Below are 114,022 nucleotides of genomic sequence, written 5' to 3' on the forward strand. Positions count from 1 at the left end.
CTCTGGCATCGCTTCCCCTTATAGCTGATCCCTCTACGGATCCGGGGGAACCTCATGCCGATGCCGGCGTCGCCGTGACAGATGCCGATGGTGCGTTCCTTGCGTACCGCGGTGGCGAATTCGGTGAACCGGCGATGTTCCTTGGTGATGATGAAGTCCTTGGCCATCCTTAGTCCTCTTCGTAGGTGCGCAGCTTGGTTGGCCGCGCTCCGGGGGCGGCGGTGCGCGGTTCGGCCCGATCGGCGATACGCGGGATGCGGTCGTTGATGTCTTTGCGCAGTTGGCGCCGGCGGGCTCGGCGTGCGGTCTCGACTTCTTGCAGGCTTACCCGTTGGTTCGGGTGCGCCTCATCGATGGCCACGCAGAGGAAGGTGTCGCGGTCGTATACGCGAACCTCGGAGATGTCACGCGGGTCGTAGCGGATCGTCACCGGGCGGCCAACGAACGGTGCCAGAGTTGGCGCGAGGTAGCGCCGGCCTTGGAAGTGGATGCCGTCACGCTGCACGGTGCGGTGCTTGGGCACCGTCAGCAGCAGTCCGTCGAGTTCATCGAGGGATTCGGGCATGCGTGGCAACCACCCGTCACCGATCCACGCCTTCTTCGGGCTCGTCCCGATCTCCCGGTGGGTCCGCTCGTTGTAGGTGGCGATGAAACCGGCGATCGCCTGATCGAGCGCAGGTAGATCCAGAGATGGAGGTGTCTTGGCCCCTGGTGCCAGATGTCCGGGCAGGGTGGCCAGGAGCTCGGTGTTGACTGTGCCGAAGAACCGCTCGATCTTGCCTCGGCCTTGCGGGCGACCGACGGTGGAGAAGATGAGGCGGATTTTCAGTGAGACCGCGGTGTACTCGAGGTGGCGGCTGGTGAAGTCGCTGCCGTGATCGATATAGAGGACGTCGGGTAGTCCGCACATCGCCCAGGCCGGTTCGGTCTTGCGCCAGATCGCCTGTCGTAGCACCAGCGCGGTGTTCATCGCCGATGGCGCCCCGGTGAAGACCATGTACCCGCAGACCGCGCGGGAGTAGTCGTCCATCACCACCGTCAGCCAGGGCCGGTCGGGGGTGCCGCTGGCGCCGGTGATGAGGATGTCGAGTTCGGTGTGATCGGCTTGCCACGTCACATTCGGCCGTTCGGCGCGATGGCGGAACACCAGTTCATAGCGGTCCCGATATGCTGCCGGCCCCTCCAGAGCAAGCGTCACCAGGGCCGGGTCCAAAGCGTGGACGATGGCGCGGACCGTGGCATAGCTCGGGGCCGTCAGCCCCAAGCGACCCGCTTCGGCCGTGGTGAGCCGGTGCAATGCAGCGGTGATCGGGCGTGGGCGGGTCAGCGCGAGGTGCTCGAGAAACGTGACCAGTTCCGCCGGAGTGCGTCGAGATCCCGTGTCGCGTCGTGGCCGCGGCTCCAACGCCGCGATGCCGCCGGTCTTGTAAAGCTGGTGCCAGCGTTGCAGTGTCCGCAGCCCGGTGCCGGTGTCACGGGCCAGGGTCGTCAGCGAGATGCCGTCCTCGACGTGAAGCCGGAGGATTCGCCACCGCTGCGGCCCGTCCATGTCACACCTGCTGGGAGACCATGTCGCGGTCGCGGGCAGCCTGTTGGTGCCGGTACAGCGTGGCGCGAGACCATCCGACCAATCGGGCGGCTTCCTCGGCGGTGCGACCCTTGGCGCGGGCGTCCCGAGCGATGTCGAGTTTCTCCGCAATCACCGCCGGGTCAACAGGCGGCCGACCGAACCGGGTACCGCTCTGCTTCGCCGCAGCGATGCCGGCATTGACTCGCTCGGTGATCAGCTCGCGCTCGTACTCGGCCAGCGTGGCCAGCATGCCCAGCATTAACCGGCCGGAAGTGGTCTCCGGGTCGATGCCGTCCGAAAGCGACTTGATCTTTACGCCCTTGTCGCGCATCAGGTTCACGGTGTTGAGGACATCGATCAAGGATCGGCCGAGCCGGTCGATGCGCCACACCACGACCGTGTCGCCGGACTCGGCATAGTCCAACAGGCGCTTCATCCCCGGGCGTTCGATCGCGGTCCGGCTACCCGAGGTCACATCCGCGAACACATCCCGCTTCTGCACCCCGGAATCCACGAGTGCATCCAACTGCAACTGCGCGTCCTGACTCGCAGTGCTCACGCGGGTGTACCCCAAGAGCCTCATGACATGATTATGACTCACAAACCCCTACCGAGCACCACCCTGCGACAGTTCACGGTGAGACGACTTCGCGAGAGGCAGAAGGTGCCCCTCGGCCCATGAAGCGGTCTCGGCGTCCGGTCCCCGCCTGGTGTCTCATAAGACTGTAGGTTTTTAAGGCACATTCACGGCGCCAGGCGGGCCGCCGCGGGAGCCCTCGTCCACCCCGCTGGGGCCGCGAGTTTCAGGCGCAGCATGACGTCGGCATCTGGTTTCGGAAGAGGCCGGCCACGATGCGCAGGCTTTCGCTCATGGTCAGGTACGGCGCCCAGGTGTCGGCCAGATCGTCGACGGTCATGCCGCTTTTGATGGCGTAGGTGGCCGCCAGCATGATCTCCCCGGCCCCGTCCGCCAGAGCGTGCACGCCCAGAACCTTGCCGCTCACGGCGTCGGCGACGAGCTTCACCGCCCCGCGGGTGTCGTGCTGGACGAGCGCCCGGGGGACATCGGACAGGTCCAGGACGCGGCAGTCGCACGCGTGCCCTCGGGTGAGGGCCTCGTCCTCGGTCAACCCCGCCGAGGCCAGCTGGGGCCGGGTGAACACGACCGCAGGAAAGCCGGCGTAGTCGACCCGAGCTGCCGGCGGGTACCTGTCCTCGGTCAGGGCGTTGAGCGCGGCGGCCCGACCGCCGGCGGCGGCGGCGTAGACGTACTGGGGAGCCCCCGAGACGTCACCGGCGGCCCAGACGCGCGGGTTGGAGGTGCGCTGGGTCTGGTCGACCACGACGAAGCCGCGCTCGTCCACGTCCACACCGGCAGCGGCCAGGTTCAGGCCGTCGGTGCGGGGCAGGCGTCCGGTGGCCACCAGGACCTGCGCGCCGCGCACCTGTTCGCCCGAGTCCGTGGTCACCACCACCTCTCCTGCGGGGCCTGGTTCGCGGGCCACAGTGGTCGCGCGCTCTTCGACCACGGTGATGCCGTCGTCGGTGAAGACTTCCCGAAGTCTCTGGGCCAGCTCCGGCTCGGCGTGCGGCGCCAGACGCCCGACCACAGAGACCCGGGTGCCGAGGTGAGCGAACAGCTGGGCCTGCTCCATCCCGACGTACCCGCCACCGATAACGACCAGGGACTCAGGCAGCTCGGTCAGCTGCATCGCGGTGGTGGACGTCAGCCGGTCCACAGAGTCGAGACCGACCACCTCCGGGATGGCGGGGGTGGCACCGGTGGCGACCAGATAGGCCCGGGCCCGCAGCGCCTGGCCGTCGACGGCCAGGGTGTCCCCGTCCAGGAAGCTGGCCTGGCCTGGGCGGACCTGGAAGCCGTAGGCAGCGGCCACATCGGCGTACTTCGCATCACGCAGGCGCTCGATGAGTGCGTCCTTCTGGGCCACCAGATCGCCGAGGTTCACCGGTGCGGCTGACGTTGGGGCACCTTTGAAGGGATTGGTGAGCGCGGCGTGCCGGGCCCCGGCGGCCGCCAGGAGCGTCTTGGACGGCACGCAGCCGATGTTCACGCACGTCCCGCCCAGAACACCGCGCTCAACCAGCACGACGCTCTTACCGGCCTGGCTGGCCGCGATGGCGGCGGACATCGCCGCGCCTCCTGAGCCGATCACGGCCAGATCGACGTCGTAGTCCACACCCATTTGCCCACCTTCCTTCGCGTGACCCCTCTTCAGCGTCCATAGTGGACGTTCCAGCGCAGGGGAAGGTCAAGGCGAACATGGACGAGAGCCGAGAAAGGGGCCACTGTGCGCATCGGTGAGTTGGCCGTGGCCAGCGGCACCACAACCAAGACGCTGCGCTTCTACGAAGAAGCCGGCCTACTACCTGCGCCTGAGCGCACCGCCAACGGATACCGCGACTACACCCCTGCGGCCCTGGCGCGCCTGGACTTCGTTCGCCGCGGCCGCACCGCTGGGCTCACCCTGGCCCAGATTCGCGAGATCCTCGACATCCGCGACGCCGGAGTCGCACCCTGCCAGCACGTGCACGCCCTGCTCGAAGCCCACCTGGGCGACCTGGACCGCCAAATCGCCGACCTGCAAGCACTGCGACACACCGTCGCGCACCTTCACCACAGTGCCACCACCAGCGACCCCACCAAATGCGACACCACGACCGTCTGCCGCTATCTGTGACCAGACCGGTGCTCGCGTGTATCGCCATGAGCAGATGCCGCCACAGAGCGTCGACAGAACCCCGCCATATAACGGCGAAAGCCACAAGCGAGAACAGTGCAAGGCTCGCCGTCCCGCACGGGTGTACCCCAACAGATCGACTTTCGTTCGATGGTGTCGGAGGGTCCGATCTGCTTCACCAGGCCCTCTCGAGCTTCCGGTGCCCGCGACCAAGCGCCCCGCGCAGCGAAAGCTCCTCGGAGGGCAGGTCGTCGGCGACCGAAAGTGTGGTCGACTCAGAGAATCGGGGAGCGCTACTTGGAACTCGGAGCTGAGGCAGGGAGCCTGATGTACCCCACCAGCAACGAATTGCCGTGCCCCAACCGTGGATTTTGCTCCTTCAACCGATTCGAAACCGGAAACATATATTGGTCGCCGACCACCAACGCCCAAGCAGTGTGGGGAGCGATCTTTCAGGAATACGGAAGACAGGGCTACGAGAACGGCAGGTTCGGGCTGCCCACGACCAGCGAATTCGACACCCCGGACGGAAAACAGGTGAACTTTGAAGGAGGCTGGATTCGCTGGATCCGCAATACAGGGGCGTTGATCACTTCCTAAGGCGGACTCGGTAGCCGCGAGCGCTGCCCCTAGAAGGGTATGCAACTAGGGGCAGCGCTCGTTGTAGGGCGAAAGTTGCCATGAAGCGTGTACTGTTTGGTTAATTCTAGGCGGGGTTGAAACGCATGGTCAATAATTCGAAACGCAGAAACAGTGCAATAGTTCTCGCACGATTCGTGGCTATAACTGGGGCGCTAGTGATTATTGCTGTGTACGGTTTTGCACTCACAGTAAGAGGCCCAGACGTTGGCGACAATAACGGATGCCGTAGCACTTATTCCGACGCGCCGGCCCTCCAGTCTCAGCGCGACGAATACCAGGCAATAATTGATAAGGCCGATTCAGTGGTTGAATGGAGGGCAGCGTGGTCCTATTTCCCTCCGGGATGGATATGTTCGGCAAGGGGCTATGCGGACGGCGAGAGGGGGGCGCTTGGAGTGATCCACCCTTCGAAGTGGGGAGGTGTCGCCGCGGCGGTAGGGATGGCTCTGGCGGTAGGAGGAGCCGTCTCGATGGCGGGAATCTGGATTCGCGAATACCGCAGGAGTTCTCGCAGATGACGCCTCCGTGCGTGAGCGCCGATTAGCCCCGCTGATTCACGGGCCGGTGTGACTGCTGCTGTCGGGTGACGGCGGGCTTGTTTTCGCGTGTGGGCGTGCGGGGGTGCCGGCTGGCGCTGCCGGTGGGCGGGTATCCGGGTGGTGCTGTCGTGGGCGGGCAGGTGAGGTCAGGCGGGTTTGGGGATCGCGGCGATCTTGTTGAACACGGCGACGATGGCGGTGGCCCACGGCCACGTCTCTGGGATCTTCACCCGTCGTCTCCGGCCGCTACGAGTCAGCCGGGCTGCCACGTGAAGGAAGCGGTATCGCAGCGCCTTGGGCTCGCACAAGGCGAGAACGGCGGCCTCGCCGGTGCAGGCCAGCATCCGAGTCCAAGCCACCAGATCTGCGGCGATCATCACTGCCACCAGCCAAGCCTGATTGAGCGCGAACTCGCGTGAGGGCAGACGTCCGAGTCCGGTGTCTTTTGCGTGGCGGATCCGGTCCTCGACCCGGGCGTGAGCCCGATGCCTGGCTTCAAGAAACTGCAGTTGACCGGTGGCGGTGTTGGTGACAAACGCCTGGTAGCGCCATCCATCGATCTCCTCGAACATCGACAGTTGGGCGCCGGGGTGGGGCCGCTCGCGGCGGACGATCACCCGCATCCCGTCTGGCCACTTTGCGAGCATCCGTTGGAGGAGGAACCCGGTCAGCTCCGCGATGTCGGCCCCGTCGCGGATGTCCCCGTTGGGGTTGAGCGCTGGTCCCCACGCGGCTTCGGGGCAGGTCGCGATGGCTCGACGAATCGGGGCAGTGATGGAGAAGCCGACCGAGTACTCCACCTGTCGACCACGGACGCGGTTCTGTTCGGTGATCCAATCCAGCAAGTCGTGGGAGGCGCCGGCGCCGTCGGAGCGGATCAGCAGATCACGTCGATGGTTGGCGGGGATCTGCGCGATTGCCTGGCCCAGGACGTCGATGTGGTCGGCGGCGGTGTTGGACCCGGCGTTGCCCGGGCGCAAGCTCGCGGCGAGAAACTCTTCTGTGTTGTCGCACCACACGCCGATCGGGTGGTACCCGAACGTGCGCTTATATGTCGGAGCTGCATGTTCCTTCTCGCTGTGGGTGACCACGATGGTGGCATCCACATCGAGCACGACCGTCGATCCCAGATCCCGCCCCGCACACGCCGATGCGGGTACTCCGCCGGGCAGTTGGGACCACACGTGCCGCCGGGTGCGGGCACGCGCGACCTGGATCTTCTTGCGCTTGCCGGCAGTGACCTCATCGAGCGTGCGCCACACCGTCGGCGCCGAGGCCACTGGGCCCAGGGCCCCGGATTGGTGGCGCAGGACGCCGATGTCGGAGATGGACTCGCCGCCATCGGCGAGCATCACCGCGGTATCGATCAGCACACGGCCGCGGTCGTGGATCGGGATGAATTGTCGGCGAGACATGGCCCCTGACAGCTCGGCGGTCAGACCGACCTGATCAGCCAGAAGACGAGGCACGATGGCCCCGGCATGCGAGATCACCCCGACACCATCTGCAGTAACGGACAGACCGGCCGACCACGAAGTACGCTTCACCTACCGAGTGCTTTCTGCTGGAGAACATGGAACCTTAGACAAGTCCCAGTTTCCCCTGTTCAGGAAGCACTTCGGTCTATTTTCGCCCAGCGATCCGCAGATCCCCATGAATCACCCGGGTTAGCTTGAGACTATCGAGCTACTGCAGGGGCGACGGTGACCTCGACATCAGGGACTTCAGGGCTCGATTCCCGTTGATGTGTACCTCATCGGAGCATATGCGCCCCCGGCCGGCCCACGCTCACCAGCTGATGCGCTCCGGGCGGGCGTCGGCGAGGATCTCCGCGCGGTCATCGGCCAGCAGGAAACCCTCGGCGATGAGCCGGTCGGTGGCCTCCTCGTAGGCCCGCAGGTACTCGTCGCGGCCCGACCACCGCTGCCGCAACCGCTCCTCGGCCACCTCCTCCGTGCGACCGAGGAGCATGCAGAACGGCGCGGACTGCGGGTACGGCGCACCGACCAATCTCTCCACCGGCGCCTCCACGGCCGGGGTCCGCACGCCACCCCGGCCGATGCCCAGATCGCCCGGGACCACCTCGTCGTCGTCGAGTTCGACCGGTGGCGCGGCAGGCGGTCGCGCCCCGCCGGCCACCCACGACACCAGGTGACGCAGCGCGGCCCGCACCACGAACACCTGCTGGCCACTGTTGATGGCGCCCCCGCAGTCGACCAGGCCCGCCAGCTCACCCAACTGGTAGGCGTCCGCGTGCGCCTGGCCCGCGATCTCCCAGGTGACGATGGCTTTCGAGTCGGGCTGACGCGAGCGGGCCGAGTCGAGCAACCCGCCCAGATCACCCTCGGCCTGGACGACGAACACGGGGGTGTCGAGGTCGTCGCGCAGGAGCATGGTGGACGAGCGGACGGCGGTGGCGATGCCGGCCGCGCAGCCACGGTCGTCGAACGGCAGCGCGCCCCCGCCGCGGCTGTGCAACAGGAACCCGTCGAACACGCCGACCAGCGGGTGCACACCGTCGATGTAAGAGGTCAGGGCGATCGCCGACTGCGACTCCCCGATCGCGAGCACCGTCTCCGGCACCAGCCCGGCCAGCGGGCCGTCGTCGCGCGCCTCGCGGCAGAACCGGCCCACCTGGGTCACGATGTCGTACGAGTACGCGTCCCCCGGGTGGCGGAGCTCGCCGTAGCGCTCGGCCCGCTGCGCCCGCAGGCCGACGGTCTGCCCGCCCATCCCTACGGCGGCGTCGCCACCCTCCACGCCGATGAACTGCGCCGACACCCCGACCCACGCGTGGCCGGCGCGGACGATCTCATCGGCGAGGTAGGTGTACTCCGGCGCGGCGTCCTGGCCGCCGCTGACGTTGAGCCACTCGACCAGCACCACGCCGCTGAACCGGGCGGCGTCGGGGCGGCGGACCAGCACGCGGGTGGCGAACGGCGCCGAATCGGCCTGAGCCAGCTGGATGCGCCCGTCAGTGGGCAGTTCGCCGACCGAGTAGGACACCGCCTCACCGGACGCCGCCCACTCCGACTCCGTGAACCCCGCCACCGCGAGGTCCGGGCCCGGGCGGGCGGCCATGGGCGGGGCGATCCGCCCCTCGGTGAGTTCGGTGAACGTCGGCGTCTGGACTGGCTGCATGATCCAGATTCTCTCCCGACCGACGCCCGATCCGGATCCCTTTCGCGTCTCTACCCGCCGTCCGCGGCCGCGTCGTTGCCCGGCGAGGTGGACGTGGGCACCTGGGTGGGCGTGGAGGACGCCGGCGTGGTGGCGCTGGTCCGCGTGGTGCTCGTCGACGATGATGTGGACTCTTCCGACGGCGACGCGGTCCGCGTACTCGTGCGTGTCGGGGAAGTCGCGGCCGGGGTCGGGGTCGTCGCGCGAGGCGTGGGCGTGGACGCGACCGCCGCCGCCCCCAGCGCCGGCGGGGCGCTCCGGCCCCGTGACGAGCAGTCCCCCAGGTGCTTCTGCGCCATCCACGCCGGGGCGCCCCGGGCGATCGCCTCGTCCGGACACGTCCCCAGGTAGATCGACACGTCCCCGACCCTGCGCCACCTGCCGTCGGAATACGCGACCCAGTAGGGGTCGCCCGACACCGCGCTGGCCATGACCGCCCACCCGGATCCGCAGTCGATGATCCGCGCGCCGCTGTTCGGGTACAACAGGTCGGCGTTGATCACCCCGGCGTCGCACTCCGGTCCCGACACCTCGAGCATCCCGGTGATCTCCGGCGCGGAGGAGCGTGGCATGAGCCGCGACATGCGGGGCGATGAGGGCGAGGTCGCAGGGGAGGACGTCGTGGCGTCGGTGGCCACCGGTTCCGAGCGGTCGCCTCCGGGGCGGACCAGCGCCACCACGCCGAATGCCACCACGAGCACGGCGGCGAGCGCCGCGACGGCAGCGATCAGCGTTCTCGAGGCGGCGAACTTGGGCAGTCCGGTCATCGCGCGTCTCCTGCACGTTCGGAGCCACACATTGTGAGGTCGTCTTTACTATATAAAGGGCCGCCGAGGGGGGCAACCGCTGTCACCCGCCCCACCTGCGCGGCCGCTGCCTCGCAACCCCGAGAAAAGCCGGACGATCCCCGGTGGCGGGCGTTCTTCGTCGTCGTCGCCCCTCTCCTCGGTACGGTGAGCCCGCGCCCATCCCCTCGCCCACCCCCCGCCCATCCCCTCGCCCCACAGGAGGTCCCGTGACCGGTCAGGACGCCCCCACCCACGTGTTCGACGAGGCGGTCGCGCTGGAGCCGATCGGCGAGAACCGCTTCCGCGGCCGCACCCACGCCGCGTGGGCCAACATGGTCGGGCCGTTCGGCGGCATCACCGCGGCCACCATGCTGGGCGCTATCCTGCAGCACCCCGAGAAGCACGGCGACCCGCTCGCGCTGACCCTCAACTACGCCGGGCCGGTCGCCGAGGGCGAGTTCCAGATCGAGGCCCGACCCGCCCGCACCAACCGCTCCAACCAGCACTGGTGGGTGGAAATGCGCCAGGGCGACGAGGTCGTCACCACCGCCACCGCGATCACCGGCCTGCGCCGCGAGACGTGGTCGGAGACCGAGACCTCCCCGCCGGCCGTCCCCGCGCCGGAGGAGCTCACCGCCGCCACGTCGGACCGCGGCGTGCGGTGGGTCGACAACTACGACATGCGGTTCGTCACCGGAGGGTGGGACGACGTGGCCTCCGGTGAGGAGCAACCGGAGTCGACGACGACGATGTGGATCCGCGACGACCAGCCCCGCGGACTCGACCATCTCGCGCTGACGTCCCTGTGTGATTCGTTCTTCCCGAGGTCGTTCCTCCGGCTCGGTCGGCCGGTCCCGGCGGGCACGGTGACGTTGACGATCCACTTCCTGGCCACCGCCGACGAGATCGCCGCCCAGGGCACGGACTTCCTGCTCGGCAGCGTGCACTCGCACCGGTTCCACGGCAACTACCACGACGAGGCCGCGCGCCTGTGGAGCCGCGACGGCACGCTGCTGGCCACGGGCACGCAGCTTATGTATTTCAAGAACTGAGTATCTCAAGAACTGAGCATCTCAAGAACTAGAGGGGGAGCACCCATGTCCTCGACCCGACACCGCAGTACCCACGAGGTCCTCAACCAGGCGCCGCCCCGCGTGGACGTGGACGAGTACGCCCTCAACCCGGCACTGCAGGAGGCCGTCGCGGTGTTCTCCCCGCACGCCCGCGTCGAGAGGTTCCACGAGATCGGCCGCCACGTGGGCACCGAGCAGTACCAACACGACGCGGAGCTGGCCAACACCCTCACGCCGGTGCACCGCGCCCACGACCGGTGGGGCAACCGGGTCGACGAGATCGAGTTCCACCCCGCCTACCACCGGATCATGGAGTACTCGGTGTCCCGCGGGCTGCACACCTCGGCGTGGGCCGACCCGGGGCCGGGGGCGAACGTCGAGCGGGCCGTTGGGTTCATGCTGGTCTCGCAGGTCGAGGCCGGCCACGGGTGCCCGCTGTCGATGACACACGCGGTGGTCCCGTCGCTGCGGTTGAGCCCCGAGCTGGCCGCCGAGTGGGAACCGGCGCTGCTGTCGACGGTGTACGACCCCGAGCTGCGCGATCCCGCCACCAAGTCGGGCGTGCTGTTCGGGATGGCCATGACCGAGAAGCAGGGCGGCTCGGACGTCCGCGCCAACACCACCACCGCCGAGCCTGTCGGTGACGGTGACTGCTACGTCCTGCGTGGACACAAGTGGTTCTGCTCGGCCCCGCAGTCGGACGCGTTCCTCGTGCTGGCGCAGGCGCCGGCTGGCCTGAGCTGCTTTCTCGTCCCGCGCGTCCTGCCCGGCGGCGAGCAGAACCCGTTCCTCGTGCAGCGCCTCAAGGACAAGCTGGGCAACAAGTCCAACGCGTCGTCGGAGGTGGAGTTCGACGGCACGCTCGGCTGGATGGTCGGCGAACCCGGCCGCGGTGTGCGCACGATCATCGAGATGGTCGGCCGGACCCGCCTGGACTGCGTGCTCGGCGCGGCGGCGGGCATGCGTCAGGGCGTGGCCGAGGCGGCGTGGCACGCCCGGCACCGGGCCGCGTTCGGCGCGACGCTGATCGACCAGCCCGCGATGGCCGCGGTACTGGCGGACCTGCAGCTCGAGGCGGAGGCCGCGACGTGGACCGCGCTGCGCCTGGCCTCGGCGTACGACGACGACGAGTCCGCCCCCTACCGCCGGCTCGCCACCGCGGTCGCCAAGTACTGGATCTGTAAGCGCGGGCCGAACCACGCCTACGAATCGCTGGAGTGCCTCGGCGGCAACGGGTACACCGAGTCGTTCCCGCTCGCCCGCCGCTACCGGGAGCAGCCGGTCCTCGCGGTGTGGGAGGGCTCGGGCAACGTCATCGCGCTCGACGTGCTGCGGGCGATGGCCCGCGAGCCGGAGTCCGTGGCCGCGTTCGACGCCGAACTGGCCGCGCAGCTGGGCGGTCACGAGCTGTACGACCGGCACGTCGAGCGGGTGCGCGCGCTGATCGGCCGCGCGGCTGCCGACCCGGGCGCCGCCCCCGGGATCGCCCGCCGCCTGGTGGAGGCGATGGCGCTGGCCCAGCAGGGCGCGGTCCTGCTCGCCCACGCTCCGGCCCGGGTCGCGGAGGCGTTCTGCCTGGCCCGGCTCGGCGACGACCGCTCGGCCGAGTACGGCGCCTTGCCCGACGGCGTGGACATCGACGCACTGGTCGCCCGAGCCTGAGTCGGGCGGGGGCTGCCGGCCGGTGGTGTCACGGCCGGCGGGACTGCCGGCAGGCCGAGCCGCCGCCAGCGGGGCCGGGTGAAAGAAACGACACCGCCGGTTTCGGTAATCGCGTGACAACTAGTGACGGCTGTCACACACTGGGGTCACCCGACAACGAGGTGCCTGATGTCCATCCCTGGTGATCCGCGGGAGAGGGTCTACCGACCCGGCCCGGCCCCACTGCGCTCCAAGCTGCCGGTCCTCGGCGGCACGCTCGAATATGTCCACAGCCCGCTGGCGACCATGGCCCGCCGCTATCGCGATCACGGTCCCGTCTCCGACCTGAACTTCCTCGGCGCCACGTGGACTGCCCTTATCGGCCCCGACGCCTGCCAGGCCGCCCTGCAGAACGCGAACAAGGCGTTCGCCAGCGGCCCCGGCTGGGGATACCTGGTGGGGCCGTTCTTCAACCGCGGGCTGATGCTGCTCGACTTCGAGGAGCACCACCACTACCGCCACATCATGCAGGAGGCGTTCACCCGTCCCCGGCTCGAGGGCTACACCCGCAGACTCGCCCCGCTGGTCGACGAGGGCATCGGCGCCTGGGCCCCGGACCGGGCGTTCCAGATCTATCCCGCGCTCAAGACGCACACCCTCGACCTGGCGACCGAGGTGTTCATGGGTGGCGCGGAGTACGCCGCACCCGGGGAGCTCGACAAGGTCAACACCGCGTTCGTCGACTGCGTCCAGGCCGCGAACGGCTATGTCCGTTCCACCGCGGTGCCGTTCACCAAGTGGGGCCGTGCCGCTCGGGGGCGCCGGCTGCTCGAGGAGTTCCTGCGCCGCCACCTGCCGGCCCGGCGCGCAAACCCGGGAGAGGACCTGTTCTCCGCCCTGTGCCAGGTGGCGGACGCCTCCGGCGGGATCGACGACGACGACATCGTCAACCAGATGATCTTCCTGCTCATGGCCGCGCACGACACCACCACCAGCACGGTGACGTCGATGGTCTACGAGCTCGGCCGCGACGTCCAGTGGCAGGAGCGGCTCCGCCGACAGTGCCAGGACCTGGGTCCGAACCCCACCATGGCCGAGCTGGAGGAGCTGCCCGATCTGGGGTTGGTGATGAAGGAGTCGCTGCGCCTGCACCCGCCGGTGCCGGTGATGGCACGCAAGACGGTCAAGGACACCGAGATCCTGGGCGTGGAGATCCCGGCCGGCCGACTCACCTCGATCATGCCGCTGTACTCGCACCACATGCCCGAGTACTGGACGGACCCGGAGATCTTCGACCCCGAACGCTTCTCCGACGAGCGGCGGGAGGACAAGTCGCACCGCTTCGCGTGGGAGCCGTTCGGCGGCGGGGTGCACAAGTGCCTCGGCATGATCTTCGCCAACCTCGAGTCGAAGCTGGTGCTCAGTGCACTGCTACGCCACTTCGAGTGGTCGGTCCCGCTGGACTACGTGCCGCCCATGAAGAACGACTCGCTGCCCTACCCCGCGGACGGACTGCCCGTCTCGCTGCGGCCGCTGGCCCGCGTCGCCGCGAACTGACCCCGCCGCCCGCCCGGCCTCCGCCGTCCAGAGGATTTCGCCTGTATCGCCCGAGTGGGTCTGAGCGAAATCCTCTGCTCGGCGATGATGCCGCGGCGGCGGGGGGGGCGGGACGGCCAGCGTGTCGGCCGGCGGGACGGCCAGCGTGGCGGCGGCCAGCGTGGCGGCGGCCAGCGTGGCGGCGGCCAGCGTGGCGGCCGGCGTGGCGGCCGGCGGGACGGTTGGCACCGAGCAGCCAGTAGCGCAGAAGCAGGGCCCGGGGGCGGTCATACCGCAATCCCGGGCCCTCCGCTGGCCGACGACGCGTTCCCGCGTTCGACCTTCCGCCTGCCTAGTTCTCCAGGGCGTTCACCACGGTGAGTTCGCCGTCGGAATGCGAGACGCGGATGCGCTTCTTGTCGAGCTTGCCGACGGAGGTCTTGGGGATCTCGTGGACGAACGCGAACTTCTCGGGCACCTGCCACTTGGCCATCCGTTCGGCCAGGTGATCGCGCAGCTCCTCGACGCTCGGGTCGGGCACACCGTCCTTGACGACGATGGTGGCCAGCGGCCGCTCGTCCCACTTGGGGTCGGGGACACCGATCACGGCGGCCTCCGCCACGGACGGGTGCTCGAGGAGGTAGTTCTCCACCTCGACGGACGAGATCCACTCGCCACCGGACTTGATGATGTCCTTCGCGCGGTCGGTGAGCTGCAGGAACGCCTCGGGCTTGATATACCCCACGTCGCCGGTGCGCAGCCAGCCGTCGTCGAAGGAGTCCGAGGCGTCCACCTTGTAGTAACTGCCGGTGATCCACGGGCCGCGGACCTCCAGCTCGCCGACGGACTCGCCGTCCCATGGCAGGGCCTGGCCGGAATCGTCGACGATACGGGCCTTCACGCCGGCGATGAGTCGGCCCTGCGTCATGCGGAGCTCGAACTGCTTCTCCTCCGGCAGGGATGCCTTCGGGCGGGACAGGGTGCCGATGGGCGAGGTCTCGGTCATGCCCCACGCGTGGACGATGTTGATCCCGTATTTGTCCCGGAACTTGCGGATCAGCTCCGGCGGGCACGAGCTGCCGCCCACGACGACCGCACGGAAGCTCGACATGTCGATGGGGTGGTCCACGCTGTACGCGTCCACTGCCTGCCAGATCGTGGGGACGGCGGCGGCCAGCGTCGGACGCTCGGAGGCGATCATCGCGGCCAGCGGCTCGGGCTGTAGGAAACGCTCCGGCATGAGCAGCGAGGCGCCCACCATGAACGCGGCGTACGGCAGGCCCCACGACATGGCGTGGAACATCGGCACGATCGCCAGCACGTTGTCGTCGAGCGAGATGTCCATGCCGTCGGACATGCACACCTGCATCGAGTGGAGGTAGATCGACCGGTGCGAGTAGACGACGCCCTTCGGGTCGCCGGTGGTGCCCGAGGTGTAGGCCATCGCGGCGCCGGAGTTCTCGTCGACCTCCGGCCAATCGAACTCGGTGGGCTGGGCGGCGAGGAGCGCGTCGTAGTCGTGCACCTGGATGCCCTCGGGAGCCTCGAGGTTCGCGGCGCCCCCACCGGTGACGATGACGTGCTCGACCGTCGAGAACCGGGGCAGGAGCGGCTGCAGGAGCGGGACGAGGCTCGGGTCGACGATCACGACCTTGTCCTCTGCGTGGTTGGCCACGAACTCGAGCTGGTCCGGGAACAGCCGGATGTTCAGCGGATGCAGCACGGCGCCCATGGACGGGATCGCGAGGTAGGCCTCCAAGTGCTCGGAGTTGTTCCACTGGAATGTGGCGACCCGCTGGTCACCGTCGACCCCCAGGGAACGCAGCGCGTTGGCCAGCTGCGCGGCGTGCTTGCCCAGATCGCCGTAGGTGATCTTCCGTGGTCCCTGATCGGTCCAGGTGGTGACGACCGCATCGGAGTGGACGGTCGCACCGAACTGCAGGATCGTGCTGATGTTCAACTGCTCCGGCATCATCGTGCTCTTCATGAGGGGCTCCTTGATCGAGGGGTGGCGTCTGTCACTCTCGTGTCGAGACTACCTGCCGTCGACGACGTTCCTGGTTCGTATGGTCGACTACCCGTCGAGGTCGTCGAAGACGGTCTGGACCGTCCTCATCGCCGAGAGCGCCGCCGGCGCGCCGCAGTACCCCGAGGCGTGGATGACCGCCTCGGTTATCTCCTCGCGGGTCAACCCGTTGGTCAACCCGCCGCGCACGTGCCCCGCCAGCTCGGCGTCCGCGCGCAGTGCCACGAGCATCCCGATGTTGAGCAGGCTGCGGTCCCGGCGGCCCAGCCCGGGCCGGTTCCAGATGTTGCCCCACACGTTCTCGGTGACCACGTGCTGGATCGCCTCCGACTCCGTCCCGACAGCCCGGTCCATCGCCCGGTCGACGAAGTCGTCGCTCATCACCTCGCGCCTGGTCGCGAAACCCTGCTCGCGCAGATCCGCGGCCGAAGGCCCCTCGCCTGCAGAACTCGTCGTCGTCGTCATCTCCACGGTCCTCTCCCACTGCCGACAGGTATCGCGATCCATCCTCCCCGACCGTCGTCACCAGCTCCGCGTGACCTCGCCCCGCCCCGGCCAGGCGCGGGGACGGCTCGGACAGGGGCGGCGGCGGAGGCACGCAGATGGGCGGACGCGGCGGCGGGTGGGATACCCTCGACGGGTCCGGCCACCAGCGTCGGACCCCGCGGCAACTCGGCGGAAGTCGGTGCGAATCCGACGCTGTCCCGCAACTGTGATCCCGTCTCAGGACGGGCGAGCCAGGTCGGCCGGTTCCGCGGCAGCCGTACGTACTGACCTCGGACGAAGGACGGTCGCGTGCAGCGGCCCCGGCCGCGGCCCGAGCTGTTTTCGTCCTCCGAATCACGGAGGATGCCATGCACCATCCACGAGCCCGCCGGGCAGGAGCCCGCTCGCTGCTGCTCGCCCCCCTGGCCGCCCTGGCTCTGGTCGCCACCGCGTGCAGCGGCACCGGCGGCGACGACCCGGCCCCGGCCGACCAGACCTCCGCCGCGGCCGACGAGCCGCAGGCGATCGTCTCGCTGGCCCCCACCACCACCGAGATGCTCTACGCCGTCGGCGCCGGGGACAGCGTCGTGGCGGTCGACGAGCGGTCCGACTTCCCCTCCGACGCCCCGGTCACCGACCTGTCCGGGTACACGCCCAACCTCGAGGCGATCCTGGGGTACGCGCCGGACCTCGTCGTGCTCACCGACGACACCGGGGACATCGTGGCGGGCCTCGAACGCTCCGGCGTCGAGGTGCTGCAGCTGCCCGCCGCGCAGACCCTCGACGACACCTACGCCCAGCTCGAGCAGGTCGGGGCGGCCACCGGGCACATCGGCGAGGCCGCCGAACTCGTGTCGCGGATGCGTGGCGAGATCGACGAGATCGTCGCCTCGGTGCCGGAGCGCGAGACGCCGCTGACGTACTTCCACGAGCTCGACGACACCTATTACACCGTCACCGACGACACCTACGTCGGCGAGATCTACTCCCTGCTGGGCCTGACCTCGATCGCCACCGGCGACGATCCCTACCCGCAGCTGTCCGAGGAACTCATCCTCGAGGCCGACCCGGACCTGGTGTTCCTCGCCGACGGCCAGTGCTGCGGCGTCACCCCCGAGGTCGTGGCCGAGCGGCCGGGCTGGGACGGACTCACCGCCGTGCGCGAGGGGCGCGTCCACGTGGTCGACGAGGACCTGTCCAGCCGGTGGGGCCCGCGGGTGGTCGACTTCATGCGCGAGGTCGCCGAGATCGTCACCGCGGTGCCCGATGCCGCGCCGGAGACCGCGGGGAGCCCCGCGAACCAGCCCGCCTCGTGACCCGCCCGTCGCCCCGCCACGCCCTCGTGCTGGGCGGGGCGACGCTGTTGCTGGCCGCGGCGGTCCTGCTCGGCACCCTCATCGGCCCGGCCGGCCTCACCCCGGGCGGCGTGGTGCTCGAGCTGGTGGGCCGGCTGCCGCTGGTCGACATCGACTCCGGGTTCACCGAGCGTCAGCAGGTAATCCTGTGGGAGATCCGCATCCCGCGCGTGGTGCTGGGCGCGATCGTCGGCGCGATGCTGGCGATCGCCGGGGCCACCTACCAGGGCGTGTTCCGCAACCCGCTCGCCGACCCGTACCTGCTGGGGGTGTCCAGCGGGGCGGGGCTGGGTGCCACCCTGGCGATCGTCGTGGGCGGCGCGATGGGCTCGGCGATGGTGCCGCCCGCCGCGTTCGCCGGCGGCATGATCGCGGTGCTGGCCACCTACACGCTGGGCCGCAGTGTCGGCGGCGGACGCAGCGAGGTCGTCATCATCCTCGCCGGCGTCGCGGTGGCGGCGTTCGCCAGCGCCATCCAGACGTTCTTCATGCAGCGCCACGACGAGACCCTGCGGCAGGTGTACTCGTGGATGCTCGGCCGGCTCACGACAAGCGGCTGGACCGACGTGCAGACCGTGCTGCCGTACGTGCTCGTGGCGGTGGCCGTGATCGCCCTGTTCCGGCGCACCCTCGACGTGATGGCGGTCGGGGACGCCGAGGCCGCCACGCTGGGTATCGCCCCGGCGCGGGTGCGCCTGGTCCTCATCAGCGTGGCCACCCTCGGGACGGCGGCGGTGGTGTCCGTGTCGGGTCTGATCGGGTTCGTGGGCATCGTCATCCCGCACGCCGTGCGGATGCTCATCGGGCCCGGGCACCGGCTGCTGCTGCCGGTGTCGCTGCTGGTCGGCGCGGCCTTCCTCATCCTCGCCGACGTCGTCGCCCGCACCGCGATGAGCCCGGCCGAGCTGCCCATCGGCGTGGTCACCGCCGCGATCGGCGCCCCGTTCTTCCTCATCGTCCTGCGCCGCAGCCGGGGGCACATATGACCACCACGCCACCCACGCCACCCGCGTCAGCCGCGGCGGCCGCGGCGGCCGCGCCAGTCGCACTGGCCTGCCGCGACCTGCACGTCACCCGGGACCGCACGGCCATCCTCCACGGCATCGACCTCGCCGTGGACGCCGGATCGTGGGTATCCCTGGTGGGCCCCAACGGCTCCGGCAAGACGACCCTGCTGTTCGCGCTCGCCGGGCTCATCCCCGCCGCCGGTCACATCGAGGTCGACGGACTGACCCCGCGCCGCGCGGGTCGCCGCACGGTGGCACGGACCGTAGCGATGATGCCGCAGCGCCCGGTCGTCCCCGAGGGGGTCACCGCGCGCGAGCTCATCGGACTCGGCCGCACCCCGCACATCGGCCGGTTCGGCACCGAGACCGCCGACGACCACGAGGTCGTCGACCGCGTCATCGACCGCCTGGACCTGCACGACCTGGCCTCGCGCAACGCCACGACGCTGTCCGGCGGCGAACTGCAGCGGGTGGTGTTGGGCCGCTCGCTGGCGCAGGAACCGCGGGTCCTGCTGCTCGACGAGCCCACGAGCGCACTGGACATCGGCCACCAGCAGCAGGTGCTCGACCTGGTGGACTCCATGCGCCGCGAGACCGGCCTGACCGTCGTGGCGGCGATGCACGACCTCACCTCGGCCGCCCACTACGGGCAGCGGCTGGTGTTGCTCGACCGGGGCCGTGTGGTGGCCGACGGCCGGCCCGAGGAGGTCCTCACCGTCGAGCGGGTGGCGCAGGTCTACGACGCGCGGGTGGAGGTCCTCGACCGCCGCGACGGCCGCGCCGTGTTGCCGCTGCGTGAGGCGGGGCCGGACCGCGCGCCCGGGTCGGCGCCGGGGCCGGGGTGGGCGCCCGGCGCGGCGCCGGAGGCGGGCGTCTGATGGAGGTCGTCCTGCTGGGGACCGGCGCCGCGGACGGCTGGCCCAACCCGTTCTGCCGGTGTCCGTCGTGCGACGAGGCACGCCGGCTCGGCGTGGTGCGAGGCCAGACCTCCGCGCTTGTCGACGACGAGCTGCTGGTCGACTGCGGACCGGAGGCACCTGGCTCGGCCGTGCGGCTCGGACGGTCTCTGGCGGGGGTGCGGCATCTGCTCGTCACGCACGCCCACGCCGACCATCTCGGACCCCAGGTCCTGCTGTTCCGCTCGTGGGTCCCCGACGCCGGTGAGCTGGAGGTGGTCGGCCCCGCGGACGCGCTCGACGCGTGTCGGCCCTGGGTGGGCCCCGACGACCCGGTGCGCTTCGTCCCCGTCTCCGCCGGGGACCGGCTCAGGGTCGGCGCGTACGACGTGCGGGTGCTGCCCGCCCGGCACCGCGTGTTCCGCGAGGGCGACGCGGTGCTCTACGACGTGACCGGGCCCGGCGGCGCCCGCCTGCTGTGGGCGAGCGACACCGGGCCGTGGGACGACGAGTGGTTCACCGCGGTGCGCGGCGCCCGCTACGACGCGGTCTTCCTCGAGGAGACACTGGGCGACCGCGAGGAGATCTCCCCCGCCCACCTGGGCCTGGACCGGTTCGGGGCGATGCTCCGGCGACTGCGCGACATCGGGGCGGTCGACGAGCGGACCGACGTGGTGGCCGTGCACCTGGGCCACCACAATCCGCCGCCCGACGAGCTGGACGCGCGCCTGCGGGAGCACGGTGCGCGGGCCGGCGTCGACGGCGAGGTCGTCCGCTGCGGGGAGGCTCCCCGGCTGTACTGACCCGGTCTCGTCAGCCCGGGCGCGCTGGTCAGTGGCGCTGGTCAGTCGCGCTGGTCAGCCGCGCTCGAGGAACCGCGCCGCGCCGTGCTGGAGGAGATCGAATGCCTCGTCCAGGTAGGACTCGGCGGAGTCGGCGGGCCCGGCCCCACCCGGTCGGTGCCTGAGCACCGACGCCCCGGCGGCGAGGCTCAGGTCGACCATGACGCGGACCCGGAACCGGTTGAGTTGCGGTGCTCGGCGGCCGACCGCCTCGTAGAGCGGATCCAGGATGTTCTCGGCGATGCTGGTCCGGGCGTCCGGACCGAGCATGAGGCCGATCTGTTCCCCGGCCACCAGCAGGTTCTCGGCGGCGTCGATGTCGTCCGCCGAGCGCCCGTAGAGCTCGTGGAAGGTCGAGCGCAGGACATCCAGTGGCGACAGGTCCGCCGGCGCCTGCTCGACCTGCTCGACCCACTCGTCCACCTGCTCACGCAGGAAGTGCACGAGCGCGTCCTCGCGGTGCGGAAAATAGTTGTGGAACGTCCGCGTGGACACCCCGGCCCGGCCCGCGATGGCCGACACCGTGGCCCCCTCGGCGCCCTCGGACACCAGGAGTTCCACGGCGGCCACCGCGAGCCGGCTGCGGGTGTCGGCCTTCTTGCGCTCACGCAGGCTAGGCATCGACGCGGGCCTTCTCACCACCGTCGGCGGATGCCACAGCGGAGCTCTCCTGCTGCCCGGTCTCCAGGGCGGAGCCCTCCACGTCGACGGTGGGGAGGATCTTGTCCAACCACCGCGGCAGGCCCCAGGCGCGCTCGCCGAGGAGGAACATCACCGCGGGGATGATCGTCATGCGGACGATGAAGGCGTCGAACAGCACGGCGACCGCCAGGGCGAAGCCCATCACCTTGATGAACTGCTCGTCGATCAACATGAACGCGGCGAAGACGCTGATCATGATCAGGGCCGCCGCGGTGACCACGCGGGCGCCGTGCTTGAAGCCGTTGGCGACCGCGTTGTGGGCGGTCTTGCCGTGGACCCAGCCCTCGCGCATGCGCGAGACCAGGAAGACCTGGTAGTCCATGGCGAGCCCGAACACGATGCCGATGAGCATGATGGGCAGGAAGCTGATGACCGGCTGCGGATCGGAGATGATGCCCAGCCAACCCTCCTGCCAGATCGCGACGGTGATGCCGAAGGTCGCCGCCACCGAGAGACCGAAGCCCAGGGCGGCGATCAGCGGCACCCAGATCGACCGGAACACCAACATGAGCAGCATGAACGCGAGCGTGAGGACGATGCCGACATACGGCAGCAGCACCTCGGTCAGACGCTCGGAGATGTCCTCGTAGATCGGGGTGACGCCGGTGACGGAGTAGGTCCCCCCGGTCTCCTGCTCGAAGCCCTCGGCTCCGGACCGGATCTCCTCGAGGACGCTCGCGGCGCGCTCGTCGGTGGCACCGTACTCGGGGGTGATGAGCACCTGGGCGGCGTCACCGGCCTCGTTGGTTTCGATGATCTGCGCGTTCTCCACCCCGTCGAACGCCTGGATCTGATCCACCGCGGCGGCCCACGCCGCCGGACGCTCCTCCTCCGGCACCTGCAGGGTGTCGACGAGCGCGATCATCGGGGCGTTGCGGCCCGGGCCGAACGCTTCCTCCGTCATGTCGTACGCCATACGGTTCGGGGTGTCCGGGGCCATCGTGCCGTCGGACGGCATGGCCAGCCGCAGCTGCGCGGCCGGGATGGCCAGCAGGAGGAGCAGCAGGACACCGGCGCCCGCGAAGAGCACGGGACGGGCACGGATCCGGCGGACCCACGCCAGGCCCATCGTCGGCTTCTCGTCCTCCGGGTCGGGCGCCTTGACGCCCTTGATGCGGGCGGCGAAGAGCTTGGTGCCGACCGCGCCGAGGATGGCCGGCAGCAGCGTGATCGCGACCAGCACGGCGATCGCCACCGTCGCGGCGGCGGACAGCGCCATCGCGGTGAGGAACGGGATGTTGATGATCGACAGCGCCGCGAGGGCGATGAGCACGGTCAGTCCTGCGAAGACGACCGCGGATCCGGCCTTGCCGACCGCGAGCCCGGCGAGGTGTGCACGCTTGTGGGCGTCGATCGCCTTGAGTTTCTCCGCGAGTTCGGCGGGCTCGAGATCGTTGCCGCCGATGTGTTTGACCAGCTCGGTGCGGAAGCGCGACACGATGAACAGCGCGTAGTCGATACCCACGGCCAGGCCGATCATGGACGCCAGGGTCGGCGTCATGGTGTTGATCGTGTCGGTGAAGGCGGTGGCGGTGAAGATGCCGCCGATGCCGATCCCGACGCCGATGACGCCCGTGAGCAGCGGCATGCCGGCGGCGATGAGCGAACCGAAGGTGACCAGGAGGATCACGGCGGCGACCGCGATGCCGATGATCTCGCCGACGGCGCTGATCTCGGACATCTGGAAGGCGTTGCCGGAGTACGCGATCGTCAGGTCGCCCTCGTGCTCGGCGACGACCTCGGCGAAGGCCTCGCGGTCCTCGGCCTGCACGTCCATCGTGCTCTCGGCGTCGAACCGCACCTCGACCGTGCCGGTGCTCTCGTCCGGGCTGAGCGGGCTCAACGCGGCGATATCGGCCGCGATCTGCTCCTCGGTGATGCCCTGCTCGGCCTTGGCCGCGGTCAACTGCTCCGACAGCCCCTCGGCCGCGACCACCGGGCTGACCAGCGCGTCGGTCCCGGCGAGGAAGTCCAACTCGCGGAGATCGGCGAGGAAGGCGTCGACGTCCTCGGACACCGCCGGGTCGGTAAGAGTGCTGCCCTCGGGCGCCCCGATGACGACGGTCCCCGTCGGGGCGTCGAGCTGGCTGCCCGCGCCGGCGAACCTCTCCTGCATCTCCTCCTGGGTCTCGATCGACTCCAGTCCCGGGATCGAGAAGGTGGTGCTGGTCTGCTGGGTCAACGTGGCGGCGGCCGTGCCGACACCGACGATCAACAGCATCCAGGCTGCGATAAACCGCCATCTGAACAGATAGGCGGACCGCCCGATGCGGTAGAGGAATGACGCCATGCGCTGGCTCCTGGTGCGTAGGTGCGATTCGCGAACCCTCGAAGTCTTGCACGGTATCTGCACGATTGCACAACCCGTGCAATCTTTTGTGACACAGGACACCCCCGGGCGCCACGCGCGGCGGCAGAGCAGCTGCAACGGCATACCCCCCAGGGTGTCTTGCGCATACCCCTCGGGGTATGTATTGTCGTGGCACACCCCAAACAGGGAACCCGATCGACAAGGAGAGCAGCATGCTTCTCGAGCGCATCTACGACGAGGACCTCGCCCAGGCCGGCTACTTCATCGGCTGCCAGGCCAAGAACGAGGCGATGGTGGTGGACGCCCGCCGCGACGTCCGCGAGTACCTGGACCTGGCCGCGCGCCACGGCATGACGATCACAGGCGTCACCGAGACCCACATCCACGCCGACTACTTGTCCGGCACCCGCGAACTCGCGGAGGCCACCGGGGCGACCGTCTACGTCTCCGGTGAGGGCGGCGAGGACTGGCAGTACGGCTTCGAGGCCGAGCGGCTGCACCACGGTGACCAGATCAAGCTGGGCAACATCACCGTCGAGGCCGTGCACACGCCGGGCCACACCCCCGAGCACCTGTCGTTCCTCATCACCGACGGCGCATTCGCGGACGCCCCCGGGTACATGCTCACCGGCGACTTCGTCTTCTCCGGAGACCTCGGCCGACCGGATCTGCTCGACGAGGCCGCGGGCGGGGTCGACACCCGCTTCGAGGGCGCCAAGCAGATCTTCCGCAGCCTGAAGAACCAGTTCGTCACCCTGCCGGACCACGTCCAGGTCTTCCCCGGCCACGGTTCGGGCAGCGCCTGCGGCAAGGCCCTCGGCGCGCTGCCGTCGACCAGCGTCGGCTACGAGCGCCGCTTCGCATGGTGGGCCGGGTACGTCGAGCGTGACGACGAGCAGGGCTTCATCGACGAGATGCTCGACGGACAGCCGGACGCGCACGCCTACTTCGGCCGCATGAAGCGGCAGAACAAGGAGGGCCCGGCGGTGTTGGGTGCACTGGCCCCCTTGCGCGAGTTCGGCACCACCGAGCTGGCCGACGCCCTCGAGGCGAACGAGGTCGTCGTCGTCGACACCCGTGGCCAGGACGAGGTCCACGCCGGCACCGTCCCCGGGGCGCTCAACATCCCCGGCGTCGACAAGGCGGCGTCCTTCGGCGCCTGGGTCTACGACCCCGAGAAGGAGGACACGCCCCTGGTGGTCCTGGCCGAGGACGTCGAGATGGCCGAGGCGCTGCGCGATCACCTGCTGCGCGTCGGAATCGACACGGTCACCGGCTACACGACCAGCTTCGAGGGTCTGCCGATGATGACCCCCGAGATGATCGGGCCGGACGAGCTCGCCTCGTTCGACTCCGCGATGGTGCTGGACGTGCGCAACAAGACCGAGCACTCCGACGGCCACATCCCGGGCTCCGAGCAGCTCAGCGGCGGCCGGGCGCTGTGGAACCTCGACCGGCTCCCGACCGACGGACCGATCGTGACCTACTGCCAGAGCGGCGTCCGCAACTCGGTCGCGGCCAGCGCCCTGCGTCGCGCCGGTTACCGCGTGGTCGAGCTCGAGGGCAGCTACGCCGCCTGGTCCGAGCGCAACCTCGCGACCGTCTGACCCGTCGCGCCCACACCCGGGGGCCGGACACCCGTCCGGCCCCCGGGTCCGGTGGCGCCCGGCGCCACCACCCCGACACCCCCACACACCCCGAACAGTCGAAGGACATCGCTTCACCCATGCTTTCCACGCTGACGAACGCCCCGACCATCGCTCCCGCCGATCTGCGAGAGGCGATGGACTCGGACACCCCGCCCACCGTCATCGACGTGCGCTCCGGGGCCGAGTTCTCCTCGGTGCACATCCGCGGCTCATACAACGTGCCGCTGCCCCTGCTCGCCGAGCACGGTGAGGAGTTCGCCACCCGCCTGCCCGGCCAGGTCGTCCTCATCTGCCAGTCCGGAAACCGGGCCCGCCAGGCGAACGAGCGGCTCGAGTCCGTGGGCGTCGACCCCGACTCGGTGACCGTGCTCGACGGCGGCATCGCCGGCTACGAGGCCGCCGGCGGCGAGGTCATCCGCGGCAAGGGCGCCTGGGCGATGGACCGGCAGGTCCGCATGGTCGCCGGCTCGCTCGTCCTGGCCGGCGTCACCGCCTCCAAGGTCGTCTCCCCCAAGTTCGCCTACCTCGCCGGCGCCATCGGAGCCGGGCTGACCTACTCCGCGGCGAGCAACTCCTGCGCCATGGCCGCGGGCCTGTCGAAGATGCCGTGGAACCGTTCGGCCGACGAGCCGGGCCTCGGCGCCGTCCTGGACTCGCTGCCCACCCGCTCCTGACCGATCTCACCCCGGCGCCCCCGCCGGAGAAAGGCACCTGACATGGAGATCACCACGATCATCGTCGTGGCCCTGGCCGTCCTGGTCGGACTGTCCCTGGGCCTGCTCGGCGGGGGCGGTTCCATCCTCGTCGTCCCACTGCTCACGTACATCGGTGGGCTCGACCCCAAGGAGGCGATCGCGACCTCCCTGTTCGTCGTGGGCGCCACCTCACTGGTCAGCCTCTTCGGCCACGCCCGCAAGGGCAACGTCCAGTGGCGTACGGGACTGATCTTCGGCGCCGCCGGCATGGTGGGCGCGTTCCTCGGCGGACTGGCCGGCGGCTACATCCCCGGCACCGTCCTCATGGTCGCCTTCGCGATCATGATGATCGCCACCGCCGGCGCCATGATCAAGGGACGCAAGGACCGCGACGGGCAGAGCAACGATCACCACCACCCGCTGTGGCGGATCCTGCTCGACGGCCTCGTCGTGGGCGCCGCGACCGGTCTGGTCGGAGCGGGTGGCGGCTTCCTCGTCGTCCCGGCCCTCGTCCTCCTGGCGGGCCTGCCGATGACCGCCGCCGTGGGCACCTCGCTGCTGGTGATCGCCATGAAGTCCTTCGCCGGGCTCGGTGGCTACCTCACCTCGGTGTCCCTGGACTGGCCGCTCGTCGCCGCGGTCACCGCCGCCGCCATCGCCGGCTCCTTCGTCGGTATCCGCCTCACCTCCGTGGTCCCCGAGAAGGCGCTGCGCAAGGGCTTCGGGTTCTTCGTCCTGATCATGGGCGCCTTCGTCCTGTCCCAGGAGCTACCCTTCCCCGCCGCGCCGATCATCGGTGGCATCGTCGTGGTCCTGGCAGCCGCCGCCGCGGTCTGCGCGTTCGGGTTCAGGGAACGCTGCCCTCTCCGGTCCCCGCAACCGGCCGCCGCCAGCGTGGCCTGACACCGGCCCGGCCCCGCGCCGGAAGACGATCCTCCCCGACCGCACGGCCCCCGGCCGTGCGGTCGCGGTCGTTGCCCGTGCCGGCGCGGCGGTCGGCCGTGCGGTCGCGGTCGTTGGCTGTGCCGGCGCGGCGGTCGGCCGAGGCGCCGGTTGCCCTCCCACCGCGCCTCGCGCACGATGCGCGGCATGGATTCCACACTGCTCTGGGACGGTTGGGAACCGATCGTCCACTCCGTCGTCATGGTCGTCTGCGGCTTCGTCGCCCTCGTCCTGATGCTCCGCGTGTCCGGCCCCCGCACGATGGCCAAGATGACCCCCCTCGACTTCATCGTCGCCGTCACCATCGGGTCGGCGTTCGGCCGCACCCTCACCGCCACCTCGGTCCCCCTGGCCCAGACGGTCCTCGTCCTGGGGCTCCTCGTGGGGCTCCAGTGGCTCTTCGCCGCCGCCCGCGCCAGGTCGTCACGGGTGCGTACCCTTCTCGACCACCCGCCTGTCCTCCTCTACTACCAGGGCCAGATGCAGCACCGGGCGCTCCGACGTCACAAGCTGCTCGAGGAGGACGTCCACACCGCCGCGCGCCAGTCCGGGAAGGGTTCACTCGCGAATGTCGCGGCCGTGATCCTCCAGCAGGACGGCAGCCTGGGCGCGATCGGCGACGCGGATCTCGGTGACGCCTCCAGCTTGCTCCCCTACACCGGTCGGCCTGACAAGCGACATACAGACACATAAGAGAAATCTGTCAAACCGGTAGCGTGATGTCCATCACATGGCTAACGTTTGGCCCCCGGATACCCGAGGGGGCACAGATGGATCAGTTCAACCGGCGGAGATTCCTCGCCAGGGCATCGATGTTCGGGGCGTTCGTCAGCGCCGGAATCGCCCTACCCGGGGTGGTACCCCCGTCATCGGGCCTGGTCGGCACGGCGAACGCGCAGACCGGGAGCAACGCCTTCGACGCGGTCGAGGCGTTCTCCCTCGACACCATGCGCGGACTGTGCGTCATGGTCATGCCCGGCCCGGACGAGTGGTCACGGCAGCAGGGCACGCCGCGGACGGATCCCGGCCCCATCGAGGTCGGCGGCGGCGAGTTCATGAAGGACCTGTTCGACAACTACCTCGGTATGGGCGACCAGCTCGCCCGGCCACTGGCGCTGGGGATCGCCCAGGCACTGTCCGACCTGGGGATCCAGACCGGCCCCTTCCTCGGGCTGAGCGAACCCGACGGGCGGCGCATCGACCAGGTCCTCGGCTACGCCTACAGCGATCGGGTGCTCCCCCTCTCCCTCCCCGTGGCGCTCCTGCTCAACACCGGCGCGCTACTCGCCGCCCCGCCGGCGATCGCCGGTCCGCTGGGGTCGCCGTTCTCGCGGCTGTCGATCGGCGACAAGCTGCGGGTCCTGGAGGGGATCGAGGGGGCCGTTCCGCAGCTGGTCTCGATCATCGACGGCGCGCTCCCGGTCCCGCTGCGCGGCACCGCGTCCGGGTTCCTGAAGTTCGCCGGCGGCATCCTCCTCGAGGGCACGGCCTTCGGCGTGTACTCCGAACAGCACAACTACAACCCCGTGACCAGAACCGTCGAGCCACGGCCGGTCCCGTGGGACCTCACCGGATACCGGCCGAACGGCCTGGTCGACGGTCACGACGAGTTCATCGGTTACTACCAGAATCGGACGGAGGTGCCGGCGGATGCGTGATGTCATCGTCATCGGCGCGGGAGGAGGCGGCCCGGTGGTCGCCGCGGAACTGGCGGGGCGCGGCCTGGACGTGCTCGTCCTGGAGGGCGGTCCACGCCACGCCGACCCGTCCACCGAGTGGTCGCACGCGGAGAACGACGCCAACAACCCCAACAACGGGTTCCTGCGTTTCGGCCCGGAGGACCGGTCCAAGCCGGCGTGGTTCCGGGAGTGGACCACCAACATGTTCGTCTGGCAGCTGTCCGGCGTCGGCGGGACCACCCAGCACTACTACGGCAACAGCCCGCGCCCCATGCCCGGCGTCTTCCGCGGCTACACGGGAGCGGACGCCGCGGAGTACGACACCGGTCACCTCTTCCCGTTCACCTACGACGAGCTCGTCCCGTACCTCGAATGGGTCGAGGCGACGCTGCCCATCGAGACCGCCGCGATGGGGACCAAGGAGGCGCTGACCTTCCGGGGCTGCGAGAACTACGGCCTCCCCCTCCAGACCTCCAGGAACATCACCCGCAACGCCTACCGGCCGCAGCAGAACGCGATCCTCCAGCCCGGAGGCACCGCGGGCCGGACGGACGACTCCAACCTGCTGACCTTCCCGCAGGCCACCGGCTGCACCTTCTGCGGCCACTGCTTCCAGGGGTGCTACATGCCCCGGCAGGCCCCGCGGAACCAGTTCGCCAAACGCTCGACCGACAACAGTTACGTCCCGCTCGGCCTGTCCGCCGACGCCGTCCGCCCCGGTGGTCGGGCCTTCGAGCTGCTCGCCAACAGCTTCGTCCAGTCGATCCGCCACGAGCAGGAGGGTGCACACACGGTCGCCCGGGGCGTGACGTGGCGCGACAACGCCACCGGGGAGATCTTCTCCGAGGACGCCCGGGTGGTGGTGCTCGCCGGTGGCGCCACCGAGAGTCCCCGACTGTGGTTCAACAGCGGACTCCCCAATCCCAACGACTGGGTGGGACGGGGGCACACCGACCACTTCTTCGACTGGGTGGTGGGCAGCTTCGACGAGTACACGGGGAACTCCAAGGGCGCCAATTCCTCGGCGCGGATGGACTTCCCCGGACGCGGCGGGATCGAGAACGTCGGACTGGGTCCGGCGATCCAGGCCTTCTCCCTCTCGCTGTCCGATTCGGGCGCCCGCGGGTACTACGACAACGGCCGCGGGTTCACCGGCCCCTGGGACGGACCGGCGGGTCGCCTGGTGGGCAACGAGCTCAAGGACCTGATGATGGGCGGGATCGACAACCTGCTCAACTTCCTCGTGATCACCGACGACCACGTGGAGGCGGGCAACCGCGTCACCCCGTCCCTGTTCCCCGCCGACGAGAACGGCGCGCCCGCCAAGATCGACGTCTCGCTGCGCCGACGCACGCCACGGACCCTCGAGAACCGGGAGTTCATGGTCCGACGCGCTGCCGAGATCATGCGCGCGGCCGGGGCGAAGAAGGTCTACCGGATGGACTGGGCGCCCCTGCTGCTGCACGTGCACTCGTCGATGCGGATGGGTGAGTCCGACCAGAACTCGGTGCTCGACTCCAACGCGGAGGCCCGGTGGGTCAAGCGGCTGTTCATCGCCGACAACTCGGCGCTGGCCAACTCGCTCGGCGGACCCAACCCCACGCTGACGACCCAGGCGCTCGCGACCCGCACCGCGGAGAAGATCTTCCAGATGTACTTCGACGGGGACCCGTGGGTTGCCGGGGAGGCGCCGGTCGTGAGCACCGACCCCCGCATCTCGGCCCGGATGCAGGAGCTCGGGCTGTAGGGCGGGCCTCGATCGCCGTACCGGCCGGTGGAAGCCGTGATAATTTCTGCTTATCTACCGTCGAGGTGAGCGAAAGGCTTCCATGTGCACTCGAGCCCTCTGGTCTCCGTCCCCTGACACCGTCCTGACCGGGCGGACCATGGACTACGAGGTCGATCTGGCGACGAACCTGTGGGCGTTCCCGCGAGGGATGCAGCGGGACGGCTGCGTGGACGACTCCCTGACGTGGACCTCGAGGTACGGCAGTGTCGTGGCCGCCGCGTACGACCAGGCCAGTGCGGACGGACTCAACGAGGCCGGACTGGCCGGTCACCTCCTCTGGCTGGCGGAGTCCGACTACGGCGAGCGCGACCCCGAGCGTCCCGCGCTCAGTGCGGCGGTGTGGGTGCAGTACATGCTGGACAACTTCGCCACCGTGGCGGAGGCCGTGGACTGGATGCGCAGCTCCCGGGTCCAGGTCAGGACGTCGGGCGATCCGGGCACGGGGCGGGCCGTCACAGTCCATCTCGCGTTGGATGACAGCACCGGGGACTCGGCGATCGTGGAGTACATCGACGGCGAGCCCCACATCTGGCACGACCGCGCGTACACCGTGATGACCAACTCCCCGCCCTTCGCCGAGCAACTCGAGCGACTCCGCGAGATCAGGGGCTTCGGGGGCGAGCGGCCGCTGCCCGGCGGTTCGGACGCCGACGAGCGTTTCGCGCGCACCGCCTACTACCTCGACCGCCTCCCCGGCCCGGACGACCGGACCCTGGCCGTGGCCGAGATGCTCAGCGTGATCCGCAACGCCTCGCAGCCGTTCCGTGTGGCGGATCCGGATCAGCCGAACGCCTCCACCACCCTGTGGCGTACCGTCGCCGACCATTCCGAGGGGGTGTACGTCTACGAGAGCACCCGCCGACCCAACATCGTGTGGGTACGGCTGGACCATCTCGATCTGAGCGAGGGCGCGCCGGCCCGCCGTCTCGACCTGGTGGCGGACACCGGGCTGGAGGGCGGGTTGACCGGGGAGGTCAGCGGGCGGTTCGAGGCCCATGAGCCGATGGAATTCCTGCACGCGACCTGATCGCCTGCATCGGGCCGGTCGGGGCCGAGGGCCGGCCAGCTCTGTCGGTATCTAAAAGACGCTGATCCCCAGCCGGCGCCGGACCCTCAGGTCCGCGATGTTCAGGGCGTAGTACGCCCGGAGTGGTCGCGGGAAGACCTTCTCCAGCACCGAGGTGAGCGCGAGCACCATCCGTCGGCGGCGCAGGTCGCCGGGGGTGATCTCCCAGTGCATCTCGTCGCGGATGCGCCGGGGCACCGCGAACTTGGTCATGGACAGGTTCCACGGTCCGACCGTCTTGTGGGCCAGGGTGCCGAGCTGCTTCATCCGGACCTCGAGCACCCGGAAGTCGGCGAGCTTCTGCAGGTACTCGCGGACGGTGTCGTCGATCTCCACCGCCTCGATTCCGTCGGCGAAGCGCTTCTCGTACTCGGCCCAGGTGGCCGGCCATCGCGCCTCGGGGACGTTGAGCGTCGTCCCCAGGGGTCGCGCCATCTCGATGATGCGGTCCAGCTCGGCCCCGGTGAGCGGGCCGTGCATCATCTGCCACTGGTCGGTGTAGTACCGCACCAGACACAGCGCCACCCAGAGTTGGGACCCGGCGTCATTGGCGTTGTAGCGCACGGGGCTCGACGCAGTGGAGGTCACCTGGGCGTGGATCCGGTGGACGGCCTCGTGGAAGAACCGGCGGTCGGAGTCGGAGCCGAGGGTGGCCACGGCGAGGTACTGGGCCGTGGTGCGTGCCCGCTTGATCGGGCGGAGGTCGCCGCGACCGCGATCCACCCTGCTCTCGACGACCCCGTGTCCCACGGCCGGGTTGGCCAACTGCATGACCACGTTGGCGACCGGGAGCCAGAAGGCCAGGTGGGTCGAGATGTCGGGCAGGTGCCGGATCGGACGGCCCCGGCCTGTCGCGATGTCGGTCCGCGTGCCTGCGGTCATTCGCGCCCGCTCGCTTGATCACATATATCTTACATGGCTCCCCTTCGCTCGTCAGCCCCCACTCGCCGCGCCCGGAAACATGCAAGGATAGGGTCACCTAACTAACCCAGGTCGAAGGAGAATGACGTGACTCGCCCCCAGACCCGCCCTCCGCTCACCCTCACGGTGCTGCGTACGGAGCCGGTGACCGCGCACCTCGTGCGGGTCGTCCTCGGCGGGGACGGCTTCGACTCGTTCGCCACCCGCGCCGAGACGGACAGCTACGTCAAGCTCGAACTGCCCCACGCCGGGGAGACGGTCGTGCGCACGTACACCGTCCGACGGGTCGACGCGGACGCTCGCGAGATCTGGATCGACTTCGTCGTCCACGGCGACGAGGGTGTCGCCGGTCCGTGGGCCCGGTCCGTCGCACCCGGCGCCCGGGTCGCGGTGCGCGGCCCCGGCGGCGGGTACCGGCCGGACCCGGAGGCGGATTTCCACCTGCTGGTCGGTGACGAGACCGCGGTGCCGGCGATCGCGGCGGCGCTGGAGTCGCTACCGGAGGACGCCACGGGCGCGGTGTTCCTCGAGGTGTCCGACGACGACGACGAGATCCCGATCACCACGCCGGCGGGCGTGGAGATCACCTGGGTGCACCGCGGAACCTCCTCGGCGGACGCCGGCCCCGGAGTGATCGACGGCGAGGCACCGCTGATCGACGCGGTCCGGGGCATGCCGTGGCCGGACGGGGACGTGCAGGCGTTCGTCCACGGCGAGGCCGAGACGGTGATGAAGCACCTGCGCCCCTATCTGCGCACCGAGCGCGGCATCCCCGCCGCGCGGGCGTCGATCTCGGGATACTGGCGGCGTGGGCGCTCGGAGGAGGGCTTCCGCACCTGGAAGCGGCAGCTGGCGGAATCGGAGGAGGCGCCGCAGCAGCCCGTGAGGTGAGTCCGGGCTCACCATGCCCGGGCGACCCGGTAACCTCATGTGCCAGCACCGTTCGCATCCGGCCCCTCGCGTGAACACCGTGAGGCCCAGAAGGCACAGACAAGGGCATGGCATATGGCATTCTCACGCGCGAAGCTCATCACCGGACTGGTCGCCACCTCGGCACTCGTCCTCGCAGGTTGCTCGAGCGGTGGTGAGGACGACGCCGCCGGTGGTGGCGGCGAGTCCTACCGCATCGGCATCAACCAGCTCGTCCAGCACCCGGCCCTCGACTCCGCCACGGCCGGCTTCAAGGAGGCCTTCTCCGAGGCCGGCGTCGAGGTCGAGTTCGACGAGCAGAACGCCAACGGCGAGCAGGGCACCGCACTGACCATCGCCCAGCAGTTCGCGGCCGACGACCTGGACCTGGCCCTGGCCGTGGCCACCCCGGCCGCCCAGGCGATGGCGCAGAACATCACCGACGTGCCGCTGCTGTTCACCGCGGTGACCGACCCGGTCTCGGCGGAACTGGTGGACTCGATGGAGGAGCCGGGCGCCAACGTCACGGGCACCTCGGACGCCGCCCCGATCGACAAGCAGCTCGAGCTGCTCAAGGAGATCGTCCCGGACGCCGAGCGCATCGGCATCGTCTACGCCTCCGGCGAGGTCAACTCGCAGGTCCAGGTGGATCAGGCCCGTGAGGCCGCGGGCCCGCTGGGCCTGGAGATCGAGACCCAGACCGTCACCACGGTCAACGAGATCCAGCAGGCCGTCGAGGCCCTCGGTGACGTCGACGCGATCTACGTCCCCACGGACAACATGGTCGTCTCGGGCATCGCCTCGCTGGTCCAGGTCGCCGAGAGCAAGCAGATCCCGGTGATCGCCGCAGAGTCGGGCACGGTCGAGGGCGGCGCCGTCGCCACCCTCGGCATCGACTACACCGAGCTGGGCCGCCAGACCGGCGAGATGGCCCTGCGCATCCTTCGCGACGGCGAGGACCCGGCCACCATGCCCGTGGAGACCGCCACCGAGTTCACCTACGTGGTCAACGAGGACGCCGCCGAGCGTCAGGGCGTGACGATCCCCGAGGACATCCTCGCCGAGGCTGAGAAGAAGTGATCGGGACCGTCGAGGTAGGCCTCATCTACGGGGTCATGGCGCTGGGGGTCTACCTGACCTTCCGCGTGCTCAACTTCCCCGACCTCACCGTCGACGGCAGTTTCACCACGGGCGCCGCGACGGCGGCCATGGGCATTCTCGCCGGCTGGAATCCGGTGCTCGCGACCCTCGCGGGTTTCGGCACCGGGTTCCTCGCCGGCACGGTCACGGGATTGCTGCACACCAAGGGCAAGATCGACGGCCTCCTCGCCGGTATCCTCACCATGATCGCGCTGTGGTCCGTCAACCTGCGGATCATGGACGGCGCGAACATCCCGCTGCTGCGCAGCGACACCGTGTTCACGCCCCTGAAGGACGCCGACCTGCTGGGCGAGTGGCCCGGGGTGGCCATCCTCGCGGTCGTGGTCCTGCTGCTCGGGTTGGTCGTCCTGTGGTTCCTCACCACCGACCTCGGTCTGTCCATCCGTGCCACGGGTGACAACGGCCCCATGATCTCCTCGTTCGGCGTCTCGACCGACTTCACCAAGACCCTCACACTGGCCCTGTCGAACGGGTTCGTGGGCATGTGCGGCGCGCTCATCGCCCAGTACCGCGGTTTCGCCGACATCTCGATGGGCATCGGCCTCATCCTCGTCGGCCTGGCCTCGGTGATCATCGGGCAGGCCATCCTCGGCCAGCGCAAGCTGCTGCTCGCGGTGCTCGCCGTGATCCTGGGCGCCCTGCTCTACCAGCTCATCATCTTCGCCGCCCTCCGCGTCGGCCTGGATCCCAACGACATGAAGGCCGTCACGGCCATCCTCGTCGTGGTCGCGCTGCTGCTGCCCCGCTGGAAGGGCGCGGGCGGACGCCTCGGACGCAAACCCACCACCCCGGTCGCCGCCAATGAACGTGCGGCGGCGGGAACCGGGACCGCCGTCGGCGCGGGGCCCGAGTCCGCCGGCGCCGCCGCGACCGGCACCAAGGAGGCATGACGATGCTGACCGTCACCGGAGTGTCCAAGACGTTCTTCCCCGGCACCGTCAACGAACGCCGGGCGCTGCACGACCTCAGTCTCACGCTCGCCGAGGGCGACTTCGTCACGGTGATCGGTTCCAACGGCGCCGGCAAGTCGACACTGCTCAACGCCGTCTCCGGGCGGTTGCTCGCCGACAGCGGGAACATCGAGATCGACGGCACCAACGTCAACCGCCTGCCGCAGCACCGGCGCGCCAAGTACGTCGGCCGCGTCTTCCAGGACCCGCTCGCCGGGACCGCGCCCAATCTCACGATCGAGGAGAACCTGTCGCTCGCGTTGTTGCGCGGTCGCCGGCGGGGCCTCGGCCCGGGCCTGAGCAAGAAGCGCCGCGGCCGGTTCGCCGAGCAGCTCTCCATGCTGGAGCTCGGCCTCGAGGACCGGCTCACCGCCAAGGTCGGCCTGCTCTCGGGCGGACAGCGGCAGGCGCTGTCCCTGCTCATGGCCGGGTTCACCCAGCCGCGCATCATGCTGCTCGACGAGCACACGGCGGCGCTCGACCCGCAGCGTGCGGAGTTGGTCACCACGATCACCGAGCGCATCGTCCGCGAGGGCGGTCTGACCACTCTCATGGTCACGCACAACATGGAGCAAGCCATCCGCCTGGGCAACCGGCTCATCATGATGCACGAGGGCCGGATCGTCTACGAGGCCGACGCCGCGACCAAGTCCGCGCTCACCGTGCAGGACCTGCTGCGCGAGTTCACCAACATCAAGGGCGCGACCCTGTCGGACCAGGCCTTCCTCGGCTGACCCGCCCCGCGCCGCCGGGCGGGCCCCGCGCCGGCGGCGGCCCGACCAGGCCCCGCTGGCCGCCACCCCGACCGGGCCCCGCCGCCGACCGCCCGACCGCCCGTCGAGCAGAGGAATTCGCACACCCGCTTCTCGGGCGATACGCGCGAGATCCTCTTCTCGGCGCGCGTGGTGCTGTGGGCAGGGGTGCGACTCAGCGATCGACGGCGCCAGCGGCCTCCCAGCCGTCGCCCCGGCGACGCACCAACCCCATCTGCTCGAACTTCTCGAACCAGCCGGGGGCCGGCCAGTCACCCCAACGCTCGGCGTAGTGGGCGCCGTTGCGCAACAGGTCGGCGAGGTGGTCGACCGGCGGATCGGTGACCGGGTGCCACCGGTGGTAGGCATGGGCGCCGGCCACGAGCAGCACCGGCACGCGCCGGTACAGCACCCTGCGACCGAAGTCGGTGTCCTCGGCGCCGTAACCGGTGAAGGCCTCGTCGAACCCGCCGAAGTCCGCGCGTAGGCGCGCCCACAGCGCCGGGCGCAGAGCGAACGACAGGGACCAGAACATCCCGAACTCGTCCGGCTCCAGCGCGCGGGTGCCCCGGGCCGGGAACGGGCGTGCCGGGTGCGGGTCGGTGAAGGCCGGCAACTCGGCGGGGTCGGGGGCACCGGCGGACTCGGGCAGGTAGGTGACCGGGCCCAGGCCCACGGCGCCGTCGGGCAGTTCGGAGTAGTACCACGCCAGGTCGGGGCCCGGCATGCAGTCGACATCGAGGAAGACGATCAGCTTCGCGCCCAGCTCGGCCGCTCTGTCTCCGCCGAGATTGCGGCTCCGGGCGACGGGCAGGGCGGGGCCGGCCTCCAGCTCCACGACCTCGACACCGTCAGCGGCGAGTTCCTCGGCAAGGTCGGCACTGCCCGGCCGCTCGGGCAGGACCACGACGTGTCGGGCGCCGGGCAGGTGCTGGGCCATCGCCCGACGTTGTGAGCGGAGGTGCTCGGCGCGACCGGGCGTGCAGACCGTCACCACCGCGATCGACGCTGCGGCGGTCACAGCGCGGCCTCCGCCGCGTGACGGGCCCCCCGGCCCGCCGCGTGACGGGCCCCGTGACGGGCCCCCTGGCCCTCCGGCTCGTGACCCGCGGCGACCGCGGTGAGCACGCCGGCCAGGCGTGCGGCCGCACCGTCGACCTGCCACGCCTCCCGCAGGCCCGACCCGGCACCCGGGGTCGAGCGGGCGCGCTCGAGCGTGCGACGGATCGAGTCGACCAGCTGCTCGACCGGGTCGTCGCGGCCCACGACCTCCGCCAGCCCCAGCGTCCGGAGGGTGTCGGCGGTGGCGTCCTGCTCGGCGAAGGGGCGTTCCTCGGGAGTCACGACGAGGTGGGCGTCGGCGGCGGCGAGGTCGGCTATCGAGCTCTGCCCGGCGGCGGTGATCACCACGTCGGCCCGGCACAACTCCTCCCACGGGTCGGCCACCCAGCGTCCGCCCGGCCCACCGAGCGAGATCCACTCGACGTCGCCGAGTAGCCCGGGAACGGCGTCCCAGCGGGCGTCGTGGCCGGCGCCACCGGAGCCCCGCAGATGCAGGATCCTCGGTCGACCACCGCCCCGGGCGCCCGGGTCGGGAGCGCGGTCGGCGAAGCGCGAGACCCCGCCGACGGGCACCAGCGGGCGGTCCGCCCCGGCGGGGACCGGCGCACCGGCGGCGCGCGGCCACCCGGCGACCAGGGCCGAACACACCCCGTGCGCGAGGACGTGCGGGGCGTCGTCGCGGCGCCCCGGCAGCACGGTGGTGACCACGGGAGTCCCGGTCAGCCGAGCGGCCAGGGTCACCTCGACGGAGATGTCACTCCAGAACACGTCCGGCGCGTTCCGGTCGATCCACCCGGCGATCATCGCCATGCGCTGACGGAGCCCGGTCTGCCCCAGCGGCACCCAGTGCAGCCTGCCCCCGGCGGTCGGGTCGGTCACTGGCCCGGCCTCGTCGTAGTCCAGTGGAAGCGGGAGGACCCGGATCCGCCCGGGGTCGGGATTGGCGTCGTCGCGGATGCGGGCGGAGGTGAGGACGGTGACCTCGTCGTCCAGGTCGGCGGCGACCGAGAGCGCCCGCTGCACGTGACCGTTGCCCTGGTGGTGGGCGTAGATCCCGATCACGACGCGGCGCCCACCAGCAGCCCGCGCAGGCGGGCTTCGAGCAGGTCGATGCGGGCGTCGTGGGAGAACGCGGCGGCGGCCGCGCGGGCGGTCGCGGCGCGGTCCAGCGTCAACGCGGCGGGGATGCCGGCCGCGAGGGCGGACGCGGGGTCACGGCCCGGTTCGACCAGCACCACGCCGGGTTGGCCGCTGAGGATCTCCCGGATGCCGCCACGCGCCAGGGCCACGACCGGGGTACCGCAGGCCAGCGCCTCGACGGCGGTGAGCCCGAACGGCTCCTCCCAGCACGGGGTCACCAGTGCGACCGCGGCCGAGGCGACGAGCGGGACGAGCGCGTCCCGACCGAGCGGACCGTGGTAGCGCACGCTGTCGCCGGCGTCGCGCAACCGGGGCGCGAGCACCCTCTCCATGTACCGGTCGTCGCCGACCCGGCCGGCCAGGTCGAGCCGGAGCCCGGTGCGCCGGGCCGCCTCGACCGCCAGGTGCGGGCCCTTCTCCGGAACGATCCGGCCGGTCCACACGGCGCGGGGACGGTCGGTGGGCCGGAGGCCGACCCGGGAGGTGCGCCCGGCGACCGGTCGGGCCGCAGCGGCGGTAGCGGCGGTACCGGCGGTACCGGCGGTACCGGCGGCGGCGGGCCGGAAGGCGGAACGGGCGGCAGTCCGCCCGCCGGCGCCTGCCCGGGGGCGCCAGATCTGCAGGTCGACCCCGTTGGGCAGCACCTCGGCACCGTGGGGCACCCGCCAGGACCCCAGGACGGAGTGACTCACGGCGAGCACCCTGCCGGTCGCCGACCCCAGCCGGTCGAACGCCTCCTGCATGGGCGCCAGCTGCGGGCAGTGCAGGGTCGTGATCATGGGCGTGGCCATCTCGGCCGCGCGGACGAGCGGGACGTGCGACAGGCTGTGGTTGAGCACCACGTCGAACCCGGACACCGCCACGTGGTCCATGAGTCGCTCGAACTCCGCGGCGTCGGCCTCGTACCCGCCGGGCGGGTAGTAGCTGTCGCCGCGTCCGGTGGCGGCGGCCAGGGTGGTGAACTCGTGGCGCCGGTCGTGCCCCTCGCTGCCGGCGGCGGCGTAGAGCGTGACGCGGTGTCCTCGTGCGCGCAGGGCCCGCACCTCCTTGGCCACCACGACCTCGAGCCCACCGGCGTACGGCTCCCGGATGGGGAACCGCGACGGGCCGATCACTGCGATGTCGAGTAGATCTTCGTTGCGGGCGTCCACGGGCCCCCTCTCGTCTCGTCGCCCCCGGCGGGTGCGGAGGATGTCGGAACCTCTGATAGTGGCCCCCCGGGGGGCCCTCCGCCACCGCTGGCCACCCCCGGCACTCACCAGCCGCCGAGCACCCTCTCGAGCCGCACCCCCGCGCCGTCGTCGTCGATGCCCCGGACGCCGGCGTGCGACGCCGTGACCGCGGTCGGCTCGGGTGGCTGCTCGCCCCAGTGGAGTTCGCGTGCGAGCGCCCGCGAGCTGCGGACCTCCGCGAGGCTGTAGCCCTCGTCGTCGTCCAGGGTCACGCTCCCCACGGGTGGGCACAGCGCGCGCAGGCGCCGCGGGTCGAGCGCCCCCAGCGCGCAGGGACGGAGGATGTCGACGAGGACGGGGGGACGACGACGAGGGCCCGCGCCCGGCGTCCCGGGCCGCCACCACCGACCGCGCGTCCCGAGGGTCACCCGGGGGTCGTCGGCGAAGAGTCGGGCGATCACGGCGGCGTCGGGTGTGGCGGGGTCGACGGTCACGGCCACGTCGGCCCAGGCGAGCAGGGAGAGGCAGGTCGCGGCGGTGGAGCCGGTCCCGGCGAACTCGGGGCTGCCGGCGTGGACGTGGACCGCGACCGACGGCAGGGCGAAGATCCCGGCGGCCGGCCGGGTGAGCGGTGAGGCGATGAGGCCGGCCAGGAGGGCGGACTCGGCGTTCTTCTGGGCGAGTTTCCGGGCGAGCCGGTCCGACTCGTCGCGGTGACCGTCCGCCTGACCGCCGTCGGTGTGGTCGGCGTCGGCGCGGCCGGCCCAGTCGGGGCCGTCGTGCCAGGCCACCGCGTCGGGCAGGTAGCGCAGGCGGCCGCCGGCCTGTTCGCACCGCCACGCCAGGTCCCAGTCCTCGCCGCCGTAGCCGACGATGTCCGGGTCGAACCCGCCGGCGAGGTCGTAGAGGCGGCGGTGCAGGCCGCACGCCGCGGACAACACCCCCCGCCACAGGTCCTCGCCGCGGGTGAGGTCCGCCGTGTCCGCGTAGAACGCCGCAGGCCAGGCGGGGTCGGGGAGGATCTCGTCCGGTTCGAAAGTCGGCTCGGCCCCGGTCCGGGTGACGGCGAACCGGCCGTACCGCCGGCGGCCCACTGCGAGCAGGTCCGGGTGGCCGTCCAGCGCAGCGCACATCGTCGCCACGAAGTCGGGCCCCGGGACGGTGTCGCCGTCGAGGAACAGCAGGAGGTCGCCCTCGCCCGCGCAGGCGCCGAGGTGGCGCGCTGCCGAGGCACGGAAGCCGCGATCGTCCTGGCGCACGACAGTGACCTCGGGCGGGACCACCGGCGCGGTGCGAGAGCCGTCGTCGGCGACGATGACGCGCACGGTCCGTCGGGGGTCGCTCTGGTGGCGCAGCGCCGTGAGGATCCGGTCGAGCATCGGCTGGTCCTCGTAGAACGGGATCACCACGTCGACACTGTTTGAGGTGTCACTGTTCGGGACGTCACTGTTCGGGGTGCCTGTCATGCGAGCCATCCCTCCCACGCCCGGCGGTACGCCCGGCCGAGGTCGGCCATCCCCGACGGCGCCGCCTCGCGACGGGTGGGGGACGGGTCGTCGAGGAGTCGTCGCAGGTCGCCGACGAGATCCGCCCCGTCGGTGATCAGCAGGGACCCGGGATGGCGGCGCTCCATCTCGCGGGTGTAGTCCGAGTCGTAGACCAGGGGGCGTCGCCCGGCCGCGGCCCACGTGTTGAGTGACCCCGACGCCGACACGTTCCGGAACAGGGCGACGGGCACGGTGACCTCGCCGAGGACGCGGGAGAGGTCGTCGTCGTCGACCCGACCCGTCACCTCCGCGCCGCCACCAGCGGCCCGGACGGTCTCCAGCGCGGCGTGGACATAGTCGTCGTGCCCCTCGGCGGACGTCCCCAACAGCCGTAGTGACACGGCCTCGTCACCGGCGTCGGCGAGCGCGGCGACGGCGTCGGCCACCACATCGACGGCCTTGCCCGGGTGCAGGAATCCGAACACGCCCACCGACCGGGCGTCGGGGGTCAGGTCGGCGGGCGGCGCCAGGTCGGGGACGGGCAGCGGGATGACGGCGTCGACGGCGATGTCGGCCGCCGCGCAGAGGTGGCGCTCGTGCTCGGAGCTCACCACGACGAGCCCCGCCGCGCCCGCGATGCGCTGGTAGGCCCGCGTGCGCCGCCGACACCGCTCGGCGCCCTCCGCAGGCTGGGGGACGTCGTGCAGGGTGACCCCGATGCGGCGGCGGCGCGCCAGATCCTCCACGGTCATCGCGGCGTCGTCAGCGGTGGCACCGAAGAGGGAATCGGTGACGTGCAGGTGGACCGACACACCGGGTCGGGCGTCGAGTACCTCGCGTACCCCGGCGACGTCGGCGACCTCGAGCACTCCCGTCCCGGCCGCGCGGGCGCACTCCACCGCGAACCGGGTCACCCCGTGTTCGGGCGGCCCCAGGGCGAGTGTGAGCGGGGCGATCGTCAGCGGCGCGTGCTGCTCGCCGGCCCCCGCACCGCTCACCTCAGCCCCAGCATCTCGATGCGGGCGGCGTGCCGACGCAGGCCTTCCTCCACCACTCCGGGCGTGGCCGCGTACCAGTCGAGGTGGGCGTCGATGATCTCGCGGCTGGGCACCGGGACTCCGTCGACCAGCCACTCGCCCGAGCGGGCGCCCCCGGCGACATCACCGGCCTCCACGCCGAGCGCCCGTGCGACGGTCGACTCCACCGGCGCGCGCGTGCCGCCGAGGGGCTCGCGGTCGCCGATGCGGGGCGGGTCGGTGAGCAGGCCCGCGGGCAGGCGCTCGATGATGCGGTCGAACACCGTGGCCAGCGTGTGCCGGTCGGGGTGGTTGATGGTGTGCCAGCACGGGACCCCCTCGAGGAGGTCCGAGGCGACCAGCGTGCCGTGGGCCTGCTCGCGCACGCGCAGCGCCTCCACCGACTCGGCGGCCGCGGCCCGCGCCTGCTCCGGGGTCGGAGCGGCGTCGAGAACGCTCCGGTCACCGGTCGCGGCGGCGACGATCGCCCGCAGGTCGTGGTACGGCGCGATCGGCGGGACCAGGGAGCGGTCGTGGGGTGGGCGGACCAGCACCTGGTATGGATGCAGTCCGGCGTACCGCAGGACGGGGGTCAGCACGACCGTGGCCGAGGCCGGCAAGCGCGCGGCGAGCTGGCGGTGTCCGAGCGGGAGGTCGCGGTAGTCGTCGCGAACGGGTTGGACGATCAGCACGTCCGTGCGGGCGAGGTCCGCCTCCAGGCCGGGCAGGTCGTCGGCCGTCATCTCGTACACCGGCCGCACGTCCACCACCCGGACCTCCGCGGAGGTCCGGAGCAGGTCGCGGTAGACGTCCGCCTGGCAGTTGCCGATCACCATGACGGTCGGGAGGTCGGGGGTGCTCACCGGGCCGAGCGTATGCAGGGGCCCAGGTGGCGGCAACCGGCGGGCGTGGCACGGTGGCGGGGTGAACACTGGCTCCTCCCCGGTCCCGCCGCCGCTGTCGTCGGCGTCTTCGCGCCCGTCAACGCCGCCGCCCACGCCGCGGGTCCGGGTGCGCTCCGTGCCGGCCGGGCACGACTACGTCCGCCACGCCATCTCGCCCGCGGCCGACGTCTCGGTGCTCGCGGACCCCGTGTTGGATCCGGCCGAGCCCGCCCGCTGGTGGCCGCACCCGGCGCTCGAGGCCGCCGACCGTCCCGAGGTCCTCGACGGGGCCGACCTCGTGCATGTGCACTTCGGCTACGAGCACCGCTCCCCCGGGCAGATCGGGGAGTTCGTGGCGGCGTTGCGGTCGCGGGGCCTGCCGCTGGTGGTCACCGTGCACGACCTGACCAACCCGCACGAGCCCGACCCTGCCGCCCATCTCGAGCGCACCGGCCACCTCGTGCGGGGCGCCGCCGCGGTGATCACGCTGACCCGCGGCGCTGCCGAGGAGATCCGCGAACGGTGGGGCGCTCGCGCGCAGGTCCTCCCGCATCCCCGGCTCATGGCCGCGGAGGTCACCGAGCCGTACCGGCTCGCGCGGCTCGATCGCTCCGGAGGCAAGCGCATGGTCGGTGTGGTGCTGGGCTCGCTGCGCGCGGGAGTCGCCGGCGAGGAACTCCTGGCCCCGCTGGTCACCGCGCTGCCCGAGGGTGCCCACCTGACGGTGATGGTCCGCGCGGACGCCCTGGCCGCCGCGCGCGATCCGGAGTATCCCCGCCACGCGGCCGCGACCGAGCTCGACCGGCTCGCCGCCCATCCGGACGTCGAGGTCCGTGCCCACGACCACCTCGCCGACGACGACCTGTGCGCGGCCCTGGCCGGAATCGACGCGCTCGTCCTGCCCCACCGCCACGGCACCCACTCCGGCTGGCTGGAGCTGTGCCGCGACCTGGGGCTGCCGCCGGTCATCCCGCGGATCGGGTACCTGGCCGAGCAATGGGACCCCGGCGCGCTCGGGTCCGGCGCGGCTGGATCGGGCACGGTCGGATCGGGCGCGGCAGGTTCAGGCCCGGTCGGATCCGGCCCGGCCGTCTACGACCCGGCCCACCCCACCGCCGACGACCTGCGCCGCGCGCTGGTGGCTGCCCTCGACGGCCCGCCGGTCCCGGCCCGCGCGCCCGCGTCCGAGGACGCCGCGGTCGCCGATGCCCACGCCCGGATCTACCGAAGAGCGCTCTCCGCTGCGGCCGAGAGGTAGAGCAGCGGGGCGGACCCGGTCGGATCGTCAGGCCTCCCGGCGGCGGACCATCTCGCCGATCCACTCCGGCGCGTACGGCGAGGTGCAGTTCGGCGGCGTCGGGTAGTCACGCAGCACACCCAGGCGCTCGCCGATCTCCAGTGCGCGCGCCCGCAGATCCGGATGCTGGATCCCGATCTGGGCCAGGCACGTGTTCATCTCCCACTGCAGCCGTTCGTGGGCGCCGGCCATCTCGGCCTCGATCACGTCCAGCAGCGCGGGCAGGTCCAGCCCCTCGGGCTTCTTGACCACCCGGTCGGCGGTGAGCGCCCAGCCGGCGGAGGCGACCACCGGGTCGGCGTCGCCCAACCACGCCACGCGCAGGTCCTCGGCGTGCGGGCCCTTCATCACGACGTAGCCGACCAGCCAGTCGTGGACCTTCCGGGTGCGGGCCTCGCGCAGCATCGTGTCCAGCTCTGTGGCCGAGAACTCCTTGGGCCGGCAGATGAGCAACGCGAGCAGCCTCGCGGCCGAGTCGCCCGTGTCCCACAGCTCCAGGGCCAGCGGATGGTTCTTCTTCACCCGCTTGGCCACCGCGCGGAGCGTGGTGAGGTTGACCGCGTGATCGTCGCCGTGCCGCTCGTTGACCTCCCGGATCCGCGCGTCCTCGAGCTCCGCGAGCTCGGCCATCACCTCGTCGCGGGTCGGCGTTGTCGTCGTCGTCATATCCGTCTCCTCGTCCGTCCTCGCGGCTTCGCCGTCCGCACCTCTGCGGCGCACCGTCCCCAGCTCGACGGCGCCCCGCCCGCACCTATACTCGCCGGGTGCGCCTGTGGAGCATCGATCCCGTCCTGCTCGACCGCGCCGCGCTGGTCGCCGGGTGGCGCGAGGGGCTCCTGGCCCAGAAGGTACTCCGCGGGCTGACCACGGGCTATCGCAGTCATCCGCAGCTCGAACGCTTCCGCACGCTCCCCGACCCGGTCGCGGGGATCGACACCTGGCTGCACGGGCTCGCCGACGCCGCCGACGCGCGCGGCTACCGCTTCGACCGCACGCGCGTCGTCCTGCCGCCCGGGGTCGAACGCCTGCCGCTCACCGACGGGCAGCTCGCGCTGGAGTGGGCACACCTGCGGGCCAAGGTCGCCGAGCGCGACCCCGCGTGGCTGGACCGACTCGTCTCACCGCGCCCGCACCCGATGTTCGACCTCGTCCCGGGGCCGGTGGCCGCCTGGGAACGCGCACCCCTACCGGAGGCCTGACATGCCGAGACCGTCCGCCCGCGTGCCCTTGCCCGTGCTCGTCGCCCCCGCCGCGGTCTCCACGGCGCTGGCGTTGTGGCCGATCCGCCGACCGTTCGCCGCCGCGACCGCCGGGTGGGTGTGGAGCCTGCCCGCGCAGGAACTCCCGCTGCACGTCGGGGCGCTGGTCGGGGCCGCGACCGCGCCCGCGCTGGCCAGTCGCGCCGGCCGGGGCGCGCGTCCCTCCGATCGCGTGGGGGTCGGCATCGCCGCGCTGACCTGGGCGGGTCTGGGTGTCGTGGTGTCGCGGCACGTCGCCGCGGCCGCCGTCCTCGACCGCGCGCTGGGCGAGGGGCTGGGCGACGGGGAGACGACGACGAGCCCGGCGGCCCTCCACCGCACGTCGTGGCCGAGGGTGCTGTTCCGCCCGTGGGCGCTGCGGCCGCGCGGGGTGCGGGCCCGCCGGGGCATGGTCTACGGACCGGATCCGAAGGCCAACCGCTTCGATCTCTACACCCGTACCGGCTCGTCGCGGGCCGGCGGTGGCAACGCCAGCGGCGGCAACAGCGGCAGCAGCGACATCAGCGGCAGTGGCGCCGGCGACGTCCGCGGTGTGCTCGTCCACATCCACGGTGGGCACTTCCGGGCGGGCGGCCCGAGCCGGGAGTCGCGGGCGATGCTGTTCGACCACGCCGCGCGCGGGTGGGCGGCGATCAGCACCACCTACCACCTCTCGCCGACCCCGGAATCGGGGTTCCCGCAGCACCTGGTCGACGTCAAGCGGCTCCTGCGGTGGATCCGCACCGAGGGCCCGACGCACGGGATCAGGGCCGACGCGCCGATCGTGGTGGCGGGCAGTTCGGCCGGGGCACACCTCGCGATGATGACCGCCCTGACCGGGGGAGATCCCCGCTTCCAGCCGGGATTCGAGGACGCCGACACCACGGTCGCCGGCGCGATCGGGTTGTACGGCTACTACGGTCGCCTGGGCCTCGAGACCCGGGACGTCTCCGACCCCGTGCGCCACGCGGCCTCCGGCGCCCCGCCGGTGGCGATCATCCACGGCACGCACGACACCTACACGCCGGTGAAGGGGTCACGCCGACTCGTACGGCACCTGCGCGCCGGGTCGCCGAACCCCGTCGTCTACGCCGAGCTCCCCGGTGCCCAACACGGGTTCGACGCGGTGCGCTCGCCGCGCTACCTGGCGGTCGTCGAGGCGGTCTCGCGATTCACCGACCGACTCGCCTGATGTCGGCAGCAAGCACGCCTTGGCGGGCGTAGTGTCGCCCTCAGCCGACGGAACCCCATCACCGAGGAGCCCCGATGCCACTGTCCGGCGAGTACGAACCCAGCCCGAGCGAGTGGGTGCGGACGCAGGTCGAGACGTACGAGCAGACCGACGGCGAGGAGGGCGGTGACCTCGCGGGCATCCCCGTGGTGATCGTGACCACCGTCGGCCGGAAGTCCGGCAAGCTGCGCAAGACCCCGCTGATGCGCGTCGAGCACGAGGGGTCGTACGCGGCCGTCGCCTCGCAGGGCGGCGCTCCCACCCACCCGGTCTGGTACTGGAACATGAAGGCCGATCCCCACGTGGAGGTCCGCGACAGGGACCGGGTCGGCGACTACACGGCCCGCGAGCTCAGCGGCGCCGAGCGCGACCGGTGGTGGGACCGGTCCGTCGCCGTCTACCCTGATTATCGCGACTACCAGCAGAACACCGACCGGATCATCCCTGTGTTCGTATTGGAGCCGCGCGATTAGGATCAGCGCGGGGCTCTCCGGGGCGGCGCCCCCCGCGGGACACGGGGAGGGCGCCGGATGAGCCGAATCGCTCTCGTCCTCGGATGCGGGGGCACGATCGGCGGGGCCTGGATGATCGCCGCCCTCCACGCGCTCACCGAGCAGACGGGATTCGACCCCCGGGAGGCGGACGTCCTCCTGGGGACCTCGGCGGGCGCCGAGCTGGTGACCATGCTCGCCGGCGGCATCGGGGTCGACGAACTGGTCGATATGCAGCGCGGGCAGGCCCGCGACATGCGGCTCCGCGAACACATCGCCTCGACCCCGCCCGGGCGGCCGCCGCTACCCCGGCTCCCGCTGCTCAACCCCGGTCTGCTCCGCACACGGTCCGGGCTGGGCGCCCTCACCGGTATCGCCCCCACCGGTCGCGGCGACGCCGGCTGGTTGCAGCGGCTGGCCGAGGGCTTCGAGGTCGGCGCATGGCTCCCCCACACCGGTGCCCGGATCGTCGCCTACGACGTCCTCGCCGGGGAGCGCGTCCTGTTCGGCGCCCCGGGTTCGCCGATGGCCACCGTCGGCGAGGCGTTGCGGGCCTCCTGGGCGACCCCCGGGTGGATGCCACCGGTGCCCGTCGGTGACCGGATCTTCGTCGACGGCGGCATGGGCTCCACCGCGTCCGTGGACCTGGTCGGGCCGGAGGAGGCCGACCTCGTGTTCGTCCTCGCCCCGATGGCCTCGGCGCCCGGCGTCCGCGTCCCCGGCCGGGGCGGCGGGATCGAGTACCGGCTGATCCGCCGCGCGATGTCCACCCAGCTGCACGACGAGGTCGCGAGCGTCCGCGCCCGGGGTACGACCGTCGTCCCGATCCTGCCCACCGCCGTCGACCTCGCCGGCCTGGGCGCCCACTTCATGAGTGCCTCCCGACGGGAGGCGGCGTTCGAGTCGTCCATGGTGACCGCGCCTGAGACGGTCCGCGACGCGCTGGCGGACAACGCGGTCGACGTGTGAGTCCGGGTCGAATGCGCGAGCGGCGCGAACCGCGCGTGGTGATCGTCGGGGCCGGGGTCGCCGGCATCACCGCCCTGCACGTCTTCCGCGAGCGCGGCTTCGCCGACGTCACCGTGCTGGAGAAGGGCTCCGACGTCGGCGGGGTCTGGTACTGGAACCGCTACCCGGGCCTGACATGCGACGTGCCGTCCCAGCTCTACCAGTTCCGGTTCGCGCCGAAGCTCGACTGGTCGCGCGTGTGGGCCGACGGCGCCGAGATCCAGCGCTACCACCGCCGGGTCGTCGACGACCTCGGCCTGGCCGGGCACATCCGGACCGACACCGAGGTGGCCGCCGCCCGCTGGGACGAGGGCACCGCGACGTGGGAGTTGACCCTCGCCGCCCGGGACGGGGGCGACGGTGGCAGTGGTGGCGCGGACGACGACGACGGACACGGCCACGACGACGACGACGACGAGACCATCACCGCGGACGTCGTCGTGTTCGCGACCGGGGTCCTGCACCACCCGGCGATCCCCGACATCCCCGGACTGGCGGAGTTCCGTGGCGGGGTCGTCCACACCGCACGCTGGCCCGACGGGCTCGACACGACCGGTCGCCGCGTCGCTGTCCTCGGCACCGGCTCGACCGGCGTCCAGGTGGTGTCCGCCCTCGTCGGTGAAGCGGGATCGGTCACGCACTACGCCCGCACGCCCCAGTGGATCCTGTGGGCCCCGATGCGGATGCGACAGCTCGTCGTCGTCGGCTCGGTACTGCGACGGTTCCCCACCGCCCACCGCGCGCTGTACGCCGCGCTGCAGTGGGGATCCGGCGTCCTCGCCGACATCACCACCAGACCGTCGTGGCGGCGGCGCGCGGTCCAGGCCTACGCGCGGCTCTCCCTCCGGGCGCAGGTCCGGGACCCCGACCTCCGCGCCCGGCTCACGCCGGAGGACGAGCCGCTGTGCAAGCGGCAGGTGGTCTCGGGGACGTACTACCGCGCCATCCAGCGCAGCGACGCCGAGCTCGTCACCGACGCCATCGCGCAGGTCACCCCGGACGGGATCCGCACCGCGGACGGCACCGAGCGGCCCGCCGACGTGATCGTGCTGGCGACCGGCTTCCGCGCGCACGACTACATGCGTCCCATGGAGGTCGTCGGACGCGACGGCCGCACCCTTGAGCGCGAGTGGGCCGACGGCCCACGCGCCTATCGGATGACCGCCGTCCCGGGCTTCCCCAACGCGTTCACCGTGCTGGGCCCCAACTCCCCCACCGGCTCGATCTCACTGCAGCACACCGCCGAGCTCACCGCCCGGTACATCGCCCACTGGCTCGAACTCCTCCGCGACGGCGCGATCCGGTCGGTGGAGGTGACCGAGGAGGCGACCGCCGAGTTCAACGACGACGTCGCCGGGGCGATGGGGCCGACGGTCTGGAACACCGGCTGCCACTCCTGGTACTTCCACGACGGCGGCACGATCGACCTGTTCCCCTTCGACCGGGCGCGACTGGCCGAGCTCATGGGGGAACCGGACCACTCGCACTTCCGGGTGGGCTGAGTGCCCGGTGCCGCTGGGTGCGCCGGTCTGGCGCGCCCGGGCTAGCTAGCGGGCCGCCCGCCGGTTGACCGGCCGGGTCCCGTCGCCCAGGTCCGGTCGGGGGAGGCGCCGGCCCGGGTCGGCCAGACCGACGACGTGGCCGTCCGCCGACAACCGCGTCATCGCCTCGAGCAGCATCCGGCGCGCGCTCGTGTTGACCGAAGACACGCGGCTGAGGTCCAGGGTCACCTCGCTCGGCCCCTCGGGGATCTCGGCGAGACGCCGCAGGACCTGCTCGGCGCTGGCGAACGTCATGGGGCCCTGCAGCCGGAAGGTGCGGCGCCCGGAGATCTCGTCGAACCGCACCGAACGGACGGCCTCCACGTCCGTAACGGTGGTGTTCATCAGGTGCAACTCGAGATCGTGGGACAGCCGCTCGAAGGTGCGCACACCCTCCACGCTGTGGCCGTGCTCGTCGAGTCGCGGGGAGAACACCCCGAGCCCGACCTGCCCGGGCAGGGCACCGAAGATCCCGCCCGACACCCCGCTCTTGGCGGGGATCCCCACGGTGGACATCCAGTCCCCGGCGGCGTCGTACATCCCGCAGGTGGCCATCACGGCGAGCACCTGCCGGGCGACCGGCGCCGAGACCACCCGCTCCTTGGTGACCGGGTTGATGCCGCCCGTCGCCAGCGTCACCGCCATCACCGCGAGGTCGCGCACGGTCACCCGATAGGCGCACTGCCGGGTGTAGCCGCGCACCACCTCATCTGGGTCGTTCGCGATGATCCCGCCTGCGCGCACAAGGTTGGCCATGGCCCGGTTGCGGAACGCCGTTCGCAGCTCGGAGTCGAGCACGGCGTCGTCCACTCCGAGCTCGCGGCCCGCGAAGGCGGACAACCCCTGCCTCACCGCCTCGTCACGGTCGTCCTGGGTCGCGTCGGGCTCGCTCACCAGCGTGTGCGTGGTGATGGCCCCGATGTTGATCATCGGATTGCGCGGCCGGCCCGTCTCTCGGTCCAGGGAGATCTGGTTGAACGCGTCCCCGGACGGCTCCACCTCGACCTTCTCCAGGACCGCCTCGATTCCCCGGTCCCGCAGCGCGAGCGCGTAGACGAACGGCTTGCTCATCGACTGGATGGTGAACTCGGCGTCCGCGTCCCCGGCGGTGTAGACGATGCCGTCCATCGTGCAGGCGGCCACCGCGAACCGGTCGGGGTCCACGGCCGCGAGTTCGGGGATGTAGTCGGCGAGCCGGCCGGCGTCACCGTTCGAGCAGGCGTCGCGGATCTCGAGCAGATAGTCAGGTACCGGCGTCTTCACGCCACCAGCGTGTCATGCCGGAGGGCCCGGGGCGGCGTGTGCACCGCCCCGGGCCCTCCGGCACCGCGAACCGGTCGCGGCCATGATCGTCGTCAGCGCTCGTGGTAAATGGTCGTCAGTGGTCGTGCTCAGTGATCGTGGTGGTCGTCCGCCTTGGTCGGGTGGACGGTCCCGTGCTCGTGCTCCGGCGGACCGTACAGTGAGTACACCTTGAGGTCCTCCTCGCCGGTGTTGGTGACGTTGTGCCAGCTCCCGGCGGGCACGAGGATGACCCAGTCGTCGGAGACCTCGCGCACGAAGTCGAGCTGATCCTTCGCGGGGCCCATCTCGACCCGGCCCTTCCCTGCCTCGACGCGCAGGAACTGGTCGTGGTCGTCGTGGACCTCGAGACCGATGTCGTCCCCGGGCTTGATGCTCATGACGGTGAGCTGCATGTGCGATCCCGTCCACAGCGTGGTGCGGTAGTTGTCGTTGGCGAGGGTGGCGTCCTCGATGTCGACGACGAACGGGTTCGGACCCTGATCGGTGGGGCTCATCGATGCTCCTGCTTCTTCGTAGACGGGTGTACGCGGTGGCCGGCGGCCAGCGTTCCGTCTCGAGTTTCGACGACTCCCGGGACGCTCGCAAGCAAGGGCATCCTCCCGAGGCGCGGCCCGGGGGACCTGTCCCCATCCCGTCACGGGGCCACAACGATCAGGCCACGGGGGTTCACGTACCCCCTGTGCAGTGCGGACACTGACGGGCAACCCCGGCGAAAGGAAGCTTGATGAAGCGGACGATCGCAGTGACGGGAGCCATCGGTCTCGCGGTGTTCATGGGAGCGTGCGGCACCGACGATGACGGTGGCACGACCACGGCCGACGAGACCACCACGGAGATGATGACGGAGGAGACCACCACCGACGAGACCACGAAGGACCAGACCACCACCGAGGAGACCGGCGCTGCGGCCGAGGGCGACATCGTCGACACGGCGAACGCCGCGGGCGACTTCACCACCCTCACCCAGGCCATCGAGGCCGCGGGCCTGACGGAGACCCTCAAGGGGCCCGGTCCGTTCACGGTCTTCGCCCCCACAGACGAGGCGTTCGAGGCCCTGCCCGAGGGCACGCTGGACGAGTTGCTGGCCGACCCCACGGGCGACCTGGCGCAGATCCTGCAGTACCACGTGATCGAGGGTGAGGTCCCCGCGGCCGACGTCCTCGAGATGGACGGCCAGACGGTCGCGACCCTCCAGGGCGGGGAGCTCACGGTCGAGGTGGAGGGCGAGAACGTCGCCCTCGTCGACGGCAACGGCACCCGCATCAACGTCGTCCAGACCGACGTGGACGCCACCAACGGCGTCATCCACGTCCTCGACGGAGTCCTGATGCCGCCCGCCTGACCCGCCGGTGACACTCGCTGCGCCCCGACCCGGCCCTTCCCCGACCGGCCGGGGCGCGGCTCATGTCAGCCGGTCGTGTCAGCTGCGCGCGCCAGCCGGTCGGGTCAGCGGGGCGTGTCGTACCTCTTGAGGTCACTGGTGGCCGGGCCCTCGATGAGCTCGCCACACGCCGAGAAGCGGGACCCGTGCCAGGGGCAGTCCCACGACCGCTCCACGTCGTTCCACGTCAGCGCGGCTCCCATGTGGGGGCACAGCAGGCCGACGCGGCAGGTCTCGCCGTCGTCGCCCGTCGCCTCCCCCATCGGTCGGATACTCGGCCGTGGCTTGCGCACGATCGCCTGCGCCGCGGTCGCCGCGAGTTGGACGGGCACGTCCGCGAACAGGGGCACGGCGTTCTTCGCGATGCCCGTGATGCTGGGCTTGCCGAACGACACCCGCGGGTCCACGCCCTCGAGCCGGTCCACCATGATCCCGGCCGCCGCCGGCGCGCCCGTGAGGCCCCACTTGCTGTAGCCGCCCGCGAAGTGCACGCGCCCCCTGCCCCACGGCAGGGGCCCGGACTTGGGCAGCATCGTCACCGGGTGGAAGTCCTGCGCGGACCAGCCGTGCGTCATCGTCGCGCCGGGGAAGTACTTCTCCGCGTACTCCCGCAGCGAGTCGATCTTGGACGCGGTCCCCGTGGCGGTGCCGGTGCGGTGCCCGTTGCCGCCGACGAACAGCACCTCACCGCCGGGCGAGGGCACCGTCCGCAGCGAGCGGACCGGGCTCTCGACCGAGCCGTACATCCCCTCCGGCAGGCCACCGGGGTACTCGAACGCGCAGAGGTAGGACCGTTCGGGTTCCATCGTCGCGACGGTCGGGCCGCGGTCCAGGGCCGGGGACGCGGTCGCCAGCACGACGTCGCGGGCGGTCATCGTTCCCGGATGGGCGGTGACCTCGACGAACGCGTCGTCCCCGGTCCCCTGCGCTGTGAGTGCGGTGACACGGGCGTGCTCCACGATCCGCACGCCGAGGGCCGTGGCCGCGCGGGCCAGCGCCGCGAGCGCCTCCACCGGGTCGATCTGCATCTGATCCGGCAGCTCCACGGCGGACCGGGCCGGGAACGGCACGTCCACCCGGTCGTACCAGCGGGCGGGCAGACCCAGGTCGACGAGAGTCTTCATCTCCTTGCGCAGGGTCGACGTGCCCATCCGTCCCTTGGAGAACGTCACCGCACGCCGACGCTGGGAGTCGACGCCGTGGGTCTCGCAGAACTCGGCCCACCAGTCGAGTCCGTACCGGTTGGCGTCGGCGTACGCGCGCGCCGTCTCCAACCCGTGCTTGGAGCGGATGCTCGACAGCCGGGTGCCCTGCAGGACCGAGACCTTGGCCGTGGTCGCGCCGCTGGCCCCCGCGCCCACCGTGTGCGCCTCCAGGACCACGACCGCCTTGCCGCGCGCGGCGGCCATCAGCGCCGTGATCAGGCCGGTGAACCCGGCCCCCGCGATCACCAGGTCGACGTGCTCGCCGTCCGGGAACTCGGCCCCCGGGGAATCGATCGTCGTGCGTCGCCAGAATGAAGTGCCCATCGTGCGCCTCCTGGAGGGTGCTCACCGCGGATGCCGCTGGCGCTCACTGTAAGACCGGTCACGTCCCCTCGCATCCGCTCCTCCGGCCGCCGGTCTCCCCACCGGCGGCCGGCCGGACTACTTCGCCGTGAACCCGGCGTCCACGGGCAGGGCGACGCCGGTGATGTGACGGCCGGACTCCTCCACCAGGTAGAGAACGGCCCGCGAGATGTCGATGGGCTCGAGCATCGGCACGGGCAGGGCGTTGCCCATCGTGTGGCCCTCGGGGTTGTTCGCGAACCACCTGGCCATCTCGTCGTGCGCCACCATCGCCGTCAGGACGCCGGCCGGGTGGATCGTGTTGATGCGGATGTTGTGCGGCGCGAGCCAGATCATGAAGCTGCGCATGAGCCCCACCACCCCGTGCTTGCTGGCGGTGTACCCCGTGGCCGCGCCTGACCCGTCGCCTCCCCGCCCGGACAAGCCGTTGGTCGACGAGATGAGGACGATCGACCCGCCCTCGCCGCGCTCGATCATCAGCGGGGCGATGGCGTGGACCGTGTTCCACACCCCCACGAGGTTCACCATGATGGTGTCCAGGAACGCCTGCTGGGCGTCCGGCTCCTCGCCGCGCTGGGAGTTGATCCCCGCGTTGGCCACCACGATGTCCGGGACGCCGAAGCGCTCCCGGCAGGCGTCGACCGCCGCCGCGACGTCCGCCGGCTCGCGCACGTCGCCCGTCACCGCGACGATCTCCCCGCCGACCGCCTCGACCTCGGCGACCGTCTGCTGCAGGTCGTCGGCGGTTGCCAGCCCGTAGGGGACGGTGTCGACGTCCTCGCAGATGTCGAGCGCGAGGATCCGCGCCCCCCGCCGGGCGAGCTCCACGGCGTGACTGCGCCCCTGCCCCCTCGCCGCGCCGGTGATGAAGGCGACCCTGCCCGCCAGTGACTGTTCCTGACCCATGTGTGAACCGCTTTCCGATGCGATGAGTTGACTACCGTCAGGATTCAAACACCGTCGGGGTCCGAGTGGTCGGCGTTCCTCCCGATCCGAGCCGCTCCAGCACCCGTCGGAGCTCCACCGCGAAGTCGGCCGCGTCGCGGGCCGCCAGCCGCGCATAGCTCAGCACCAGGCCGGACACCGCGTGCTGCGCGGACTGCCCTCCGAGCGACCGCGTGCGCCACCCGGCCCGCTCGAGCGCGCGCACCACCTCGTCGTCGTCATATCCGGGCAGCACCACACACAGGTGCAGCCCCGCTTCCACGCCCGTGACCTCGAGGTCCGGGCATTCCCGGCGCAGCGCCGCCACGAGCCGGGAACGACGGTCGCTGTACACGCGCGCCGCCCGCGCCAGGTGCCGGTCCATCGCGCCCGAGGCGATGAACGCGGCCAGCGCCTCGGCGGGCAGAGACGACGGGCCGCGCCGGTGGACCGCGAGCCAGCGCTCGACCTCGCGGCGCATCGCCGTCGGCGGCAGACACCACGCCACGCGCAGGTCCGGGGCCACGGACTTGGACGAGGTGCCCACGTAGGCGACGTGATCGGTGGCGGCGGGGAGGCTGACCAGCGCGGGCAGGGGGGCGACGCCGTAGCGGAACTCACCGTCGTAGTCGTCCTCGATCACCAGCGACCCCGTCCGCCGCGCCCACTCCACGAGCGCGACCCGGCGGTCCACACTCATGCGGTGCCCCAGCGGGAACTGGTGCGCCGGCGTGGTGAAGACGATCGCCGGCTCCGCCCCCAGCCGCGCAGCGTCGAGGCCGCCCGGCCGCGCGGGATGGAACCGCACCTCCAGGCCCTGCTCCCGGGCCATGAGCACCGCACCGCGGTACCCGGGGTCCTCCGTGTGAAACCGCACGGTCCCGCCCCCGGCCCGCCCCTGCTGCCCGGCGACGAACGCAGCGCAGAGGGCCGCGATCGCCGACCGCGAACTGTCGAACAGCACCGGGTCGCCCGCGGCGATCCCCCGATGCCGGCGGAGGTGATCGGCCAACGCGACGCGCAACGCCGGGCTCGGCTCCTCCCACGGGTTCAGACCCGCCAGGCCCTGCGCCGCGGCGGCGCGCACCGCCGACCGCCAGGCCCGCTCGTCGACGAGGGAGGCATCGGGGATCCCGGGACGGAGATCGCGCGGCGACCGGCCGCGGCGCAGTGTGGGTGTGGCCGGCGCCGGGGGCGCGGGCGGGGCAGTGGTCGCCGCCGGAACCTCCGGTGACGAGGTGCGGGTGCCCTGCCGTATGAGTGGCGACGACGACGAGGTTCGGCTGACTCCGCGCGTCCGCGCCCCTGCCCGTGCCGCCTGACCGGCTCCGGCGGCGACCCGGGTCCCCGACCCCTGGGTGGAGACGATGAAGCCGGCCGCCGACAGTTCGTCGAAGGCGCGGACCACAGTCCCGCGGGAGAGTCCGGTCTGCTCGGCGAGCGCGCGCGTGGAGGGCAGCCTGTCGCCGTCGGCCACGGATCCGTCGGCGACCAGATCGATGATCGCGTCCGCCAACTCCGCAGCCCCCGACACCTGCCCCACCACCAGGGATCCGGAGCGAGCGGTGCGGGCCATGGGGGAATCGTAGGTCACGGCGCCGCACAGTGGTCTCACAATTCTGCGCGAAATGGTCCTTCCGGGGGCGCCACTTTCAGGGTGGGATGGGGTCCATGACGACCTACCGCCAGTCCCGACGACTCCGCGTCGTGCGCTACGACGTGCGTGGCCCGATCCTCACCGAGGCGATGCGCCTCGAGGCCGAGGGACACGACATCCTGCGACTCAACCTGGGCAACATGCACCCCTTCGGGCTGACCGCCCGGCCGGAGCTCGTCGACGCGGTGGCGGCGGGACTCGCCGCCGGGCAGGCCTACTCCGACTCCCGCGGCATCCCCACCGCCCGCGAGGCCGTGGCGGACTACTACCGCCGACACGGGATCGGTGGCGTCTCGCCCGAGAACGTCTTCCTCGGCAACGGCGTGAGCGAACTCATCACGCTGGTCCTGCAGGCCATGGTCGACCCCGGCGACGAGATCCTGGTCCCCGCCCCGGACTACCCGACCTGGACGGGCGCCGTGAACCTCACCGGGGGCGTGCCCGTCCACTACCTCGCCGACGAGTCCGACGGGTGGAACCCGTCGCTCGAGGACATCGAATCCCGGGTCACCCCGCGGACCACCGCCCTGGTGATGATCAACCCCAACAACCCCACAGGCGCGGTGTACAGCGAGGACACCGTCCGGGGGATGGCCGACATCGCGCGCCGCCACGGGCTCGTCCTGCTGTCCGACGAGATCTACGAGAAGGTCCTCTTCGGCGACGCCCGCCACCACCACGCCGCGCGGGCGGCCGGCGACGACGTACTGTGCCTGACCTTCGGCGGGCTGTCCAAGGCGTACAGGGTGTGCGGCTACCGGGCCGGCTGGGTGGTCGCGACCGGCCCGATCTCCCACGCCACCGACCTACTGGAGGGACTGACCCTGTTGTCCAACATGCGGGTCTGCCCCGGCGTCCCCGCACAGCACGCGATCCCCGTCGCCCTGGCCGAGGACTCACCGTGGGGCCACGACGTGGTGGACCCGGACGGTCGACTCGAGCGGCAGCTGGCCCGGACCACCGAGCGCCTCAACGCCATCCCCGGCGTGAGCTGCGTGGCGCCGCGGGGCGCGCTGTACTGCTTCCCGCGCCTCGACCGCGAGATGTTCGGCATCTCCAGCGACGAGCAGTTCGCCCTGGACCTCCTGCGCTCCGAGCACGTCCTGGTCACCCACGGGACCGGCTTCAACTGGCCCGAACCCGACCATTTCCGCATCGTGTGCCTTCCCGAGGCTCCGGTGCTCGACCGGGCGCTCGACGCGATCGCCCGGCACCTGGACCGCCTGCGGCTGGCCGCGGCCTGACCAGCCGCCGCATCGACCCCGTCGACTCCATCGAAAAGACAGTTTCGCACACGTCGCGCGAGAGGCGGGTGTGCGGAACTGTCTTCTCGACGGGCGTGCGCGGGGGATTCCCGCCGTCGCTCAGTTCTGCAGCGCAGGCTTGATGTGGTTCCAGCCGGGCGTGATGTAGTCGACGAACGTCTGCCACCCGTGGAGGCCCTCGTCGCCGTAGTCCACGCGATGCGCGATGCCGTGGCGGTCGAGTTCGCGGGAGAAGCTCCTGGCCCCCTCGATGACCCCCTTCTCCAGCACCAGGCCCTGCAGCATGGCGAAGTAGTCGTCGCCGTAGTTCCGGAGATCCCCTTCGGACACCGCCGTGCCCCCGGTCGCGAAGTACACCGCGGTGCCCTCGAGACCCTCCGGGTGGGAGATCGTGTCGTGGTACTTCCACAGATCGCTTCCGCGCGGGCCCCACATGTTGGCGGAATCGCCGCCGCGCCCATCCACCGAGCCACGGACCGACTGGTAGCCCAGCTCGTCGGTGGTCGAGTAGTAGCCGGAGAGCGCCATGACGCCGTCGTACAGCCCCGGGTACGTGGCCGCTAGATGCATTGCCGCCTGCGCACCCATCGACGCGCCGGCGATACCGTTCTTGCCGTTGTGCTTCGTACCCCGGGTCGCGAGTTCCGCCTCGACGAGGCCGGGCAGCTCCTCGGTGAGGAACGTCTCCCACTTGTTGTAGCCGAAGACCTCGTCCTCGCTCTGCCAATCGGACCAGTACGAGGAGGGGCCTCCCGTAGGTGTCACCAGGTGGACGTTCTCCTCGGCCATGCGCGCGGGCATGTTCCCGGCCCGCTTCCAGCCCGAGTTTCCTTCGACCGAGTCGACCCCGTCGAGGAGATACAGCACGGGCGCCGACCCCTTGTCCGTCACGCGGGACGGGAGCACCTCGAGCACGATCTCGCGCTGCAAGGCGGCGGAGGTGACGAGCCAGTGCTCGTAACCTCCGTGCTGGGTGATGGCGCGGAGTTCGACCGAGTCGATCGAGTCGTCGCGCGGTCGCGGCGGGTTGGGGAGTTCCACGTAGGACCCGGTGCCACCGAGCGGGATGTTGGTGGAACCGGCCGACCCGAGCGACCCGAGTGTCGAGCCCAGCGGAAGGGAACCGGCCGCCGACCCGATCAGCTCGACCTCCTCGAGTCCCAGGGACGAGGTGTCGATATCGCCGCCGATCTGGGCGGAGGCGGGCGCGGCGAATCCCAGGGACAGGCTGGCCGCGAGAGCGGTGGCGGTGGTGCGGTGGCGGATGTTCATCGGGTGCCCTTCATTGCGAAGCTGATCAGACGATGCAGAAGCGGCCCTGCGCCCCGGTGAGGGAGGGCGCAGGACCGCTTCTCAGATGATGAATCAGGATCCGGACGAGCCCAGGGACCCGGCCGAGCCGGAGGAACCGGCTGAGCCGGATGCACCCGGGGTGCCCGTTCCGGGCTCGACGTCTCCGCCGTACAAGGCGGGCTTGATGTAGTCCCATCCGGACTCGAAATTCTTGAGGAAGTTCGGCCAGTTGTGCAGGCCGGTGTCGGCGAAGTCCACCTTGTGCTCGATCCCGGCACGATCGAGTGCCTTCTCGAAGGCCTTCGAGTTCTCGTACACGCCCATCTCCAGCACCAACCCGATTATCAGGTCCTGGTAGTTGGCACCGTACTGCTTGACGTCATCGGGACCGATCTCGGCGTTGCCGGCCGAGAAGTACACAGCCTTGCCACGCAGGCCCTCCGGGTGCGAGATGGTGTCGTTCTCCGCCCACCGCGCGCTGCGGTGCGGGCCCCACATGTTCTCGACGTCTCCACCGCGAGTCTCAACGGAAAGCCGCACGGTCTGGTACCCGAGGGCGTCCATGGTCGAGTAGAAGCCACTGAAAGACATCACGGCGTCGTAGACATCAGGGTGTGTAGCCGCAAGATGCATGGCCGCCTGAGCGCCCATGGAGATGCCGCCGACGGCTGCCTTGTCATTCGTGTTGAGCCGCTCATCGACGATCACCGGCAGTTCCTCGGTGAGGAACGTCTCCCACTTGTTGTTGCCCAAGACCGGGTCGATCTCCTCCCAGTCGGTGTAGTACGAGGCGTAAGCACCCGCCGGGTTCACCACGTGAACGTTCTCGTCCTCCATCCGATCAGCGATGTACGCCTGGTGGGCCCAGCCGGTGCTGCTGATCGGCGCACCCACGCCGTCAAGCATGTAGAGGACGGGCGCCTCGCCCGTGCCGCGCGAGGGGACGACCTCGACGGTGATCTCACGCTGCATTGCCTTCGAGGCGATGGTCCAGTACTCGTACGCCTGATCGTTCCCGGCCTTATCGGCGCGGTAGCGCTCGATTCCACGAAATTCCGTCTTGGTGATCGACTCGTCGACCGGAGTGGGCGTGCCGACGGTTTCCGAGGACCCTTCCCCGAGTGGGACGTCGGCCGAGCCGACCGACCCGAGAATCCCTGCGGCCGAGCCGATCGGCACGGAGCCGACGGCGTCGATGATCGCCTCGAAGTCCTCCTGGCCGAGCGCCGACGGGTCGATGAGCGTCGAGGGGTCGATGCTGGCGGTCTGGGCGAAAGCGGGAGTGGCCGACCCGAGGGTCAGGGCGACGGCGAGTGCGCCGGCGGTCGCGGCCGCGGCGCGGCGGAGTCCGAAGGACATGAAGCTCCATATGTTGTGAGTAGTGACTTACGGAGCTTAATCCGTTCTCAGCTGAAATCGTTACTCGCGCCGTGCGAGTCGCTACCCCCGCAGTGCCGCCTCGACCGCCTCGCGCAGGTCCTCGGGCTTCCGGTTGGGTCCGAACCTGTCGATCACGTGGCCGTCGCGGCCCACGAGGAACTTGGTGAAGTTCCACTTGATCCGGCCGCCGAGCACCCCGGACTTCTCGGACTTGAGCCACTCGTAGAGCGGGTGAGCATCCGAGCCGTTGACCTCGACCTTGGAGAACAGCGGGAACTCCACGCCGAAGTTGCGCTCGCAGAACGCGCCGATCTCCTCGTCGGAGCCCGGCTCCTGGTGCGCGAACTGGTCACACGGGAACCCGAGCACCACGAAGCCCTCGTCGCGAAACTCCTCGTACAGCTTCTGCAGCCCCTTGTACTGCGGCGTGAACCCACACTTGCTCGCGGTGTTGACCACCAGGACGACCTGCCCGGCGTAGTCGGACAAGTCCTTCCCGCTCCCGTCGAGCAGGCTCGCCCGGAAATCCGCGAGAGTGGTCTGGTCGTGGCGCATGGGCACTCCTCGTCGTCGTCCCGACCCCGGTCGGCCGGCCCTCGACGCCATTGTGACCGTATTCAGGCGCCGCGTGCGGGCGTACTCTGGCAGACCCGCGTGAGGAGTCTGCCCGTGAGTCACGTCATCTACACCGCCTTCGTCTCGCTCGACGGCGTCGTCGAGGCCCCGGGCGGCGAGCCCGGCTACCGCAACACCGGCTGGACGTTCGCCGTCGACTTCGACGAGGACGTCTACTCGATCAAGGCCCGCGAACAGGACGAGGCCGGCGCGATGATGCTCGGCCGCGTCAGCTACCAGGCGTTCTCCGCCGTATGGCCCCAGATGGACGACGAGTTCCCCCGCTACAACGCCATGCCCAAGTACGTGGTGTCCACAACGTTGGTCGAGGGTGACCTCGTCGAGGGATGGGGGACGACGACGATCCTCCGCACGCTCGACGAGGTGGCCGCGGTGAAGGAGGCCGAACCGGCGCCGATCCTCGTGCACGGGTCGGCGACGCTGGCCCGGAACCTCTCCGACGCCGGGCTCATCGACCGCTATCACCTGTTGGTGTTCCCGTTCGTCCTCGGCGCCGGCAAGCGCATGTGGAGCGACACCGACAAGCCCCGGCAGAAGCTGGAGTTGGTCGAGAGCCAGGCGTACCCCAACGGTGTGCAGAAGCTGATCTACGACGTCTGCGGATTCGACCCGGGCGTCTGAGATCTAGCGGGCCGCACCGCGGGAGACCTCGGGCATCGTCACCGCCGACACCGCGCCGACCACCCCGAGCACGGCGAGGAAGACCAGCGCCCACTGCACGCCCAGCACCGCGAGCGCCGAGCTGATCCCGCCCACCACCAGCAGGATGATCCCCATGGCCGTGTTGCCCACTGCCACGTAGGTCGTCCGGAGGTCACCCTCGGCCACGTCCACCACGTAGGTCTTGCGGCCGACGCGGACACCGGAGTGCAGCAGCGTGAGCAAGAAGTAGGCGCCGACGAAGACCGTGACCCCGAGGGCGGACCCACCGTCGAAGCCCGGGACCGAGACCGCGAGCACCAACGCGACCGCCACCGCCGACGCGGCCGTGGCCGCACCCGCCATGAGCAGTCGGCTCGACCGGTCGGCCAGCCGCCCGAAGACGCGTCCCCCGATCAGCGACGCCACACCCGAGGCGAGGATGAACCCGCCCAACCCTGCCAGGGCGCCCGTGCCCGAGGCGACCGACATCGACACGATGAACGGCGGGCTCAGGGACGACACCAGCAGCAGGCCACGAACGGTCACGAACTTGCGGAACGTGGCGTCGTCGCGGAACAGGCGGGCCGCGTCCGCGAACCACGACGTCGACTCCTCCGACGCGCCGCCGGCGGCCGCGCCGTGGTCCTTCGCTCCCCGGCGGGAGCGCCCCTCCCCGGCCGGCTCGACCACGCGGGAGTACGTCGACGCCGAGAGCGCCCACAGCACCGCGCCCGCGACCAGCAGGATCGCCAGCTCGGTGCTGTCGAGGTCGCCGCCGCCCAGGAGCCGGATGGCCAGGCCGAGCGTGATCGCGACCAGCCCCGCCGCCGAGGTCGCCAGACCGATGATCTGACCGCGCTCCCCCGACGGGATGGTGCGGCCCTGCACGTCCTTCGACGCGATCGAGCACAGGCAGCGGCCCAGCGAGAACACCACGAGCGCGGCGAGGATCCCGATGCCCGCCGCCGTCCCGTGCCCGAGGGCGGCGATCGCGGCCATCACCGCCACCGATGCCGCCTGCACCAGCGCGCCCGTGACGAACACCCACTTGCGGCGGCGCACCCGCACCACCAGCGGCGTGAGGAAGGCCTGCGGCAGCATCGACCCGGACTCCCGGATCGGCACCAGCAGACCGACCAGTGCCGCCGGCACCCCGAGCACGTGGAACAGCCACGGCAGCACGGTCGATGCGTTGACCGTCTGGTCACCCGAGGACTGCAGCGTGTTGGCGGCCACGAGCCTCAGCCCGTTGCGCGGAAGCTCGCGGCGGACGACGTCGGGGAGGTCGCGCTCGGCGTCGGCATCGCGGGTGACGAGGCGAGAATAGAAGCGTTCGGCGGTGGTCACCATTCAAGAGAATAGCGGCCCGCCCGCCGGGGCATCCGGGCCCCTTCGCGGCCTCGCACAGACGGCGACCGGCGCCGGGGGATCACCCCGGCGCCGGTCGCGTGCTCTCTGTGCGTGTCCGCCCGGATCAGGCAAGCGGACGCGCGCAGATCAGGCGAGCGGGCCGCCGCAGTTCGGCCACGCGCCCGGGCCCTGGCCCGCGAGCACGCGCTCGCCGATCTTGATCTGCTGCTCGCGCGTGGCCTGGTCGGCCGTCGCGGCGAACTCGCCGCCGCCGTAGCCGCTCCACGTCTGGGCCGCGAACTGCAGGCCGCCGTAGTAGCCGTTGCCGGTGTTGATGTGCCAGTCGCCACCGGACTCACACTGCGCGACCTGGTCCCACGCGCTCGGCGGGGCCGCGTTCGCCGCCGGAGCGGCCAGTGACGCGCCCCCGGCGGCGATACCGCCGGCCATGATCGCGCCGGTCAGGGTTCGTACGAGCTTCTTCTGCATCTCCGTGACCTCCTGTGGATCTCGTGTCGTGCGTCGATCTCCTGTCGTGGCGGCCGACACTACGAACCGACCGGCGGGCCCCCGCAACCCCCTCCGCGGGTCCGGGGCCGGGGCCGAGCAGCACACGGGGGCACGGCGGGGACGGATCATTGCTGGTCACCGCACCGGTTCGGCGGGATCGACGCCAGGCGGGACCGGTCGCGTGAGAAGGCTCACCTCGTCGTCGTCGACCCGCCGGATGTCCAGGCACCCCTAGGCTCGTCGACATGACCGAACACCGGGTGGACATCGACGGCCGCACGGTGGCCGTCCACGAGTGCGGTGATCCCTCCGGCGCGCCGCTGATCCACTTCCACGGCACACCGGGGTCGCGGCTCGAGGCGGACTTCGGGGCCGGGCTCGCCGCACGGGCCGGCGTCCGCGTGATCGGATTCGACCGACCCGGGTACGGCCGGTCGGACGCAGGGCCGATCAGCCTGGCCGGCGTCACACGTGATGTAGAGGCGATCGCCGACGCCCTGGGCCTCGGGAGGTTCGCGGTGTCGGCGTGGTCGGGGGGTGGGGCGTTCGCGCTGGCCACCGCCGCGGCGCTGCCCGGGCGGGTGCTGCGGGTCGGGGTCTCCGGTGGTCTCGCGCCGTACGAGGGCAGGCCGGGCGCGCGGGAATCACTCACGCCGAACGACCTCGACGCGCTGTCGCACCTGCCCGACGACCCGGCCCGGGCGGCGGAGGTGTTCCGCACCGGCAACTCCGACTTCCTCGACGCGATGCTCTCGGTCCGCGACGACGAGGCGGCGCCCTGGGTCGACTGGATGTTCGCGGCCAGCGACCCGGCCGTGGTCGCGGACCCCGACGCCCGACACGCCCTGTTCGTCAACTTCCGCGAGGCGCTGCGCCGGGGCGCCGACGCGATCGCGTGGGACAACGTGGCGTTCGTGGGGCCCTGGGGTTTCCGGGTCGAGGACATCGCCGCGCCGGTGCTGCTCTGGTACGGCGACGACGACGAGATCGCCCCACCCGACCACGGGCGATGGCTCGCCGCGCATCTGGCCTCGGCCCACCTGACGGTCTACGAGGGCCAGGGGCACCTGCTGCCGCTGGCCCACTGGGACGAGATGCTGCGCGCGCTGACCGCGCCGGCGTGAGGTCGCCCGTGTGAGTTCGCCCGTGTGAGCTCGCCCGCTCGAGCTGGCGGGAGAGATGGCCGTGCACTCCCGCCGCCCGGCGCACATACTGGCCGCATGAGTGACTACACGAAGGGCGACCACGTCGAGTGGAACTCCGAGGCCGGGATGGTGCGCGGCGTGATCCGCGAGATCCACACCGAGGACGTCGAGTTCAAGGGGCGCATGCGGCGCTGCAGCACGGACGAACCGCAGTACGAGATCGAGAGCGACAAGACCGGCCACCTGGCCATGCACAAGGGCTCGGCGCTACGGAAGATCGACTGACGCGACTGCGGCGAGGCTGCGGTGCGCTGCGGCCGGGCGCCGCGGCGGTCAGCCGGAGACGGCGGAGGCGAGGTTGGACAGCGAATCCTCCATCTGCTGCTCCGACACCAGCGGGAACGACACCTTCTTGAGCACGTCCTTGTCTGTGACCTTGGACCAGTCGTAGGTGTGACGCACCAGTGTGGAGTCCGGGCCCTGCGCCTCGAGCTCCCAGACCCACTCCCAGCCCTTGGGGTCGGTGCCGGCGGGTGCGGGCTGCCACGCCAGGATCTTGTCCTTGCCGTAGCCGGTCACGTGGTTGTCCATGCGGTACTCGCCGCCCATGTGCTCGCCCTCCATGTCCATGGAGAAGACGTCGCCGACCTGCTGGATGCGGTCGGACTTGTAGTCGCCCCGGACGAAGCCCGACCCGTCGAGACGGGCATGGTTCTCCGGGTTGGTCAGGAACTCGAAGATCTCGGCCGCCGAGTGGTCGATCACGCGCTCGACGGTGATGGCAGTGGGATTACTCATGACCCCACCGTGCACCCCGGGACAGCGGAACGCATCCGGTCGGTCGTCCGCTCCGAATTCACCGTGGATTCACCCCGATAGCCCTAGCCCGACCGATGCGGGTGCCAGGATGGGATATCGATTCGAAGGTCCTAGATTGGGAGTGGTCGCTGTGTCGAGGTCTGTTGGTCGCCGGGCGGTTCTGGCGTCGGTCGCGGTGTTCGCGGCCGGCGCCCTCGGATTGGCGGGCTGTTCCGAGCCCGCCACCACGGGCTCCGGCGAGACGTCCGACTCCACGGCCGCGTCCGGCGAGGTCACCCTGTACACCTCGGAACCCCAGGCCAAGATCGACGAGATCATCTCCGCGTTCAACGAGGAGCAGCCGGACATCGAGGTGAAGGTCTTCCGAGCGGGCACCGGCGACCTCAAGGCCCGCATCGAGGCGGAGCGGAGCACCGGCGCGGTGGCCGCCGACATCCTGCTCGCCGCCGACGTCCCGACGTTCGAGCAGTACAAGGACCAGGACCTCTTCCAGGAGTTCCAGCCGAGTGAGGCCGACGCCATCGAGGACGTCGCCGTCGACCCGGACGGGTTCTACGTCGGCACCCGCATCATCCCCACCGTGATCGCCTACAACACCGGCGACGTCACGGACCCGCCCACGTCCTGGACGGAACTGGCCGAACCGGAGTACCTCGACCGGATCATCCTGCCCAACCCGGACGTCTCCGGTGCGGCCGCCTTCAACGCCGCGGCGTGGAGCCTGCAGCCCGACCTCGGCGAGGAGTGGATCGACCGGCTCGGCGCCAACAACCCCCAGGTCGCCGAGTCGAACGGCCCCGTCTCGCAGGCCGTCGCCGAGGGATCCAAGCCCGTCGGCATCGTGGTGGACTACCTGGTCCGCGATCTCGCCGCGCAGGGCTCGCCCATCGCCGTGAGCTACCCGAGCGAGGGCGTCCCCTACATCACCCAGCCCGGCGCGGTCTTCGCCGACGCCCCGAACCCCGAGGCCGCCAAGCTCTTCCTCGACTTCATCGTGTCCCAGAAGGGCCAGCAGATCGCGGTCGAGCAGAACTACCTGCCCGTCCGTGACGACGCCGGGACCCCCGAGGGCGCCCCGGCGCTCACCGACATCACGCTGTTCGACCAGGACCTCGAGGCGATCGCCGCCTCCCAGGACGAGGCCGTGGCCGCCTTCAACGCCGCCGTCCGGTAGGTGACGCTCCCCCTCCGGCTGGCACTGTGGGCGTCCCTCGCGGGCGTCATGGTCGTGCCCCTGGCCCTGGTCATCTCCCTGGGGCTGGGGGCCAACCACCTCCCTGAACTCATCGACCAGGGCCTGCTCCGCGCCACCGCCAACAGTCTCGTCAGCTCGCTGCTCTCGGCGATCGGGGCGGTCATCATCGGCACGCTGATGGCGTTCCTGCTCGACCGCACCGACCTGCCCGGTCGCGGCGCGCTCCGCCTGCTGCTGCTCACCCCGCTGTTCATCCCGCCGTTCATCGGCGCCATCGCGTGGAGCGGCCTGCTCACCGACGGCGGCCTGGTGGACCGGGTGCTGGGGTTCTCCCCGTGGAACTTCTACGGCGGGCCCGGGGGGGTCTTCCTCCTCACCCTGCACGCCTACCCGATGGCCTACTTCGTGGTGGCCGCGGCGCTGCGCAGGATCCCCGCCGAACTGGAGGAGGCGAGCCGCCTCTCCGGTGCCCGGCCGTCGCGGACGCAGGTCGACATCACGCTGCCGCTGATCCGCCCCGCCATGGCGGCGGCGTTCACCCTGACCTTCGTCAGCGGGATCGGCGACTTCGGCATCCCCGTCATCGTCGGCCTCCCGGCCGGTTACGAGACGCTCTCCACCATGGTCTACCGGTTCCTCGAGTCGGGTTCCGTGGCCTCACCGCTGCAGACCGTCTCCCAGATCGGGGTGGTGCTGCTCCTGCTCGGCGTCCTGGGCACGCTGCTGGACCGGCAGGTCACCAAGGGGTCCGTGGAGTTCGGCGGCACCGGACGTCCCGCCGACCCGCAGGCCCTCGGCCGTGCGCGCGTCCCGCTCGGGGTGATCGCGTGGGTCGTCAGCGTCGTGGTGACCCTCGCCCCGCTCGTCGGGCTGGCCGTCCGGGCGCTCCTGCCCGCCCCGGGGGTCCCGCTCACCCTCGAGACCGCGACCCTGGACAACTTCCGCCGGGCGCTCACCGCCTCGACCACCATCGACGGCGTGACCAACTCCGTGGTGCTCGCCCTCGGCGCCGCCGTGGTCTGCGGCGTCCTCGGCCTGCTCGTCGCGCTGTTCACCACGCGGTTGGCCGGTCGGGACCGGGAGCCGATGCTCCTGTCCGTGCTCCTCCCGCAGGCCGTTCCGGGACTCGTGATCGCCACCGGGTGGCTCATCCTCGGCCGCTACACCGGGCTGTTCAACACCCGCTGGGTCATCCTCGGCGCGTACGTCACGGCGTTCACGGCGATCGTCGTCCAGACCGTTCGCGGACCGCTCGCGGGGATCCACTCGTCGATGGAGGAGGCCGCGCGGATCGGCGGGGCGAAGGCGCTGCGCTCCCGCCTCGACACCAGCGTGCGCCTGGCGTTGCCGTCGGTCGGGATCGGCATGATCATGGTCGCGGTGACGGCGGTCCGCGAACTCACACTCTCGGTCCTGCTCGTCGCGCCCGGAACGCAGACCCTCGGCGTGGTGATCTTCCAGTACCAGCGGGCGGGGGACTACAACGCCTCCTCCGCACTGTCCGTGGTCCTCATGGTGGTGGGCCTGCTGGTCCTGGCCGCCTTCGGCGCCCGTTACAGCCGACCCGCCACCGGGTCCGAATCCGCACCCAGGAGTATCCGTGCCTGAACTCGTCGCCCACGGCGTCGGCGTCCGCTTCGGCGAGACCGTCGCCCTCGACAACCTCGACGTGCGGGTGGACTCCGGCCGGATCCTCGCGCTCGTGGGGCCGTCCGGGTCCGGCAAGTCCACCTTCCTGCGCGCCATCGCCGGATTCGAACGACCCACCGCGGGAACGATCCGGGTCGGCGACAGGACCCTTGTCGGCGACGGCATCCACCTCCCGCCCGAGGAGCGGGGTCTCGGCATGGTCTTCCAGCACCACGCCGTGTGGCCGCACCTCAGCGTGGAGGACAACGTCGCCTACCCGCTGCGGCGTGCGAAGGTCCCGGCCGCCCGGCGGCGCCGACTCGTCGCGGAGGCACTCGAGACCGTCGAACTGGGCGACTTCGCCCGTCGTCGCCCCGACACCCTGTCCGGCGGCCAGCGGCAGCGGGTCTCGCTCGCCCGGGCGATCGTCGCGCGGCCGGGGGTGCTGCTCCTCGACGAGGCCCTGTCCGCACTCGACGAACCCCTCCGCGCGTCCCTCCGACTCATGCTCCGCCGGCTGGCCGCCGAGCACGACCTCACGATGGTCCACGTCACCCACGACCGCGGTGAGGCACTGGCGATCGGGGACGAGGTGGCCGTCCTCCACCGGGGCCGGCTGGTGCAGTGCGACGTGCCCGACCAGCTCGATGCCGCCCCGAACAGCGCGTTCGTCGCGGGCTTCCTACACGATGCCACGCTCGTCGACGGGACCGTCTCCGGTGACGGGTTCCGGTCCGAGTCCGGCGGGATCACCCTGCGCCCCGACGCGCTGACCGGGCCGGCCGGGTCCGTGACGGGCCCGGCGACGCTCGCCCTCCTGCCGGCAGGGCTCGCCCTGTCCGCTCCCGGCGCCGGGGTCGAGACCGCGGCCGGATCAGGAGTCGGGCCGCGGTCCGGAGCAGGGCCCGACCGGATCGGCGCGGAGTTCGTCACCTCGCTGTACGGCCGTAGCGGTCGGACCGTCATCTGCCGGCACGAGGACATCGAACTGCGGGTCCTCGTGCCGACGGGCACCGCCGTGCCGACGCGGGTGGGCGAGGCCGTGGGGATCGACGTACGCCGCGGGTTCGTCTACCCGCGGGACTGAGACGGGAGCCCGAGCCCACGGACCCGAACCCCGGGCCCACAGCCCACAGCCCACGGCCCCGGGCCCGGGCCCGGGCCCGGGCCGCGGGGCTCATGGGGTCGATCAGCTCCTGGTTGTCGTCACGCAGGTCCACGGCGCACCACTGAGGGGAGCGGGTGATGATCTTGTCCGTCCGAGCAGAGGAATTCGCCTGTATCGCCCGAGTGGCTCTGCGCGAAATCCTCTGCTCGGCCGCAGTGGGCCCGTCCCCGGACCCGTCCCTGCTCAGCGGCCGCGCGCCACGACCCTGCCGATGAGGCGCGTCGAGCCCAGGAAGGGCACGCGCGTGAAGCGCTTGGAGTACCAGAAGAACGTCGCCAGGGCGTCGGGCGTGATCACCACGCGCCGGGCCTCGATGCCACGCACCGACCGCCGGGCGATGGTCTCCGACGTCAACCGCGTCCGCGACAGCAGCTTGCGCGCCATCTCGTCCGCCCGCGCGTCCTCACCGGACAGCGAGTCCGCCAACCCGGACCTGAAGAACTGCGGGCAGATCACCGACGTCGACACCCCGCGGGGCCGGAGCTCGGCGTCCAGGGTCTCCCCCAGCGCCACCGCCGCGGCCTTGGTCGCGTTGTAGGCGCCCATCTGGGGCGCATGCACCAGGCCGGCGGCCGAGGCGGTGATGACCAGGCGGCCACCCCGACCCAGCTTGGGGGCGAGCGCCCGGCAGCCGCGCACCACCCCGAGCAGGTTGATGTCCACGATCCGCTGCCACGCCTCCATCGAGGTGGAGCCGAGCGCACCGCCGATCGCGATCCCCGCGTTGTTGACGAGGATGTCCAGCGACTCGATCTCCTCCGCGGCGGCCCGCCAGTCGTCATCCGAGGTGACGTCGACCCGGCGGTACGTCCACCGCCCCACCAGTTCCTGCACGGCGGGCGGGGGCTCGGCGTGGACGTCCGTGAGGATCACCTCGTCCCCGAGTGCCAGGTACTCCCTGGCCAGCGCCAACCCCAACCCCGACGCGGCACCGGTGATGAACACGCGCCTGCCACCACCGTCGGCGACCGCCCGCCCGGACCGTTCGGCACTCTTCCGTGGGAGAAATCGGCTCATGCGGTGGCCACCTCGTCGTCGTAGTCGTCTTCGTGATCCTGTGCGTCCTCGACCTGCCCACCGTCGCGGCCGACGCCGACCGCCTCGCGCCCACGGCGCGCGTCGGTGAGCTCCACCCGGTCCCCGAACGCCATCTCGCGGCGCTGGTCACCGAAGGCAAGCTCGGGGATCTCCACCAGGAAGTTCTGGACGTAACGCCACGGTCGGGTCGTGCCCTGCTTGGGGAACTTGTGGCCGTCACGCTGGATGTACCCGGCGTCGAAGTCCAGCAGGAGCTGGTCCGCGGGCCCTTCTGGAAGGCGCGGCGCGTACACCGACTCGCCCGCCTTCCAGAGCTTGACCATGTACCGGGAGACCAGATCCGCGCGCAGTGTCCAGGACGAGTTGATGTAGCCGACCGTGAAGCTGAAGTTGGGCACTCCCGCCAGCATCATGCCGCGGTAGGTCGCCAACCTCGGGACGTCCAGCGCCTCGCCGTCGATGCTCAACGTGCCGCCGCCGAACGCCTCGAGCCGCAGGCCGGTGGCGGAGATGATGACGTCGGCCTCGATCTCCTCACCCGACCGCAGACGGATCCCGGCCGGCGTGAACCGGTCGATGTGCCCGGTCACCACCCGTGCGCCACCACGCTGGATCGCCCGGAAGATGTCCCCGTCGGGGGCCTTGCACACACGCTGGTCCCACGGCCGGTACGGCGGCGTGAAGTGCTCGTCAATCTGTTCGGACGAGATGTAGCGCCTCTGCATGAGCCGCAGCCCGGCCTTGAACAGCCAGGGCAGCCGCTGTGCGATGACGAACTGGGCGGTGTCCCGCGCACCGTGGTTGAGGCGCGCCGCCCGGTAGCTCCACGGGGCGGGCAGCAGTCGGCGCCACACCGCGCTGATGAGGTCCTTCTCCGGCAGCGGGCCCACATAACTGGGGGTGCGCTGGAGCATGGTCACGTCCGCGCCCAGCTCGGCGAGCGCCGGGACCAGCGTCACGGCTGTCGCACCCGACCCGATCACCACGAACTTCCGGCCGGCGTAGTCGAGATCGGTGGGCCACTGCTGGGGGTGGATGATCTCGCCGCGGAAATCCGCCTCGCCGGGGAACTCGGGGCGGAACCCCTCGGCGTGCGAGTAGTAGCCGGAGCCGAAGTGCACGCGCCGCGCCCACACGATGCGTTCACCGTCATCGGTGACACAGGTGATCCGGTACAGCTGGTGGTCGCTGCGCCAGTCCGCGTCGGCGACCCAGGAGCGCAGGTGCAGGCGGTCGAGCGCGCCGGCCTCGCGGGCGGTGTCGCGGAGGTACTCCTTGATTTCCGCGCCGCTGCCGAGGGTCGAGTCGTGCGGCCAGGGCCGGAACGGGAACCCGAAGGTCGCCATGTCCGAGTCCGAGCGGATGCCCGGGTAGCGGAACGTGTGCCACGTGCCACCCAGGTCGTCATGGGCGTCGTGCATCTCCCAGCGCCAATCGGGGAACGCCTCGTGCACGTGGTGGGCCAGGTCGATGCCGGACAGGCCCGCCCCGACGATCAGCAGGTCCAACGGGTCTCCGGGCGCTGCGCCCGGCCGGTCCGGACGCTCGGTGGAATTGATCATGATCGGTACGGTATCCGCCGACGACACCGCGGGCTTGCCGGAATGCGCCAATAAGTTGCTCGATCACGCCAAGTGCCGCAGGGTGGAGCCATGGCGTTCATCCGATCGGCCGGCCTGCGCGGGGTCCGGAAGGTGGTCACCGAACTCGGCGGCGACCCCGACGACCTGGCCCGCCGGTCCGGGCTGCCCGCCGGCGCCCTCGACAGCGACGAGATCCTGGTGGAGGACCTGTCGATCGCCGTCCTGTTGGAGACCGCGGCCGCGGAACTCGCGTGCCCGGACCTGGGACTGCGCGTGGCGGGGCACCAGGATCTCGACATGCTCGGCCCGGTCGCCGTGGCCGTGAAGAACGCCCGGACCACCACCCAGGCGCTCGAGATGACCTCCAAGTACCTGTTCTTCCACTCCCGCTCGATCGAGATCACCGTGGTACCCGATCCGCGCGACGAGACCGACGTGCTGGGGGTGCGGTTCGGCTACCGCGACCCCGGGCAGCTCATCCCGCCACAGACGGTGGATCTCGTCCTGCTCTTCCTCCACCGCGCCATGCGCAGTGTGCTCGGCGGGGACTACGGCCTGGTGTCGGTCGACCTGCCCAATCCGCTCAACACCGACGCCGCGCGGTACGAGTCGCTCTTCGGCGCGCCGGTCACGCCGTCGACCGCGTCCGCGGTGCTGCGCGTGCCGTCCGCGCTCCTGGGTCGCACCATCTCGGGCGGCGACGAGGCGGTCCAGCAGCTCGCGCTGCGGTACCTGGACCAGCACGTACCCGAGGACCGGCGGAGCATGACCGAGCGGACGCGCGCGGCCCTGCACCAGTCCCTCGACACCGGCACCTCGTCACTTCCGCAGGTCGCCAGGCTACTGTCCGTCTCCCCGCGCACGTTGCAACGCGGACTGGCCGGTGAGGGCACGAGCTTCGCGACATTGCGGGACGAGGTCCGCCGCGACATCGCCGTGCGCCTGCTCACCACCACGGAGATCCCGCTGGCCCAGATCGCCTCGGCGCTGGCCCTCGGCGACGCCACGACGTTCAGCCAGTACGCGAGGCGATGGTGGGGGATGACCGCGCGCGAGTTCCGGCACGGGCACACGACCCCGCCCGGGGTGGGACAATCGCGTACATGAGCGACACCCCCGCGTCCGACCCGTTGGCGATGTTGCGTTCCGGGCGAAGCCTCCCGGACGGCACGGCGATGGACGACCCCATCCGGGAGCAGATCCTCGATGCGGCGTCCGCACAGTTCGAGGGCGTGGGGATCGCCCGGTCCACGATGAACGACATCACCCGGCGGGCCGGGCTGGCGCGGATGACGCTGTACCGGCGCTTCGCCAACAAGCAGGAACTGGTCGAGGCCACGCTGCTGCGCGAGGCCGCCTGGTTCCTCGCCGACCTGCAGCGGGAGATCGACGCCCACGCCACGGTGGAGGACAAGCTCACCGAGGGCTTCGCGTTCACCGTCGAGACGCTCCGCGACCACGACCTGCTCAACCGCCTGCTGGAGACCGAGCCGGAGGCGACCGTCCCGCACTTCACGGTGCAGGGGGCGCCGCTCATCACCGCCGCCGCACACTTCCTGGCCGCCGAGATCTCGCGGACCGTCCCCGACTCCCGCCCCTACGAGGAACTGCTCGTCGGGGCCGAGCTCACGGTCCGCCTCGTCATCTCGTTCGTCCTCACGCCGTCGACCGCCATCGACCTGGACGACCCGGAGGTCTCGCGGGCGTTCGCACGCACCCACCTGGGCCCGCTGCTCGGCGGTGGACTCGCCGAGGGCTGACCCGCACCGCCGTGCAGAGCCCCGCCGCGCAGAGTCTCGCCGCGCAGAGCCCCGCCGCGCAGAGCCCCGCCGCGCAGAGTCTCGCCGCGCGGAGTCTCGCCGCGAGGATCCCCGCCGTGCAGAGCTGAACCGAACCTCATGAATGGTTGACGAATCGCCTCTGCGTGTCTAGCGTCAGGTACAAATAGATCGCGGATGTCACTCTGTCACCGCCGATCTGCAGTCCACGCTCCCGATCCACGAGTCGGGAACCGGAAGGATGAGCCATGACCGCTGTCGCCCCCTCCCCGTCGGCCACCACCGAGGAGTACGAGGACACGCTCCGGCGCCTGTCGCACGCCTCGGTCCACCGCAGCTTCGACGCCTTCAAGGACATCCCGTGGGACGACCCGGACTTCGCGGTGGACCCCACCGACGAGCGCTGGATCCTGCCCGCCGGGATCGACCCGCTCGGCGGCCACCCGTGGTACCTGGGGCTGCCCCGGGAGAAGCAGATCGCGATCGGCCTGTGGCGTCAGGCCAACATCATGAAGGTCGGCCTTCAGTTCGAGAACATCCTCATCCGCGGGATCATGCAGTACGTCTTCAAGAGCCAGAACGGCGCCGCGGAGTTCCGGTACCTCACCCACGAGGCCACCGAGGAATGCCACCACACCCAGATGTTCCAGCAGGGCGTGAACCGCATCGGCGCCGACGTGCCCGGCATGCCGCGGTGGATCCGGCGGCTGTCCCCGATCATCCCGCTCGCCGCGGGCCCGTTCCCGGTGGCGTTCTTCATCGGCGTCCTGGCCGGTGAGGAACCCATCGACCACACCCAGAAGCAGGTCCTGCGCAACTCGGACACCCTGCCGCCGGTCCTGTCCCGGATCATGGAGATCCACGTGGCCGAGGAGGCCCGGCACATCTCGTTCGCGCACACCTACGTGGCGCGCAACGCCCCCAAGCTGAGCCGCGGCCAGGCAATGACCGTCTCACTGGCCTTCCCCGTGATCATGCGGGTGCTGTGCGACGCGATCCTCAAGCCAACCAAGGAGTTCCGCGAGACGTTCGACATCCCGGACGAGGTCGTCCGCGAGCTGTACTGGGACAGCCCCGAGTCGCAGCGGTTCCTGTCGGACCTCTTCGGCGACGTCCGCAAGCTCGCCGAGGACTCGGGCCTGATGAACCCGGCCGCGCGGCGGGTGTGGAAGGCCCTGAAGATCGACGGGCGCCCCTCCCGGTACCGCGGCGAGCCGCCCGTGGCGTTCCGCGACTAGGCCGCCGACATGCCCCACGTCGTCACGCAGGCCTGCTGCGCGGACGCCTCATGCGTCCACGCCTGCCCGGTCAACTGCATCCACCCGACCCCCGACGAGCCCGACTTCGCCACCGCCGAGATGCTCTACATCGACCCGGTGTCCTGCGTGGACTGCGGGGCGTGCGTGGGGGCGTGCCCGGTCGGGGCGATCGTCCCGCACACCGCGTTGGCCCCCGAGCAGCAGGACTTCCTCGGGATCAACGAGGCACTGACCGGGGACGACCGGCCGAGCAGGCCCCAGGCCCGCGTCCCCACGATCGTTCGCCTCGGCCCCACCCGGACGACCCTGCGGGTCGCGGTCGTGGGAGCCGGCCCCGCCGCGCTGTACGCAGCCGACGAACTCCTCCGCCAGCCCGGCGTGGAGGTGACGGTGTTCGATCGGCTCCCCGTCCCCCACGGGCTCGCCCGACATGGGGTGGCGCCCGACCACACCAGCACCCGCGCGGTCGCGGACCTGTTCACCGCGATCGAGGAGCAGCCCGGGTTCGGCTACCGGCTCGGCGTGCACGTCGGCGAGGACATCACCGCCGAGGAGGTGGCGGCCCACCACCATGCGGTGGTGTACGCGACCGGGGCCGGGACGGACCGCCCCCTGGACATCCCGGGGGTCGACCTGCCGGGGAGCACGTCGGCCACGCGGGTCGTCGGGTGGTACAACGACCATCCCGACCACGCCGACGCCGACGTCCCGCTGGATCACGAGCGGGCGGTGATCGTCGGCAACGGCAACGTGGCACTGGACGTCGCCCGGATCCTGGCCACCGACCCGGAGCGGCTCGCTGGCACCTCCATCGCCCGCCATGCCCTCAAGGCGCTGCGGGGCAGCCGGGTCCGCGAGGTCGTGGTTCTCGGCCGTCGCGGCCCCGAGCACGCGGCGTTCACCCTGCCCGAGCTGGTCGGACTCGACGCCCGTGAGGACATCGACCTGCGCGTCGACGCCCCCGACGGCATCGACCCGGACGCCGCGACCACCAGACAGGGCCGCCTGAAGCTGGAACTCCTGGCCCGGATCGCCGACCGGCCGAGCCGCGGGACCGCGGAGACGACCCCTCGTCGCCGGATCATCCTGCGTTTCGCGACCGCGCCCGTGGAGGTCGTGGGCACCGCGCGGGCCGAGGGCCTGCGGGTCGTGCGCACGGAACCGGTCACCGACCCCGACGGCCGGGTGCGCGCCGTGCCCCGCCCGGGCTCCGAGGAGACCCTCGCGGCGGGCCTGGTCCTGGGCTCGGTGGGCTACCGCGGCGTGGCGGTGCCCGGGGTGCCGTTCGACCCCGCGTCCGCGACCATCCCCAGCCGCGAGGGCCGCGTCCTCGACGCCGCCGACGGCCGCGAGGTGCCCGGGCTCTACGTGGTCGGGTGGATCAAGCGGGGTCCGCGCGGGTTCATCGGCTCCAACAAGACGTGTGCGCGCGAGACGGTCAACTCTCTGCTCGCCGACGCGAACGAGGGTCGCCTGCCCACTCCGGGCCCGGCCGCGCGGTTCGAGGAGTTGCTCCGGAGCCGCCGTCCGGTCCCGGCGACCGTCTAGCCGTACCGAACCGTCCAGCTGTACCGAACCGCCTGGGTGTACCGAACCGCTCAGGCGGCCTGGTCGGCCGCGACCTGATCCGCGATGACCCTCGCGAGCCGCGCCAGCGGGGAGGCGCCGTCGACGTCGGCTTCGTACAGAGCGGCGTACCCCGCGTCGCGATAGGTCAGCAGGGTGTCGGTGACGTCGTCGAGCTGACGGAGCAGATGGGGCGACCACCGTCCGGGATGCTCCACGACGTGCAGACGCAGGGCGACCCGGGTGCGGGAGTCGGGGAGGTTCTCGATCAGCTCGTCGTAGACCTGGACGGGCGTCAGGTCCGAGTCCCTCACGGCGCCGCGGAGAAGGTTCGACGGCTGCACGCCGCTCAGCGGATCGCCCGGCACCGACACCCAGTGGGTGCGCTCGGGGATCGGTCCGCGGCGCGGTCCCGCCACGCCCTGCCCGCCCGGATCGGACGTGCCGACGAGCCAGCGGTCGCGCGGCCGGAACGGGTCGGCGATCAACCCCACGGCGGCGACCCGGTCGAGATCCTCCGGGTGGGCGTCCATCCAGTCGTGGATCACCCGGGTGCCGCAGCACGCCCCGATGAGCACGAGGTCGTCGGACGGGTGGAGATGGACGAGGCGGTTGAGGTCGGCCACCCCGGCCGCGGACGCCGATTCCCAGGTGTGCGACCGCCGGAGCCGACCCGACCCGGGCGCCGGCCACTGCACCCGAACGGCCTCCCGGGCGCCTGTCCATTCAACGAGGTCGTCGACGAACCGTCCGAGAATGGCCGAGGGCTGGCGGTACCCGCCGTCGCTGTCCGCGATGAGTAGTCGCATGTGGTGGCCTCCCGCCCGTCTCACGGCCCGGCCGCAAGATTGATGTGACAACCTCATTGTCGTACGAACGGCTGACAAACAGCACCCACGGAAGATAAATGTTTCGTATCAATACGCGCGTACTGCTGGGGGCGGCGCGTCAGGTACCGCAGTAGGTGACGTGCGGTGCGGCCTCGGGAGGGGCGGGACGTTCGTAGCGCTCGTAACCGGCGCGCCGGGTGTAGGGGTCGGTGACGACGACGAGGAGTTCGGACAGCGGCCCCAGGTCCCCTGCCGTGGCCGCGTCGAGGGCCTCCTCGACGAGATGGTTGCGCGGGATGTAGATCGGGTTGACCCGGTCCATCGATCCCCGGTCGGGTCGACGGGCCCGCCATGTCGCCACCCAGCCCTCCGCGAGCGACCCGACCAGCTCGCGCACCGGCTGATCATCCCCGTCCGCGGCCGCCCCGAGCGCGCGGAAGAAACCGGTGTAGTCGGCCCGCGTCGCGCTGAGCAGCCGGGACAGCTCGTCGATGAGGTCGGTCGCCTCGGTGTCCCCGACCTCGTCCGGCAGGCCGATCTTGGCGCGCATCCCGGCCGTCCACGCCCGCTGGTAGTGCTCCGGGAACGTGCCCAGCACCTCGGTGAGGAGCTGGACCGCCTGGTCCTGGTCCGGGTCGACCAGCGGGACGAGGGTCTCGGCGAACCGGGCGAGGTTCCACTGCAGAACCGGCGGCTGGTTGGCGTAGGCGTAGCGGCCGCCGGTGTCGATGGAGCTGAAGACCGTGGCCGGGTCGAACTCATCCATGAAGGCGCACGGCCCGTAGTCGATGGTCTCGCCCGAGATGGTGGTGTTGTCCGTGTTCATGACGCCGTGGATGAACCCCAGGAGCATCCAGCGGGCCACGAGCTCCGCCTGGCCGCGGAGCACGGACGCGAACAGCTCCAGGTACGGGTTCTCCGCGTCGGCGGCGTGCGGGTGATGCCGGGCGATGGCGTGGTCGGCCAGCCGACGCAGCAGCTCGTCGTCGTCGACCGATCGCGCGAACTGGAACGTCCCCACCCTCAGGTGGCTCGCGGCGACGCGCGCCAGCACCGCGCCCGGCAGCGGCGACTCGCGGTACACGGTGTTCCCGGTGGCCACCACGGCGAGCGAGCGGGTGGTGGGCACGCCGAGCGCGTGCATCGCCTCGCTGATGACGTACTCGCGGAGCATGGGGCCGACCGCGGCCAGTCCGTCGCCACCGCGGGCGAACGGCGTGCGCCCCGAACCCTTGAGGTGCAGGTCACGGCCATCGGGCAGCTCCCCCATCAACAGGGCCCGCCCGTCGCCGAGCCGGGGCGAGTACCCGCCGAACTGGTGTCCGGCATAGGCCTGGGCGACCGGCGTGGCCCCGTCCGGCACGTGAGTGCCCGTCAGCACCCGCACGCCCTCCTCGCCACGCAGGTAGTCGGCGTCCAGGCCGAGCTCGTCGACCAGCGCGTCGTTGAGCACAAGTAGCCGCGGCCCGGTCGCCTCCGCGGCCTTCCACGGCACGCCCAGTTCCGGCAACTCGCTCGCGTACCGGGTTCCGAGAGTGAGGGGGCGTGCGGTGTCCGTGGTCATGGCCCCGACGATACGGACGAGCCGCCGGGCGGGGCGGCGCGTGGACCGGGCTCACCGGGTCCGTCCCGGTCCTCTCCCGCACCATCGCGATCGGCGATCCTCTCCAGGAGCCACGAGGCGAGCGTCGCCGTCACGGTCGCCCACCACAGGGACTCACCCCATGTCTGGATCGACGCCCCCGATGCCCCACGTTCCGCGTTCAACACCGCGAGCGAGGACACCACCAGGAGCACCGCCGTCCACCCCGCGGCGTAGGTGATCGCCTGCCCGCGCACCACCGTGCCCGCCGACCGCCTCATCCCCCCGAGCAGGGTCACCAGCCGGAGCAGTCGCAGCGGTCGCAGGACCGGCAGAGCGATGACCGCGAGGTCGTACCAGTGCCTGAGCAACCACGGTCCGCGACGCTCCGCCAACGCCAACCTGACCACGAAGTCCACGGCGAACAGAACCCAGGTCCCCGCCATCACGATCCGGGTGACCACTGCCACCGGACCCCCGGGTTGTCCGACCACCATCACCGCGTAGGCGACCAGGAAGGCCAGAGCGGCGCCTATCAGGGGCCACTCCGCCAGCTCCTTCCACCGTGTCTCCGTCACCCGTCGATGATCCCCCCGGGCGCGGCGCGGTGGCCTCGGACACGCATGGTGGCCTCAGAAGTACTGCGACCCGCCGTCGATGCTGATGTGCTCGGCGGTGATGAACGTCGACTCGTCGGAGGCCAGGAACGCGACGACGTTCGAGATCTCCTCCGGCTCCGCCCACGTCTGCTCGAGGAACGTCGTGCCCATGAGGTTGAGCGGGGGGTTCGACTCGCCGACCGCCTCCAACGTGCTCACCATGTCTCCACCGCCCATCGGGGTGGCCACGCCGCCGGGGTGGATGCTGTTGACCCGGACCTTCTTCGGGCCGAGTTCCGCCGCGAACGCCCGGGTCATCCCGACCAGCGCGTGCTTGGACGTCGTGTAGTGGATCATGAACGGCTGGATCTTCTTGCCCGCGTACGAACTGGTGAGGATGATCGAGCCGCCTCCGGCGTCGATCACGTGGTGGGCCGTCGCCATGACCGTGTTCCACACGCCGGTGACGTTGGTGTCGATGGTCGCTGCGAAATCTTCTGGGCTGATCGCGTCCCAGACCTGCGGGGTGCAGATGCCGGCATTGGCCACCACCACGTCGAGACGCCCGAGTTCCGCCACCGCGTCGTCGACGATCTTCTTCATCCCCTCGAGGTCGCGGACATCGCCGACCGACAGGAGCGCGCGACGCCCCTGCTCCTCGACCAACCGGCGGGTCTCGTCCAGGTCCTCCGGGGTGGCCGGGTCGTAGGGGACCGGCCCCGGCAGTGGTCCCGCGAGGTCGAGTCCGATGATGTCGGCGCCCTCGGCGGCCAGGCGGACGGCGTGCGTCCTGCCCTGCCCGCGCGCGACCCCTGTGATGAACGCGACCTTGCCCTCGAGTCGTCCCGCCATGTCTCGTCCCGCCATGTCGAACTCCGTCCTCGCTGCAGTCTGCGGCTCACCATAGGGTCGACTGTCCCGAGAAGTGGGCGGATCGGGGACTATTCGCGCGCCCGGCGGATAGGTTCGGAAGGACACCGTAAGTCGCACTTCCGGAACCGAGGTCGCCCAATGTCCGCAAACGCTGTGGGATTCGCCCTTCTCATCCTCGGACTGGCGTTGTTGATCGGGAAGATCATCCGCGTCAAGGTCGGGATCGTGCAGTCCCTGTTCCTCCCCAGCTCCATCGTCGGTGGTGCACTGCTCCTCCTGCTCGGGCCGGAGGTCCTGGGCAGGTTCAACGGACCGTGGGGCGAGAACGGGCTCTTCACCGAACCGATGGTGGAGGTGTGGTCCTCCCTCCCGGGCCTGCTCATCAGCGTCATCTTCGCCACGATGTTCCTCGGCCAGGACCTGCCGCGCCCCTCCCGGGCCGTCAAGCTCGTCGGTCCGCAGCTCTCCCTCGGCGTGGCCCTGGGCTCCGGGCAGTACGTCGTCGGACTGTTGCTGGCCGCCCTGATCCTCGTGCCCCTGCTCGGCGCCTCACCCATGACGGGCGCCCTCATCGAGATCGGCTTCGAGGGCGGTCACGGAACCGCGGCCGGCATGCGGGGCGTGTTCGAGGAACTCGGGTTCACGGTGGGGGCCGACCTCGCCGTCGGCATGGCCACGGTGGGCATCGTCGGTGGCATCGTGCTCGGCATCGCCCTGATCAACTGGGGCGCCCGCACCGGCAGGACCGAGCTCATCAGCGGCAGCGCCAAGATGTCCATCAGCGAGCAGAAGGGCCTGTTCCGCGAGGACGAGTACTACTCGGCGGGCAAGATGACCTCCCGCCCGTCGTCGGTGGAGCCGCTGTCCCTCCACGTCGCGCTGGTGACCCTGGCGATCCTCATCGGGCTGGGGATCCTGGAGGGGCTGCGATGGATCGAGCGGGCCACCTACGCGTCGGTCATGCTCGACGAGAACACCCCGCTGGAGATCTTCGCCTACGTACCGCTGTTCCCCATCGCCCTGCTCGGCGGCGTCATCGTCCAGGTGGTCGCGACCAAGGCCGGGGTGGCCCACGTCATCGACCCGCAGATCATGCTGCGGATCCAGGGCTGGGCGCTCGACTTCCTCATCGTCGCCGCGATCGGCACCCTGTCCCTGCAGGCGATCGGCGAGAACATCGGCGCCTTCACGATCCTCGCCGTGGCCGGCATCCTGGTCAACGTCGGCATCTTCCTCTGGCTGGCACCGCGGATCATCGGCCGCTACTGGTTCGAGCGCGGCATCGGAGACTTCGGCCAGTCGATGGGCGTCACCGCCACCGGCCTCATCCTCATGCGCATCGTCGACCCCGATGCCCAGAGCCCCGCGTTCGAGGCGTTCGGCTACAAGCAGCTCGTCTTCGAACCGTTCTTCGGCGGCGGACTCGTCACCGCGATGGCCGTACCGATCATCTTCCTCACCGGCGTCTGGCCGCTGTTCATCACCATGCTCGTCGTCTTCCTCGTCGCCGTCCTGTCCGGACTGCTCTACTTCCGTCCCAGGGAGATGAAGGAGCGGGCCGAGTGGAAGAAGGCCGGGAAACCGGAGGACGAATCCGACACCGCCACCGCGAGCTGACACAGCGGCCGATCGCTGGCTCGCGCTTCCGGGCCCGGCTGTTGCCCGGTAACCCCGCCCGGGAACGCCGCGAACGCCGTATCCCTCACGCCGGGCAGCGCCTAGGATAAGAAAAATCCGATCCGGGAGGTACGCCGTGGCCACGAAGAAGCGCTGGAACGACCTGACCGACACGCAGAAGACGGTCCTGCTCACCCTCATCTCGGTGCAGGTGTCACTCGCCGCGACCGCGTGGGCGGACCTCGCCTCCCGGCCCGCGGCGAAGGTGCAGGGCTCCAAGGGCAAGTGGGCCGCGATCATCGCGATCAACTTCATCGGGCCGATCCTCTACTTCACCCGCGGGCGGCGGTAGTGACCACCCGGTCACGGGCCGGCCTGGCCGCCGGTGTCCTCCTCGTCGTCGTACTCACCCTCGGCGCGTGCGCGGCCGGACCCAACGTCGACGTCGCCCCCACCGGCGCCGGGTTCCTCCTCGGCCTGTGGCACGGGATCATCCTCCCCGTCACCTTCGTCATCTCCCTGTTCACCGACACCGTGACGATCTACGAGGTGAACAACAACGGCAACTGGTACGACTTCGGCTTCGTCGTGGGACTGGCCCTGTTCTCCGGCCCGGCCCTCGCCGGCGGCCGGGGGCGGCGGGGATGACGCGCGTCCTCGTGACCGGCGGCGTCCGATCCGGCAAGTCCCGGCACGCGGTGCGACTGCTCGACGGCACCGACACGGTGACGTTCGTCGCGCCGGGCCGCCCCACCGACGAGCTCGACGACCCCGACTGGGCCGCGCGCGTCGAGCACCACCGGGCACACCGGCCCGCGGGGTGGCGCACCCTCGAGTCCCCCGACGTGGCCTCCGCGCTGCGCCACGCCCCCGGCCCGGTCCTCGTCGACTGCCTGGGCACCTGGCTCACCGCCACCGTCGACGACCTCGGACTGTGGGACGCCCCCGCCGACGAGGCACGCGCCGCCGTCGACGAACGGACCGACGCCCTCTGCGCCGCCCTCACCGCCCGCGACGACGTGGTGCTGGTGACCAACGAGGTCGGATCCGGGGTCGTGCCCCCGTACCGCTCGGGCGGCGTGTTCCGGGACCTGCTGGGGGCGCTCAACCAGTCCGTCGCCGAATGCTGCGACGAGGTGCACCTGGTGGTGTGCGGGCGGGTCCTCACGCTGTGACCGGACACGCGACGACCGGTCTGAGCGCGTTCCCGCTCACGCCGATGAGCGACGACCGGGTCGACGAGGGCGCCTACGCGGCGATCATCGAGCGACTGGTGCGCGCGGGGGTCGACTCGATCGGTGCGCTCGGTTCCACCGGTTCGTATGCCTACCTCGACCGCGAGGAGCGGCGCCGGGTCGCCGAGGCGACCGTCCGACACGCGGCGGGGGTTCCGGTGATCGTCGGGATCAGTGCCCTGCGGACCTCCCACGCGCAGGCCCTCGCCCACGACGCGCAGGCGGCCGGCGCCTCGGCGGTGATGCTCGCGCCCATGAGCTACCAGCCGCTCACCGACGACGACGTGATGGGCCTGTACACGGACGTCGCCGGTGAACTCTCCGTGCCACTGGTGGTCTACGACAACCCCGGCACCACCCGTTTCGGATTCACGCCCGAGCTCTACCTGCGACTGGTCGAACTCCCGCAGGTGGCCTCGATCAAGATCCCGCCGCCGCCGGCGGAGCCCGCAGCGGCGCGTGAGCACCTCGCCCGACTGCGCTCCGCGGTGCCCGAACGTGTGGGCCTGGGGGTCTCCGGCGACCCCTCGGCCGCGGCGGCACTGCTCGCGGGCTGCGACAGCTGGTACTCGGTGCTGGCCGGCACCGTCCCGGGCCCCGCCCTGGCGATCGCGCGGGCGGCGCTGTCCGGTCGGGCCGAGGAGGCGTTGGCCGAGTCCGCCGGGCTGGCGCCGCTGTGGGAACTCTTCTCCGCGCACGGCAGCCTGCGGGTGGTCGCGGCCGTCGCCGAGATCCTCGGGCTGGCCGCGGAGAACTGTCTGCCCCGGCCCGTGCTCGGCCTCACCGGTGCCGACCGGACGGTCGTAGAGACGGTGGTCACAGCCCTTTCGCTGGGGAAATAACCGCACACTCATGCCGGCGGCTCCATACTTGGAGCACCCGCCCCCACCCCGCCCCTCGCCGTGCGCCGCCCCCGGAGGACCTCGTGAGCACCGACCAGTTGACCGAGAAGTCCGACGAGCCCGCCGCACCCTCGCCCGTGGCCGCCGTCGCCCGCGCGGTCGCCACGGCGGCGCGGCGGCTCCCCGTCACGGCGGTGATCGTCGCCGCGCTGCTCGTCACCGGGGTGGTGTTCGAGGCCCTGTGGCGCAGCGCGGGCGACGCCACCTGGTTCCCCGAGGTCGCCTATGGCGTGCCCGCGTTGGAGGGCGGCCGCTGGTGGACACTCGTGACCGGGCCCTGGCTCGGGCTCACCCCGCTGCAGCACGTGTCCCTGCTGGTGCTGGTGGCGGCCGGTATCGGGATGGGCGAGTGGCGCCTGGGCCCGGTGCGGACCGCGCTGACCGCGGCCGTCGGGCAGCTCATCGGCGTGCTCGGCGCGGTCGCCGTGATCGTCCCCGGCGACGCGGTCGGCTGGGAGTGGGCCACGGAGCTGTCGGTGGTGCTGGATGTCGGCTGCTCGACCGCGGTGATCGCCGTGCTCGCCGCCGCCACGGCCACCCTCGTCTCGCCCTGGCGGCTGCGCGCGCGGGCGCTGCTCTACGGCTATGTGATCGTGTCGTTCCTGTTCGTCGGGAGCCTGGCCGACCTCACCCACCTCGTCGCGTTCGTGGTGTTCCTCGCCGTCGGCGAGCGGTTCTTCTCCGGCACCGAACACGGCCTGCGGCCGCGGACGCGACGGGAAACCCGGCTCGTGGTGTCGGCGGGCATGTGGTTCATCGCCGCGGTCCACGTGGTGGTGTACTTCCTGCCCTCCGACGGCCCCCTCGGACCCACCGAGGCCGAGGACGTGAACCTGGTCGGCATGCTCCTGTCCGTCCTCATCGCCGCGGCCACGGCGGAGCTGCTGCGCCGTGGCTACCGGGCAGCGTGGGGCGTGGCCCTCGCCTATGCCCTGGTCACCGCGGTGGTCACCCTCGTCGTCACGGTCCTGGTCGTCGCCGCGGACTTCGAGTCCCTCGGCGCCGTCACCCTCGGTACCGGTCTGCTCTGGGTGGGCGAGGCCGTGCTGCTCGTGGTGGGCCGGGGCGCGTTCGGCGTGCGGGTGCGGCGACGGGTGACCGGGTCGCGCGTCCATTCCGACGACGTGGTGGAGCGCGTCCGTGAGCTCATCCGTCGCCACGGCGGCAGCACGATGTCGTGGATGATCACGTGGCAGCCGATGAACTACTTCTTCGGCGCGGACACGAGCACCGCGGGCCCCGACTCGGCGGGCGTCGTGGGGTACCGGATGCACGTCGGCACCATCATCGCGCTGGCCGACCCGGTCGCCGACCCCGCCGACCGCGACGTGCTGCTGAGCTCGTTCGTCGACTTCGCCGAGGCCCAGGCCGCCGTCCCGTGCCTGTTCTCGGTATCCGGGGAGACGGCCGACCGGATGCGCGCGCACGGGTGGCGGGCGCTGCAGATCGCCGAGGACACCATCATGGATCTTCCCGACCTGGCCTTCGCGGGCAAGAAGTGGCAGAAGATCCGGTCCGCGATGAACAAGGCGGACAAGAGCGGCACCACCTACGTCTCGGGGCTGCTGCGCGAGCAACCCGCGGCGGTGCTGGCGCAGGTGCGGGAGATCTCCGAGCAGTGGGTCGGAGACAAGGAACTGCCGGAGATGGGTTTCACGCTCGGCACGGTCGAGGAGGCGCTCGACGACGACGTCCGCATCGCGCTGGCCGTGGACTCCGGCGGGGTGGTCCAGGCGGCGCTGTCCTGGCTGCCGGTCTACCGCGGCGAGCCCGACGGTGGCGTGCGCGGCTGGACCCTGGATCTCATGCGCAAGCGCAACGGCCCCGGCGCGAACAACATGGTCGAGTTCCTCATCGCCCGCTCCGCGCTGGAGTTCAAGGACGAGGGCGCCGACTACGTCTCGTTGTCCGGTGCCCCGTTGGCGCGAAGTGGCGACGACGACGAGGTGGCCGTCCTCGACCGCGGACTCGATCTGCTGGGTCAGGCACTCGAGCCCTACTACGGGTTCCGGTCGCTCCACCATTTCAAGTCGAAGTTCAATCCGAGGATCGAGCCCGTCTACCTGTGTTTCCGCGACGAGGCGGACCTGCCGCGGATCGGTGTGGCGATCGGCCGGGCGTACCTGCCGGGAGCGACGACCCGCCAGCTCGCGGCCCTGGCCCGCTCGGGCCCCTCGGAGACCGTCGACGTCTGACGTCCCCGGGCGGGACGCACCGCTTCGCCCCGGACCTCCCGGCAGCCGCTCCCGCGCCTGGCGTCTCGCTCCCCCGCCTGACCGCCCACCACGCAGCCGCTCCCGCGCCTGGCGTCTCGCGTGCCCCGGCGGGCAGGCGAGAGTTCATCGTGACGGGCGGGAGTAACCGAGGGGCCGTGAGGGCCGCGGTGGGCCGGGGTCTCCGTCCGGGCTCAGCTCATCCGCCGTGGCGCGCGAGGCGCCGTGCCAGGTGCTCGCGCAGGTCCTCGAAGTGCCGTTCCGCGGCGGTCTCGTCGTACATCGACGTATCCGCCATCGAGTACCCGTGGGGGGCACCGGGGTAGACGTCCTGGTCCAGGGGCACACCGGATTCCCGGGCCAGGGACGCGATGACGTCCATCCCTTCCCGCGGCATCGACGGGTCGTCGTCAGCGTGACGCAGGAGGACGGCGGCCCGGGTGGTCGCGAGACTCAGGTGGGGACTGTCGCTCTCGTCCGTCGCCAGCCCGCCGCCGTGGAATCCCCCGACGGTGGCGACGCGGTCCGTGTGGTCCCCGCCCGCGCGCAACGCGAGTCGCGCTCCCATGCAGTAGCCGATGACCCCCACGTCGCCGGTGACCCCGGGCAGCGTCAGCAGCGCGTTCAGGTAGGCGGCGGTGTCCGGTCGCGACAGGTCCGAGGTGAGTCCCTCCATCAGAGGGAAGACCTTCGCGATGTAGCCGTCCCGCTCGCCCGGTTCGCGCAGGTCGACGGTCGGGGCCAGGTCGTCGACGGTGCCGGAGCGGTAGAAGACGTTCGGCGCCAGGACGACGTAACCCCAGCTCGCGATGCGATCCATCATCGTGCGTATCTGCGGCCTCAGACCGAAGATGTCCGGGAACAGCAGCACGCCCGGCACGTCGTGCTCGGCGCTCTCGGGCCGCGAGACGAACGCCTCCGCGGTGCCGTCCGCCGTGTCGATGGTCAGGTCCACGGTCATGTCGCCACGCAGGTCCACAGTCGAATCCCTTCCGTCGTCACCGACGGTACCTCCGGGATCCGGGCACCACAGCCCGGTCGCGCCGAGCGGGACGGTCGCGCAGAGCGGGACGGTCGCACCGAGCGGGACGGTCAGTTCCGGGCGGCCAGCACCGCGTCCCTGGCCTCGAGCGCCGTGTCACTGTCCAACGCCAGGGCCGCGAGCTCCCGGCACTGCTCGAGGGTGACCCCTGCCAGAGCCGCCCCGACGAACGGCAGCGCGGCGGTGGCGACGGAGAGCGAACCGACTCCGAGTCCCAGCAGGACGCACGCCAGGTTGGGGTCCGCCGCCGCCTCGCCGCACACCCCGACCGGGATCGTGCGCCCGTCCGGCGACCGGCCCGCGGCCTCGGCCACCGCCCGGATGAGCCGGAGCACGGCGGGTTGCCAGGGGTCGGTGAGGGCGGCCAGATCGGACGACATCCGGTCGGCGGCCATGACGTACTGCGTGAGGTCGTTGGTGCCGATCGACAGAAAGTCCACGTGCGGGAGGAACCTGTCGACGGCCACCGCGACCGACGGCACCTCGACCATGATCCCGGGGGTCAGGCCGCGCCGACGGCACCGGTCGGCGAAGTCGCGGGCCTCGTCGACGGTGGCGACCATGGGGGCCATGACCCACGGGGAGGACTGTGCCCCGCCCACCCGGCGGCCGGCCGCGGCGAGGGCGTCGAGCTGCCGGTCCAGCAGCCCGGGGTCGATGAGATCCACGCGGATGCCGCGGACGCCCAGAGCGGGGTTGTCCTCCTCGGTCATGCCCGCGAACGCCAGCGGTTTGTCCGAGCCCGCATCGAGGGTTCTCGTGACGACCCGGCCGTCCGGGAATGCGGCCAGGACCCGGGCGTAGAGGTCGACCTGCTCGTCGTGTGTCGGTTCGGCGGCCCGGTCGAGGAACGCCAGCTCGGTGCGGAACAGGCCGATCCCGCCGGCCGGGCCCGACGCCGCGTTCTCGGCCCCCTCGCCGTCCTGGACGTTGGCCAGCAGGCGCACGGCGTGCCCGTCGGCCAGGACGGCGGGGCCGCTCCAGTCGGCGGCGGCGGCCCGGGTGCGCCGGTCCGCCTCGGCCGCCGCTCGGGCCGGGCCCTCCTCGGGATCGACGGTGACCGTGCCCGCGGCCGCGTCCACCAGCACGTTCGTGCCGTCGGTGATCGCGGCGAGTCCCCCGGCGGCGACCATGCACGGGATGCCGAGCTGCCGGGCGATGATCGCCGTGTGTGAGGTGGGCCCGCCGTGCTCGCAGACGATCGCCAGCACCGTGGCCGGGTCGAGCCCGGCGGTGTCCGCCGGGGCGAGGTCGTCGGCCATGAGCACGCCCGGCGCGTCGAAGTCGGGGACGCCCGGTTCGGGCAGGCCGCGCAGCTCGGCCACGACGCGCGCGCAGATGTCGCGGAGGTCGGTGATGCGCTCGGCCTGTCGACCGCCGACACGCGCGAACATCGCGGCGAAGGTCTCCGTCGCCGCCACCGCCGCGGCCTCGACCGCCGCGCCCTTCTTGAGTTCCTTGACCACCGCCTTGGCCCAGCCGCGGTCGCGGGCGAGGACGGCGTTGGCGGACAGGACCTCTGCGCTGACGCCGGTGGCCAGGGCGGCCCGTTGATCCAGGCGGTCGGCCACGGTCCGGGCCGCCGCGACGAAGCGTTCGCGGCCCTTCTCGACCTGCGCCTCGTCCGGCGCACCCGCTGCCTCGGCTCCCGCCGCCGTCCCGGTTCCCGCCGCGCCCGCGGCCCCCGGGTCGACCGCCGCGCCCGCGGCCCCCGGGTCGAGGACATCCTGCCTGACGACCCACCGGGCGGGCCCGTAGGCCAGTCCGGCGACCACGCCGGTGCCGCGGATGACCGTCCCGGACTTCGACTGCTGCGTCATGGGAACTCCTAGCGGACCGGACGCCCTCGTCCGGCTCATCGATCGGTTATGTGACGAGAATAACTAAATCGGCTTGACTTTCCAACCGTATCGGGCAGAATCCAACACAATCGGTCACCACAGCGGAGAGGTCGGAGCCCATGTACGGGAGCGAACGACGGCGACACATCACGGAGGCGCTGGCCGCCTCCGGGCGGGTGACCGTCGCCGAACTCGCGGCCGACCTCGACGTGAGTGCCGAGACGATCCGCCGAGACCTGTCGCTCCTGGAATCCGAGGGGCACCTCGAACGCACCCACGGCGGGGCGGTCCCGGCGGTGCCCGGTGGCCGCGTCGAACGCACCCTGGCCGCGCGGCGGTCGGAGAACGTGGACGCGAAGTCCGCGATCGGCCGGGCTGCGTTGCGGCTGCTCCCCGCCGTGGGGGGCGCGGCCCTGCTCGATGCCGGCTCCACCACGGACCGCCTGGCCGAATCGCTGCCCGCCGACCACGGCCTCACCCTCATCACGAACTCGGTCCCCATCGCCGACGGCCTGCACCGCGCGGCGTCGGAGGACCTCCACGTCCTCGGCGGGACGGTCCGCGGCCTCACGGGGGCGTGCGTGGGTCCGTCGGTGCTCCGGGCGCTGGAGTCGATCCGGGTCGACGTCGCCTTCGTGGGCACGAACGGCCTCCACCCCGAGCGCGGCCTCACCACCCAGGACCCGGACGAGGCGGCGGTCAAGAACGCCATGTGCCGGGCGGCCCGCCGGGTGGTGGTGCTCGCGGACTCGAGCAAGTTCGGTCACGAGTTCCTGGTCTCGTTCGCTCCGCTGGACCGGGTCGACGTCCTGGTCACCGACGCTCCCCCGCCGGGCCCGCTGGCCACGGCGCTGGACACCCACGGAATCGAGGTCGTGCTGCCATGATCGTCACGCTCACCATGAACCCGTCGGTGGACCGGACCGCGCAGCTGCCCGCGCCGCTCACCGTGGGCGGGGTCAACCGCATCGCGGCCGTCGACGACTCCCCGGGCGGGAAGGGCGTCAACGTCGCCCGCGTCCTCGCCGGCGGAGGGGTCCGGGCGGAGGCGGTGTTCCCGGCCCCGGCGGACGACCCGTTCGTGGCAATGTGCGCCGGGGCCGGCGTCGCGACGTCCGTCGTCCCCGCGCACGGCGCGGTGCGGATCAACCTCACCCTCGCAGACCCCGCCGGAACCACCACCAAGATCAACGCCCCCGGCCCCGAGTTCGACAGCGCCGCGATCGACCGGGCCCGCTCCACGGTCGCCGCCCTCGCCGGTGACGCGGCGTGGGTGGTGCTGTGCGGGTCCCTGCCGCGCGGCGTACCGGACGACTTCTACGCGGACCTGGTCGGTGCGCTCCGCCCCGCGGGGGCCCGCCTCGCCGTCGACACCTCCGACGCACCACTGGCCGCCCTCGCGGCACGCCTGCCCGACGCGGCGCCCGACCTGGTCAAACCCAACGGCGAGGAGCTCGGGCAGCTGGCCGGCGTCGACGGCTCCGAGCTGGAGCGTCGCGCCGCCGCCGGTGACACGACCCCCGTGGTGGACGCCGCGCGGGCGTTGCGCGCCCGCGGCGTGGGCGCAGCTCTGGTCACCCTGGGCGGCGCCGGTGCCGTCCTGATCGACGACGACGAGGCGTGGTACGCGAACACTCCACCCGTGCACGTCAGATCCACGGTCGGGGCCGGAGACTCCGCGCTCGCGGGCTACCTGCTGGCCGAGTCCCGCGGACTCCCGCCGCGGGACCGGCTGCTGTGGGCGGTCAACCACGGCAGCGTCGCCGCCTCACTGCCCGGTACCGGACTGCCGCTGGGCCTCGACCCGACCACGTTCCGCGCCACCGTGCGGCGACTCGACTGACCCGCCGCACGGGCGCCCAGCACCCACAGACCGCGACCCCCCACCCGGCGGCCTCCCACCCAGCACCCTCCCAACCCAGCACCTCTCAAACCAGCACCCTCGGAAGAACACGGAGCACGGCAATGAACCAGCCGATCATCGAGACCGCCGCTGTGCGGCTCGACGCCGACCTCGGCGGCACCAAGCAGGAGGTGATCCGGGCGCTGGCCCGGACCCTCGTCGACGCCGGCCGGGCCGACGATCACGACGCGCTCGTACGCGATCTGTTCGCCCGCGAGGACAAGGCGGCCACCGGCATGAAGGGCGGGATCGCGATCCCGCACTGCAAGTCCGAGGCGGTGTCCGCGCCGAGCCTGGCCTTCGCGCGGCTCGACCCGCCCGTCGACTTTGGCGCCAAGGACGGCCCCGCCGACCTCGTGCTGATGATCGGCGCCCCCGCCGGCGGCGGCAAGGACCACCTGAAGATCCTGGCCACGCTCGCCCGCAATCTCGTGCGGGCCGAGTTCGTGGACTCCCTCCGATCGGCCACCACGCCGGACGAGGCGGTCGCGGTCATCGAGGGCGTGCTCAGGCCGGAGGAGAAGACCTCGTCGTCGTCCTCGACCCCCGGCTCGGCAGCGGGCGCGGCATCGGGCGCGGCGCCGGCCCGGGTGGTCGCGGTGACCGCCTGTCCCACCGGCATCGCCCACACCTACATGGCCGCCGACTCGCTCGCCCAGGCGGCGGAGGCGCGCGGCGTCGAACTGCACGTGGAGACCCAGGGTTCGGCCGGGGCCACCCCCCTCGACGCGGCGGTGATCGAGGCCGCGGACGCGGTCGTGTTCGCCACCGATGTCGGGGTGCGCGACCGCGGCCGGTTCGCCGGCAAACCCGTCGTCGAGTACGGGGTGAAGAAGGCGATCGACGCGCCCGACCAGGTCCTCGACGAGGCGCTGGCCGCGGCCCAGGACCCCCGGGCACGGCGCGTGTCGGCGGACTCCGGCACCGCCGACGGCGGCTCCGGCTCGGGCGGGTCCGGCTCCGACGAGCACTGGGCTCGCGGACTGCAGCGCGCCGTCATGACCGGCGTGTCGTACATGATCCCCTTCGTCGCCGCCGGCGGGCTCCTGCTCGCGCTGGGATTCCTGTTCGCCGGGTACGACGTCGCGTTCGTGTGGGAAGAGCTCGCCACCGGGTTCTCACTCACCGACCTGCCCGGGGAGGTGTGGTACCTCGACGGCGAGATCGTGTCCGCCGGGACCGCCGGGGCCGAAGCCCTCACCCACTCCGGGCTGCGGCTCTACATGGGAGCCGTGCTGTTCGCGATCGGCCAGGCCGCGATGGGCTTCATGATCGCCGTGCTTTCGGGCTACATCGCCTACGGCCTGGCCGACCGTCCCGGCATCGCGCCGGGCTTCGTCGGCGGTGCGCTGTCGGCGACCCTCGGTGCCGGGTTCATCGGTGCGCTCGTCACCGGCATCCTCGCCGGCTACCTCGTGCGGTGGATGACCACCTGGAAGACCCCGCGGTGGCTCGCCGGCCTCATGCCGGTGGTGCTCATCCCGCTCATCGGTTCGCTGGCGATCGGCCTGCTGATGTTTCTGCTGCTCGGCCGCCCGCTGGCCTCGCTGACCTCCGCCATGGAGTCGTGGCTGGGTGGCATGACCGGCTCCTCGGTGATCCTGCTGGGCGTCATCCTGGGACTGATGATGTGCTTCGACCTGGGCGGGCCGATCAACAAGGCGGCGTACACGTTCGCCACGGCCGGGCTGGTCGCCGACAATCCCGCAACGCTGCGGATCATGGCCGCGGTGATGGCCGCCGGCATGGTTCCGCCACTGGCGATGGGCCTGGCGACCGTCGTGCGCAAGCGCCTGTTCAGCCCGGTGGAGCAGGAGAACGGCCGCGCCGCGTTCCTGCTGGGCGCCAGCTTCATCACCGAGGGTGCGATCCCCTTCGCCGCCGCCGACCCGCTCCGCGTCATCCCGTCGATGATGGCCGGTGGCGCCGTGACCGGTGCGCTCATCATGGCGTTCTCGGTCGAGTCGTACGCGCCCCACGGCGGGCTGTTCGTGGTGTTCGCCATCAACCCGGTCTGGGGCTACCTCTTGGCAATCCTCGCCGGCACCCTCGTCGCGTGCGCGGCCGTGGTGGTCGCCAAGACGACCCGCCGCGAGCCCACCCCGGCCCCGGCCGCCGCAGCACAGCCGGTCGCGGCCTGACACCAGAGCCTGCACGATGACGGGGGAACCCCCGGCACCGGAATACACAGAGGAGACACCATGCCCAGCACCACCGTCACCGTCGGATCGGCCGAGGGCCTCCACGCCCGCCCCGCGGGGATCATCGCCGAGGCCGCCGAGAAGTACGAGACCGACATCGAGATCACCTACGACGACGAGGAGGCCGACGCCGCGTCCGCGATGCTCATCATGGCGCTCGGCGCCGAGAAGGGCGCCACGGTGACCGTCAGCGGAGAGGACGCCGACGCGGTGGCCGAGATCGCCGCGCTCATCGAGCAGGATCTCGACGCGGAATGACCGTCCTGGTCGTGGGATCCGGCGGGTACCTCGGTTCGCGCCTGGTACCCGCCCTGCTCGCCCGCGGTCACCGCGTCCGGGCCGGCGTCACGGACCCCGGTCGTGCCGCGACGCGCCCCTGGTCCGATCGGGTCGAGACCGTACGGTGCGACGTCCTCGACCCGGCGAGTCTCGCGGCCGCCCTCGACGGGGTCGACGAGGTGGTCTACCTGGTCCACCGGATGGGTGCCGGCGCCGACTTCCGCCGCGAGGACGCCGAGGGCGCGGCGGCGATGCGCCGGGCGATGGCCGCCGCGGGCACGGAACGCTGCGTCTACGTCTCCGGATTGGCGCCCTCGGGGGACGACCGCCTGCCGCTGTCCAGGCACATGGCCTCCCGGCTCGAGGTGGAGTCGCTGCTCTCCGCCGGGCCGACACCCGTGTTCACGCTGCGGGCCGGGGTGATCCTGGGGGCGGGCTCCACGAGTTTCGAGCTCCTCCGCACACTCTGCGAGCTGCTCCCCGTCCAGCCGGTCCCCCGGTGGATGCGGCACCGGAAGGTCGAACCCGTCGCCGAACGGGACGTCGTCGAGGCCCTGTGTCATGCCCTGGCCGGCGACCCCCGCACCGGTCACGCCGACCTCGGATGCGGCGAGGCCCTGACCTATCCCGCACTGCTCGCGCGCTACTCCCGCATCGCCGGGTTGCCGACGGTGCGCCTCCCCGTGCCCGGGGTGCCGTGGGACCTCGTCGCCGCCGGACTGGCACCCCTGGTGGATCAGGACGGAGCGACGGTCAGTGCGCTGATCGAGAGCCTGCAACACGACATGGTGGTCGGCGATCCCGCCGCGGGGCTGCTCCCCGGGGACTGGGAGATGACGGGGATCGACGAGGCGATCCGGGTCGCGCTCGCCGACGCGGCCGGATAGGGCGGCCGCGTCGATGCGGCATCCGCCGACCCGCTTAGGTAACCTCGATCACAACTGACACTCGTCAACCCGCGAGAGTCTCGAGATCGAGGCCCGAGACGACCGCCCGAGGAAACAAAGAGGTCGCGCATCATGACGTCGCGTATCGCCACCCCGCCGGTCGCCCCGGGCCGTGAGGCCCTGTTCCGTCCCCTCGAGGTCAGGTCGCTGCACCTGGCCAATCGCCTCGTCATGTCCCCCATGACCCGCATGGGCTGCCCCGACGGCCTGCCGGACGAGGTCAACCGCGACTACTACGCCGACCGGGCCGCAGGCGGAACGGGACTCGTGGTGACCGAGGGCATCGGCGTCGACCACCCGACCTCGGTCGACCATTCGTGGATCCCCCGCCTCGACACGCCGGAATCTGTATCGGCCTGGCGTGTGGTGACCGACGCCGTCCACGCCGCCGGCGGCCGGATCATCGCCCAGCTCTGGCACGTCGGCCCACTGTGGGGGGCCAACGCCCGCTTCGACCGGGCCCACCGCGACCGGCTGATGGAGATGCACCCGATGCGCCCGTCCGGCCGGTGGGGCACCCCGGGCGTCACCACGTACTCCGAGCGCAGCGTCGCCCGGTGGTCACCCGAGGTCCCGCCGATGACCGACGGCGACATCGCGGAGGTGATCGACGCGTTCGCGCGCTCGGCCCGCCTGGCGATGGACGCCGGGTTCGACGGCGTGACGTTGCACGGCGGACACGGATACCTGCTCGACGCGTTCGTCTGGGCCGACACCAACCGCCGCACCGACGACTGGGGCGGCGACCTGGCCGCGCGCAGCCGCTTCCCCGCCGCGGTGGTCGCGGCGGTCCGCGGGGCGATCGGCCCCGACGCGCCGCTGTTCTACCGCTTCTCCCAGCACACCCAGCAGGACTACACCGTCCGCAAGGCGACCACCCCCGACGAGCTGGCTGTCTACCTGGGCGCGCTCGCCGACGCGGGCGTCGACCTGCTCGACGCCTCGACCAGGCGGTTCAACGACCCGGCCTTCCCGGACCTGGGGGGCGACGACGGCGAGGTGTCCCTGGCCGGATGGGCCCGCAGGCTCACCGGACTGCCGACCGGCGCGGTGGGCGGGGTGGGGATCGGGACGTCCCTGCGCGAGCAGAAGTCGGGCAAGCCGGCCATCGCCGCCGACAACATCGATGCGGTCGTGGAGTGCATGGAGCGCGGCGAGTTCGATCTCATCTCCGTGGGCCGGCTCCACCTGGCGGACCCGTCGATCGCGCAGGTCCTGCGCGAGGCCGGGCCGCTGCCGGAGTTCGTGCGCGAGGTCCACGAGATGCCGCTGCGCTCCCCCGCCTGACCCGCCGCGCCGCGGTCGGCCGCGTGAGCTGCCGCTACCCGACCAACTCTAGCGGGCCCGCCGAACCGGGACTAGCCTTCGGCCATGACCGTCACCGACGAACTGCTCGAGGCCGCCAAGGCCTACCAGGCCGACTTCGACAAGGGCGACCTGCCCATGCCGCCCGGGCGGCAGATCGCCGTGGTGGCCTGCATGGACGCCCGTCTCAACCCGTACGGCCTGCTGGGCCTGACCGAGGGCGACGCGCACGTCATCCGCAACGCCGGTGGGGTCGTCACCGACGACGTCCTGCGCTCGCTGACGATCAGCCAGCGCCTCTTGGGCACCGAGGAGATCGTCCTGATCCACCACACGGACTGCGGGATGCTCACCTTCCGCGACGACGACCTCAAGGACCGGATCGAGTCCGACACCGGCCAGCGGCCCCGTTGGGCGCCGGAGTCGTTCCCCGAGCCCGAGGCCGACGTACGCCAGTCGATCGCCCGGGTCGAGTCCGATCCGTTCCTGCTGCACAGCACCGCTGTCCGCGGTTTCGTCTACGACGTCGGCACCGGGGAGTTGCGCGAGGTCGCCCGCGTGTGACGCGGACCTGCTGATGCCCCTTCCCGGGGAAGGGCGATCGCGCTAAGTTGGAGGTTCCTTCATCCCGCGCCGAACTGTCCCGGCGATCCCGCACGGAGCCCCGCAGTGTCCACACACACTCACTCAGCCGAGACCACTCGTTCCGTCAACCCGTTTCGGGTCGCCCTGCTCGTCGGCGGCCTCATAGCCGTGGGCTTCGGCGTCGCTGTCCTCTTCTGGCCCGCGAAGACGGCAGTTGCCGTGACCGGGGTGCTGGCCGTCTACGCGATCGCGGCCGGCGTCGTCTACATCGCCGTGGCGGCCGTCGCCAGGTGGCAGAGCACGGGTAGCAGGATCGGCCACGCCCTCCTCGGAGTGCTGTTCATCCTCGCCGGCGCCTATGCGTTCGCCTCTCTCCAGGAGTCGGCGGCATTCCTCGCTCTCTTCGTCACGGTCATGATCGGCGTGATGTGGATCGTCGAGGGTTTCACCGCTTTGTTCACCCTCGGCGAGTCTGGGTCGAGCGCGGTGACGGTCATCTTCGCGATCATCTCCGTCCTCGCCGGGTTCGCGCTGCTCAGCACCCCGGTGTGGGGCGCGGGGTTCCTCTGGTGGCTCTTCGCGATCTCTCTCGTCGTCCTCGGCGTACTCAACGTGGCCCGCGCTTTCCCGCTTAGGGGCTGACGGCCGGACCACCCAAACCCGCCTCCCCGCACGCGGGCACCCCGGGAGATGTTTCAGAGACCGGTAGCGCACCGGTCGAGCCCAGTGCGGATCGCTGTTAACCTCGGCCCCGGCGCACCGGTTGTGACCCGGATCGCCTCATCACCCCGACGAAAGGACTCCCCTGCAATGGGTTCAGACGCTCTCGGTTCCCTCGGTTCTCTCGCGGCGGGCTCCCTCGCCGCCCCGCTCCTTGGTTCGCTCGGTCTCGGCTCCCTTCTCCAGGGGGCCGGCAGTGACGTCGGCAGCGCGACCGACTCTCTGACCGGGCTGCTGCCCACGGACCTCCTCGGCGGCCTCTCCTGACCCGGACGGGATACACGCAAGACCCCGGGACGCAGTTCTTCGTCCCGGGGTCTTCTGTATCGCGCGCCGGAGATCGGCGTCACGACGGCGTCAGGTGTGTGCGCCCTCGGCCTGCTGCTCGTCCGAGTACATGGACGTCTTGCTGGTCTCGGGGGCAAGGACCAGCGAGATGATGGTGAGCACGCTCAGGCCGACCAGGTAGTAGCCGACGTAGGCGACCGAGTAGTTCTGCACCAGCCACACCGCGACGAACGGGGTCAGCGCCGCGCCCAGGATCGCGGAGAAGTTGTACGCCACTCCCGAGCCCGTGTAGCGCGTGTGGGTGGGGAACAACTCGGGAAGCACCGCGGACATCGGCCCGAAGGTCAGCCCCATGAGCATCATGCCGACGCACAGGAAGAGCAGCATCCGCACCACGTCAAGGTCCTCGCCCGTACCCATCGCGTCCGGGTCGAGCCACCAACCGAAGCTCAGGCCGAACAGGATGATGGCGGCGGTGACGCCGATGAGCATCCGACGGCGGCCCAGCTTGTCGGCCAGCAGGCCGGCCACCGGGACGAACGCGGCGAACAGCAGGATCGCGATCACCTGGATGATGAGGAACGACTGGTAGCCGTAGCCGAGCCCGCCGGCGTCCGCGCCGCCGATCGCGAACGACAGGATCCACGTGGTCATCAGGTAGAACAGGCCGTACGTGGCCAGCATGATGAACGTGCCGAGGATGATCTCCCACCAGTTGCGGCGGAACACCTCCGAGACCGGGGTCTTGACCCGCTCGTTGTTGGCGATCGCCCGGGCGAAGACCGGCGTCTCCTCGATGCGGAGCCGTACGTAGAGGCCGACGGCGACCATCACGATCGACAACAGGAACGGCAGACGCCACCCCCACACCAGGAACGGGTCGCCCAGTTCCGCGGCGGTGGAATCGTACGAGAACCAGATCGTGAGCAGCAGGAAGATGCCGTTGGCGAGGATGAAGCCGAACGGCGCGCCGAGCTGCGGCCACATAGCGGCGAACGCGCGCTTACCCGGTTGCGCCGTCTCCGAGGCCAGGAGCGCCGCACCCGACCACTCGCCACCCAGGCCGATGCCCTGGAAGAAGCGCAGGATCGTCAGCATCGCCGGCGCCCAGAGACCGATCTGGTGGATCGTCGGCAGCAGGCCGATGAGGAACGTCGCGATACCCATGGTCAGCAGCGCGCCGACCAGGGTGACCTTCCGGCCGAGACGATCTCCGTAGTGACCGAAGACGATGGACCCGAGCGGCCGCGCGATGAACGCCGTACCGAAGGTGGCCATCGAGGCCAGCAACGCGGTGCCCGAATCACCGCCTGCGAAGAACAGCAGCGGGAAGACCGACACCGCGGCCGTCGCGAAGATGTAGAAGTCGTAGAACTCGATCGTGGTCCCGATGAGCGAGGCGAGGATGATCCGGCGCCGGGGCACCGGCTCGGCCGCGATCGTCTCGGGGACCGCGGTACCCGTCCCGTGGGGCCCTGTCGACCCGTCCGGCGTTGCCATGTTCCTCCTAGGACGTCTGAACGGCGCATCTACTGTCGACCACCGACCGTCGACCGCGACAAGCGTAGGCGGCCAGGTGATGTGGGTCACCCTGCTCGATGGTGGCTGTGCACGTGGCACAGATCAGCCCGTCGATTTTCGCGATCGTTGCGCACGGTGTCCAATCCCTCCCCCGCCGCCGGGGCGTGCGGGGGTGGTGCGGATGATGCCGTGCGCCGGGTCAGCGCGTCCGGTAGTGGGAGTACGCGGTCCCGCCGGCGAAGACGCGATGGGCGGCGAGCTCCAGGTCCAGCGTCGTGTCCGGGGGCAGCGCGCGCAGTCCGCCGCCCACGACCCTGGGGACGACGAACAACCGGAGATCCGAGACCAGCCCCGCGCGGATCGCCGCGCCGGCCGTGGTGGGTCCGAAGATCTCCACCTCGCCCGGCGCCTCATCGACGATGCGGCGCAGAGTGTCCAGGTCGAGGCGCGGGACCAGGCGATCACGATCGGACACGAGGTCGTTCGCGGTCAATGTCGAGGACACCACGGTGCGCGGTATCGCCTTCCACCGCTCCGCGAACTCGTGCTCGTCGGGGCTCCACGAGTCGTCCTCGGGTGGGGACTGCCAGTACTTCATCAGTTCGTACGTCCGCCGGCCGAGCACCTCGTGGACGACGGGCCCCAGGCGTTCCACGTGGAACCGGAACACCTCGCCGCTCGGGGCGGACCAGTTGAAGTCGCCACTCGCGTCCGCGGCGTACCCGTCGACGGAGACGGTAGCGGTGTAGGTCAGTGTGCCCATGGCCGTCCTCCAGCCCTCGTCCGTGATGTGGACGGTCGTGATGAGGGCAGTGTAGTGCCGTGCGCAGGTTCCAGACTGAGCGTTTCCCGCTATTCGGTGTCCGGGACCCGCACCGGCGTCGGGTCAGTCGGACACCGCGCGGTCGGCGTCGCGGCGCTCCCGCTCCTGCGCCTCGGCGATGGCCTGACGTGCGTAGACCCACCGGGCGGTGGAGTTGAGGTGCGAGCGGTGGTCACCGATGTGCAGTCCCCAGGACAGCAGGGTGATGACGCGGTTCCTGAAGCCGATGAGGAACGCCAGGTGCACCACCAGCCACAGCACCCAGGCGATGAAGCCGTGCAGTTCGAGTGGCCCGATCTTGGCCACAGCGCTGTAGCGCGACACCGTCGCCATCGACCCCTTGTCGAAGTACTTGAACGGCGGGCGCCCGGACGGGGACCGCCCCCTCTCGACCTCGCGGACGATCTGCTTGGCGACGTACTTGCCGCCCTGGATGGCGACGGGGGAGACGCCCGGCAGATTATCGAGGTTGATCATGTCGCCGATCACGAAGATCTCCGGGTGCCCGGGCAACGAGAGATCAGGATTCACCAGGACGCGGCCCGCCCGGTCCACCTCGGCGCTGGTCTGGTCGGCGAGCATCCGGCCCAGAGGGCTCGCCTGGACACCGGCCGACCAGATCTTGCAGGTCGCGTCGATCCTGCGGAGTGATCCGTCCGGGTCCTCGACCTCGATGCCGTTGTAGTCCACGTCGGTCACCATGGCGTTGAGCTGGATCTCCACTCCCAGTTCCTCCAGCCGTCTGCGGGCGGCGTTGCCGAGTCTGGCTCCGAAGGGCGGCAGGACGGCAGGGGCGGCGTCGATGAGGATGATGCGGGCCCGACCCGGGTCGATCCGGCGGAAGCTGTTCTTCAGGGTCCGCTGAGCCAGCTCCGCGATCTGCCCGGCCATCTCCACGCCCGTGGGGCCGGCGCCCACCACCACGAACGTGAGGAGACGACGACGCTCCGCCTCGTCCTCGGTCACCTCGGCCTGTTCGAAGCAGCCCATGATCCTGCTCCGCAGCTCCAGGGCGTCGTCGATGGACTTCATGCCGGGAGCCCAGCGCTCGAAGTGATCGTTCCCGAAGTAGGACTGGTTGGCACCGGCGGCGACGACGAGACTGTCGTACTCGAGCTCGAAGTCCACGTGCCCGGCGGTCGCGTGGACGGTCCGCGCGGTCACGTCGATCCGGTCCACCTCCCCCAGTGCGACGGTGGCGTTCTCCTGATCGCGGAGGACCAACCGGGTGGAGGGAGCGATCTCCCCGACGGACAGGATCCCGGTCGCCACCTGGTACAGCAGGGGCTGGAAGAGATGGTGGCCGGTCCTGGCGACCAGGGTGACGTCCACGTCCGCCTTGTCGAGGGCGCGGGCGGCGGCGAGGCCCCCGAAGCCCGACCCGATGATGACGACGCGGTGGCGACGATCCACAGGGGCCTGGGCACCCGTCACCGGATGAGAGTTCATGGTCATGGCGCCTCCTCGACCCACTACTGTCCGGGTTCGGAGCCCCGCAGGGCCCTCTCCCGCCGATCCTAGACCGCCCGACCGGGCCGGGGTCCCGAGCCGCCGAACCGTGCCGGACCGGAGTCAGACCCATTCCGCGAGCGTCGGCGCGTATCGGCGGAGCACGCGGGTCACGAGCAGCAGGATCACCACGAGGATCCCGACCCACAGCACGGTCAGGCACCACCCCGCGAGGACGTCGCTGGGGAAGTGGACCCCCAGGTAGACGCGGGACGCGCCGACCGCGAGAACGTAGACCACCGCCACCGCGAGCGAGGCCCACCGGTACCGGGTGCCCCAGGCCAGGACGACCAGCGGAGCCGCGAGCGACATCGACCCCATCGCGTGCCCACTGGGGAAGGAGAAGGTGTGCTCCGCCGACAGGTGCTCCCAGAAATCCGGGCGCGATCGCTCGAAGGCCGGCTTGAGGGCGACGTTGAGCCTGGACGACCCGTACACCGCGGCCAGCACGAGAAAGGCGCCCCCGAACCTGCGCAGAACGCACAACAGCAGTGCGATCACGACGGAGGCCGCGAGCACGAACTGGCCGCCGAGATAGCTCGCGGTCTCCGCCGCGGCCGTGAGCCATGGCGACGTCGCCCCGTGCACCCACATCATCACGGGCCGGTCCAGCTCGACGGTCCCGTCGTCGGAGACGTCGGAGGCCAGCGCCGCGAAGACCCCCAGGAGCACCAGCAGCACCGCGGCGCCCGCCGCCGGCGCTCTCCACCCGGAGACCCCCGAGGAACGCCGGGTGTCGCCGTCGTCGATGGCCATCGCCCCAGCGTAGGGACGGACACTGAGAAAATCAGGAAAAACTACCGCCCTACCCCGCGGTCGTGACGGCGCCGTCGACGAGGGGGTGGCTCACGCGAGCTCGTCGATCAACCGGGCGATGATGTCGTTCATCGCCAGGAGCCCGACGAGGTCGTTGCCGCGGACCACGACCAACCGGTTCAGCTGGTACCGGTCCATGAGGGTGGCGGCCTGGTTCACCGACAGGTCCTCTCCCACTGAGATGGCAGGCTTGACGGCGGCGTCGTACACGTTGAGCAGGTCCACGTCGCCCTCCTCGACGACGATGGCGCGCAGCAGCTCGTTGTAGCTGAGCAGACCATAGGCATCGTGAAGGTGCTGGCGTTCCACCACGAGACTCTTGACCTGGCGGGAACGCATCTCCGACAACGCCTCGCGGAGGGTGGCGTAGGGGGAGATGGTGATCACCTCGGGCACCATGACCTGTTGGACGGTGAGCATGGGGGTCCTCCTGGGTTGTGCGGGCGGTATGGAGCGCGCGAGGGGGAGCGGGTGGGCGTGACTCAGGTGTTCTCCCGGCGCATGTATTCCTCGAACTTCACCAGTTGCCGCGGGTCTATCCCCGTGAGGTGCTCGATGGGGACGTTGAAGGCGATGCCGTGGGAATTGTCCCCGTCGACCAGGATCTCGTGGAGGGACTTGAGGATCGGGGTGGCCAGGTGGGTGCCCACGACCATGAGCAGCACCGACTGGGAGCCCTCGAAGGCCAGGCCGAAGAAGGTCTTCTTCTGCTGCGCGCCGATGCCCTTGCCCTCCAGGATCGTCACCCCGGTAGCCCCGGCTCGTTGCGCGACCTCGATGGCGGTGTCCTCCAGTTCCGGGGGGGCGATCACTACGACAGCCGTGAATTTCATGACGATTCCTTCCGCAGGCGGGGGATTCTCTCGAGGGCGATGGCATAGAGCAGGACGGAGACGATCGGGAAGATCGAGGCGAAGGCGATCAGGCCGAAGCCGTCGAGCAGCGCACTGCGGCCCTCGATGGCGCCGGCCAACCCGATGCCCAGGGCGGTGACCAGCGGCACGGTGACCTCGGACGTGGTGACCCCGCCGAGGTCGAAGGCCAGGGCGACGATGTACTTCGGCGCCAGGATCACCAGGACGATGACCACGGCGTAGGAGACCATGACGAAATAGTGCAGCGGACCGCCGGAGAGGATGCGGTACACCCCCAGCGCGATTCCGACGGCCACGCCCGTGGCCACGACAAGCCGGATCGCGGTGGCGCTGATCCCGGCCGGCGAGACATTCTCGGCCTGGTCCGCGATGGCCACCAGTGCGGGTTCGGCCATGGTGGTGGCGAACCCGATGAGCAGCGCGAACAGCAGGATCAGAGCCGAGACGTCGAGTCCGATGAGCTGCTCGGCCATCTGCGTGCCCAGCGGGAAGAGCCCCATCTTCAGGCCCACCACGAAGGCGTAGAGCCCCACGAGGACCATGACGAACCCCACGGCCACCCGCAGCGGGTGGGACAACTTCCGGCGCAGCGCGACGTACTGGAAGAACAGGACGACGATCACCATGGGCGCCACGTCGCGGACCATCTCCGCCAGGCCCACCACGTGCTCCAGCCAGAGCGGGGCTCCGGCGGAGTGCTCCGCCCCCGTGGTCGACGCGCCGCCGACCCCGCCGAAGGTATAGACCCACATCCCGTACAGCTGGACCCCGATCATCGGCACCATCACGCACAGCGCCACCAGGCCGAAGCCGTCCGTGAGCGCGCTACGCCCTCGGATCGAGTTGGCCAGACCGATCCCGATCGCGGCGATCAGCGGCACGGTCACGACGTTGGTGGTCACGCCGCCGGAGTCGAAGGCCAGACCCACGATCTCCGGTGGGGCCACGAACGTGGCCGCCAGGACAACGACGTAGCCGCCGATCAGAATGCGGTGGACCGCCCAGCCCCGCAGCACGCGCAGGATCCCCAGGACCAGCACGAGGCCCACGGACACGGCGATCACGACCCGCAGCACGACCCCGTCGATACGGCCCTCGCTGATCAGTTCCGCCTGTTCCGCCACCGCGATCAGGGCCGGTTCGGCCACGACCGCGGCGAAGCCGATGGCGAAGCCGAAGGTGAGCAGTAGTCCCAGGGCCCCGCGGCGGGTGAACTGGTTGGCGAGGTTCTTGCCCACCGGGAACACGCTCAGATCCAGGCCCTGGAGGAACAGGGCGATCCCCACCCCCACGATCAGCAGACCGGCCACCAGATGGATCGGGTCCTCGGGCATCCTGCGGAACACCAGCACCTGGAAGGCCACCACCACCGCCACGATGGGCAACAGATTCCTCAGCGCCTTGCCGAACTCCTGGGCGAAGTGGCGGAGATACTCCATCGCGGCTGAGGTCCTCTTCCGGTGTCGGTGTCGACAGGCGGGTTGGATCCCAGTCTCCCGCAGGGCGTCGCGGGCGTGGGCGAAACCGCCCTGCCGACCGACCGGGGGGTTCGTCAGGCCGGGTGGTCAGTGCACGACAGCGCCGTCGACGAGGTGGATCCCCGCATCGCACCGGGCCGCCGCGGCGGCATCGTGCGTGACGAGCATCAGTGCCACGTCGAACTCACGCGCGGTATCGAGCAGGAGGTCCATGACGACCCGCCCGGAGTCGGAATCGAGCGCACTCGTGGGTTCGTCGGCGAGCAGGAGCGACGGCCCGTTCATCAGCGCGCGCGCCACGGCCACCCTCTGCCGCTGCCCGCCGGACAGCGCCCCGGCCGACCGACCGGCGGCATCGCCCAGACCGACCATGTCCAGCAGGTCGTCGGCCCGCTCACGCGCGTCGCGTCGTCGAGCCTTCGACGGCCGCGCCCCCAGCCACGCCATGGCCTCGAGCTGTTCCCGTGCCGTGAGGGACTCGATGAGGTTGGCCTGCTGGAACACGATGCCGATCTCGCCTCGGCGCAGTTCGGCCCCCCGGCGAGCGTCCGCCGCGGCCAGGTCCACGGCCCCGCTGCGGGTCTCCAGCCACACCTGACCGGAGTCCGGCCTGGTGAGGGTGGCGGCGACGGCGAGCAGGCTGGATTTTCCCGACCCCGAGGGGCCGGTCACCGCGAGGCTGCGGCCCCGTTCGATCGCGAGCGAGACGTCGTCGACGGCGGTGATCCGGCCGTTGCCGTCGGGGAAGGTCAGGACGACGTTGTCCATCCTCAGTGCGGTCGGGACGGGTGCGGTGGTCACGGGGCGATCGAGGAAAGCGGTGTGGGACATGTCGGTTCTCCTGGTGGTGGGTCGCGGTGAGGACGCGGGGGTCGACGACGACGAGGTGAAGCAGGTGCCGGACTCGGAGCCGGTCATCGGGCCGCCCCCAGTGCCGAGTTGGGGTCGGCGGTCAGCACGGGCCGCAGCGAGACGGCGGCGCCCGCGAGGCCGAGGACGGCGAGCAGCGCGGCCGGCACGAGGGTGGTCGCGGCCGAGACGACGAACGGCACGGTGCCGCCGACGGACAGGCCGACCAGGGCGGCGATGCCGACCCCGCCCACGACGCCCACGGCCAGGACGACCGCGGCCTGGCCGACAGAGTCGCGGACGACCGCGGCGGTGGACGCCCCGAGCGCCTTGAGCACGGCGACGTCACGACGGCGCTGCATCCCCCACACGGCGAAGAACGCGCCCACGACCAGAGCGGTGACGGCGAGGAGCATGGTGGTCATCGTGCTCAGCGAGGTGTTCTCGGCCCGGTGCGAGGGCAGCGCTCCGACGAGTCCGTCGGAGTCGACCAGCGTGAGGCCGGCCCCGGCGGCGACGGCATCCGGGTCGGCGCCCGCCGCCACGGCCACGGTGGTGGCCGCCCCGCCGCGCGGAGCGAGCGAGTGCCAGGTGTCGAGGTCGGTGACGACGACAGGGGTGTGCGAATGCCAGAGATCACCGGTGTGCCCGGCGACCGCCAACGCGCTGCCCCCGAGGCTGATCACGCCGACGTCGGCGCCCACCTCGTCGTCGACACCGTCGGAGACCAGGACCTCCCCCGGCGCCGGTGGCGCCACCGACCCCACCTCGTCGGCCAGTCCCACGGCGACGACGGAGACCCCGGTCTCGGTGCCGTCGTCCAGGGTGATCCGGGCGAGTCCCACCGGGACGGCCGACGGGTCCCCGGCGGCAACGGTGGCCACCTGGTCGGCGGTGAGTGCGGCACGGTCGAGGTCGACGGCGCCGGAGTCGTCGGCGGGGAGGACGAAGCCGGAGCCGTCCGCGCCGAGCGCCCGGAGCGCGGACACGCTCTGGTGAGCCAGCCCGGCGGTCAGGCCGAGCAGGCCCGCCACCAGGACGGACAGCATCAGCACGACGCCCGTGATGAGGGCGAAGCGCCACCGCGCCGTGCGGAGCTCGCGGAGTGCGAAGAACATGGGGTCCCTTTCGTGGGGTCTGCCTGTCGTGGGGTCTGCCTCCAGGCTCGTCCCGCCGACGCCGGACCGGATCGGCCACGAGGGTGGTTCCGCGGGGACGAACGGTGGGGCCGGCCTCCATCGTTCGATGGATGCCGGGTGCCCCACCGGGGACTAGCGTCGACCGGGTGACCCCCGCGCCCGCGTCCGCCGCCGCGCCCGCACCCGCCGCCGAGCTCCCGCCCGAGTCGGCGGGGGTGCGTGCGGTGTTCGCGCAGCTCCAGGTGGCACTGCACACGTTGGTGGCCGCGCTGCTGGCCCTCACGTTGGTCAGCGCGCACCGGGACACCTCCGGCATGCCCGACCCGCCGGCGGTCGCCGCCGCCGTGGGATTCACGGTCGTGTACGTCGCGGGGACGGTGTGGGCGCGCCGCCGCCCGACGACCGCCGCCGTCCGGGTTGGTTGGCTGGTCGCGGTCCTGGCGTTGTGGGCATGCCTGGTGGTCCGGGTTCCCGAGGCCGCCTACCTGGCGTTCCCCCTGTTCTTCCTGGTCCAGTTCCTCCTCGGCGTGTGGGCGGGCACCGCGGCGGTGGCGGCGCTGGCGGCCGTGGCGGTCGTCGCCCTGGGCCTGCATCACGGGTTCACTCCCGCCGGGGTCATCGGCCCGACGGTGGGAGCGCTCGTGGCCCTCGGCCTGGGGGCCGGTGTGCGGGCACTGCACCGCGAGTCCCAGGCCCGGCGGGAGGTGATCGCCGAGCTCGTGGCCACCCGCTCGGCGCTCGCCGCGCGGGAACGGGAGGTGGGCCGGGAGGCCGAGCGCGCGCGGTTGGCCGGGGAGATCCACGACACCGTCGCGCAGGGGCTCGCGAGCATCGGGATGCTGTTGCACGCGGCCGAGCGCACCGCGCCCTCGAGCCCCGCCGTCGACCAGATCCGCCTGGCCCGCGAGGTGGCGGGTGAGAACCTCACCGAGACGCGCAGGCTCATCGCCGCCCTGCGGCCCGCGCCGCTCGACGGCGTGTCGCTGGCCGGGGCGCTGCGCCGAGTGGCCGCGAGGTGCCGGGCCGAGAATCCCGGGCTCGAAGTGTCCGTCGCCACCGGGAACGCCACCGGGAACGCCGGCGAGCACGCCACCGAGCCCTCCACCGAGCCGCCGGCGGAGCTCGCCGCGGTGCTCGTCCGGGTGGCGCAGGAGGCGCTGACGAACGCGGTGCGACACGGTGCGCCGCAGCGGATCACACTGACCCTGTCCGGCTCCCCCACCGCCGTGGTCCTGGAGATCGCCGACGACGGCCGCGGCTTCGACGTCGCCGCCCCGCGCACCGCCGCCTCGTTCGGGCTCGACGGCATGGCGCGGCGGGTGGGCGACCTGGGCGGGCGGTTCGAGGTCGACTCCGAGCCGGGATCGGGCACGGTGGTCCGCGCCGTACTGCCGGTGCGGGAGACGGCGCCGGGGACCCGGTTGGGAGACGAGGGATGACGACGACGAGGACGCGTGTGCTGATCGCGGACGATCACGCGGTGGTGCGAACCGGGCTGCGTGCACTGCTCGCCGCCGATCCCGCGATCGAGGTGATCGCCGAGGCGGCGGCGGCCGGCGCCGCCGTGGAGCGGTGCCGGATCGGGGACGTGGACGTGGTGTTGATGGACCTGCGGTTCGCGGGGGATGCCACCGCCGGTGTGCTGGCCACCGCCGCGATCCGCGACCTGGCCGACCCCCCGCAGGTGTTGGTACTGACGAGCCACGACACGGACGCGGACATTCTCGGCGCCATCGAGGCCGGGGCCTGCGGTTATCTGCTCAAGGACGCCGGCCCCGACGAACTGTTGGGCGCGGTGCGCGCCGCCGCCGACGGCGAGAGCGCGCTGTCCCCCACTGTCGCCGCGCGGCTGATCAGCCGGATGCGCGACCCGCGGCCGGTGCTGACCGAGCGGGAGGCGGAGGTGCTGCGCGCCGTCGCCACCGGGGCGACCAATCGGCAGGCCGCCGCGTCACTCCACGTGTCGGAGGCGACGGTCAAGACCCACCTCGTCCACGTCTTCGACAAGCTCGGCGTCACCTCGCGGACCGCGGCGGTGGCGCGGGCGCGTGAGCTGGGCCTGGTGTGAGGGTCTCGTACATGCGGATCGCCACGGCGGCCGCCGACACCGCGCTGACCACGGCGGCGGCCCACACCGCGGCGTGCATTCCCATGGCGTCGGCGACGATCCCCCCTAACACCGCGCCGACCGCGTAGCCCAGGTCGCGCCACACGCGGTAGACCCCGACGGCTCGTCCCCGCCACACGGGGTGGGCCACGTCGCCGATCGCCGCCAACAGCGTCGGATAGACCATCGCGGTCCCGGCTCCCAGGATCACGGTCCCGACCGCTCACGTGCTGAATCCACTGCCGAGCGCGATGACGACCAGGGCGACCGCCTGGGTGGCCATCCCCACCGAGATCAGGTGCTTGCGGCCGACCCGGTCCGAGAGCGCGCCGGTGAACAGCTGTCCCACGCCCCAGACGGCGGGGTAGAGCGCGAACAGGAGTCCGATCTGTCCCACGGACAGACCCGCGGTGGCGAACAACAGGGGGAACAGTCCCCAGGACAGCCCGAAGTTGAGGTTGTTGACGAGCCCGGCCTGGCTGGCCGAGGACAGGGCCGGTTTTGTGAAGCTGGTCTGGATCGCGATCTCGCGGTCCGTCATGTCGGCGTGGAGATGGTCGTGCAGTCCGTCGGGGCGGGCGGTGTGCCGCCCTGCGTCCACCAGGGCGTGATCGCGCGTCTCGCGGACGAAGATCCCGGACAGCACCAGGGCCAGGGCCGTGTAGGCCACTCCGACCAGGAACGGCGCCGGTCGCAGACCGTACTGCCCGGCCAGGTAGCCGGCGAGCAGCGAGGTCACCGCGACCGCGCCGTATCCTGCCGCCTCGTTGAGCCCCATCGCCAGACCACGCTGTCGCGGGCCGACGAGGTCGATCTTCGTGACCACGGTCGTGGACCAGGTCAGGCCCTGGTTGATGCCCAGCAGGATGTTCGCGGCCACCACCCAGCCCCAGTCGGGCGCCCAGATGAGCATGAGTGGGACCGGGATGGCGAAGAGCCACCCGACCAACAGGACGGGTTTGCGTCCGTACCGGTCGGAGAACGTCCCGGCGAAGTAGTTCGCGATCGCCTTGGTGACACCGAAGGCAGCGACGTAGGTGAAGATGAAGCTGTAGCCGGTCAGGCCGAAGACATCCGTCGCCAGCAGGGGCAGCACGGTCTGCTGCTGTCCCACCATGCCGCCGACCAGCGCATTGATGGCCACCAACAGCGTGAACTGGGCGGCGTTGGCCTTGAGACCGAGAACGGGTGCGCGTTCGGTGGGCATGCTCCCCTTTCATGACTGAGGCCGGCGTGGTGGCCAGTCCACGGCGGAATATACCCCAGCGGGTATTAACCCTCCCGGTTTCGCCAACTGTACACAGTTGACTACAGTTGGTGTGTACACGCTTGACTACACCGGCGAAGCCAGCGCTCGTCCCGCCTCGCCCCACATCCACACCGGAGGACCACATGACCGGAACCCGTCCCGAGATCGCGGCCACGCCCGGCACGGATCGCGCGAACCGCCTGGCCGGAAAGACCGCGATCGTCACCGGAGGCGGGCAGGGCGTGGGCCGCGGGATCTCGCTCGGCCTGGCTGAATCAGGCGCCTCGGTCCTGCTGGTCGGGCGGACGGTGGAGAAGCTCGAGAAGGTCGCCGAGGAAATTCGCGCGATCGGCGGCGCGGCCGAATGCCTGCCGGTCAACATCACCGCGGAGGGCGCACCCGAGGCGATCGTGGACGCAGCTGTCACGCATTTCGGAGGGGTCGACATCCTCGTCAACAATGCGAACATGGCCCGGCCCCTGCCACTGTCCGACTACCCCGACGACGGTTTTCGCAAGGCCTTCGAGTCCGGCCCCCGCGTGTCGCTCACGCTGATGAAGCTGACCCGCCCTTTCATGGCGCAGAGGGGCGGTGGGGTGATCATCAATTTGGTGACCTCGGCAGCCGTCCGGTGGGATCCCTCCAACTACGGCATCTACGGGGCCGTGAAGGAGAGCATGCGCGCCCTCACACGGGCCGCCACGTACGAATGGGCCGACGACGGGATCCGCGCTCTCAACGTAGCCCCGCATGCCCACAGTCCCGGGCTGGACTGGTGGATGGACAACAACCCCGAGGAGGCCGCCGATTTCCTCTCCGCCATCCCCGCCGGCCGCGTGGGTGATCCGGTGACAGACATCGGCCGCCCGGTCGCCTGGCTCTGCTCGGCGGAGGCCTCTTATCTGAACGGAGCGACCATTCCGCTCGACGGCGGCCAATCCCGCTGGGGCTAACCACTGCCCTCCCCCAGCCGCACCACCGGACCACCGGACCACCGGACCACCAACTGTCAGTTCGATCAGGAGCACAAACGATGTCCCAGAATGCGCAACTTGCCGAGCTGTCCCGAGCCGGGGTGTCGGTCTGGCTCGACGACCTGTCCCGGGACCTGATCTCCTCCGGACGCCTCGCGGAACTGGTGGAGACCCGGTCGGTGGTCGGGGTGACGACGAACCCGGCGATCTTCCACGCCGCGCTGACGAGCGGGACCGCGTACGACGAGCAGCTCAGCCACCTCCGAGGCCGAGGTCATGAGGCGGACGCCGTGATCCAGGCCGTCACCACCGACGATGTCCGTGCCGCCTGCGACATCCTGGCGCCGGTGTACGAGCGAACCGGGACAGTAGACGGACGAGTATCGATCGAGGTCGATCCGCGACTGGCTCACGATGCCGAGGCCACGGTGGCACAGGCGAGGGAACTGTGGCAGATCGTGGACCGACCCAACCTGCTGATCAAGATTCCGGCCACCACGGCCGGGTTGGAGGCGGTCAGTCGGGTGCTGGCCGAAGGCATCAGCGTGAACGTCACACTGATCTTCTCCGTCGAGCGGTACACGCAGGTCGTTCAGTCCTACCTGGACGGTCTGGACGCCGCCGCCCTGGCCGGCCACGACTTGTCGTCCATCCACTCCGTGGCGTCGTTCTTCGTCTCGCGGGTCGATACCGAGGTCGATGCCAGACTCGAGGCCATCGGCACACCGGCAGCGCTGGCCCTGAAGGGCCAGGCCGCGCTGGCCAATTCCTGGCTGGCCTATGCCGAGTATCAGCAGAACTTCGAGAGCTCCGACCGGTTCCGGAGCCTGGCCGGCCGCGGCGCCCGACCGCAGCGGCCGCTGTGGGCGTCGACCGGCGTGAAGGACACTCGGTACAGCGACACCTTGTATGTCAGTGAGCTGGTCGCACCGGCGACGGTCAACACGATGCCGGCGGCGACCATGGAGGCGTTCGCCGACCACGGGGACATTTCTTCGGGGTCGGGCACCAGGAGGTTTGCCGAACCTGCAGCGCTGTTCGAGGCGCTCGGAGAGGTCGGGATCGACATGGATGACGTCTTCGCTCAGCTGGAGCGCGAGGGCGTCGCCAAGTTCGACACGGCCTGGAACGAACTGATCGCGGCCGTGGGTGCACAACTAGCGTCTCGGTGACGACGCGCGGGCTCGAGCCTGCGGCATGCCGGAGGTCTGCGCAATGGGCACGCCTCCGCGGCGGATACGACGGGCCCCGCAGGAGCAAGACTCGTAGACGATAACGCCCTCACTGGTCGAATGCCGCGAATCGCCCACCCACCTGTGATCGAGGTCGAGGACGCACTCCGCCCCCACGGCGTGAGGGCGGACTTCTCTCGCCGGCCGCGGCTGGGATACCCAGGCAGCCGCCGCGGCACTACACAAGTTCGAAGTGCGCGACCCTGCACTCTCCCGTGCACAGTCGCACCAGCTTCTCGAGTGGTCGCACCGATTACGAGAGCCGTTCGAGGCCGGCGACGTCGAATCGACCTGCGCAGCAATCAACTGCCTCCTGGAGGCAGCGACCTCCAGGGCCTTTCTGAGTACCCATGACGGGATGAAGCCCCATCTCCACTTCACGGCCGATCACGATGATGCTGTCGCGCGGGCCAAGGCGATCACCGCGGGCGGCCTGGCGATCTTCGCGGTGGAGTCCGCGGGCGGTCGGCTCGGGGCATGCACCCGGCATGGTTGCCCGGAGGTCTTCGTCGACACCAGCCGCAACGGGCGACGGGCCTATTGCAGCGCCCGATGTGGCAACTACGAGGCCGTCAGGCGGCACAGGTCCGCCGTCTGAGGACTGGACTGTGGACCCACTTGGTGAATATGCCCCCCGGTCGATCCGAGATGCCGATCCAGCCCCGTAGCGCAAAGCTTCGGCGGAAGCTACTGCCGGGCACGGCGAAAATTGAGACTGCCAACCGGGGCAAAGCGATAGATGAAACCGGCCGTGGAACGAATGCCGGGCCTACGCGAATATGGTTTGCCGTCAATTGTTCACCTATCGGGTTCCCATGGTTTTGTGGCGGTCCACCGAGGCACACTTCGCGAGGTCCACCCGTTGGGTAGCGCTAGTTCGCATTCGGCCTTGACCCTGCCAGACGAGAATCGCAGCGAGAGGTGCGGCACGGCCAACGCGGGGGGCGGGTCCGAATATCCGGTCCACCATGATCACCGCCCACGGCATCCAGGCGGCACTGCACCAGGTGTGCGGTACCCGGCGGCGACTTGAGGTGATCGACCGTCCACGCACGAGCTGGAAAACCCTCGCGACCCGCAGATGTCCTCAACAGGCGATTCGCCGCAGTCGCGACGGCGTCTAAGAGTCGAGAGGGGAGAGCGCCCAACGTAATCAACGCCCAACGTAATCATTGACGACCTCGTGCCATCCCGGCGCGGCCTTCACCGCTGGCGGCCGTCTGATATTCGGCGGCATCTCCAAACGGTGCCGTACACGTCTTGAGCGGACACCTAAGTGCCAGGCCCGCGGTGAGGGCGATACCGATACCAGGCGGGCAGAGTCACGAGGTCAGCCCTGAAGGGGCAGCCACTCCTCCCTGCCCGCCGTCAATCTAGCCCGCTTCGTCGAGCACCGTGTGCGCGCAGGTCACGAGCTCGTCGACCGCCCCCGCCGGTATCTGCCCCATCGCCGTGAGGTTGCGTGAGTCGTCGAGCTGGCGCCGGCGGACTCCCTCGAGGATGATCGCAAGCTTCCACAGGCCGAGACCATGCCAGAAGGGCACATCCGAGAGATCGCGCCCCGACACCTCGGCATAGTGCTCGACGAGCTCGGTCCGAGTCGCGAAGCCAGGCACGGTCGAGGCATCGAATCGCATCGTGGGCGGGTCCCCCGCCTGGGGCCAGTAGGCGAGCAGGGTCCCGAGGTCTGCAAGCGGGTCGCCGAGCGTGGCCAGCTCCCAGTCGAGGATCGCCCGCACCTGCGCGTCGTCCGGGTCGACGATGACGTTGCGTAGATGGCTGTCGCCATGCACCAGGGTGATCTCACCGGGCGCCGGCTCGCGCTCACGCAGCCGGGCCGTCAGCCGGTCGAGATCGGCGAGATCGCGGGTGCGGGAGAGCTCCCACTGCCCGCTCCACCGGCGCAGCTGGCGCGCGGCGTACGGCTTGCGGCTCGCGAGGTCGGCCAGGCCGACCTCCTCCAGGTCGACGGCGTGGATGCGCGCGAGGGTGTCGGTGAGCGACAGGCCGACGGCGTGACGGGC

105 protein-coding genes, 1 pseudogene and 1 riboswitch (1 of these 107 cut by a window edge) are annotated in these 114,022 nt (G+C 71.0%); of the genes and pseudogenes, 58 read left to right on the forward strand and 48 right to left on the reverse strand.

The annotated features are described in order from the left end of the window. Positions 1-169: 169 nt before the first annotated feature. The 3 genes from NR111_RS05180 to merA form a co-directional block, all read right to left on the reverse strand. Positions 170-1,549 carry a Mu transposase C-terminal domain-containing protein gene (locus NR111_RS05180; protein WP_256820141.1) on the reverse strand — a complete coding sequence of 460 codons (1,380 nt, stop codon included), beginning with the start codon at positions 1,547-1,549 and terminating at the stop codon, positions 170-172. 1 nt (position 1,550) lies between these two features. Continuing rightward, positions 1,551-2,153: a recombinase family protein gene (locus NR111_RS05185; RefSeq protein WP_094364518.1), complete on the reverse strand. Its 603-nt coding sequence runs from the start codon at positions 2,151-2,153 to the stop codon at positions 1,551-1,553. A 220-nt stretch (positions 2,154-2,373) separates the two neighbouring features. Beyond that, on the reverse strand, positions 2,374-3,774 hold the full coding sequence (gene merA / locus NR111_RS05190) for a mercury(II) reductase (protein WP_017838447.1): 1,401 nt from the start codon (positions 3,772-3,774) through the stop codon (positions 2,374-2,376). A gap of 105 nt (positions 3,775-3,879) precedes the next feature. Between merA and NR111_RS05195 the strand changes: the two genes are divergently transcribed. Further along, positions 3,880-4,269, forward strand: coding sequence for a heavy metal-responsive transcriptional regulator (locus NR111_RS05195; RefSeq protein ID WP_007928756.1), 390 nt, complete (start codon positions 3,880-3,882; stop codon positions 4,267-4,269). A 327-nt stretch (positions 4,270-4,596) separates the two neighbouring features. Further along, on the forward strand, positions 4,597-4,869 hold the full coding sequence (locus NR111_RS05200; RefSeq protein ID WP_067478016.1) for an LGFP repeat-containing protein: 273 nt from the start codon (positions 4,597-4,599) through the stop codon (positions 4,867-4,869). Positions 4,870-5,596: 727 nt separating this feature from the next. Here NR111_RS05200 and NR111_RS05205 read toward each other — a convergent pair. From NR111_RS05205 to NR111_RS05215, 3 genes are all read right to left on the reverse strand, one after another. Then, positions 5,597-6,997, reverse strand: a complete 1,401-nt coding sequence (locus tag NR111_RS05205) for an IS1380 family transposase (protein ID WP_256820142.1) — start codon at positions 6,995-6,997, stop codon at positions 5,597-5,599. Positions 6,998-7,238: 241 nt separating this feature from the next. After that, positions 7,239-8,591 carry an alpha/beta hydrolase domain-containing protein gene (locus NR111_RS05210; RefSeq protein ID WP_256820143.1) on the reverse strand — a complete coding sequence of 451 codons (1,353 nt, stop codon included), beginning with the start codon at positions 8,589-8,591 and terminating at the stop codon, positions 7,239-7,241. A 50-nt stretch (positions 8,592-8,641) separates the two neighbouring features. Beyond that, a complete protein-coding gene (locus NR111_RS05215) occupies positions 8,642-9,397 on the reverse strand; it encodes a hypothetical protein (protein WP_256820144.1) in 756 nt (251 codons plus the stop codon). Positions 9,398-9,645: 248 nt separating this feature from the next. Between NR111_RS05215 and NR111_RS05220 the strand changes: the two genes are divergently transcribed. The 3 genes from NR111_RS05220 to NR111_RS05230 all read left to right on the forward strand — a co-directional run bounded on the left by NR111_RS05220 (position 9,646) and on the right by NR111_RS05230 (position 13,689). Then, positions 9,646-10,470 (forward strand): thioesterase family protein, encoded by an 825-nt coding sequence (locus NR111_RS05220; protein WP_256820145.1) that lies wholly within the window; start codon positions 9,646-9,648, stop codon positions 10,468-10,470. 45 nt (positions 10,471-10,515) lie between these two features. Continuing rightward, positions 10,516-12,153, forward strand: coding sequence for an acyl-CoA dehydrogenase family protein (locus NR111_RS05225; protein ID WP_256820146.1), 1,638 nt, complete (start codon positions 10,516-10,518; stop codon positions 12,151-12,153). Between the two features lie 168 nt (positions 12,154-12,321). After that, entirely contained in the window at positions 12,322-13,689 is a 1,368-nt protein-coding gene (locus tag NR111_RS05230; protein ID WP_256820147.1) for a cytochrome P450, read from the forward strand. A gap of 331 nt (positions 13,690-14,020) precedes the next feature. Here the strand turns inward: NR111_RS05230 and NR111_RS05235 are convergent, their stop codons facing one another. Together NR111_RS05235 and NR111_RS05240 are read right to left on the reverse strand one after the other, a co-directional pair. Further along, complete coding sequence (locus tag NR111_RS05235; RefSeq protein ID WP_007631572.1) at positions 14,021-15,655, reverse strand: long-chain fatty acid--CoA ligase; 1,635 nt, start codon at positions 15,653-15,655, stop codon at positions 14,021-14,023. 87 nt (positions 15,656-15,742) lie between these two features. After that, entirely contained in the window at positions 15,743-16,159 is a 417-nt protein-coding gene (locus NR111_RS05240; RefSeq protein WP_256820148.1) for a carboxymuconolactone decarboxylase family protein, read from the reverse strand. 156 nt (positions 16,160-16,315) lie between these two features. Then, positions 16,316-16,460: riboswitch (cobalamin riboswitch) on the forward strand. Between the two features lie 88 nt (positions 16,461-16,548). Here NR111_RS05240 and NR111_RS05245 point away from each other — a divergent pair. The 4 genes from NR111_RS05245 to NR111_RS05260 are packed head-to-tail and all read left to right on the forward strand — an operon-like array spanning position 16,549 to position 20,241. Next, the gene (locus NR111_RS05245) at positions 16,549-17,496 is read left to right on the forward strand and encodes an ABC transporter substrate-binding protein (protein ID WP_256820149.1); all 948 of its coding nucleotides are present in this window, start codon (positions 16,549-16,551) and stop codon (positions 17,494-17,496) included. After that, positions 17,493-18,521 carry an iron ABC transporter permease gene (locus tag NR111_RS05250; protein ID WP_256820150.1) on the forward strand — a complete coding sequence of 343 codons (1,029 nt, stop codon included), beginning with the start codon at positions 17,493-17,495 and terminating at the stop codon, positions 18,519-18,521. Before NR111_RS05245 ends, NR111_RS05250 begins: the two co-directional genes overlap by 4 nt. Beyond that, positions 18,518-19,420, forward strand: coding sequence for an ABC transporter ATP-binding protein (locus NR111_RS05255; protein ID WP_256820151.1), 903 nt, complete (start codon positions 18,518-18,520; stop codon positions 19,418-19,420). The genes NR111_RS05250 and NR111_RS05255 overlap by 4 nt, the downstream gene beginning before the upstream one ends. Further along, complete coding sequence (locus NR111_RS05260; RefSeq protein WP_256820152.1) at positions 19,420-20,241, forward strand: MBL fold metallo-hydrolase; 822 nt, start codon at positions 19,420-19,422, stop codon at positions 20,239-20,241. Before NR111_RS05255 ends, NR111_RS05260 begins: the two co-directional genes overlap by 1 nt. A 54-nt stretch (positions 20,242-20,295) precedes the next feature. On the opposite strand, the gene NR111_RS05265 is transcribed toward NR111_RS05260, so the two are convergent. Continuing rightward, complete coding sequence (locus NR111_RS05265) at positions 20,296-20,901, reverse strand: TetR/AcrR family transcriptional regulator (protein WP_256820153.1); 606 nt, start codon at positions 20,899-20,901, stop codon at positions 20,296-20,298. Continuing rightward, a complete protein-coding gene (locus NR111_RS05270; RefSeq protein ID WP_256820154.1) occupies positions 20,894-23,272 on the reverse strand; it encodes an MMPL family transporter in 2,379 nt (792 codons plus the stop codon). The genes NR111_RS05265 and NR111_RS05270 overlap by 8 nt, the downstream gene beginning before the upstream one ends. Before the next feature lie 233 nt (positions 23,273-23,505). Here NR111_RS05270 and NR111_RS05275 point away from each other — a divergent pair, with 233 nt between their 5' ends. The 7 genes from NR111_RS05275 (at position 23,506) to NR111_RS05305 (ending at position 31,074) form a co-directional block, all read left to right on the forward strand. Continuing rightward, the gene (locus tag NR111_RS05275) at positions 23,506-24,900 is read left to right on the forward strand and encodes a rhodanese-like domain-containing protein (RefSeq protein WP_256820155.1); all 1,395 of its coding nucleotides are present in this window, start codon (positions 23,506-23,508) and stop codon (positions 24,898-24,900) included. Positions 24,901-25,019: 119 nt separating this feature from the next. Next, a complete protein-coding gene (locus NR111_RS05280; RefSeq protein ID WP_256820156.1) occupies positions 25,020-25,616 on the forward strand; it encodes a rhodanese-like domain-containing protein in 597 nt (198 codons plus the stop codon). A gap of 42 nt (positions 25,617-25,658) precedes the next feature. Beyond that, positions 25,659-26,540, forward strand: coding sequence for a sulfite exporter TauE/SafE family protein (locus tag NR111_RS05285; RefSeq protein ID WP_256820157.1), 882 nt, complete (start codon positions 25,659-25,661; stop codon positions 26,538-26,540). A 186-nt stretch (positions 26,541-26,726) separates the two neighbouring features. Continuing rightward, a complete protein-coding gene (locus NR111_RS05290; protein WP_256820158.1) occupies positions 26,727-27,272 on the forward strand; it encodes a DUF421 domain-containing protein in 546 nt (181 codons plus the stop codon). 77 nt (positions 27,273-27,349) lie between these two features. Continuing rightward, complete coding sequence (locus tag NR111_RS05295) at positions 27,350-28,237, forward strand: hypothetical protein (RefSeq protein ID WP_256820159.1); 888 nt, start codon at positions 27,350-27,352, stop codon at positions 28,235-28,237. Further along, positions 28,230-30,005, forward strand: a complete 1,776-nt coding sequence (locus NR111_RS05300) for a GMC oxidoreductase (RefSeq protein WP_256820160.1) — start codon at positions 28,230-28,232, stop codon at positions 30,003-30,005. The genes NR111_RS05295 and NR111_RS05300 overlap by 8 nt, the downstream gene beginning before the upstream one ends. Before the next feature lie 82 nt (positions 30,006-30,087). Then, positions 30,088-31,074 (forward strand): linear amide C-N hydrolase, encoded by a 987-nt coding sequence (locus tag NR111_RS05305; RefSeq protein ID WP_256820161.1) that lies wholly within the window; start codon positions 30,088-30,090, stop codon positions 31,072-31,074. A 51-nt stretch (positions 31,075-31,125) separates the two neighbouring features. Here the strand turns inward: NR111_RS05305 and NR111_RS05310 are convergent, their stop codons facing one another. Beyond that, a complete protein-coding gene (locus NR111_RS05310; RefSeq protein WP_256820162.1) occupies positions 31,126-31,995 on the reverse strand; it encodes an oxygenase MpaB family protein in 870 nt (289 codons plus the stop codon). A 126-nt stretch (positions 31,996-32,121) separates the two neighbouring features. Between NR111_RS05310 and NR111_RS05315 the strand changes: the two genes are divergently transcribed. From NR111_RS05315 to NR111_RS05330, 4 genes are all read left to right on the forward strand, one after another. Next, entirely contained in the window at positions 32,122-32,925 is an 804-nt protein-coding gene (locus NR111_RS05315; protein ID WP_256820163.1) for a siderophore-interacting protein, read from the forward strand. Between the two features lie 114 nt (positions 32,926-33,039). After that, positions 33,040-34,023 (forward strand): ABC transporter substrate-binding protein, encoded by a 984-nt coding sequence (locus NR111_RS05320; protein WP_256820164.1) that lies wholly within the window; start codon positions 33,040-33,042, stop codon positions 34,021-34,023. Continuing rightward, complete coding sequence (locus NR111_RS05325) at positions 34,020-34,994, forward strand: ABC transporter permease (RefSeq protein ID WP_256820165.1); 975 nt, start codon at positions 34,020-34,022, stop codon at positions 34,992-34,994. The genes NR111_RS05320 and NR111_RS05325 overlap by 4 nt, the downstream gene beginning before the upstream one ends. Before the next feature lie 2 nt (positions 34,995-34,996). Then, entirely contained in the window at positions 34,997-35,788 is a 792-nt protein-coding gene (locus NR111_RS05330) for an ABC transporter ATP-binding protein (RefSeq protein ID WP_067712961.1), read from the forward strand. 193 nt (positions 35,789-35,981) lie between these two features. Here NR111_RS05330 and NR111_RS05335 read toward each other — a convergent pair whose 3' ends face one another. The 6 genes from NR111_RS05335 to NR111_RS05360 all read right to left on the reverse strand — a co-directional run bounded on the left by NR111_RS05335 (position 35,982) and on the right by NR111_RS05360 (position 42,546). Continuing rightward, positions 35,982-36,827 carry a galactosyltransferase-related protein gene (locus NR111_RS05335; protein WP_256820166.1) on the reverse strand — a complete coding sequence of 282 codons (846 nt, stop codon included), beginning with the start codon at positions 36,825-36,827 and terminating at the stop codon, positions 35,982-35,984. Continuing rightward, the gene (locus tag NR111_RS05340; RefSeq protein ID WP_256820167.1) at positions 36,824-37,930 is read right to left on the reverse strand and encodes a glycosyltransferase; all 1,107 of its coding nucleotides are present in this window, start codon (positions 37,928-37,930) and stop codon (positions 36,824-36,826) included. Before NR111_RS05340 ends, NR111_RS05335 begins: the two co-directional genes overlap by 4 nt. After that, entirely contained in the window at positions 37,927-39,159 is a 1,233-nt protein-coding gene (locus tag NR111_RS05345; RefSeq protein WP_206474008.1) for a glycosyltransferase, read from the reverse strand. Before NR111_RS05345 ends, NR111_RS05340 begins: the two co-directional genes overlap by 4 nt. A 104-nt stretch (positions 39,160-39,263) precedes the next feature. Continuing rightward, entirely contained in the window at positions 39,264-40,646 is a 1,383-nt protein-coding gene (locus NR111_RS05350; RefSeq protein WP_256820168.1) for a glycosyltransferase family 2 protein, read from the reverse strand. Continuing rightward, positions 40,643-41,665 carry a hypothetical protein gene (locus tag NR111_RS05355; RefSeq protein ID WP_256820169.1) on the reverse strand — a complete coding sequence of 341 codons (1,023 nt, stop codon included), beginning with the start codon at positions 41,663-41,665 and terminating at the stop codon, positions 40,643-40,645. The genes NR111_RS05350 and NR111_RS05355 overlap by 4 nt, the downstream gene beginning before the upstream one ends. Then, positions 41,662-42,546, reverse strand: a complete 885-nt coding sequence (locus NR111_RS05360) for a WcbI family polysaccharide biosynthesis putative acetyltransferase (RefSeq protein WP_256820170.1) — start codon at positions 42,544-42,546, stop codon at positions 41,662-41,664. Before NR111_RS05360 ends, NR111_RS05355 begins: the two co-directional genes overlap by 4 nt. A gap of 61 nt (positions 42,547-42,607) precedes the next feature. Here NR111_RS05360 and NR111_RS05365 point away from each other — a divergent pair, with 61 nt between their 5' ends. Next, the gene (locus NR111_RS05365; protein WP_256820171.1) at positions 42,608-43,825 is read left to right on the forward strand and encodes a glycosyltransferase; all 1,218 of its coding nucleotides are present in this window, start codon (positions 42,608-42,610) and stop codon (positions 43,823-43,825) included. A 27-nt stretch (positions 43,826-43,852) separates the two neighbouring features. Here NR111_RS05365 and NR111_RS05370 read toward each other — a convergent pair whose 3' ends face one another. Continuing rightward, complete coding sequence (locus tag NR111_RS05370) at positions 43,853-44,530, reverse strand: DNA alkylation repair protein (RefSeq protein ID WP_256820172.1); 678 nt, start codon at positions 44,528-44,530, stop codon at positions 43,853-43,855. A 98-nt stretch (positions 44,531-44,628) separates the two neighbouring features. On the opposite strand from NR111_RS05370, the gene NR111_RS05375 reads away from it, so the two are divergent. The 5 genes from NR111_RS05375 (at position 44,629) to NR111_RS05395 (ending at position 49,334) form a co-directional block, all read left to right on the forward strand. Next, positions 44,629-45,063, forward strand: a complete 435-nt coding sequence (locus tag NR111_RS05375) for a pyrimidine dimer DNA glycosylase/endonuclease V (RefSeq protein ID WP_256820173.1) — start codon at positions 44,629-44,631, stop codon at positions 45,061-45,063. A gap of 1 nt (position 45,064) precedes the next feature. Then, positions 45,065-46,294, forward strand: a complete 1,230-nt coding sequence (locus tag NR111_RS05380) for an alpha/beta hydrolase (protein WP_256820174.1) — start codon at positions 45,065-45,067, stop codon at positions 46,292-46,294. Between the two features lie 74 nt (positions 46,295-46,368). Further along, positions 46,369-46,806 carry a nitroreductase family deazaflavin-dependent oxidoreductase gene (locus NR111_RS05385; RefSeq protein WP_163376914.1) on the forward strand — a complete coding sequence of 146 codons (438 nt, stop codon included), beginning with the start codon at positions 46,369-46,371 and terminating at the stop codon, positions 46,804-46,806. Positions 46,807-46,863: 57 nt separating this feature from the next. Further along, positions 46,864-47,793, forward strand: coding sequence for a patatin-like phospholipase family protein (locus tag NR111_RS05390; RefSeq protein ID WP_256820175.1), 930 nt, complete (start codon positions 46,864-46,866; stop codon positions 47,791-47,793). An 11-nt stretch (positions 47,794-47,804) separates the two neighbouring features. Beyond that, positions 47,805-49,334 carry an NAD(P)/FAD-dependent oxidoreductase gene (locus NR111_RS05395; RefSeq protein ID WP_256820275.1) on the forward strand — a complete coding sequence of 510 codons (1,530 nt, stop codon included), beginning with the start codon at positions 47,805-47,807 and terminating at the stop codon, positions 49,332-49,334. A 45-nt stretch (positions 49,335-49,379) separates the two neighbouring features. Here NR111_RS05395 and NR111_RS05400 read toward each other — a convergent pair whose 3' ends face one another. Both NR111_RS05400 and NR111_RS05405 read right to left on the reverse strand, forming a co-directional pair. Next, positions 49,380-50,636, reverse strand: a complete 1,257-nt coding sequence (locus NR111_RS05400; RefSeq protein WP_096906520.1) for a glutaminase — start codon at positions 50,634-50,636, stop codon at positions 49,380-49,382. 128 nt (positions 50,637-50,764) lie between these two features. Next, complete coding sequence (locus NR111_RS05405) at positions 50,765-51,172, reverse strand: cupin domain-containing protein (protein ID WP_120285521.1); 408 nt, start codon at positions 51,170-51,172, stop codon at positions 50,765-50,767. A 230-nt stretch (positions 51,173-51,402) separates the two neighbouring features. Between NR111_RS05405 and NR111_RS05410 the strand changes: the two genes are divergently transcribed. Continuing rightward, positions 51,403-52,020 carry a fasciclin domain-containing protein gene (locus NR111_RS05410; RefSeq protein ID WP_154830089.1) on the forward strand — a complete coding sequence of 206 codons (618 nt, stop codon included), beginning with the start codon at positions 51,403-51,405 and terminating at the stop codon, positions 52,018-52,020. Positions 52,021-52,124: 104 nt separating this feature from the next. Here the strand turns inward: NR111_RS05410 and NR111_RS05415 are convergent, their stop codons facing one another. The 3 genes from NR111_RS05415 to NR111_RS05425 form a co-directional block, all read right to left on the reverse strand. After that, positions 52,125-53,588 carry an FAD-dependent oxidoreductase gene (locus NR111_RS05415; protein WP_256820176.1) on the reverse strand — a complete coding sequence of 488 codons (1,464 nt, stop codon included), beginning with the start codon at positions 53,586-53,588 and terminating at the stop codon, positions 52,125-52,127. A 117-nt stretch (positions 53,589-53,705) separates the two neighbouring features. Further along, positions 53,706-54,533: a mycofactocin-coupled SDR family oxidoreductase gene (locus tag NR111_RS05420; RefSeq protein ID WP_206474021.1), complete on the reverse strand. Its 828-nt coding sequence runs from the start codon at positions 54,531-54,533 to the stop codon at positions 53,706-53,708. Positions 54,534-54,570: 37 nt separating this feature from the next. After that, positions 54,571-56,127: a PLP-dependent aminotransferase family protein gene (locus tag NR111_RS05425; RefSeq protein ID WP_256820177.1), complete on the reverse strand. Its 1,557-nt coding sequence runs from the start codon at positions 56,125-56,127 to the stop codon at positions 54,571-54,573. A gap of 95 nt (positions 56,128-56,222) precedes the next feature. Between NR111_RS05425 and NR111_RS05430 the strand changes: the two genes are divergently transcribed. Next, positions 56,223-57,452, forward strand: a complete 1,230-nt coding sequence (locus NR111_RS05430) for a pyridoxal phosphate-dependent aminotransferase (protein ID WP_256820178.1) — start codon at positions 56,223-56,225, stop codon at positions 57,450-57,452. A gap of 120 nt (positions 57,453-57,572) precedes the next feature. On the opposite strand, the gene NR111_RS05435 is transcribed toward NR111_RS05430, so the two are convergent. From NR111_RS05435 to NR111_RS05445, 3 genes are all read right to left on the reverse strand, one after another. After that, positions 57,573-58,745, reverse strand: coding sequence for an alpha/beta hydrolase family protein (locus NR111_RS05435; protein ID WP_256820179.1), 1,173 nt, complete (start codon positions 58,743-58,745; stop codon positions 57,573-57,575). Between the two features lie 93 nt (positions 58,746-58,838). Continuing rightward, positions 58,839-60,125, reverse strand: coding sequence for an alpha/beta hydrolase family protein (locus NR111_RS05440; protein ID WP_256820180.1), 1,287 nt, complete (start codon positions 60,123-60,125; stop codon positions 58,839-58,841). 81 nt (positions 60,126-60,206) lie between these two features. Then, positions 60,207-60,701: a glutathione peroxidase gene (locus NR111_RS05445; protein WP_067713012.1), complete on the reverse strand. Its 495-nt coding sequence runs from the start codon at positions 60,699-60,701 to the stop codon at positions 60,207-60,209. Between the two features lie 114 nt (positions 60,702-60,815). Here NR111_RS05445 and NR111_RS05450 point away from each other — a divergent pair, with 114 nt between their 5' ends. Beyond that, the gene (locus NR111_RS05450) at positions 60,816-61,403 is read left to right on the forward strand and encodes a dihydrofolate reductase family protein (RefSeq protein ID WP_206474025.1); all 588 of its coding nucleotides are present in this window, start codon (positions 60,816-60,818) and stop codon (positions 61,401-61,403) included. Between the two features lie 3 nt (positions 61,404-61,406). On the opposite strand, the gene NR111_RS05455 is transcribed toward NR111_RS05450, so the two are convergent. Both NR111_RS05455 and NR111_RS05460 read right to left on the reverse strand, forming a co-directional pair. Beyond that, entirely contained in the window at positions 61,407-62,771 is a 1,365-nt protein-coding gene (locus NR111_RS05455; protein WP_256820181.1) for an MFS transporter, read from the reverse strand. A 150-nt stretch (positions 62,772-62,921) separates the two neighbouring features. Further along, on the reverse strand, positions 62,922-63,263 hold the full coding sequence (locus tag NR111_RS05460; RefSeq protein WP_306227424.1) for a transglycosylase family protein: 342 nt from the start codon (positions 63,261-63,263) through the stop codon (positions 62,922-62,924). A gap of 266 nt (positions 63,264-63,529) precedes the next feature. Between NR111_RS05460 and NR111_RS05465 the strand changes: the two genes are divergently transcribed. Both NR111_RS05465 and NR111_RS05470 read left to right on the forward strand, forming a co-directional pair. Further along, the gene (locus tag NR111_RS05465; RefSeq protein ID WP_256820182.1) at positions 63,530-64,408 is read left to right on the forward strand and encodes an alpha/beta fold hydrolase; all 879 of its coding nucleotides are present in this window, start codon (positions 63,530-63,532) and stop codon (positions 64,406-64,408) included. Between the two features lie 96 nt (positions 64,409-64,504). Beyond that, the gene (locus tag NR111_RS05470; protein ID WP_067713023.1) at positions 64,505-64,714 is read left to right on the forward strand and encodes a DUF2945 domain-containing protein; all 210 of its coding nucleotides are present in this window, start codon (positions 64,505-64,507) and stop codon (positions 64,712-64,714) included. 48 nt (positions 64,715-64,762) lie between these two features. Here the strand turns inward: NR111_RS05470 and NR111_RS05475 are convergent, their stop codons facing one another. Further along, positions 64,763-65,227: an SRPBCC family protein gene (locus tag NR111_RS05475; protein WP_256820183.1), complete on the reverse strand. Its 465-nt coding sequence runs from the start codon at positions 65,225-65,227 to the stop codon at positions 64,763-64,765. Between the two features lie 151 nt (positions 65,228-65,378). Between NR111_RS05475 and NR111_RS05480 the strand changes: the two genes are divergently transcribed. Genes NR111_RS05480 through NR111_RS05490 form a run of 3 tightly spaced genes read left to right on the forward strand, consistent with a single transcriptional unit; the run spans position 65,379 to position 69,159 of the window. Further along, the gene (locus NR111_RS05480; RefSeq protein ID WP_256820184.1) at positions 65,379-66,422 is read left to right on the forward strand and encodes an ABC transporter substrate-binding protein; all 1,044 of its coding nucleotides are present in this window, start codon (positions 65,379-65,381) and stop codon (positions 66,420-66,422) included. Between the two features lie 48 nt (positions 66,423-66,470). Beyond that, positions 66,471-68,051, forward strand: a complete 1,581-nt coding sequence (locus NR111_RS05485) for an iron ABC transporter permease (protein WP_256820276.1) — start codon at positions 66,471-66,473, stop codon at positions 68,049-68,051. Next, a complete protein-coding gene (locus tag NR111_RS05490) occupies positions 68,044-69,159 on the forward strand; it encodes an ABC transporter ATP-binding protein (protein WP_256820185.1) in 1,116 nt (371 codons plus the stop codon). The genes NR111_RS05485 and NR111_RS05490 overlap by 8 nt, the downstream gene beginning before the upstream one ends. Positions 69,160-69,423: 264 nt before the next feature. Here NR111_RS05490 and NR111_RS05495 read toward each other — a convergent pair whose 3' ends face one another. Together NR111_RS05495 and NR111_RS05500 are read right to left on the reverse strand one after the other, a co-directional pair. Beyond that, on the reverse strand, positions 69,424-70,257 hold the full coding sequence (locus NR111_RS05495; RefSeq protein ID WP_206474032.1) for an SDR family NAD(P)-dependent oxidoreductase: 834 nt from the start codon (positions 70,255-70,257) through the stop codon (positions 69,424-69,426). Next, positions 70,254-71,840: an NAD(P)/FAD-dependent oxidoreductase gene (locus tag NR111_RS05500; RefSeq protein WP_256820186.1), complete on the reverse strand. Its 1,587-nt coding sequence runs from the start codon at positions 71,838-71,840 to the stop codon at positions 70,254-70,256. The genes NR111_RS05495 and NR111_RS05500 overlap by 4 nt, the downstream gene beginning before the upstream one ends. A 90-nt stretch (positions 71,841-71,930) precedes the next feature. On the opposite strand from NR111_RS05500, the gene NR111_RS05505 reads away from it, so the two are divergent. From NR111_RS05505 to NR111_RS05520, 4 genes are all read left to right on the forward strand, one after another. Continuing rightward, the gene (locus NR111_RS05505) at positions 71,931-72,968 is read left to right on the forward strand and encodes an AraC family transcriptional regulator (protein WP_256820187.1); all 1,038 of its coding nucleotides are present in this window, start codon (positions 71,931-71,933) and stop codon (positions 72,966-72,968) included. Then, a complete protein-coding gene (locus tag NR111_RS05510) occupies positions 72,965-73,621 on the forward strand; it encodes a TetR/AcrR family transcriptional regulator (RefSeq protein ID WP_256820188.1) in 657 nt (218 codons plus the stop codon). Before NR111_RS05505 ends, NR111_RS05510 begins: the two co-directional genes overlap by 4 nt. A gap of 266 nt (positions 73,622-73,887) precedes the next feature. Continuing rightward, positions 73,888-74,877, forward strand: coding sequence for a diiron oxygenase (locus NR111_RS05515; protein WP_253002737.1), 990 nt, complete (start codon positions 73,888-73,890; stop codon positions 74,875-74,877). Positions 74,878-74,886: 9 nt separating this feature from the next. Beyond that, complete coding sequence (locus tag NR111_RS05520) at positions 74,887-76,446, forward strand: FAD-dependent oxidoreductase (RefSeq protein ID WP_256820189.1); 1,560 nt, start codon at positions 74,887-74,889, stop codon at positions 76,444-76,446. Between the two features lie 50 nt (positions 76,447-76,496). Here NR111_RS05520 and NR111_RS05525 read toward each other — a convergent pair whose 3' ends face one another. The 4 genes from NR111_RS05525 to NR111_RS05540 all read right to left on the reverse strand — a co-directional run bounded on the left by NR111_RS05525 (position 76,497) and on the right by NR111_RS05540 (position 80,342). Further along, complete coding sequence (locus NR111_RS05525; protein WP_256820190.1) at positions 76,497-77,273, reverse strand: hypothetical protein; 777 nt, start codon at positions 77,271-77,273, stop codon at positions 76,497-76,499. A gap of 139 nt (positions 77,274-77,412) precedes the next feature. Further along, the gene (locus NR111_RS05530) at positions 77,413-78,858 is read right to left on the reverse strand and encodes a YdiU family protein (protein ID WP_256820191.1); all 1,446 of its coding nucleotides are present in this window, start codon (positions 78,856-78,858) and stop codon (positions 77,413-77,415) included. Then, positions 78,855-79,454: an ion transporter gene (locus NR111_RS05535; protein WP_256820192.1), complete on the reverse strand. Its 600-nt coding sequence runs from the start codon at positions 79,452-79,454 to the stop codon at positions 78,855-78,857. The genes NR111_RS05530 and NR111_RS05535 overlap by 4 nt, the downstream gene beginning before the upstream one ends. 54 nt (positions 79,455-79,508) lie before the next feature. Beyond that, positions 79,509-80,342, reverse strand: coding sequence for a mycofactocin-coupled SDR family oxidoreductase (locus NR111_RS05540; RefSeq protein ID WP_374210691.1), 834 nt, complete (start codon positions 80,340-80,342; stop codon positions 79,509-79,511). Between the two features lie 144 nt (positions 80,343-80,486). Here NR111_RS05540 and NR111_RS05545 point away from each other — a divergent pair, with 144 nt between their 5' ends. From NR111_RS05545 to NR111_RS05570, 6 genes are all read left to right on the forward strand, one after another. Beyond that, entirely contained in the window at positions 80,487-81,965 is a 1,479-nt protein-coding gene (locus NR111_RS05545; protein WP_256820193.1) for a sodium/glutamate symporter, read from the forward strand. Positions 81,966-82,101: 136 nt separating this feature from the next. Then, on the forward strand, positions 82,102-82,317 hold the full coding sequence (locus NR111_RS05550; protein ID WP_067713058.1) for a hypothetical protein: 216 nt from the start codon (positions 82,102-82,104) through the stop codon (positions 82,315-82,317). Further along, on the forward strand, positions 82,317-82,613 hold the full coding sequence (locus NR111_RS05555) for a hypothetical protein (protein ID WP_120285547.1): 297 nt from the start codon (positions 82,317-82,319) through the stop codon (positions 82,611-82,613). The genes NR111_RS05550 and NR111_RS05555 overlap by 1 nt, the downstream gene beginning before the upstream one ends. Continuing rightward, positions 82,610-83,140 (forward strand): bifunctional adenosylcobinamide kinase/adenosylcobinamide-phosphate guanylyltransferase, encoded by a 531-nt coding sequence (locus tag NR111_RS05560; RefSeq protein ID WP_256820194.1) that lies wholly within the window; start codon positions 82,610-82,612, stop codon positions 83,138-83,140. Before NR111_RS05555 ends, NR111_RS05560 begins: the two co-directional genes overlap by 4 nt. Beyond that, positions 83,137-84,042 carry a dihydrodipicolinate synthase family protein gene (locus NR111_RS05565; RefSeq protein WP_256820195.1) on the forward strand — a complete coding sequence of 302 codons (906 nt, stop codon included), beginning with the start codon at positions 83,137-83,139 and terminating at the stop codon, positions 84,040-84,042. The genes NR111_RS05560 and NR111_RS05565 overlap by 4 nt, the downstream gene beginning before the upstream one ends. An 83-nt stretch (positions 84,043-84,125) precedes the next feature. After that, entirely contained in the window at positions 84,126-86,297 is a 2,172-nt protein-coding gene (locus NR111_RS05570) for a DUF2156 domain-containing protein (protein ID WP_256820196.1), read from the forward strand. 217 nt (positions 86,298-86,514) lie between these two features. Here NR111_RS05570 and NR111_RS05575 read toward each other — a convergent pair whose 3' ends face one another. Both NR111_RS05575 and NR111_RS05580 read right to left on the reverse strand, forming a co-directional pair. Continuing rightward, positions 86,515-87,294: a dienelactone hydrolase family protein gene (locus NR111_RS05575; RefSeq protein WP_308202007.1), complete on the reverse strand. Its 780-nt coding sequence runs from the start codon at positions 87,292-87,294 to the stop codon at positions 86,515-86,517. Between the two features lie 113 nt (positions 87,295-87,407). Further along, positions 87,408-89,177 (reverse strand): phosphoenolpyruvate--protein phosphotransferase, encoded by a 1,770-nt coding sequence (locus NR111_RS05580; protein WP_256820197.1) that lies wholly within the window; start codon positions 89,175-89,177, stop codon positions 87,408-87,410. A gap of 140 nt (positions 89,178-89,317) precedes the next feature. On the opposite strand from NR111_RS05580, the gene NR111_RS05585 reads away from it, so the two are divergent. The 9 genes from NR111_RS05585 (at position 89,318) to NR111_RS05625 (ending at position 97,405) form a co-directional block, all read left to right on the forward strand. Further along, positions 89,318-90,085, forward strand: a complete 768-nt coding sequence (locus tag NR111_RS05585; protein WP_154830059.1) for a DeoR/GlpR family DNA-binding transcription regulator — start codon at positions 89,318-89,320, stop codon at positions 90,083-90,085. Then, positions 90,082-91,041, forward strand: a complete 960-nt coding sequence (locus NR111_RS05590; protein ID WP_256820198.1) for a 1-phosphofructokinase family hexose kinase — start codon at positions 90,082-90,084, stop codon at positions 91,039-91,041. The genes NR111_RS05585 and NR111_RS05590 overlap by 4 nt, the downstream gene beginning before the upstream one ends. A gap of 122 nt (positions 91,042-91,163) precedes the next feature. Further along, a complete protein-coding gene (locus NR111_RS05595) occupies positions 91,164-93,242 on the forward strand; it encodes a fructose-specific PTS transporter subunit EIIC (RefSeq protein ID WP_256820199.1) in 2,079 nt (692 codons plus the stop codon). A gap of 60 nt (positions 93,243-93,302) precedes the next feature. Next, entirely contained in the window at positions 93,303-93,560 is a 258-nt protein-coding gene (locus tag NR111_RS05600) for an HPr family phosphocarrier protein (RefSeq protein ID WP_067713081.1), read from the forward strand. Then, positions 93,557-94,468: an NAD(P)H-binding protein gene (locus NR111_RS05605; protein WP_256820200.1), complete on the forward strand. Its 912-nt coding sequence runs from the start codon at positions 93,557-93,559 to the stop codon at positions 94,466-94,468. The genes NR111_RS05600 and NR111_RS05605 overlap by 4 nt, the downstream gene beginning before the upstream one ends. 132 nt (positions 94,469-94,600) lie before the next feature. After that, the gene (locus tag NR111_RS05610) at positions 94,601-95,815 is read left to right on the forward strand and encodes a 12-oxophytodienoate reductase (RefSeq protein WP_256820201.1); all 1,215 of its coding nucleotides are present in this window, start codon (positions 94,601-94,603) and stop codon (positions 95,813-95,815) included. 84 nt (positions 95,816-95,899) lie between these two features. Further along, positions 95,900-96,397: a carbonic anhydrase gene (locus NR111_RS05615; RefSeq protein WP_206474060.1), complete on the forward strand. Its 498-nt coding sequence runs from the start codon at positions 95,900-95,902 to the stop codon at positions 96,395-96,397. Between the two features lie 105 nt (positions 96,398-96,502). Further along, positions 96,503-97,060, forward strand: coding sequence for an HdeD family acid-resistance protein (locus NR111_RS05620; RefSeq protein WP_067713092.1), 558 nt, complete (start codon positions 96,503-96,505; stop codon positions 97,058-97,060). A 168-nt stretch (positions 97,061-97,228) separates the two neighbouring features. After that, complete coding sequence (locus NR111_RS05625) at positions 97,229-97,405, forward strand: hypothetical protein (protein ID WP_172812101.1); 177 nt, start codon at positions 97,229-97,231, stop codon at positions 97,403-97,405. 90 nt (positions 97,406-97,495) lie between these two features. On the opposite strand, the gene NR111_RS05630 is transcribed toward NR111_RS05625, so the two are convergent. The 9 genes from NR111_RS05630 to NR111_RS05670 all read right to left on the reverse strand — a co-directional run bounded on the left by NR111_RS05630 (position 97,496) and on the right by NR111_RS05670 (position 106,415). Beyond that, complete coding sequence (locus NR111_RS05630; RefSeq protein WP_256820202.1) at positions 97,496-98,926, reverse strand: MFS transporter; 1,431 nt, start codon at positions 98,924-98,926, stop codon at positions 97,496-97,498. 220 nt (positions 98,927-99,146) lie between these two features. Then, positions 99,147-99,710 carry a dihydrofolate reductase family protein gene (locus NR111_RS05635; protein WP_256820203.1) on the reverse strand — a complete coding sequence of 188 codons (564 nt, stop codon included), beginning with the start codon at positions 99,708-99,710 and terminating at the stop codon, positions 99,147-99,149. Between the two features lie 123 nt (positions 99,711-99,833). Continuing rightward, the gene (locus NR111_RS05640; RefSeq protein ID WP_256820204.1) at positions 99,834-101,225 is read right to left on the reverse strand and encodes an NAD(P)/FAD-dependent oxidoreductase; all 1,392 of its coding nucleotides are present in this window, start codon (positions 101,223-101,225) and stop codon (positions 99,834-99,836) included. A gap of 117 nt (positions 101,226-101,342) precedes the next feature. Continuing rightward, a complete protein-coding gene (locus NR111_RS05645; protein ID WP_256820205.1) occupies positions 101,343-102,035 on the reverse strand; it encodes a phosphatase PAP2 family protein in 693 nt (230 codons plus the stop codon). A gap of 90 nt (positions 102,036-102,125) precedes the next feature. After that, on the reverse strand, positions 102,126-102,515 hold the full coding sequence (locus NR111_RS05650; RefSeq protein WP_256820206.1) for a CBS domain-containing protein: 390 nt from the start codon (positions 102,513-102,515) through the stop codon (positions 102,126-102,128). A 62-nt stretch (positions 102,516-102,577) separates the two neighbouring features. Continuing rightward, a complete protein-coding gene (locus NR111_RS05655; RefSeq protein ID WP_256820207.1) occupies positions 102,578-102,928 on the reverse strand; it encodes a P-II family nitrogen regulator in 351 nt (116 codons plus the stop codon). Then, complete coding sequence (locus NR111_RS05660) at positions 102,925-104,409, reverse strand: DUF1538 domain-containing protein (RefSeq protein WP_256820208.1); 1,485 nt, start codon at positions 104,407-104,409, stop codon at positions 102,925-102,927. Before NR111_RS05660 ends, NR111_RS05655 begins: the two co-directional genes overlap by 4 nt. A 126-nt stretch (positions 104,410-104,535) precedes the next feature. Continuing rightward, positions 104,536-105,279 (reverse strand): ABC transporter ATP-binding protein, encoded by a 744-nt coding sequence (locus tag NR111_RS05665; protein ID WP_256820209.1) that lies wholly within the window; start codon positions 105,277-105,279, stop codon positions 104,536-104,538. Positions 105,280-105,362: 83 nt separating this feature from the next. Beyond that, entirely contained in the window at positions 105,363-106,415 is a 1,053-nt protein-coding gene (locus tag NR111_RS05670; protein ID WP_256820210.1) for an FtsX-like permease family protein, read from the reverse strand. Positions 106,416-106,582: 167 nt separating this feature from the next. Here NR111_RS05670 and NR111_RS05675 point away from each other — a divergent pair, with 167 nt between their 5' ends. Together NR111_RS05675 and NR111_RS05680 are read left to right on the forward strand one after the other, a co-directional pair. After that, complete coding sequence (locus NR111_RS05675) at positions 106,583-107,875, forward strand: sensor histidine kinase (RefSeq protein WP_256820211.1); 1,293 nt, start codon at positions 106,583-106,585, stop codon at positions 107,873-107,875. Continuing rightward, positions 107,872-108,504: a response regulator transcription factor gene (locus tag NR111_RS05680; protein ID WP_256820212.1), complete on the forward strand. Its 633-nt coding sequence runs from the start codon at positions 107,872-107,874 to the stop codon at positions 108,502-108,504. The genes NR111_RS05675 and NR111_RS05680 overlap by 4 nt, the downstream gene beginning before the upstream one ends. Here NR111_RS05680 and NR111_RS05685 read toward each other — a convergent pair. Next, positions 108,452-109,750, reverse strand: a pseudogene (locus NR111_RS05685) (MFS transporter). The gene NR111_RS05680 and the pseudogene NR111_RS05685 overlap by 53 nt on opposite strands. 185 nt (positions 109,751-109,935) lie before the next feature. On the opposite strand from NR111_RS05685, the gene NR111_RS05690 reads away from it, so the two are divergent. From NR111_RS05690 to NR111_RS05700, 3 genes are all read left to right on the forward strand, one after another. Beyond that, entirely contained in the window at positions 109,936-110,745 is an 810-nt protein-coding gene (locus NR111_RS05690; protein ID WP_154830044.1) for an SDR family NAD(P)-dependent oxidoreductase, read from the forward strand. Between the two features lie 80 nt (positions 110,746-110,825). Then, the gene (gene tal, locus NR111_RS05695) at positions 110,826-111,938 is read left to right on the forward strand and encodes a transaldolase (protein WP_256820213.1); all 1,113 of its coding nucleotides are present in this window, start codon (positions 110,826-110,828) and stop codon (positions 111,936-111,938) included. Between the two features lie 418 nt (positions 111,939-112,356). Further along, positions 112,357-112,596: a CGNR zinc finger domain-containing protein gene (locus NR111_RS05700; RefSeq protein ID WP_256820214.1), complete on the forward strand. Its 240-nt coding sequence runs from the start codon at positions 112,357-112,359 to the stop codon at positions 112,594-112,596. 775 nt (positions 112,597-113,371) lie between these two features. On the opposite strand, the gene NR111_RS05705 is transcribed toward NR111_RS05700, so the two are convergent. Then, on the reverse strand, positions 113,372-114,022 hold the 3' portion of the coding sequence (locus tag NR111_RS05705) for a phosphotransferase family protein (RefSeq protein WP_256820215.1). 366 nt of this gene lie beyond the right edge of the window; the window shows 651 of its 1,017 coding nt (coding positions 367-1,017); its start codon lies beyond the right edge, outside the window; the stop codon is at positions 113,372-113,374.

The organism is Dietzia sp. Die43 (assembly GCF_024519835.1).
Taxonomy (GTDB): domain Bacteria; phylum Actinomycetota; class Actinomycetes; order Mycobacteriales; family Mycobacteriaceae; genus Dietzia; species Dietzia kunjamensis.

Bases quoted from the DNA above. Each gene is read 5' to 3' on its own strand.
- NR111_RS05180 (WP_256820141.1), bottom strand. From the start codon at position 1,549: ATGGACGGGCCGCAGCGGTGGCGAATCCTCCGGCTTCACGTCGAGGAC.
- NR111_RS05185 (WP_094364518.1), bottom strand. From the start codon at position 2,153: ATGAGGCTCTTGGGGTACACCCGCGTGAGCACTGCGAGTCAGGACGCG.
- merA (WP_017838447.1), bottom strand. From the start codon at position 3,774: ATGGGTGTGGACTACGACGTCGATCTGGCCGTGATCGGCTCAGGAGGC.
- NR111_RS05200 (WP_067478016.1), top strand. From the start codon at position 4,597: ATGTACCCCACCAGCAACGAATTGCCGTGCCCCAACCGTGGATTTTGC.
- NR111_RS05210 (WP_256820143.1), bottom strand. From the start codon at position 8,591: ATGCAGCCAGTCCAGACGCCGACGTTCACCGAACTCACCGAGGGGCGG.
- NR111_RS05215 (WP_256820144.1), bottom strand. From the start codon at position 9,397: ATGACCGGACTGCCCAAGTTCGCCGCCTCGAGAACGCTGATCGCTGCC.
- NR111_RS05225 (WP_256820146.1), top strand. From the start codon at position 10,516: ATGTCCTCGACCCGACACCGCAGTACCCACGAGGTCCTCAACCAGGCG.
- NR111_RS05230 (WP_256820147.1), top strand. From the start codon at position 12,322: ATGTCCATCCCTGGTGATCCGCGGGAGAGGGTCTACCGACCCGGCCCG.
- NR111_RS05235 (WP_007631572.1), bottom strand. From the start codon at position 15,655: ATGAAGAGCACGATGATGCCGGAGCAGTTGAACATCAGCACGATCCTG.
- NR111_RS05240 (WP_256820148.1), bottom strand. From the start codon at position 16,159: ATGACGACGACGACGAGTTCTGCAGGCGAGGGGCCTTCGGCCGCGGAT.
- NR111_RS05245 (WP_256820149.1), top strand. From the start codon at position 16,549: ATGCACCATCCACGAGCCCGCCGGGCAGGAGCCCGCTCGCTGCTGCTC.
- NR111_RS05255 (WP_256820151.1), top strand. From the start codon at position 18,518: ATGACCACCACGCCACCCACGCCACCCGCGTCAGCCGCGGCGGCCGCG.
- NR111_RS05260 (WP_256820152.1), top strand. From the start codon at position 19,420: ATGGAGGTCGTCCTGCTGGGGACCGGCGCCGCGGACGGCTGGCCCAAC.
- NR111_RS05265 (WP_256820153.1), bottom strand. From the start codon at position 20,901: ATGCCTAGCCTGCGTGAGCGCAAGAAGGCCGACACCCGCAGCCGGCTC.
- NR111_RS05270 (WP_256820154.1), bottom strand. From the start codon at position 23,272: ATGGCGTCATTCCTCTACCGCATCGGGCGGTCCGCCTATCTGTTCAGA.
- NR111_RS05275 (WP_256820155.1), top strand. From the start codon at position 23,506: ATGCTTCTCGAGCGCATCTACGACGAGGACCTCGCCCAGGCCGGCTAC.
- NR111_RS05280 (WP_256820156.1), top strand. From the start codon at position 25,020: ATGCTTTCCACGCTGACGAACGCCCCGACCATCGCTCCCGCCGATCTG.
- NR111_RS05285 (WP_256820157.1), top strand. From the start codon at position 25,659: ATGGAGATCACCACGATCATCGTCGTGGCCCTGGCCGTCCTGGTCGGA.
- NR111_RS05290 (WP_256820158.1), top strand. From the start codon at position 26,727: ATGGATTCCACACTGCTCTGGGACGGTTGGGAACCGATCGTCCACTCC.
- NR111_RS05295 (WP_256820159.1), top strand. From the start codon at position 27,350: ATGGATCAGTTCAACCGGCGGAGATTCCTCGCCAGGGCATCGATGTTC.
- NR111_RS05300 (WP_256820160.1), top strand. From the start codon at position 28,230: ATGCGTGATGTCATCGTCATCGGCGCGGGAGGAGGCGGCCCGGTGGTC.
- NR111_RS05305 (WP_256820161.1), top strand. From the start codon at position 30,088: ATGTGCACTCGAGCCCTCTGGTCTCCGTCCCCTGACACCGTCCTGACC.
- NR111_RS05310 (WP_256820162.1), bottom strand. From the start codon at position 31,995: ATGACCGCAGGCACGCGGACCGACATCGCGACAGGCCGGGGCCGTCCG.
- NR111_RS05320 (WP_256820164.1), top strand. From the start codon at position 33,040: ATGGCATTCTCACGCGCGAAGCTCATCACCGGACTGGTCGCCACCTCG.
- NR111_RS05330 (WP_067712961.1), top strand. From the start codon at position 34,997: ATGCTGACCGTCACCGGAGTGTCCAAGACGTTCTTCCCCGGCACCGTC.
- NR111_RS05350 (WP_256820168.1), bottom strand. From the start codon at position 40,646: ATGACAGGCACCCCGAACAGTGACGTCCCGAACAGTGACACCTCAAAC.
- NR111_RS05370 (WP_256820172.1), bottom strand. From the start codon at position 44,530: ATGACGACGACGACAACGCCGACCCGCGACGAGGTGATGGCCGAGCTC.
- NR111_RS05380 (WP_256820174.1), top strand. From the start codon at position 45,065: ATGCCGAGACCGTCCGCCCGCGTGCCCTTGCCCGTGCTCGTCGCCCCC.
- NR111_RS05385 (WP_163376914.1), top strand. From the start codon at position 46,369: ATGCCACTGTCCGGCGAGTACGAACCCAGCCCGAGCGAGTGGGTGCGG.
- NR111_RS05390 (WP_256820175.1), top strand. From the start codon at position 46,864: ATGAGCCGAATCGCTCTCGTCCTCGGATGCGGGGGCACGATCGGCGGG.
- NR111_RS05395 (WP_256820275.1), top strand. From the start codon at position 47,805: ATGCGCGAGCGGCGCGAACCGCGCGTGGTGATCGTCGGGGCCGGGGTC.
- NR111_RS05405 (WP_120285521.1), bottom strand. From the start codon at position 51,172: ATGAGCCCCACCGATCAGGGTCCGAACCCGTTCGTCGTCGACATCGAG.
- NR111_RS05410 (WP_154830089.1), top strand. From the start codon at position 51,403: ATGAAGCGGACGATCGCAGTGACGGGAGCCATCGGTCTCGCGGTGTTC.
- NR111_RS05415 (WP_256820176.1), bottom strand. From the start codon at position 53,588: ATGGGCACTTCATTCTGGCGACGCACGACGATCGATTCCCCGGGGGCC.
- NR111_RS05420 (WP_206474021.1), bottom strand. From the start codon at position 54,533: ATGGGTCAGGAACAGTCACTGGCGGGCAGGGTCGCCTTCATCACCGGC.
- NR111_RS05425 (WP_256820177.1), bottom strand. From the start codon at position 56,127: ATGGCCCGCACCGCTCGCTCCGGATCCCTGGTGGTGGGGCAGGTGTCG.
- NR111_RS05430 (WP_256820178.1), top strand. From the start codon at position 56,223: ATGACGACCTACCGCCAGTCCCGACGACTCCGCGTCGTGCGCTACGAC.
- NR111_RS05435 (WP_256820179.1), bottom strand. From the start codon at position 58,745: ATGAACATCCGCCACCGCACCACCGCCACCGCTCTCGCGGCCAGCCTG.
- NR111_RS05440 (WP_256820180.1), bottom strand. From the start codon at position 60,125: ATGTCCTTCGGACTCCGCCGCGCCGCGGCCGCGACCGCCGGCGCACTC.
- NR111_RS05445 (WP_067713012.1), bottom strand. From the start codon at position 60,701: ATGCGCCACGACCAGACCACTCTCGCGGATTTCCGGGCGAGCCTGCTC.
- NR111_RS05460 (WP_306227424.1), bottom strand. From the start codon at position 63,263: ATGCAGAAGAAGCTCGTACGAACCCTGACCGGCGCGATCATGGCCGGC.
- NR111_RS05465 (WP_256820182.1), top strand. From the start codon at position 63,530: ATGACCGAACACCGGGTGGACATCGACGGCCGCACGGTGGCCGTCCAC.
- NR111_RS05470 (WP_067713023.1), top strand. From the start codon at position 64,505: ATGAGTGACTACACGAAGGGCGACCACGTCGAGTGGAACTCCGAGGCC.
- NR111_RS05475 (WP_256820183.1), bottom strand. From the start codon at position 65,227: ATGAGTAATCCCACTGCCATCACCGTCGAGCGCGTGATCGACCACTCG.
- NR111_RS05485 (WP_256820276.1), top strand. From the start codon at position 66,471: ATGGTCGTGCCCCTGGCCCTGGTCATCTCCCTGGGGCTGGGGGCCAAC.
- NR111_RS05495 (WP_206474032.1), bottom strand. From the start codon at position 70,257: ATGAGCCGATTTCTCCCACGGAAGAGTGCCGAACGGTCCGGGCGGGCG.
- NR111_RS05500 (WP_256820186.1), bottom strand. From the start codon at position 71,840: ATGATCAATTCCACCGAGCGTCCGGACCGGCCGGGCGCAGCGCCCGGA.
- NR111_RS05505 (WP_256820187.1), top strand. From the start codon at position 71,931: ATGGCGTTCATCCGATCGGCCGGCCTGCGCGGGGTCCGGAAGGTGGTC.
- NR111_RS05510 (WP_256820188.1), top strand. From the start codon at position 72,965: ATGAGCGACACCCCCGCGTCCGACCCGTTGGCGATGTTGCGTTCCGGG.
- NR111_RS05515 (WP_253002737.1), top strand. From the start codon at position 73,888: ATGACCGCTGTCGCCCCCTCCCCGTCGGCCACCACCGAGGAGTACGAG.
- NR111_RS05520 (WP_256820189.1), top strand. From the start codon at position 74,887: ATGCCCCACGTCGTCACGCAGGCCTGCTGCGCGGACGCCTCATGCGTC.
- NR111_RS05525 (WP_256820190.1), bottom strand. From the start codon at position 77,273: ATGCGACTACTCATCGCGGACAGCGACGGCGGGTACCGCCAGCCCTCG.
- NR111_RS05530 (WP_256820191.1), bottom strand. From the start codon at position 78,858: ATGACCACGGACACCGCACGCCCCCTCACTCTCGGAACCCGGTACGCG.
- NR111_RS05540 (WP_374210691.1), bottom strand. From the start codon at position 80,342: ATGGCGGGACGAGACATGGCGGGACGACTCGAGGGCAAGGTCGCGTTC.
- NR111_RS05545 (WP_256820193.1), top strand. From the start codon at position 80,487: ATGTCCGCAAACGCTGTGGGATTCGCCCTTCTCATCCTCGGACTGGCG.
- NR111_RS05560 (WP_256820194.1), top strand. From the start codon at position 82,610: ATGACGCGCGTCCTCGTGACCGGCGGCGTCCGATCCGGCAAGTCCCGG.
- NR111_RS05580 (WP_256820197.1), bottom strand. From the start codon at position 89,177: ATGACGCAGCAGTCGAAGTCCGGGACGGTCATCCGCGGCACCGGCGTG.
- NR111_RS05585 (WP_154830059.1), top strand. From the start codon at position 89,318: ATGTACGGGAGCGAACGACGGCGACACATCACGGAGGCGCTGGCCGCC.
- NR111_RS05590 (WP_256820198.1), top strand. From the start codon at position 90,082: ATGATCGTCACGCTCACCATGAACCCGTCGGTGGACCGGACCGCGCAG.
- NR111_RS05595 (WP_256820199.1), top strand. From the start codon at position 91,164: ATGAACCAGCCGATCATCGAGACCGCCGCTGTGCGGCTCGACGCCGAC.
- NR111_RS05600 (WP_067713081.1), top strand. From the start codon at position 93,303: ATGCCCAGCACCACCGTCACCGTCGGATCGGCCGAGGGCCTCCACGCC.
- NR111_RS05605 (WP_256820200.1), top strand. From the start codon at position 93,557: ATGACCGTCCTGGTCGTGGGATCCGGCGGGTACCTCGGTTCGCGCCTG.
- NR111_RS05610 (WP_256820201.1), top strand. From the start codon at position 94,601: ATGACGTCGCGTATCGCCACCCCGCCGGTCGCCCCGGGCCGTGAGGCC.
- NR111_RS05615 (WP_206474060.1), top strand. From the start codon at position 95,900: ATGACCGTCACCGACGAACTGCTCGAGGCCGCCAAGGCCTACCAGGCC.
- NR111_RS05625 (WP_172812101.1), top strand. From the start codon at position 97,229: ATGGGTTCAGACGCTCTCGGTTCCCTCGGTTCTCTCGCGGCGGGCTCC.
- NR111_RS05630 (WP_256820202.1), bottom strand. From the start codon at position 98,926: ATGGCAACGCCGGACGGGTCGACAGGGCCCCACGGGACGGGTACCGCG.
- NR111_RS05635 (WP_256820203.1), bottom strand. From the start codon at position 99,710: ATGGGCACACTGACCTACACCGCTACCGTCTCCGTCGACGGGTACGCC.
- NR111_RS05640 (WP_256820204.1), bottom strand. From the start codon at position 101,225: ATGACCATGAACTCTCATCCGGTGACGGGTGCCCAGGCCCCTGTGGAT.
- NR111_RS05645 (WP_256820205.1), bottom strand. From the start codon at position 102,035: ATGGCCATCGACGACGGCGACACCCGGCGTTCCTCGGGGGTCTCCGGG.
- NR111_RS05650 (WP_256820206.1), bottom strand. From the start codon at position 102,515: ATGCTCACCGTCCAACAGGTCATGGTGCCCGAGGTGATCACCATCTCC.
- NR111_RS05655 (WP_256820207.1), bottom strand. From the start codon at position 102,928: ATGAAATTCACGGCTGTCGTAGTGATCGCCCCCCCGGAACTGGAGGAC.
- NR111_RS05660 (WP_256820208.1), bottom strand. From the start codon at position 104,409: ATGGAGTATCTCCGCCACTTCGCCCAGGAGTTCGGCAAGGCGCTGAGG.
- NR111_RS05665 (WP_256820209.1), bottom strand. From the start codon at position 105,279: ATGTCCCACACCGCTTTCCTCGATCGCCCCGTGACCACCGCACCCGTC.
- NR111_RS05670 (WP_256820210.1), bottom strand. From the start codon at position 106,415: ATGTTCTTCGCACTCCGCGAGCTCCGCACGGCGCGGTGGCGCTTCGCC.
- NR111_RS05680 (WP_256820212.1), top strand. From the start codon at position 107,872: ATGACGACGACGAGGACGCGTGTGCTGATCGCGGACGATCACGCGGTG.
- NR111_RS05690 (WP_154830044.1), top strand. From the start codon at position 109,936: ATGACCGGAACCCGTCCCGAGATCGCGGCCACGCCCGGCACGGATCGC.
- tal (WP_256820213.1), top strand. From the start codon at position 110,826: ATGTCCCAGAATGCGCAACTTGCCGAGCTGTCCCGAGCCGGGGTGTCG.
- NR111_RS05700 (WP_256820214.1), top strand. From the start codon at position 112,357: ATGAAGCCCCATCTCCACTTCACGGCCGATCACGATGATGCTGTCGCG.